110 protein-coding genes, 5 tRNA genes, 1 rRNA gene and 7 pseudogenes (2 of these 123 running past the window's edge) are annotated in these 115,343 nt (G+C 35.0%); 65 read left to right on the top strand and 58 right to left on the bottom strand.

What is annotated here, in order from left to right; translation table 11 throughout:
- Positions 1 to 208, bottom strand: the 5' portion of a protein-coding gene (locus tag OOK90_RS05840; protein WP_223823154.1) for a hypothetical protein. 149 nt of this gene lie to the left of the window's left edge; the window shows 208 of its 357 coding nt (coding positions 1-208); the start codon lies at positions 206 to 208; its stop codon lies off the left edge, out of view.
- Between the two features lie 321 nt (positions 209 to 529).
- On the opposite strand from OOK90_RS05840, the pseudogene OOK90_RS05835 reads away from it, so the two are divergent.
- Together OOK90_RS05835 and OOK90_RS05830 are read left to right on the top strand one after the other, a co-directional pair.
- A pseudogene (locus tag OOK90_RS05835) lies at positions 530 to 1,488 on the top strand (transposase); the annotation flags it as partial.
- A 137-nt stretch (positions 1,489 to 1,625) separates the two neighbouring features.
- Positions 1,626 to 1,810, top strand: a pseudogene (locus tag OOK90_RS05830) (IS4-like element ISWosp8 family transposase); the annotation flags it as partial.
- A 189-nt stretch (positions 1,811 to 1,999) separates the two neighbouring features.
- Here the strand turns inward: OOK90_RS05830 and OOK90_RS05825 are convergent.
- The 6 genes from OOK90_RS05825 to OOK90_RS05800 all read right to left on the bottom strand — a co-directional run bounded on the left by OOK90_RS05825 (position 2,000) and on the right by OOK90_RS05800 (position 7,614).
- Positions 2,000 to 3,250, bottom strand: a complete 1,251-nt coding sequence (locus OOK90_RS05825) for a citrate synthase (protein WP_264706185.1) — start codon at positions 3,248 to 3,250, stop codon at positions 2,000 to 2,002.
- A gap of 80 nt (positions 3,251 to 3,330) precedes the next feature.
- Positions 3,331 to 3,600 (bottom strand): 30S ribosomal protein S20, encoded by a 270-nt coding sequence (gene rpsT, locus OOK90_RS05820; RefSeq protein ID WP_012673338.1) that lies wholly within the window; start codon positions 3,598 to 3,600, stop codon positions 3,331 to 3,333.
- A 51-nt stretch (positions 3,601 to 3,651) separates the two neighbouring features.
- The gene (locus OOK90_RS05815; RefSeq protein WP_010081980.1) at positions 3,652 to 4,239 is read right to left on the bottom strand and encodes a lysophospholipid acyltransferase family protein; all 588 of its coding nucleotides are present in this window, start codon (positions 4,237 to 4,239) and stop codon (positions 3,652 to 3,654) included.
- Between the two features lie 193 nt (positions 4,240 to 4,432).
- Positions 4,433 to 5,419: a tyrosine recombinase gene (locus OOK90_RS05810; RefSeq protein ID WP_151808093.1), complete on the bottom strand. Its 987-nt coding sequence runs from the start codon at positions 5,417 to 5,419 to the stop codon at positions 4,433 to 4,435.
- Positions 5,420 to 5,784: 365 nt separating this feature from the next.
- Positions 5,785 to 6,420 carry a DnaA ATPase domain-containing protein gene (locus OOK90_RS05805; RefSeq protein WP_006280257.1) on the bottom strand — a complete coding sequence of 212 codons (636 nt, stop codon included), beginning with the start codon at positions 6,418 to 6,420 and terminating at the stop codon, positions 5,785 to 5,787.
- 129 nt (positions 6,421 to 6,549) lie between these two features.
- On the bottom strand, positions 6,550 to 7,614 hold the full coding sequence (locus tag OOK90_RS05800; RefSeq protein ID WP_010963061.1) for an AI-2E family transporter: 1,065 nt from the start codon (positions 7,612 to 7,614) through the stop codon (positions 6,550 to 6,552).
- A 263-nt stretch (positions 7,615 to 7,877) separates the two neighbouring features.
- On the opposite strand from OOK90_RS05800, the gene OOK90_RS05795 reads away from it, so the two are divergent.
- Positions 7,878 to 9,071 (top strand): bifunctional 2-C-methyl-D-erythritol 4-phosphate cytidylyltransferase/2-C-methyl-D-erythritol 2,4-cyclodiphosphate synthase, encoded by a 1,194-nt coding sequence (locus OOK90_RS05795; RefSeq protein ID WP_209472538.1) that lies wholly within the window; start codon positions 7,878 to 7,880, stop codon positions 9,069 to 9,071.
- A gap of 966 nt (positions 9,072 to 10,037) precedes the next feature.
- Here OOK90_RS05795 and OOK90_RS05790 read toward each other — a convergent pair.
- Positions 10,038 to 11,102, bottom strand: coding sequence for a 5-(carboxyamino)imidazole ribonucleotide synthase (locus tag OOK90_RS05790; RefSeq protein ID WP_010082017.1), 1,065 nt, complete (start codon positions 11,100 to 11,102; stop codon positions 10,038 to 10,040).
- 96 nt (positions 11,103 to 11,198) lie between these two features.
- Between OOK90_RS05790 and apaG the strand changes: the two genes are divergently transcribed.
- Positions 11,199 to 11,600 (top strand): Co2+/Mg2+ efflux protein ApaG, encoded by a 402-nt coding sequence (gene apaG / locus OOK90_RS05785; protein ID WP_264705864.1) that lies wholly within the window; start codon positions 11,199 to 11,201, stop codon positions 11,598 to 11,600.
- A 177-nt stretch (positions 11,601 to 11,777) separates the two neighbouring features.
- A complete protein-coding gene (locus OOK90_RS05780; protein ID WP_264705863.1) occupies positions 11,778 to 12,671 on the top strand; it encodes an Rpn family recombination-promoting nuclease/putative transposase in 894 nt (297 codons plus the stop codon).
- A gap of 10 nt (positions 12,672 to 12,681) precedes the next feature.
- On the opposite strand, the gene OOK90_RS05775 is transcribed toward OOK90_RS05780, so the two are convergent.
- Positions 12,682 to 14,280 carry an ABC transporter permease gene (locus tag OOK90_RS05775; protein WP_264705862.1) on the bottom strand — a complete coding sequence of 533 codons (1,599 nt, stop codon included), beginning with the start codon at positions 14,278 to 14,280 and terminating at the stop codon, positions 12,682 to 12,684.
- Positions 14,281 to 14,409: 129 nt separating this feature from the next.
- Between OOK90_RS05775 and trhO the strand changes: the two genes are divergently transcribed.
- Entirely contained in the window at positions 14,410 to 15,237 is an 828-nt protein-coding gene (gene trhO, locus OOK90_RS05770; protein WP_264705861.1) for an oxygen-dependent tRNA uridine(34) hydroxylase TrhO, read from the top strand.
- Positions 15,238 to 15,415: 178 nt separating this feature from the next.
- Here trhO and topA read toward each other — a convergent pair whose 3' ends face one another.
- Entirely contained in the window at positions 15,416 to 17,866 is a 2,451-nt protein-coding gene (gene topA / locus OOK90_RS05765; protein ID WP_209472532.1) for a type I DNA topoisomerase, read from the bottom strand.
- 423 nt (positions 17,867 to 18,289) lie between these two features.
- Positions 18,290 to 19,741 (bottom strand): phage terminase large subunit, encoded by a 1,452-nt coding sequence (gene terL, locus OOK90_RS05760; RefSeq protein WP_264705860.1) that lies wholly within the window; start codon positions 19,739 to 19,741, stop codon positions 18,290 to 18,292.
- Positions 19,742 to 20,698: 957 nt separating this feature from the next.
- Here terL and OOK90_RS05755 point away from each other — a divergent pair.
- Positions 20,699 to 20,772: transfer RNA gene (locus OOK90_RS05755), tRNA-Arg, on the top strand.
- A gap of 8 nt (positions 20,773 to 20,780) precedes the next feature.
- Here the strand turns inward: OOK90_RS05755 and OOK90_RS05750 are convergent.
- Both OOK90_RS05750 and OOK90_RS05745 read right to left on the bottom strand, forming a co-directional pair.
- Complete coding sequence (locus OOK90_RS05750) at positions 20,781 to 21,731, bottom strand: complex I NDUFA9 subunit family protein (RefSeq protein ID WP_264705859.1); 951 nt, start codon at positions 21,729 to 21,731, stop codon at positions 20,781 to 20,783.
- A gap of 50 nt (positions 21,732 to 21,781) precedes the next feature.
- Positions 21,782 to 23,311, bottom strand: a complete 1,530-nt coding sequence (locus OOK90_RS05745; protein ID WP_264329492.1) for a UDP-N-acetylmuramoyl-tripeptide--D-alanyl-D-alanine ligase — start codon at positions 23,309 to 23,311, stop codon at positions 21,782 to 21,784.
- A 183-nt stretch (positions 23,312 to 23,494) separates the two neighbouring features.
- Between OOK90_RS05745 and OOK90_RS05740 the strand changes: the two genes are divergently transcribed.
- From OOK90_RS05740 to mdh, 7 genes are read left to right on the top strand one after another with little or no spacing between them, the layout of a single operon-like run.
- Complete coding sequence (locus OOK90_RS05740) at positions 23,495 to 24,262, top strand: hypothetical protein (protein ID WP_264705858.1); 768 nt, start codon at positions 23,495 to 23,497, stop codon at positions 24,260 to 24,262.
- A gap of 16 nt (positions 24,263 to 24,278) precedes the next feature.
- A complete protein-coding gene (locus tag OOK90_RS05735; protein WP_006279579.1) occupies positions 24,279 to 24,536 on the top strand; it encodes a hypothetical protein in 258 nt (85 codons plus the stop codon).
- A 3-nt stretch (positions 24,537 to 24,539) separates the two neighbouring features.
- Complete coding sequence (locus tag OOK90_RS05730; RefSeq protein ID WP_010082356.1) at positions 24,540 to 24,908, top strand: HIT domain-containing protein; 369 nt, start codon at positions 24,540 to 24,542, stop codon at positions 24,906 to 24,908.
- An 18-nt stretch (positions 24,909 to 24,926) separates the two neighbouring features.
- On the top strand, positions 24,927 to 25,280 hold the full coding sequence (locus OOK90_RS05725) for an NADH-quinone oxidoreductase subunit A (protein WP_006279576.1): 354 nt from the start codon (positions 24,927 to 24,929) through the stop codon (positions 25,278 to 25,280).
- A 3-nt stretch (positions 25,281 to 25,283) separates the two neighbouring features.
- Positions 25,284 to 25,790: a NuoB/complex I 20 kDa subunit family protein gene (locus OOK90_RS05720; protein ID WP_006279574.1), complete on the top strand. Its 507-nt coding sequence runs from the start codon at positions 25,284 to 25,286 to the stop codon at positions 25,788 to 25,790.
- On the top strand, positions 25,783 to 26,355 hold the full coding sequence (locus OOK90_RS05715) for an NADH-quinone oxidoreductase subunit C (protein ID WP_006279573.1): 573 nt from the start codon (positions 25,783 to 25,785) through the stop codon (positions 26,353 to 26,355). The genes OOK90_RS05720 and OOK90_RS05715 overlap by 8 nt, the downstream gene beginning before the upstream one ends.
- Before the next feature lie 3 nt (positions 26,356 to 26,358).
- Positions 26,359 to 27,309, top strand: a complete 951-nt coding sequence (gene mdh, locus OOK90_RS05710) for a malate dehydrogenase (protein WP_209472522.1) — start codon at positions 26,359 to 26,361, stop codon at positions 27,307 to 27,309.
- 27 nt (positions 27,310 to 27,336) lie between these two features.
- On the opposite strand, the gene OOK90_RS05705 is transcribed toward mdh, so the two are convergent.
- From OOK90_RS05705 to OOK90_RS05695, 3 genes are read right to left on the bottom strand one after another with little or no spacing between them, the layout of a single operon-like run.
- Positions 27,337 to 28,104: a TatD family hydrolase gene (locus OOK90_RS05705; protein WP_010082353.1), complete on the bottom strand. Its 768-nt coding sequence runs from the start codon at positions 28,102 to 28,104 to the stop codon at positions 27,337 to 27,339.
- Positions 28,101 to 28,547 (bottom strand): RNA pyrophosphohydrolase, encoded by a 447-nt coding sequence (locus OOK90_RS05700; protein WP_007548581.1) that lies wholly within the window; start codon positions 28,545 to 28,547, stop codon positions 28,101 to 28,103. The genes OOK90_RS05705 and OOK90_RS05700 overlap by 4 nt, the downstream gene beginning before the upstream one ends.
- 34 nt (positions 28,548 to 28,581) lie before the next feature.
- Positions 28,582 to 29,199 carry an AAA family ATPase gene (locus OOK90_RS05695; RefSeq protein WP_022626414.1) on the bottom strand — a complete coding sequence of 206 codons (618 nt, stop codon included), beginning with the start codon at positions 29,197 to 29,199 and terminating at the stop codon, positions 28,582 to 28,584.
- Between the two features lie 179 nt (positions 29,200 to 29,378).
- Between OOK90_RS05695 and rsfS the strand changes: the two genes are divergently transcribed.
- Genes rsfS through tyrS form a run of 3 tightly spaced genes read left to right on the top strand, consistent with a single transcriptional unit; the run spans position 29,379 to position 31,178 of the window.
- A complete protein-coding gene (gene rsfS / locus OOK90_RS05690) occupies positions 29,379 to 29,696 on the top strand; it encodes a ribosome silencing factor (RefSeq protein WP_264705857.1) in 318 nt (105 codons plus the stop codon).
- Positions 29,687 to 29,926 carry a hypothetical protein gene (locus OOK90_RS05685; RefSeq protein WP_010963049.1) on the top strand — a complete coding sequence of 80 codons (240 nt, stop codon included), beginning with the start codon at positions 29,687 to 29,689 and terminating at the stop codon, positions 29,924 to 29,926. Before rsfS ends, OOK90_RS05685 begins: the two co-directional genes overlap by 10 nt.
- 1 nt (position 29,927) lies before the next feature.
- Positions 29,928 to 31,178, top strand: a complete 1,251-nt coding sequence (tyrS, locus tag OOK90_RS05680) for a tyrosine--tRNA ligase (RefSeq protein WP_007548582.1) — start codon at positions 29,928 to 29,930, stop codon at positions 31,176 to 31,178.
- Between the two features lie 180 nt (positions 31,179 to 31,358).
- Here the strand turns inward: tyrS and OOK90_RS05675 are convergent, their stop codons facing one another.
- Entirely contained in the window at positions 31,359 to 31,535 is a 177-nt protein-coding gene (locus OOK90_RS05675; RefSeq protein ID WP_264705856.1) for a hypothetical protein, read from the bottom strand.
- Between the two features lie 41 nt (positions 31,536 to 31,576).
- On the opposite strand from OOK90_RS05675, the gene OOK90_RS05670 reads away from it, so the two are divergent.
- Together OOK90_RS05670 and OOK90_RS05665 are read left to right on the top strand one after the other, a co-directional pair.
- Positions 31,577 to 32,533: an IS5 family transposase gene (locus tag OOK90_RS05670; protein WP_209472359.1), complete on the top strand. Its 957-nt coding sequence runs from the start codon at positions 31,577 to 31,579 to the stop codon at positions 32,531 to 32,533.
- A 7-nt stretch (positions 32,534 to 32,540) separates the two neighbouring features.
- A complete protein-coding gene (locus OOK90_RS05665) occupies positions 32,541 to 32,675 on the top strand; it encodes a hypothetical protein (RefSeq protein ID WP_256437791.1) in 135 nt (44 codons plus the stop codon).
- Between the two features lie 36 nt (positions 32,676 to 32,711).
- Here the strand turns inward: OOK90_RS05665 and OOK90_RS05660 are convergent.
- Together OOK90_RS05660 and OOK90_RS05655 are read right to left on the bottom strand one after the other, a co-directional pair.
- Positions 32,712 to 33,185, bottom strand: a pseudogene (locus OOK90_RS05660) (ComF family protein); the annotation flags it as partial.
- 23 nt (positions 33,186 to 33,208) lie between these two features.
- Positions 33,209 to 34,041, bottom strand: a pseudogene (locus OOK90_RS05655) (IS5 family transposase).
- A gap of 58 nt (positions 34,042 to 34,099) precedes the next feature.
- Between OOK90_RS05655 and OOK90_RS05650 the strand changes: the two are divergent.
- The 3 genes and pseudogenes from OOK90_RS05650 to OOK90_RS05640 all read left to right on the top strand — a co-directional run.
- Positions 34,100 to 35,041: pseudogene (locus tag OOK90_RS05650) on the top strand (transposase); the annotation flags it as partial.
- Complete coding sequence (locus OOK90_RS05645) at positions 35,025 to 35,903, top strand: hypothetical protein (protein ID WP_264705854.1); 879 nt, start codon at positions 35,025 to 35,027, stop codon at positions 35,901 to 35,903. The pseudogene OOK90_RS05650 and the gene OOK90_RS05645, both read left to right, overlap by 17 nt.
- 120 nt (positions 35,904 to 36,023) lie before the next feature.
- Positions 36,024 to 36,509, top strand: coding sequence for a WBM0748 family T4SS-associated protein (locus tag OOK90_RS05640; RefSeq protein ID WP_264705853.1), 486 nt, complete (start codon positions 36,024 to 36,026; stop codon positions 36,507 to 36,509).
- Here OOK90_RS05640 and OOK90_RS05635 read toward each other — a convergent pair.
- Positions 36,506 to 36,997 carry an SH3 domain-containing protein gene (locus OOK90_RS05635; protein ID WP_007551030.1) on the bottom strand — a complete coding sequence of 164 codons (492 nt, stop codon included), beginning with the start codon at positions 36,995 to 36,997 and terminating at the stop codon, positions 36,506 to 36,508. The two genes, OOK90_RS05640 and OOK90_RS05635, sit on opposite strands and share 4 nt — an antisense overlap.
- Positions 36,998 to 37,067: 70 nt before the next feature.
- Between OOK90_RS05635 and OOK90_RS05630 the strand changes: the two genes are divergently transcribed.
- Positions 37,068 to 38,432, top strand: coding sequence for a pyruvate dehydrogenase complex dihydrolipoamide acetyltransferase (locus OOK90_RS05630; protein WP_264706184.1), 1,365 nt, complete (start codon positions 37,068 to 37,070; stop codon positions 38,430 to 38,432).
- Positions 38,433 to 38,501: 69 nt separating this feature from the next.
- Positions 38,502 to 39,326, top strand: coding sequence for a hypothetical protein (locus OOK90_RS05625; RefSeq protein ID WP_209472386.1), 825 nt, complete (start codon positions 38,502 to 38,504; stop codon positions 39,324 to 39,326).
- Positions 39,327 to 39,371: 45 nt separating this feature from the next.
- Here the strand turns inward: OOK90_RS05625 and OOK90_RS05620 are convergent, their stop codons facing one another.
- From OOK90_RS05620 to ndk, 5 genes and pseudogenes are all read right to left on the bottom strand, one after another.
- A complete protein-coding gene (locus tag OOK90_RS05620) occupies positions 39,372 to 39,602 on the bottom strand; it encodes a hypothetical protein (RefSeq protein WP_264705852.1) in 231 nt (76 codons plus the stop codon).
- A pseudogene (locus tag OOK90_RS05615) lies at positions 39,599 to 40,431 on the bottom strand (IS5 family transposase). Before OOK90_RS05615 ends, OOK90_RS05620 begins: the two are co-directional and overlap by 4 nt.
- A 27-nt stretch (positions 40,432 to 40,458) precedes the next feature.
- Entirely contained in the window at positions 40,459 to 41,511 is a 1,053-nt protein-coding gene (locus OOK90_RS05610) for a KAP family P-loop NTPase fold protein (RefSeq protein WP_264705851.1), read from the bottom strand.
- Between the two features lie 3 nt (positions 41,512 to 41,514).
- Complete coding sequence (gene recR, locus OOK90_RS05605) at positions 41,515 to 42,120, bottom strand: recombination mediator RecR (RefSeq protein WP_264705850.1); 606 nt, start codon at positions 42,118 to 42,120, stop codon at positions 41,515 to 41,517.
- 1,106 nt (positions 42,121 to 43,226) lie between these two features.
- On the bottom strand, positions 43,227 to 43,646 hold the full coding sequence (gene ndk, locus OOK90_RS05600; RefSeq protein ID WP_209472382.1) for a nucleoside-diphosphate kinase: 420 nt from the start codon (positions 43,644 to 43,646) through the stop codon (positions 43,227 to 43,229).
- Positions 43,647 to 43,759: 113 nt separating this feature from the next.
- Between ndk and OOK90_RS05595 the strand changes: the two genes are divergently transcribed.
- From OOK90_RS05595 to OOK90_RS05585, 3 genes are all read left to right on the top strand, one after another.
- The gene (locus tag OOK90_RS05595) at positions 43,760 to 44,581 is read left to right on the top strand and encodes a hypothetical protein (protein WP_209472381.1); all 822 of its coding nucleotides are present in this window, start codon (positions 43,760 to 43,762) and stop codon (positions 44,579 to 44,581) included.
- Positions 44,582 to 45,529, top strand: coding sequence for a ferrochelatase (hemH, locus tag OOK90_RS05590; RefSeq protein ID WP_264705849.1), 948 nt, complete (start codon positions 44,582 to 44,584; stop codon positions 45,527 to 45,529).
- Positions 45,530 to 45,607: 78 nt separating this feature from the next.
- Positions 45,608 to 46,405, top strand: a complete 798-nt coding sequence (locus tag OOK90_RS05585; protein ID WP_209472377.1) for a hypothetical protein — start codon at positions 45,608 to 45,610, stop codon at positions 46,403 to 46,405.
- 3 nt (positions 46,406 to 46,408) lie between these two features.
- Here OOK90_RS05585 and gshA read toward each other — a convergent pair whose 3' ends face one another.
- The gene (gshA, locus tag OOK90_RS05580; protein WP_010963085.1) at positions 46,409 to 47,569 is read right to left on the bottom strand and encodes a glutamate--cysteine ligase; all 1,161 of its coding nucleotides are present in this window, start codon (positions 47,567 to 47,569) and stop codon (positions 46,409 to 46,411) included.
- A gap of 115 nt (positions 47,570 to 47,684) precedes the next feature.
- Here gshA and hslV point away from each other — a divergent pair, with 115 nt between their 5' ends.
- Positions 47,685 to 48,239: an ATP-dependent protease subunit HslV gene (hslV, locus tag OOK90_RS05575; RefSeq protein WP_006280198.1), complete on the top strand. Its 555-nt coding sequence runs from the start codon at positions 47,685 to 47,687 to the stop codon at positions 48,237 to 48,239.
- A 1-nt stretch (position 48,240) separates the two neighbouring features.
- Complete coding sequence (gene hslU, locus OOK90_RS05570; RefSeq protein ID WP_264705848.1) at positions 48,241 to 49,731, top strand: ATP-dependent protease ATPase subunit HslU; 1,491 nt, start codon at positions 48,241 to 48,243, stop codon at positions 49,729 to 49,731.
- Positions 49,732 to 49,799: 68 nt separating this feature from the next.
- On the opposite strand, the gene OOK90_RS05565 is transcribed toward hslU, so the two are convergent.
- Together OOK90_RS05565 and OOK90_RS06645 are read right to left on the bottom strand one after the other, a co-directional pair.
- Complete coding sequence (locus tag OOK90_RS05565) at positions 49,800 to 50,741, bottom strand: FKBP-type peptidyl-prolyl cis-trans isomerase (protein ID WP_010963087.1); 942 nt, start codon at positions 50,739 to 50,741, stop codon at positions 49,800 to 49,802.
- Positions 50,734 to 51,741, bottom strand: a complete 1,008-nt coding sequence (locus OOK90_RS06645) for a polyprenyl synthetase family protein (protein ID WP_010082029.1) — start codon at positions 51,739 to 51,741, stop codon at positions 50,734 to 50,736. The genes OOK90_RS05565 and OOK90_RS06645 overlap by 8 nt, the downstream gene beginning before the upstream one ends.
- Positions 51,742 to 51,886: 145 nt before the next feature.
- Here OOK90_RS06645 and acpP point away from each other — a divergent pair, with 145 nt between their 5' ends.
- Genes acpP through OOK90_RS05545 form a run of 3 tightly spaced genes read left to right on the top strand, consistent with a single transcriptional unit; the run spans position 51,887 to position 53,561 of the window.
- Positions 51,887 to 52,147 (top strand): acyl carrier protein, encoded by a 261-nt coding sequence (gene acpP / locus OOK90_RS05555; RefSeq protein ID WP_006279836.1) that lies wholly within the window; start codon positions 51,887 to 51,889, stop codon positions 52,145 to 52,147.
- 13 nt (positions 52,148 to 52,160) lie between these two features.
- The gene (fabF, locus tag OOK90_RS05550) at positions 52,161 to 53,432 is read left to right on the top strand and encodes a beta-ketoacyl-ACP synthase II (protein WP_010082030.1); all 1,272 of its coding nucleotides are present in this window, start codon (positions 52,161 to 52,163) and stop codon (positions 53,430 to 53,432) included.
- 3 nt (positions 53,433 to 53,435) lie between these two features.
- Positions 53,436 to 53,561: a hypothetical protein gene (locus tag OOK90_RS05545; RefSeq protein WP_255322260.1), complete on the top strand. Its 126-nt coding sequence runs from the start codon at positions 53,436 to 53,438 to the stop codon at positions 53,559 to 53,561.
- Positions 53,562 to 53,601: 40 nt separating this feature from the next.
- Here OOK90_RS05545 and OOK90_RS05540 read toward each other — a convergent pair whose 3' ends face one another.
- A complete protein-coding gene (locus OOK90_RS05540; RefSeq protein ID WP_010082031.1) occupies positions 53,602 to 53,826 on the bottom strand; it encodes a hypothetical protein in 225 nt (74 codons plus the stop codon).
- On the opposite strand from OOK90_RS05540, the pseudogene OOK90_RS06775 reads away from it, so the two are divergent.
- The 3 genes and pseudogenes from OOK90_RS06775 to thyX all read left to right on the top strand — a co-directional run bounded on the left by OOK90_RS06775 (position 53,735) and on the right by thyX (position 56,804).
- A pseudogene (locus tag OOK90_RS06775) lies at positions 53,735 to 54,507 on the top strand (lysostaphin resistance A-like protein). The gene OOK90_RS05540 and the pseudogene OOK90_RS06775 overlap by 92 nt on opposite strands.
- Before the next feature lie 155 nt (positions 54,508 to 54,662).
- Complete coding sequence (gene murA, locus OOK90_RS05525; RefSeq protein WP_006279833.1) at positions 54,663 to 55,940, top strand: UDP-N-acetylglucosamine 1-carboxyvinyltransferase; 1,278 nt, start codon at positions 54,663 to 54,665, stop codon at positions 55,938 to 55,940.
- A 9-nt stretch (positions 55,941 to 55,949) separates the two neighbouring features.
- Complete coding sequence (gene thyX / locus OOK90_RS05520) at positions 55,950 to 56,804, top strand: FAD-dependent thymidylate synthase (protein WP_010082033.1); 855 nt, start codon at positions 55,950 to 55,952, stop codon at positions 56,802 to 56,804.
- Positions 56,805 to 56,876: 72 nt separating this feature from the next.
- Here thyX and OOK90_RS05515 read toward each other — a convergent pair whose 3' ends face one another.
- Positions 56,877 to 58,661: a hypothetical protein gene (locus OOK90_RS05515; protein WP_264705846.1), complete on the bottom strand. Its 1,785-nt coding sequence runs from the start codon at positions 58,659 to 58,661 to the stop codon at positions 56,877 to 56,879.
- A gap of 144 nt (positions 58,662 to 58,805) precedes the next feature.
- Between OOK90_RS05515 and priA the strand changes: the two genes are divergently transcribed.
- The gene (gene priA / locus OOK90_RS05510; RefSeq protein WP_209472365.1) at positions 58,806 to 61,148 is read left to right on the top strand and encodes a replication restart helicase PriA; all 2,343 of its coding nucleotides are present in this window, start codon (positions 58,806 to 58,808) and stop codon (positions 61,146 to 61,148) included.
- Positions 61,149 to 61,166: 18 nt separating this feature from the next.
- Here the strand turns inward: priA and petA are convergent, their stop codons facing one another.
- From petA to OOK90_RS05470, 8 genes are all read right to left on the bottom strand, one after another.
- Positions 61,167 to 61,766, bottom strand: coding sequence for a ubiquinol-cytochrome c reductase iron-sulfur subunit (gene petA / locus OOK90_RS05505; protein WP_264705845.1), 600 nt, complete (start codon positions 61,764 to 61,766; stop codon positions 61,167 to 61,169).
- 92 nt (positions 61,767 to 61,858) lie between these two features.
- Positions 61,859 to 64,561 (bottom strand): DNA topoisomerase (ATP-hydrolyzing) subunit A, encoded by a 2,703-nt coding sequence (gene gyrA, locus OOK90_RS05500; protein ID WP_070356997.1) that lies wholly within the window; start codon positions 64,559 to 64,561, stop codon positions 61,859 to 61,861.
- A 52-nt stretch (positions 64,562 to 64,613) separates the two neighbouring features.
- Positions 64,614 to 64,686: transfer RNA gene (locus OOK90_RS05495), tRNA-Val, on the bottom strand.
- A 505-nt stretch (positions 64,687 to 65,191) separates the two neighbouring features.
- Positions 65,192 to 66,067: a tetratricopeptide repeat protein gene (locus OOK90_RS05490; RefSeq protein WP_010082043.1), complete on the bottom strand. Its 876-nt coding sequence runs from the start codon at positions 66,065 to 66,067 to the stop codon at positions 65,192 to 65,194.
- A gap of 266 nt (positions 66,068 to 66,333) precedes the next feature.
- Positions 66,334 to 67,647 carry a group II intron reverse transcriptase/maturase gene (gene ltrA, locus OOK90_RS05485; RefSeq protein WP_264705844.1) on the bottom strand — a complete coding sequence of 438 codons (1,314 nt, stop codon included), beginning with the start codon at positions 67,645 to 67,647 and terminating at the stop codon, positions 66,334 to 66,336.
- Positions 67,610 to 67,738: a hypothetical protein gene (locus OOK90_RS05480; protein ID WP_255324786.1), complete on the bottom strand. Its 129-nt coding sequence runs from the start codon at positions 67,736 to 67,738 to the stop codon at positions 67,610 to 67,612. The genes ltrA and OOK90_RS05480 overlap by 38 nt, the downstream gene beginning before the upstream one ends.
- Positions 67,739 to 68,152: 414 nt before the next feature.
- Positions 68,153 to 68,542 (bottom strand): DUF1284 domain-containing protein, encoded by a 390-nt coding sequence (locus OOK90_RS05475; protein WP_319803538.1) that lies wholly within the window; start codon positions 68,540 to 68,542, stop codon positions 68,153 to 68,155.
- A complete protein-coding gene (locus tag OOK90_RS05470) occupies positions 68,539 to 69,066 on the bottom strand; it encodes a biotin transporter BioY (RefSeq protein WP_264705842.1) in 528 nt (175 codons plus the stop codon). The genes OOK90_RS05475 and OOK90_RS05470 overlap by 4 nt, the downstream gene beginning before the upstream one ends.
- Positions 69,067 to 69,151: 85 nt before the next feature.
- On the opposite strand from OOK90_RS05470, the gene OOK90_RS05465 reads away from it, so the two are divergent.
- Both OOK90_RS05465 and dapF read left to right on the top strand, forming a co-directional pair.
- Positions 69,152 to 69,739, top strand: coding sequence for a nitroreductase family protein (locus OOK90_RS05465; protein WP_095742826.1), 588 nt, complete (start codon positions 69,152 to 69,154; stop codon positions 69,737 to 69,739).
- Positions 69,720 to 70,508 (top strand): diaminopimelate epimerase, encoded by a 789-nt coding sequence (gene dapF / locus OOK90_RS05460; RefSeq protein ID WP_006279822.1) that lies wholly within the window; start codon positions 69,720 to 69,722, stop codon positions 70,506 to 70,508. The genes OOK90_RS05465 and dapF overlap by 20 nt, the downstream gene beginning before the upstream one ends.
- Before the next feature lie 8 nt (positions 70,509 to 70,516).
- Here dapF and sucD read toward each other — a convergent pair whose 3' ends face one another.
- From sucD to hemF, 8 genes are all read right to left on the bottom strand, one after another.
- Entirely contained in the window at positions 70,517 to 71,392 is an 876-nt protein-coding gene (gene sucD, locus OOK90_RS05455; RefSeq protein ID WP_010963102.1) for a succinate--CoA ligase subunit alpha, read from the bottom strand.
- A 3-nt stretch (positions 71,393 to 71,395) separates the two neighbouring features.
- A complete protein-coding gene (gene sucC, locus OOK90_RS05450; protein ID WP_006279820.1) occupies positions 71,396 to 72,547 on the bottom strand; it encodes an ADP-forming succinate--CoA ligase subunit beta in 1,152 nt (383 codons plus the stop codon).
- Between the two features lie 37 nt (positions 72,548 to 72,584).
- Entirely contained in the window at positions 72,585 to 72,785 is a 201-nt protein-coding gene (gene rpsU, locus OOK90_RS05445; RefSeq protein ID WP_006279819.1) for a 30S ribosomal protein S21, read from the bottom strand.
- A gap of 199 nt (positions 72,786 to 72,984) precedes the next feature.
- Positions 72,985 to 73,058: transfer RNA gene (locus OOK90_RS05440), tRNA-Pro, on the bottom strand.
- A gap of 218 nt (positions 73,059 to 73,276) precedes the next feature.
- Positions 73,277 to 73,963, bottom strand: a complete 687-nt coding sequence (locus OOK90_RS05435) for a 16S rRNA (uracil(1498)-N(3))-methyltransferase (RefSeq protein ID WP_006279818.1) — start codon at positions 73,961 to 73,963, stop codon at positions 73,277 to 73,279.
- A gap of 28 nt (positions 73,964 to 73,991) precedes the next feature.
- Positions 73,992 to 74,063: transfer RNA gene (locus OOK90_RS05430), tRNA-Glu, on the bottom strand.
- A gap of 68 nt (positions 74,064 to 74,131) precedes the next feature.
- A complete protein-coding gene (locus tag OOK90_RS05425) occupies positions 74,132 to 75,340 on the bottom strand; it encodes an ankyrin repeat domain-containing protein (protein WP_264705841.1) in 1,209 nt (402 codons plus the stop codon).
- Between the two features lie 81 nt (positions 75,341 to 75,421).
- A complete protein-coding gene (gene hemF, locus OOK90_RS05420) occupies positions 75,422 to 76,246 on the bottom strand; it encodes an oxygen-dependent coproporphyrinogen oxidase (RefSeq protein ID WP_064124995.1) in 825 nt (274 codons plus the stop codon).
- Between the two features lie 160 nt (positions 76,247 to 76,406).
- On the opposite strand from hemF, the gene OOK90_RS05415 reads away from it, so the two are divergent.
- The 3 genes from OOK90_RS05415 (at position 76,407) to OOK90_RS05405 (ending at position 80,668) form a co-directional block, all read left to right on the top strand.
- Positions 76,407 to 78,887, top strand: coding sequence for an ATP-binding protein (locus OOK90_RS05415; protein WP_264705840.1), 2,481 nt, complete (start codon positions 76,407 to 76,409; stop codon positions 78,885 to 78,887).
- Between the two features lie 90 nt (positions 78,888 to 78,977).
- A complete protein-coding gene (locus OOK90_RS05410; protein WP_006280226.1) occupies positions 78,978 to 79,820 on the top strand; it encodes a ParA family protein in 843 nt (280 codons plus the stop codon).
- On the top strand, positions 79,817 to 80,668 hold the full coding sequence (locus OOK90_RS05405) for a ParB/RepB/Spo0J family partition protein (RefSeq protein ID WP_006279814.1): 852 nt from the start codon (positions 79,817 to 79,819) through the stop codon (positions 80,666 to 80,668). Before OOK90_RS05410 ends, OOK90_RS05405 begins: the two co-directional genes overlap by 4 nt.
- Before the next feature lie 112 nt (positions 80,669 to 80,780).
- On the opposite strand, the gene OOK90_RS05400 is transcribed toward OOK90_RS05405, so the two are convergent.
- Together OOK90_RS05400 and OOK90_RS05395 are read right to left on the bottom strand one after the other, a co-directional pair.
- Positions 80,781 to 80,957 carry a hypothetical protein gene (locus tag OOK90_RS05400; protein WP_179943664.1) on the bottom strand — a complete coding sequence of 59 codons (177 nt, stop codon included), beginning with the start codon at positions 80,955 to 80,957 and terminating at the stop codon, positions 80,781 to 80,783.
- A gap of 509 nt (positions 80,958 to 81,466) precedes the next feature.
- Complete coding sequence (locus tag OOK90_RS05395; RefSeq protein WP_264705839.1) at positions 81,467 to 82,081, bottom strand: hypothetical protein; 615 nt, start codon at positions 82,079 to 82,081, stop codon at positions 81,467 to 81,469.
- Positions 82,082 to 82,234: 153 nt separating this feature from the next.
- Between OOK90_RS05395 and OOK90_RS05390 the strand changes: the two genes are divergently transcribed.
- The 18 genes from OOK90_RS05390 (at position 82,235) to rnc (ending at position 101,724) form a co-directional block, all read left to right on the top strand.
- A 16S ribosomal RNA gene (locus OOK90_RS05390) occupies positions 82,235 to 83,739 on the top strand.
- Between the two features lie 100 nt (positions 83,740 to 83,839).
- Positions 83,840 to 84,217, top strand: a complete 378-nt coding sequence (gene sdhC, locus OOK90_RS05385) for a succinate dehydrogenase, cytochrome b556 subunit (RefSeq protein WP_010963112.1) — start codon at positions 83,840 to 83,842, stop codon at positions 84,215 to 84,217.
- Positions 84,214 to 84,570, top strand: a complete 357-nt coding sequence (sdhD, locus tag OOK90_RS05380; protein ID WP_010963113.1) for a succinate dehydrogenase, hydrophobic membrane anchor protein — start codon at positions 84,214 to 84,216, stop codon at positions 84,568 to 84,570. The genes sdhC and sdhD overlap by 4 nt, the downstream gene beginning before the upstream one ends.
- 84 nt (positions 84,571 to 84,654) lie before the next feature.
- Positions 84,655 to 85,893: a hypothetical protein gene (locus OOK90_RS05375; RefSeq protein WP_149168777.1), complete on the top strand. Its 1,239-nt coding sequence runs from the start codon at positions 84,655 to 84,657 to the stop codon at positions 85,891 to 85,893.
- Between the two features lie 112 nt (positions 85,894 to 86,005).
- Positions 86,006 to 87,298: a sugar phosphate nucleotidyltransferase gene (locus tag OOK90_RS05370; protein WP_264705838.1), complete on the top strand. Its 1,293-nt coding sequence runs from the start codon at positions 86,006 to 86,008 to the stop codon at positions 87,296 to 87,298.
- 128 nt (positions 87,299 to 87,426) lie between these two features.
- The gene (locus OOK90_RS05365; RefSeq protein WP_264705837.1) at positions 87,427 to 88,632 is read left to right on the top strand and encodes a hypothetical protein; all 1,206 of its coding nucleotides are present in this window, start codon (positions 87,427 to 87,429) and stop codon (positions 88,630 to 88,632) included.
- 283 nt (positions 88,633 to 88,915) lie between these two features.
- Positions 88,916 to 90,145: a lipoprotein-releasing ABC transporter permease subunit gene (locus OOK90_RS05360; protein WP_070357005.1), complete on the top strand. Its 1,230-nt coding sequence runs from the start codon at positions 88,916 to 88,918 to the stop codon at positions 90,143 to 90,145.
- Positions 90,138 to 90,869, top strand: coding sequence for a hypothetical protein (locus tag OOK90_RS05355; protein WP_038250643.1), 732 nt, complete (start codon positions 90,138 to 90,140; stop codon positions 90,867 to 90,869). Before OOK90_RS05360 ends, OOK90_RS05355 begins: the two co-directional genes overlap by 8 nt.
- Positions 90,866 to 92,086 carry a hypothetical protein gene (locus OOK90_RS05350; protein WP_007548692.1) on the top strand — a complete coding sequence of 407 codons (1,221 nt, stop codon included), beginning with the start codon at positions 90,866 to 90,868 and terminating at the stop codon, positions 92,084 to 92,086. The genes OOK90_RS05355 and OOK90_RS05350 overlap by 4 nt, the downstream gene beginning before the upstream one ends.
- A gap of 198 nt (positions 92,087 to 92,284) precedes the next feature.
- Positions 92,285 to 93,157, top strand: coding sequence for an ATP synthase F1 subunit gamma (gene atpG / locus OOK90_RS05345; protein WP_010081973.1), 873 nt, complete (start codon positions 92,285 to 92,287; stop codon positions 93,155 to 93,157).
- A gap of 18 nt (positions 93,158 to 93,175) precedes the next feature.
- A complete protein-coding gene (locus OOK90_RS05340; protein WP_264705836.1) occupies positions 93,176 to 94,510 on the top strand; it encodes a TldD/PmbA family protein in 1,335 nt (444 codons plus the stop codon).
- A 174-nt stretch (positions 94,511 to 94,684) separates the two neighbouring features.
- Positions 94,685 to 94,936, top strand: coding sequence for a cold-shock protein (locus OOK90_RS05335; RefSeq protein ID WP_006279919.1), 252 nt, complete (start codon positions 94,685 to 94,687; stop codon positions 94,934 to 94,936).
- A gap of 35 nt (positions 94,937 to 94,971) precedes the next feature.
- Entirely contained in the window at positions 94,972 to 96,198 is a 1,227-nt protein-coding gene (locus tag OOK90_RS05330) for a DEAD/DEAH box helicase (protein WP_264705835.1), read from the top strand.
- Positions 96,199 to 96,401: 203 nt separating this feature from the next.
- The gene (locus OOK90_RS05325; RefSeq protein WP_070357007.1) at positions 96,402 to 98,708 is read left to right on the top strand and encodes an AAA family ATPase; all 2,307 of its coding nucleotides are present in this window, start codon (positions 96,402 to 96,404) and stop codon (positions 98,706 to 98,708) included.
- 64 nt (positions 98,709 to 98,772) lie between these two features.
- Positions 98,773 to 99,669 carry a class I fructose-bisphosphate aldolase gene (locus tag OOK90_RS05320; RefSeq protein WP_209473361.1) on the top strand — a complete coding sequence of 299 codons (897 nt, stop codon included), beginning with the start codon at positions 98,773 to 98,775 and terminating at the stop codon, positions 99,667 to 99,669.
- Positions 99,670 to 99,674: 5 nt separating this feature from the next.
- Positions 99,675 to 99,746: transfer RNA gene (locus OOK90_RS05315), tRNA-Cys, on the top strand.
- 121 nt (positions 99,747 to 99,867) lie between these two features.
- Complete coding sequence (locus tag OOK90_RS05310; protein WP_264705834.1) at positions 99,868 to 100,935, top strand: quinone-dependent dihydroorotate dehydrogenase; 1,068 nt, start codon at positions 99,868 to 99,870, stop codon at positions 100,933 to 100,935.
- A 90-nt stretch (positions 100,936 to 101,025) separates the two neighbouring features.
- A complete protein-coding gene (rnc, locus tag OOK90_RS05305; RefSeq protein ID WP_006279914.1) occupies positions 101,026 to 101,724 on the top strand; it encodes a ribonuclease III in 699 nt (232 codons plus the stop codon).
- Between the two features lie 338 nt (positions 101,725 to 102,062).
- Here the strand turns inward: rnc and OOK90_RS05295 are convergent, their stop codons facing one another.
- From OOK90_RS05295 to OOK90_RS05285, 3 genes are all read right to left on the bottom strand, one after another.
- A complete protein-coding gene (locus tag OOK90_RS05295) occupies positions 102,063 to 102,605 on the bottom strand; it encodes a hypothetical protein (protein ID WP_209473313.1) in 543 nt (180 codons plus the stop codon).
- A 109-nt stretch (positions 102,606 to 102,714) separates the two neighbouring features.
- Positions 102,715 to 103,245 (bottom strand): phospholipase D family nuclease, encoded by a 531-nt coding sequence (locus tag OOK90_RS05290; RefSeq protein ID WP_010963125.1) that lies wholly within the window; start codon positions 103,243 to 103,245, stop codon positions 102,715 to 102,717.
- Between the two features lie 856 nt (positions 103,246 to 104,101).
- Positions 104,102 to 104,926: a hypothetical protein gene (locus OOK90_RS05285; RefSeq protein WP_022626161.1), complete on the bottom strand. Its 825-nt coding sequence runs from the start codon at positions 104,924 to 104,926 to the stop codon at positions 104,102 to 104,104.
- A 167-nt stretch (positions 104,927 to 105,093) separates the two neighbouring features.
- Between OOK90_RS05285 and OOK90_RS05280 the strand changes: the two genes are divergently transcribed.
- From OOK90_RS05280 to OOK90_RS05265, 4 genes are read left to right on the top strand one after another with little or no spacing between them, the layout of a single operon-like run.
- Positions 105,094 to 105,732, top strand: a complete 639-nt coding sequence (locus OOK90_RS05280; RefSeq protein ID WP_010081930.1) for an HAD family hydrolase — start codon at positions 105,094 to 105,096, stop codon at positions 105,730 to 105,732.
- Positions 105,732 to 106,229: an RDD family protein gene (locus OOK90_RS05275; RefSeq protein WP_010081931.1), complete on the top strand. Its 498-nt coding sequence runs from the start codon at positions 105,732 to 105,734 to the stop codon at positions 106,227 to 106,229. The genes OOK90_RS05280 and OOK90_RS05275 overlap by 1 nt, the downstream gene beginning before the upstream one ends.
- A 59-nt stretch (positions 106,230 to 106,288) precedes the next feature.
- Complete coding sequence (gene bfr / locus OOK90_RS05270; RefSeq protein WP_010081932.1) at positions 106,289 to 106,765, top strand: bacterioferritin; 477 nt, start codon at positions 106,289 to 106,291, stop codon at positions 106,763 to 106,765.
- Position 106,766: 1 nt separating this feature from the next.
- Positions 106,767 to 107,384, top strand: coding sequence for an SURF1 family protein (locus OOK90_RS05265; protein WP_070357010.1), 618 nt, complete (start codon positions 106,767 to 106,769; stop codon positions 107,382 to 107,384).
- Positions 107,385 to 107,414: 30 nt separating this feature from the next.
- Here OOK90_RS05265 and OOK90_RS05260 read toward each other — a convergent pair whose 3' ends face one another.
- Together OOK90_RS05260 and OOK90_RS05255 are read right to left on the bottom strand one after the other, a co-directional pair.
- A complete protein-coding gene (locus tag OOK90_RS05260) occupies positions 107,415 to 109,133 on the bottom strand; it encodes a monovalent cation:proton antiporter-2 (CPA2) family protein (RefSeq protein WP_010963130.1) in 1,719 nt (572 codons plus the stop codon).
- A 5-nt stretch (positions 109,134 to 109,138) separates the two neighbouring features.
- A complete protein-coding gene (locus tag OOK90_RS05255; RefSeq protein WP_010081997.1) occupies positions 109,139 to 109,711 on the bottom strand; it encodes a thioredoxin family protein in 573 nt (190 codons plus the stop codon).
- Between the two features lie 108 nt (positions 109,712 to 109,819).
- On the opposite strand from OOK90_RS05255, the gene tmk reads away from it, so the two are divergent.
- Complete coding sequence (gene tmk, locus OOK90_RS05250) at positions 109,820 to 110,410, top strand: dTMP kinase (protein WP_010081998.1); 591 nt, start codon at positions 109,820 to 109,822, stop codon at positions 110,408 to 110,410.
- On the opposite strand, the gene OOK90_RS05245 is transcribed toward tmk, so the two are convergent.
- From OOK90_RS05245 to OOK90_RS05225, 5 genes are all read right to left on the bottom strand, one after another.
- Positions 110,403 to 110,867 (bottom strand): hypothetical protein, encoded by a 465-nt coding sequence (locus OOK90_RS05245; protein ID WP_264705833.1) that lies wholly within the window; start codon positions 110,865 to 110,867, stop codon positions 110,403 to 110,405. The genes tmk and OOK90_RS05245 overlap by 8 nt on opposite strands.
- Positions 110,868 to 111,071: a hypothetical protein gene (locus OOK90_RS05240; RefSeq protein ID WP_264705832.1), complete on the bottom strand. Its 204-nt coding sequence runs from the start codon at positions 111,069 to 111,071 to the stop codon at positions 110,868 to 110,870.
- A gap of 154 nt (positions 111,072 to 111,225) precedes the next feature.
- Positions 111,226 to 113,067, bottom strand: coding sequence for an ATP-dependent zinc metalloprotease FtsH (gene ftsH / locus OOK90_RS05235; protein ID WP_264705831.1), 1,842 nt, complete (start codon positions 113,065 to 113,067; stop codon positions 111,226 to 111,228).
- A 12-nt stretch (positions 113,068 to 113,079) separates the two neighbouring features.
- On the bottom strand, positions 113,080 to 114,375 hold the full coding sequence (tilS, locus tag OOK90_RS05230) for a tRNA lysidine(34) synthetase TilS (protein ID WP_208571594.1): 1,296 nt from the start codon (positions 114,373 to 114,375) through the stop codon (positions 113,080 to 113,082).
- A gap of 184 nt (positions 114,376 to 114,559) precedes the next feature.
- Complete coding sequence (locus OOK90_RS05225; RefSeq protein WP_264705830.1) at positions 114,560 to 115,039, bottom strand: OmpA family protein; 480 nt, start codon at positions 115,037 to 115,039, stop codon at positions 114,560 to 114,562.
- 275 nt (positions 115,040 to 115,314) lie between these two features.
- Between OOK90_RS05225 and OOK90_RS05220 the strand changes: the two genes are divergently transcribed.
- Positions 115,315 to 115,343: the start of a gluzincin family metallopeptidase gene (locus tag OOK90_RS05220; protein ID WP_264705829.1), read on the top strand. It continues 1,399 nt past the right edge of the window; 29 of the gene's 1,428 nt are visible here — the first part of the coding sequence; the start codon lies at positions 115,315 to 115,317; its stop codon lies off the right edge, out of view.

Genomic DNA, 115,343 nt, shown 5'->3' with positions numbered 1-115,343 from the left:
CTTTTTTTTTGTCATTTTCAATACTATCACTTACAATTTGTTTTAGACGTGACAAATATTCGCCGCGTTCTTTCAGTATATCTTCTGGCAATAATCTCCGAACTTCTTGGCTCACATCAGTGCCTGTTGAAACTAGATTAAACATTTCTAACATAAGAGGCCGTAGTTTTTCTTTTCCAGTCTCAGTAACATTTTTATCTTGCTCCATGAGGTGGTATAAGATCAGTATCGAATAATCTATTATTGATGACTTTTTTCTCCTTGGAATACATCAACACTAAACATGACCTTGTGCTTTTTTGCATCGTCTATAGATTTTTGAAGTCTCTTTGCTATGTTTTCGATAGCTTCATCATTAGGTAAGTGTTCAGGCAATGGCGTCAACTTAAGGAAAAATATCAGCGATAGTGTATAAAATTTCTCTCTAAATTTTTTATCATTAAATTATCCAAAGAGTGCAAGGGACAGCACTTTTGTTTCTATTTTATTGCAACAAAAAAGTTTAAAATGTGTCTTTTTTAGGTGAGGCATGCAAAAAGGAAAAGATCTTATCTTACAAATTAAAAATGCAATATACTCGAAAACTTTTCAGAAAATCCATTGTGTTGAGTTTTACACGAACAAGAAAACTTCCTTTTTCGACAGTATTTTCTATGATTTTAAAGTTAGTTAAAAAAAGTTTGGGAATAGAATGTGAACTTATGGAGCCATTGACATGTACCCTCAAAGCAAGCTTTTTCTAAAGCAAGATATAAGATTTGCCATACAGGCTTTCAAGAATTTAAGCATCCAAACAGCCTATCAGGATGAACCTGAGTTGGAGAGGCTATAGACTTATTGCAGCAGATGGTTCTGGTATGAGATTACCCAGCTCTGGGGAAATTGTATCCGAGTTTGAACCAAATGGAACAACAGGCACCATTGGCAATTTGTTTGTTGATTTGTGTACTTCATTGATTTGCAGTGCTCGTCTTGCAGCTTGGAATATAGGTGAACAAACGTTGGCGGCAGAGCAATTACCCGAAGTTATCACTCAAATGCGTTTATTAAATCAAGAGAAATTATTATTTATCTATGATCGTCTTCAGTAAAATTCATTCAGCAGCATTATAATTTGGAAGTAGATTTTATTTTTCGCTTGCAAAAAAGAAATTATAGTAAGCTATGGGAACGCTGGCGAATTAGATTTTGATTTTATATTAGAAAATGAAAAGCTAAAAAATAAAATGAAAGGACAGAAAGTAAGAGTTATAGTGCTGACATTAGCCAACTGAGAAACAGAGTTTTTGACCGAGACTTTGGAGCAAAGCTTATGTGTTAAGGTGGCACATAGAGGAGTGCTATAAACGACTCAAAGTAGGAGCAGAGTTAGAGAATTTTTCTGGAGAGGCTGTATTACAAGAATTTTGGGCAAACTTGGTCATGTGCAATATATTATCGCTTCATATATGTGATGCACAAGGGCCTTGGAACCCAGATCAAATTACTGATACCAATTCCCACTGCACAATAAACGGATAGATAACAATGGAAAAAAAGCCATACTATTGCCTTTCTTTCTCACTCCACAATTAAATAACTCTACAATATCGCTTATTTGATTCACTAATAATGAGAATTGGTATGAGTATCGTTTAAATTTTTCAGTTTTATTTGGTGTAATGAGGCAGAAACTCTATCAGGTACTTATTGCGCCAAAAAACTTTCAAGCCCTTTTTAAGTATACGCGCTAAAGTTAAAATCCGACCGGGACAGCCGCAATAAAGTAGATAAGCCTAAACGCCATCATGTCTTTAGGAGAGTTTGCTAATGAAAGTTCTTAAGTTGACGCCATTGGCTGAACGGATACGGAATGACACCATCCTTTTTTCTGGATTCCAGACTGGAATGACACCTCTGGACACTTCCGTCGTAAAGGAACCAGTGTCAGCTACTCGGATGACACCTTTTTTCTACTTAGTTTGGGTTATGCAAGAAGTCTAATGAAGTGAAAATAAATTTATTTACCAAAATAGAGTTGCCTTGGTCTACAGATCTTAGTTTCTTTATCATTTATCATTTCATACCACTGAGTAACCCAACCAGTGGTTCTTGCAAGTGCAAAAATAGGCGTGAACATATTTGAGGGGATATCAATAGCATTCATTATTATACCTGAGTAAAAATCAACATTTGGATATAACTTACGCACGATAAAATATTCATCCTTTAAAGCTATTTCTTCAAGTTTTTTTGCAATTTTAAGCAGTTCATTATTTTGTTCTAATTTACTTAGAACCTCATGGCAAGCGCCTTCCAATATACGCGCGCGCGGATCATAATTTTTATAAACACGATGTCCAAATCCCATCAATTTAAATGGATCTTTATCATCTTTAGCTTTTTCGATGAATTTATCTATATCTCCACTTTGCTCTATCTCTTTTAGCATATTTATAACTGCCTCATTAGCTCCACCATGTGCTGGTCCCCAAAGTGTAGCAACTCCTGCAGAGAGGCTTGCAAACAGATTAGAACCAGCCGATCCCACCAATCTGACAGCCGCCGTAGAAGCATTCTGTTCATGATCAGCATGGAGAGTAAATATTTTATCCAGAGCTTTTGCAAAAAGGGCGCTTTTATCATTATCAACAGCATCGCCAAATATCATCTTTAAGAAATTTTCACTGTAACTTAATTCATTGTTAGCATTTATGAATTCCTGATTGTTGATATGCCTATAAATCATTGCAATAATTGTGGAAACTTGCGCTATTGCAGAAATTCCAAAATCTAGGTCTTCACCATTGACATTGTTGCCATGCTTTTCATGATAAGATGCTGACAAACTTGCAAAACATGCAACTAAGATTGACATAGGGTAAGCAGTTTTTGGAAATGCTTTAATTACATTTGTAACTTGCTCTGATACTTTGGATGATTCTTGTATTTTGAGAAGAAATTTTTTGTGTTGCTCTGAACTGGGTAATTCACCATAGAGCAATAAATAAATCACAGCAGTAAAATTATTATTCTCTGCCAAATCAGCTATATTATGTCCCCTATATTTAAGAACTCCTTCATCTCCATCAATGAATGTAATTGTAGAAGAGCATGAAGCTGTAGAAACAAACCCTGGATCGTAAGTGAATAATCCTGTCATCTTATATAAATCCTTGATATTTAACACATCAGGACCTGTTGTTCCGCTTAATACAGGTAGCTCGATTTTTAATCCATTACTTAGTTCTAATAGCACTTTTTTATCCATCACTTAAGCTACTTAAATTTTATACAGAATATACAAACTGAGGAGTATATATTAATACAGTTAACTTTACATTAACCGTATTAAGCGGTCATCAATGCTTTTACTTTTGCATTTAAGCGACTTATTTTACGCGCAGCAGTATTCCTATGAATAACACCTTTATTCACACACTTGTGTAAATTAGATTCAGCATTCCGAAATGCCAGAACAACATTTTCTTTGTCGCCAGACTTGATTATATCAACCAATTTTCTAATAGAGGTGCGAGTTTTACTTTTCCGCATCTTATTTATTAAAGTGCGCTTTGCTATTACCTTTATCATTTTTTTAGCACTCTTATGATTTGCCATATATTAATACCTAAAATACTGTACTTTTCTTTTAATTATAAAGTTTTTTTGTTAATTTGCAATATCAGTTTTTCCTATGGTTAATCTACTGCTTCTCTCTTCAATAATTTTTTCTAAACTTTGCAAGAATTCATTTTTGTTTAACCCAGGATATATTGGGGGCAATATTTCTATTACTGCCTTTCCGGGATTCTTTCTCAGAGAAAGTATGCTTTTTGGCCAAAACAAACCAGTGTTTAAAGCAACCGGTAACACAGGAACAGATAATACGCTATATAAAGCAGCAATACCTGGTTGATATTTTATATTTTGGTTTATAGTTGTTCTTGTACCTTCAGGAAATATTATTATGCTTCTATTTTCTTTTATACGCATTTTTGCTAGTTTGATTATATGGCGTATAGAACTGATACCATCTGAACGGTTAATAAAAATCATTTTCAGCGCTATAAGATGCAAACCAATGAATGGAATCCATTTCAATTCACGTTTTAAAATAAAAACCGCTTTTCTAAATAGTAGTATAAAAATAAATGTTTCAAATGGAGATTGGTGTTTAGATGCAATGATAAAAGGTTGCTTAGGGATGTTTTCCATTCCCCTCACTTCATATTTAATGCCACATAATAAACGCAGCATGAATAATACAACTCTCACCGAACAGACGAGGAAAATGGTTATTACACACTCAGAAAAGAAAATTACAGGGAGAGTAATGAAAGTATAGAATACCTCCCATAATATAAGAAAGAAATTAAACAATAAACTTGAAATCACAAACTCACATAAATTTATTTAAATTTAACTTTATTACAAATTAAAAACAATAAATTTAATTATTGATCATCTGAGTAATAGGATGCGAATCAGCTAATTTGTCCTTTAACTTTTCGTTAGCAATATGAGTATATATTTGTGTTGTAGAAAGGTTAGTATGGCCAAGAACTTTCTGTATCAACACAATATTTGCTCCGCTATTTAGTAGATGGGTAGCAAAAGAATGCCTAATCACGTGTGGAGAGATCTTATTTTCATCAATATTGCATTTTCTTGCCAACTCCTTCATTAATTGACCGACCCTCTGCCTTGTAATTGGTTTATTAGGTTTATCACCTGGGAATAGCCAATCGGATTCCTTTTCTTTAGAGATCAGATTATCACGAACTGATAAATAATTTCTAAGGCTCTGCAATGCTTGTTCATTAAAAAGAATTTGCCTCTCTCTACCACTTTTTCCTTTTATTATTATATAGCATTCTTTGTTATTACTGTTTATTAAATGTGACACTTCACATAATTTCATACTAATTAGTTCAGAAACACGCATTCCAGAAGAGTAAAGGATATCTAAAATCGCACATAGCCTTTTACTGCTTATCTCTTTATTCGATTCGCTTGCTGATTTTCTCACTGTGTCCATTAGCAAAAATATTTCTTCGACACTTAAATACTTAGGCAAAGGACGAGAAACTTTTGGATTCTTTAATTCAGCATCATTAGCCGGCGCTGGATTAAAATCTATTATTCCGTCATTAAATAGACACTTGTAAAAATTTTTCATAGCGGATATTTTTCTTGATATAGAGCTACTTTTATATTTTTTTTGTGTACATAAAGATTTCACATAATCTTTAATATTGGTTTTGTTTACACCAACCAAGGTAGTGCCGCTTTCCAATAAAAATTCTTCAAACTGGTGTAAATCCGAACGATAACTTTCCAGAGTATTTTGTGCAGCGGACCTCTCTGAAGCTAAAGCATCTATGTAATATGTTATGTAAAGATTTTCTTTTTTATTTTGCGACTGTTTATTTTTCATTATCAGTTCCTATATTTATTTCTTTGGCTATAATTTGATTAGAAGTGTTCCCTGTGTTTCTTATGAGAAAATATGAGACAAATAAAGCATTTATCAATAGAGTGAACATCACAAACTTTTGCTTTAACCTTTTTCTTAAATTTAATCTTACTCTTATCATAGTTAAATTATAACGTTAAATCTATAAAAAACACCTTATAAAGTGAGCTCTACTATAAATATAGAATACTTCTTAGCTGTATCTATCTATATTTATTATAACATAACATTGATTATAATTCTAACATGGACAGATAGAGATTCCAATTACGTTAGTGTTATGGGTGTTAATAAATTTTTAATATACACCTTTACAAAAGAAGAAATCAAATGGCATCTTTTTTTAATAAAGTGCTAATAAAAGGAACGGTCACATTTGACCCTATAGATTCATTATCTATCTTTTCTATAATTTTATCAATGCTATAGAAAGAACGTTCTATTCTTGCTAAAATATAATTAATCACTTTTAAATCAATTTTTAACTGTTTATCTGAAAATCGTTTTATTAGCATAATTCTTAATAATTCCTCGCTTGCAGGCAAAATTTTTACGCTGATAGTTGATAATATTCGAGAACTTAAATCTCTTAGTTTGAAGTTAAGCTTTTTTGGTGAAATTGAAGAAGTGATTAGCAGCCTCTTGTCGTTTTCTTTCATGTAATTGTAACAATGTAATAACATTGCTTCATCTTTAATGTTTTGTACGTCTTCTAAAATAAAAGCATCGCTATACCTAATCTCGCTTACGAAGTTATTCACATTGATAAAGATTGCATCGTTTATTGATTGCCAAATATGAGCAAGATGAGTTTTACCGGAGCTTTTAGGTCCAAAAAGAATCAGACATTTCCAAGATAAATCATTAACTACCGAATTATATACGTGCTTATTTTCATCTAAGATGATGTAATTTTGCCGGCTATAATCAGCTTGATTGTTGTTAAATAAATTTAATTGCACGTTGAACCTCTTACGTAACCTCTTTCTGGTAGTAATTTTTGCGCAGAAATTTACTTACGCTCCTCAAATGTGTCAGGTATTCTGGGCTCATTTCTCCTCTTACCATAAATTGATTATGCAAAAGGTCTGTTAGCCGTTTTTATAAAGCTCACTTTTAAAATATTTATTGATTGCATATTCTACTGATACATTGAACATTGCTATTATTGGAATAAAAAGTAATATACCTGTAAATCCAAAATATGAAGCGCATATAGTAATTCCCAGAATAATTACAGTTGGATGTATATGAACTTTTTTTCCTATTAATAAAGGAACTAATATGTTTGAATCTATTAATTGTCCAACACCAAATAATAGCAAAACAGCAGCACTTTCAAACCATCCACTAAATTGAGTGATAGCGCTCAAAAACCCAATAATGGTATATAATAATGGCCCTACGTAAGGTATGAACGTTAACATTCCTGATAAAATTCCAATAACAATAGAGTGTTCCAATCCAATTATGCTCAGACTCACAGAGTAAAAGACCATCATGACAATACATACATTTACCTGCCCCTTTAGATAATTAGATATAATGAAATCCACTTTGGAAAAATAATCTGCAATTTTTCCTCTGTAAGGAATAGGGATTAATTTACTAGCTTTTTCTATAATTAAAGGCCAATCACGTAATATATAGAAAAACACTACAGGAGTAATCACCATTAATGATACCGTGTTAAAGCTTGAACTTAACACTTGGATTATAAAGTTACTAGCAATATCAAGAGCATTCATGAAATAAGATACATAGTTGCTGTAATTTTCTGCTAGATTTTTAGATAAATGATCAAATAAGCTATCCTCGATTTTCATATTAAGAAATTCTAATACAGAGGGGATTACTTTAAACTTTAATGAAGGCACTTTACTCACTAAGAAATTTAATATTGAAGTAATTTGAACATATATAATAGGTAAAACAAATGTTATGACTAGTATAAAAGCTATTAATAAAATAAGTATTATAAAAATTACAGAACATGAACGTGGTATTCTATACTTTTCAAACTTGACTACTAGCGGATTAAACAAATATGCAATAATAATAGATATTAAACATGGAAAAATCATAGGACGCATCAGGAATAACATCCCTATTATAAAAAGCAGTATGAAACAAATAGTTATATGACGTTTTTGCATGTGTTTAGCATAGCTAATTTACTGAAAAATATGCAATTTATTTTTCCTATGTTGAAAGTATTTTACGATTTGTAATACTATCATTTTTTACTAAAATTTAGTTGTTTAATCCGCAGGCAAAGATAGATTTTGAGCTCTCTAAATATCTCTTTTGCTATTATAATTATGCTAGTTAATAGGGGAAGTAACTTTTATATGATGTCAGAAATTTTATTTTTCGGAAAGAATCTTGGATAGAGAGGAAAGCTTCTACAAAAAGAAATATGTGCGCTAAGAAATACAAAATAGCAGCATTAATAGTTGCAGCGGGAGTAGGCAGTAGATGCAATTCTACGATTCCTAAGCAATATATAAAACTGGCAGGTAAATCTGTTTTATTTCATACAATTAAAAGATTTCTGGCTAACCAATATATAGATTACATAAGAATAGCAATTAATAGAGACCATGAAAGTTTCTATGAGAAAGCTATATCACTAATTACAGACACTAAATTACTAAGCCCTGTATACGGAGGAGAAAACAGGCAAAGTTCAGTTAAACTAGGGCTTGAAAGCTTACAAAAAATTAACCCAGATTTTGTAGTTATACACGATGCTTGTAGGCCTTTTGTGTCAGATGTTCTGATAGATAACTTGGTTGAATCTATGATTAATGATCAATATACAGGAGTAGTTCCAGCAATAGAAGTTGAAGACACTATGTCATTGGTGAGTAATAGTTTTATTGAATCTACGATTTCAAGAGGAAAGCTCAGAGCCATACAAACCCCTCAAATTTTTAATTTCAAAGAATTATTATCATGCCATCAATCAGTCAAAGAATTTACTGACGATTCATCACTAATGGTAGAGCACAAAAAACATGTTGCGATTATTAAAGGTGAGAAAAGCAATTTTAAGTTAACCACAAAAGAGGATATCAATATGGCAAAGCTTCTTTTTGAAGAGCCAAAATTTCGTGTCGGAGCCGGTTATGATATACATAAGTTCATTAAAGTTCAAAATGGTGCTGAAAGCTTTATAAAAATTTGCGGTGTGAAAATTGAACACAACATGGCAATAGAAGCGCACTCTGATGGTGATGTTGCAATACATGCAATCGTTGATGCAATACTCGGAGCACTGGGATGTGGCGACATAGGAGAGCACTTTCCTCCTAGTTCCTCTGAATGGAAAGATTGCAATTCATCTCACTTTCTTGACTTTGCTGCTAAAAAAGCAAAGGAAAAAGGGTACAGCGTGTCTAATTTAGATATTACTATAGTTTGTGAAGAGCCTAAAATATCGCCTTACAAAGTAGAAATGAAGAAATTCATATCAAAAGCATTAGAAATTGATGATGAATTTGTAAATATCAAAGCAACCACTGCAGAGAAATTAGGTTATATTGGAAGAAATGAAGGAATAGCAGTGCATGCTTCTGTGTTATTGCATACAAACTTTTATTGGGAATAGAAACGAAAAAACTTACTTGACACCCTTCGCCAGCCCCCTTATCATGAAACTGAAGCTATTTATTTATCTTCTCTGTACAGATTAAATGACAAAAAAACTCACGTATCTGGCGTCCCATGTTTAATTTTTTGCACTATGTGCACCTTATGTCTTTATAAAATTTCTAGGTTTTTACCTAATATAAGCTGAAATGCGCTTATAAAGCATTTAAAACATCAAAAAACGCCGATTTAAAAAATGGATAGTGAATAACTAGCTACCCTAGGGTTTCTTTTGCCTTTTTTTCTGTTTAGTAAATTTCTTAATGTTTATAATTTAGATTAGTTGCGGCTTAAAAGCAACTAAATCGCGGTTATTAAGCGTTTAGAATAAAAAAACGCCATACTTGAAAGTATAATGTAAGTAATTAGCCAACCACGGGGCTTCTTTTGCCTTTTTTTTTATTTGGTAAATTTCTTAATATTTATGGCTAAACGACAATCGTCATCCCGCTACTTGTTAGCGGGATCTAGAGATACCGCGGCGGCATGACGTAGGACTGCTGTCATTCAAGTAGCTGACGCTGGAACCCAGCCTTGCTGTAATCTCATCAAGAACGTTGTGTTTTAACATAAGATCAGCCACTTTTATGCTTACCAACTTAATAAAATTCCTGGATCCAAGTAGTCAGGCTACTCGAATGACACCTTCATAAAGTGAAATGAGATCCCGCTAACAAGCAGCGGGATGACGAGAAAGGGGCTACTCGGATGACACCCTCATAAAGTAAAATGAGATCCCGCTAACAAGCAGCGGAATGACGGGAAAAGAGGTGCTGGGATGACACCTTCACAAAGTGAAATGAGATCCCGCTAACAAGCAGCGGGATGACGGGAAAAGAGGTGCTAGAATGACACCGTTTACTATGTAACATCTCATCATATCACAATGTTCGTACAGTTGTGGCGGTATGACGTAGAAAAACTGTTAACTTAAATCTATATTGACATGTCCCATTTTACGCTTATCCCTAACCTCTTTTTTCCCATATATGGTTAAACTAGCTTTTTCGTTGCTCAAATACTTATGAGAATCATATATATCATTACCTATTATATTTTTCGTCATACAAGGAAAGCGTAATACTACTTCCTGCATAGGTAGCCCGCATATTATCCTAACTAGCTGTTCAAATTGACTAACGTTACATGCATCCAAGCTCCAGTGGCAAGAATTGTGAGGTCTGGGAGCTAGTTCATTAACTAACAATTCGTTATCCTTAGTAACAAAAAATTCAATAGCCAGAATTCCTATTACATCAAGCGCATTTGCTATTTTCTTTGCAGCTCGTTGTACCTCTTGAGTTAATTTACTATCTATTTTAGCTGGCACTGTTGAAGTATCAAGTATTCCATCAACGTGGTAATTTTCTGCTATAGGAAAAAAAGCTACTTTACCGTTTTTATCTCTTGCAACGACTATTGAAACCTCTTTCAGTAAATCAACACTTGCTTCAAGAATGTACTCTGTATTCCAATCAAAGGAAGCAAATTGCTTCACTTCAGAATCATTCTCAAGCACATATTGCCCTTTTCCATCATAACCCATTTCTGTTGTTTTCAGCCTTGTTGGATAGCCAAAAGCTCTACTGCTTTTCAGTAGCTCATTATAATTTTGTATACTTTTGTATTCAGCAGTTTTTATACTCAAGCTTCTAATGAAATCTTTCTCTCTAAGCCTATTTTGCGCAATGTGTAACGCTTTTTTACCCGGATAAAAATTTACATCGATATCAATTGCACTACATGGAATATTTTCAGACTCAATAGTGACCAAATCCACACTCTGTGCAAAAGATTCAAGCGCTTTCTTATCAGAGAAATCTGCTATTGTGAAATCATCAGCAATAGAACAAGCTGGATCGTCTTTAGCACTGGCAAAAACATGTATTTTTTGTCCAAGTTTTGTTGCAGCGATAGCAGTCATTTTACCTAATTGTCCACCACCTATTATTCCTATTACTTTTTTGCTCAGCGCATCTGGTTCATTCATACTATAAATTGATATTTCCTAATTAAAGTATACTTGAAAAATCTATGAAAAAAGTATATAATTAAAATACTATTTTCTTATCATGAATATTTTATAATGATAGAATACACACTAACTACCAACTTTGTTGAAGTTACAGTTTTACCAATTTATATTGAAGAGCAATCCATTCCTTATGAAAATTGCTATGTATGGATGTATAACGTTAAGATAAAAAACAAAAGCCAATCAACTATTCAATTGTTAAGTCGTCATTGGCAAATAATAGATTATAAGGGAAAAGTAAATGAAATTGCCGGAGTTGGTGTTATCGGAGAACAACCTGTGATAAAATCTGGAGAGGTATTTAAATACACAAGTGGAACATACTTAAATGTACCGTCAGGAATAATGCAGGGTAAGTATGAATTTCTGAATGAAGAAAGCATAAAAGTTTTTGAAGTTATGATGCCACCCTTTTCTTTGGATAGTCCATACATCAAAACTAGACCCCATTAACTGTCAAAATAGTTTATTTGTAACCAGACTGCATTCTGTGATTTTTAGCAAAGCACGATCTTTCATTTGAGCTTTCTTCAATTTAAAATAAATACAGAAACTAGCTATCTTCAAAAATATGGTTGAATAATTGTTAATAATAGTGTATAATTATTAATATTTTCAAGCATTTTTGCCATGGCTCTTTCAAAATTTCTCGATCCTCGCAATGATTTGTGTTTCAAAAAAATCTTTGGAACGGAAAAAAATAAGAATATCCTGATCCACTTTTTGAACGATATTTTAGGGTTTACTGAGATAAATGCAATACAAGAAGTTGAGTTTCTTAGCACTATTATGGATCCCGAAGTTGCCTCTGATAAACAAAGTATTGTTGATGTTCTCTGCAAGGATTCTCACGGAAATAGATATATAGCAGAAATGCAGCTCGCTAGAGACAAGGGCTTCGAAAAACGCGCTCAATTATATGCTGCTAAAGCCTACTCAAGACAATTAGATAAATCTGGCAACTACATTGATTTAAAGAAAGTCTTCTTTATTGCTATATCAAATTGTAACTTACTTCCTGAAGAAGTTGATTATATTTCTACTCACAATATACGTGATATAAAAACTAACGGCCATTACTTAAAAGATTTTCAATTTATCTTTATAGAATTGCCCAAATTTTCAAAAAGTAAAGCAGAGCAGCTAGAAAGTACAATAGAAAGGTGGTGTTTCTTTTTTAAATATGCAGAAGAAACAACAGAAGAGGACTTAAAAGAGATAGCAGAAAAAGCACCAATAATAAAGCTGGCGTATGATGAGTTAGACAAGTTTCGTTGGAACGAAAAAGATTTAGTAGCCTATGAAGAAAGGATAATGGATCTACGCAAAGAAGAAGCCATTCTTGAATACAGACTTGATCTTGCTACTGAAAAAGGCAAAAAAATTGGTAAAGAGGAAGGGAAAATTGAAGGGAAAATTGAAGTCGCAAAAGCAATGCTGGCTAATAATGTTGATGTCAACACTATTGTCAAGTTTACTGGCCTTTCTATTAGTGAGATTGAAGAATTAAGTGGAAATCTGTGAACGGTTACGTTTATTTTTTATCCTTATCATCAAGTGTAAATAAGGTTATTGTAGAGATTAAGCCTATTATAACTATTATTAACGAAAATGGGGCAGATTCTCTATAGCGCTCATCGCTTACAAGTTCATATATTCTAGTTGATATAGTTTCAAAATTAAATGGTCTTATAATAAGTGTTGCTGTGAGCTCTTTGATAGTATCCATAAATACGAGCAAAAATCCCGATAATATACTCTTCTTGATGAGAGGGATATGAACATTCAAACATGTGGAAATAGGTCCATGACCCATAGTATATGCAGTCCACTCAATTTCATTTGGTGTTTTTTTGAGCCCTAACTCTACCGCCTTGAAAGATATAGCAAAAAAACGAAATAAATATGAGTAAACTAATGCGCCAATAGTTCCTACCAAGCTAATTTCCACAATATATTGAGTAATGAAAGAGGATATTCTGCTTAAAAATATTATTATGCTAATTGCGATAATTGCATTTGGAATTGCGTAGCCTAAAGAAATGAGACGTGCTACATTATTGATTACCTTATTTTTACGCGCCGTATATCCAATAATTATTGCAATGCTAATTGAGATTAGTGCAGTGATGAATGATAAACTAACGCTATTTGCTATTATGTTATAGAATCTTGCTTCATATATGAAAAACCCCTTCTCTATGCTCCAATATATGAGCGGAATCATTGGCAAAATAAAACCTATTAATATCGGCAATACACACATAAGATAAGCAAAGATCAATGGTATAGTGCCACTTATACTCCGTTTGTTGTGATAATCTGAATTGGTATTGATTGAAGAGTAGGATATTCCTTTTTTTTGTAGTTTTTTTTCGATAGCTATTAGTGTTGCAACGAAAATCAACTCTGCAACTGCTAAAACAGTAGTTGAATATTTGTCATGCAGTAAAAACCAGGTGCGATATATTCCTGTTGTGAAAGTATCGATAGCAAGAAACTGTGGTGTGCCGAAATCTGTAATTACTTCCATTAGTACCAAAGACAACCCAGCTATAATTGATGGGCGTATGGAGGGTATGATGACAGAAAACAGGCTCTTCAATGAGGAGAACCCAAGTGTTGACGCAATAGTGACTGAGTTACTAACATTCTTTAGACTTGAGCGGACTAACATATAAACGTATGGATATAGGCTGAATCCCATTACTAATATTCCACCACCTAGGGATTTTATTTCAGGAAACCAATAGTCACCTTTGCTCCACTCTAAAATGTCTCTTAATGAGCTCTGCACCGGACCTGAAAACTCTAGTGTATTTACATAGACGAACGCTACTATATATCCAGGAATCGATATTGGAAAGAATAAAGCAATCTCAAAAATTTTACTTCCAGGAAATGAAAAAAATGTGGTGAGCCAAGCTGGAATTACTCCAAATATGAAAGATATTCCCCCTACTCCTACCATCAAAATTAACGTACTCAGTATATATTCAGGAAAAAGTGTACTGATTACCCATTCGGAATTCGCTGAATCTGTAAATAAGATTGATATTAACGATAGTATAGGACAGACGAATAATATACTTACTAAAAATAAGAATATATTTTTAAATACTCTTAAAAACATTAATTTGAATCTATATTTTATATTAAAATGTTATATGTAAAAACTGAAGATATCCAGTAATTAACAGCCGTACTATTGAATATCTTTATAATTTTGTATATCATGTTTTTAGTTGATAAGTGAATAATCATGAGCTTCGTCATTGCAACTTTCTATCACTTTGTAGAACTCTCTAATTATTATGACATGAAAGACGAAATAAAAGCTGCATGCAACAACGTTGAGTTAAAGGGCACTATACTCCTTGCAGAAGAGGGTGTTAATGCAACAATATCTGGTGAAAGAAACGCAATTGATAAAATATTCGATTTTCTACGTTCTGATTATAGGCTAAGGGACCTTACATGGAAAGAGAGTGCAGCAGAATATCAACCATTTAGCAAGATGAAGGTAAAATTAAAAAGAGAGATTGTGAATCTTGGTGTAAGCAATCTTGATATTTCCCTTAAGGGTAAATATGTTGATCCAGAGCATTGGGATGATTTTACTTCTCAACCTGACGTTTTAGTAATAGATACACGAAACGAGTATGAAGTGAAATTAGGCAAGTTTAAGGATGCAATTAATCCACACACACAATGTTTCCGTGAGTTTCCTCAGTGGACAGAGTCATTTTCTGAGAGTAAAGACCTGAAAGTGGCTATGTACTGCACTGGTGGGATTAGATGCGAAAAATCTACAGCATATATGAAAAGCCTTGGATTTAGTGATGTTTACCATCTTAAAGGCGGCATTCTTTCTTACCTTGAAAAAACTTATAATAAAAATGGTAATTGGAAAGGAGAATGTTTTGTTTTTGATGATAGAATTGCTGTTGATAACTCACTTACTCCAAGCAACACAATAAAATGCATATTCTGCTCAAATCAAGTTTCAACTGATAAACTGAAATCAGTTCCACGTGGCCAAGTGGTTTGTTCTGATTGTAAACTTCAGTGTTATAGCTATAATAAATAAAACATCATACTGCTGCAGTTGTATGCACGTTGTGATTTGAGAGCAACCTCTACCAGAAAGGGTGTCATGCCAGTGCCCAGACACTGGCATCCAGGTTCTTTTTTTCTAGATTCCAGCGTCACACGCTGGAATGACAAAAAAGCTGATTTTTAACGTAGATAATGGTTATGCAAGAAGTCTACTTCTTACCCTTAATCAACTCTAAAGCCTTCTCCAGATCTATACTCTCAATATCTGCACTCTTGCCCAAAGCAACGTTTGTTTTACCGCATTTTATATAGAATCCGTACCTACCGTTGCAGATAAAAACTTCTTTTCCCTTTTCATTAACCCCGAGAGATTTTAACTCTTTGCGTGGACTGTTTGCAATAATTTGTACAACTTCGCTCAATTCTGTATTCAGCACCTCTTTGGAGCTTTTCTTAAGAGAAAAGTATTTACCATCATAGAAAATATAGTACCCAAATCGTCCAAGGCCTATTTTTACTTCCTTTCCGGTTTCAGGGTGTTCTCCGATTACTTTTGGCAAGGAAAGTAACTGAGTAGCGGTGCTCAGATCAATCTCATTAACATTTATATCTTTTGGTATGGAAACCGTTTTTTTCTTTTTTAACTCGTTATTAAACTCCAGATAAAGTCCAAAAGGACCCTTTTTGATCATCACTTCTTGGTTTGTTATATCATCTATACCTAAACTTTTTGGATATTCTGAATTGTCGTTACTACCTGTAATTTCTTTTGTATGGTTGCATTCAGGATAGTTAGAACATCCAAGGAACACCCCGGCTTTTCCAAAGTTCAATTTCAATATGCCACCTAAGCAAGCAGGGCATTTCGTATTCACCTCTTTTCTTCCTTCTTCTGAACAAAACCAATCGATTACCAAATCGTGAATGCCGCTGAAAACTTCATCATGCGTCATTTGCTTGACAGAGTTTACATGACCAAAAAATGGCACCCAAAAGTGGCCTAATTCTTTTTTCCAATCTGCATGTCCATTTGAAATTAAATCAAGCTTCTCTTCCATTTGTGCTGTGAAATCATACTCTACACAACGCTGAAAAAAAGTTTCTAAAAATATAGTAACGATTTTACCGCGGCTGCTTGGAATAAACCTTTTGCTATCCAATGAAACGTACTCACGATCTTGTAATACCGAAATAATTGTTGCATAAGTTGATGGTCGACCTATACCGATTTCTTCCATTTTTTTTACGATACTTGCTTCACTATAACGAGGTGGCGGTTGAGTGAAATGTTGTTTTGGCTCAACTGAAATCAGCTTACACGCTTCCCCTTCCTTCATGGCAGGTAGCAGGCCTTCATTTTCGGCTTCTATGTTATCTTGGTAGACTCTATAAAAACCATCAAAGAATATACTTGATCCACTTGCTCGCAGAATTACTTTCTGGTCAGTAGAACTAATTTCGACTACCACTTGATCAAGAATCGCCGACTCCATTTGACTTGCAATGGTCCTTTTCCAGATTAAATCATACAATTTAAATTGCTCTGGCGTTAAGTAATCCTTAATACTACCCGGCGTTCTATTGATATCAGTTGGACGAATTGCTTCATGTGCTTCTTGAGCATTTTTGACCTTTTTTACATATTTACGAGGAGACTGCGGTAAATATTTATCACCATATAATGACTTAATTGACCCTCTAATTGAGTTTATAGCCTCATCTGCAATATGAAACCCATCTGTACGCATGTAAGTTATCAACCCTACAGTTTCACCACCAATATCGATACCTTCATATAAATTTTGCGCTATGCGCATAACACTTTTCACATTAAAATACAGTTTATTCACTGCATCTTGCTGAAGACTTGAAGTAATAAACGGAGGAAGCGGGTTTCTCTTAACTTGCTTGCGTTCTACTGTGCTTACAGCATATTGCCTTGATTCAATCTCCCTGACTAAGTTCTTTGCTTCTTCTTCATTCTTAATATCAAATTTTTCTAGCTTTTTATTGTCATAGTGGCTTAGCATAGCAAAAAAAGCCTCATCTTTGCTATTTTGCATTTCTGCTTTTATGCTCCAATACTCCTGTGTTATAAATTTACTAATTTCATCTTCTCGTTCGCATATAATCTTTAATGCAACAGACTGCACTCGCCCTGCAGACTTGCTTCCCGACAATTTTGTCCACAGCAGTGGTGACAAACTAAATCCAACTAGATAATCCAAAGCTCTACGTGCTTGTTGTGCACGCACTAAATCCATATTAATTTCACGTGGATTTTTTATTGCTTCTTGTACTGCTCTTTTTGTTATCTCATTAAAGACTACTCTATAAATGTTGTTTTCATTACTGATTGCTTTCTTTTCTTTTAATGTCTCTATCACATGCCAAGCCATTGCTTCCCCTTCTCTGTCTGGGTCTGTTGCAAGATATATATCTGATGTTTTGCTTGCGGCTTTTACTAGCTCTTTTATATACTTTTCTGCTTTTTCAATGGTTTCATACTTTATAGCAAAATCATTATCCGGATCGACAGAACCGTTTTTTGCTGGAAGATCCCTCACATGTCCAAAGGATGCAGCTACTTTGAACTCTTTACTCAAATATTTACCTATTGTCTTTGCTTTCGCAGGTGATTCAACTATTAATAATGCCATATTGTTAATTATTTTAGTACTTAAAGATAATATGTTGAGAAATATACAATGAAAAGTAAAAAAATATTTTAATGGTTCTTGTGAATTTTACAAAGTAGACGGTGTCATGAAAGTAGCTGACACTGGAATGACAGCAGTCCTACGTCATACCGCGATTCATTCGCGGTATCTCATCCGCTAACAAGAGATCCCGCTAACAAGTAGTGGGATGACGAGCTTACCGTCATGCTGCCGCGAACCGTCATACCGCGATTCATTCGCGGTATCTCATCAGCTAACAAGCAGCAGTTCTACGTCATACCGCCGTGGTATCTTTTAGCATAGATCCCGCTAACACGTAGCGGGATGACGGTTGTCAGGGTGTCATGAAAGTAGCTGACACTGGTCTCCATCCAAGAGGGTGTCATCCCTAGTGGATTCAAATCACAATGCTCGTATAGCTGCAACCCTGGAGGTACTGTTTCTCACCCACTGGAGATATTGCACGGTACTATCTACTTGATCATCGTGTCGAGTTTCAGGAAACATTAAAATTTCATACTCAAAATCATTTAGCCATACTGCTTGATGCGGCAAAATAATCCTGCCAGACTCTATCATCGGAGCAATCCGGTGGAATCGAGTGAGCTTACCATCATGTGGCACTATTTCGATAATGGGCAAATGACTGTTTGCCTTCAGCTCTTGTGCTAATTGCTGACCACTTGTTTTGGCTTCGATCAAAATCGCGTGTGGTGACCATCTTGCAGCTAGTGATAAAACTTGTTCTTTAAGCTTTGGATACTCAAGCTTTGCGCGATATACATCAAGTAAATAGAATTTATTATCTATTTTTGCCCAGGTGGTGCAGACACTAAAGTTGCTCATGTCGCTTGTTGAAACCGCAGTATCCCAACTTTGTGTTACATGCGAGAGATTATCAGGAACATTTTTATAGCGCTTTAGCCACTCTCGTTTGACTATACCACTTGAAAGCGGCAGAGGGTTTTGTTGATATTGCGCAGCAAAAGCGTAACTCCCAAGTTCAGCTTTTATTATCTCAACTTCTTCTTTTCCTCCATCGAGGGGATATAACAACTGACCTTCTTCTCTTGAATATAATATCCTTACAGGTGACGCTGGTTTATTATATAATCGCCTGGTCGCACAGTGCTGAGCTACTCGGATGATAGGAACGGGAGGTATTGGCTTTTTGATTGAATAAATAACCTGCTTATTTTCAGAAATCATTGGCAAACAAATATGATGCCATATGTTTTTTGGCTTGGAGAGAAGGTGTCCAGTTAAGTCCTCCTGGTGTAGCCTGTGCATTACAAGAACGATGACTCCTTTTTTTCTATCGTTCAGCCTGGTTACTAAAGTCTGATCAAACAAGTTTGTGGCACGCTTTCTAAGCGTTTCACTCAAAGCTTGAGCAGAACTGAGCGGATCGTCCACAATGATAAAATCACCACCTTCACCAGTTAGTGTTCCACCAACTGATGTTGCGATTCTGTATCCTCTCTGCACTGTTTGAAATTTATATTTGGTATTCTGGTCTTTGGATAGTTCTATCTCTGGAAATAGCGCTCTATACCAACTAGACTGCATCACGCACCTGGTGTCGAGCGAGTGCTTTTCGCTGAGCCGCTGAGAATAACTTGCAACTATTATTCTCGCAGTTGGTTGGTTTCCCAGTATCCATGCGGGCCACGCAACGCTTATGCACATGGACTTCATCGAGCGCGGAGGCATATTGAATATTATTCGTTTCACTTCACCAGCGCTCGCTGCTTCCAGCCTGTCTGCTATGACTTTTATATACTGATAATCGTTATACTCACACCCCGGCACTACCGTTTGAAAGCACAGTTCAATGAATTTTAGAAAGTTCATGATATAATGTTGAAACCAACGCGTGACGCTGGGATGACAAAAAAAGGAGCACTGGAATGACACCCTACTTAACCGTCATACCGCGATTCATTCGCGGTATCTCTTAACATAGATCCCGCTAACAAGCAGCGGGATGACGAATTACTTAACCATCATCTACACCGTCATACCGCGATTCATTCGCGGTATCTCTTAACATAGATCCCCCTACTATACCTTAACATAGATCCCGCTAACAAGCAGCGGGATGACGAATTACTTAACCATCATCTACACCGTCATACCGCCGCGGTATCTCTTAGCCGCTAACACGTAGCGGGATGACGGTTGTCGTTTAGCTACAAACGTTAAGAAATTTACCAAATGAAAAAAAAGGCAAAAGAAGCCCTGGGGTTATTATCCGCTTTAAAATATTGGCGTTTTTTATGTTTTAAACGCTTGACAAGCAAGATTAAGCTGCTTTTAATTGCAACTAACTTACGCTGCAAATGTTTAAGAAGTTTACTAAGCAGAAAAAAAGACAAAGAATCCCCGAGTTAGCTAGTCTTTTACTATCTCTGTCGAGTATTGGCATTTTTTGATGTCTTGTAACGCTTTATAAGCGCGTTCAGCTTATTTAGATAAAAATCTAGATGTAGATGAAGTTTTGTAAAGACATACAGTATCTATGTACTGCAAAAAATTAAACATAAGACGCCGATACATTAAGTAATCCTTACCTTTTAATCTGCAGATTGGCGAAAGCAAATACAATAGCTTCACTATCATGATAAGGGCGCTGGCGAAGGGTGTCAAGTAAGTTTCTATATAATATTTTCTAAAATAAATAGACTTCTCGCATCCAATTTTGGCAGCGCGCGACACACAACTGCAATGACAAGGTGTCGCAAGATAAACATCATATTCACACGAAGTACTTGACTTCACTTGTACTAAGAAGCATTTTATATATGTTGTGTGCCCGTAGCTCAGCTGGATAGAGCAACAGCCTTCTAAGCTGTGGGTCGTAGGTTCGAATCCCACCGGGCACACTCTTTTATCAATACTTTCTATAAATCTTCAAGTACTCTGGCACCACATTTTCAATTGCTAATGGTCGAACCTTCATTGTTTCAAGGTCAACTGACTTTTCGATTGAACTATTCATCATAACTTTCACCTGATCTTGAGTAAGCATAGGGTTCGTATCTCCGGTTATTGGTTTTAGCAGCATAGAAATAATTTTATTTTCTAAAAAGAAAGCTATTAACTTTGCCATTGGAAAAGATACATTGATCAACAAACACTTTCTGTTAGTAACATTCAGAATAAACTTCAATAAGCTTTTGAAAGAGTAAACCTTTGGTCCACCCATGTTATAAATTTTCTTGTCTTGCTTATTAAAACTGATAATACGATATACCACTTCAGCTAAGTCTGTTACACATATTGGCTGAAATTTAGTTGTTCCATTGCCAATTAGTGGTAAGAAAGGAAGAATAGTTGCTAATCTTGCAAATTTATTAAAGAAGTTGTCTTCTTTACCAAATACAAGGCTTGGCCTAATTATTATTGCTTTTTGAAATGCTGAAGTTACAGCTTTTTCACCTTCCAATTTACTTTTGGCATATTTTGACAACTTGCTATTTTCTATTCCCATAGCAGAAAAATGTATCATCATAGGTACATTTTTCATTTTTGCAGCTTTTGCTATCCTTTCAGCTATTTTAACGTGAACAGCGTAAAAATCGTGCTTTTTTGCTTCATATAATATTCCCACTAAGTTTATAGCTACATCAAATTCTTCCATACCATCCAGAACTGATTTTTCATCAAAAAAATCGCCTTTAAATATTGATATTTGTCCTAAATTGCCACACAATTTTAAACAAGCAGCTTTTTCCTGATTACGAGTGAATATCTTTATTAAATATCCTTCTGCTGCCAAGCGTCTTACGATGTGTTTCCCTATAAACCCCGTTCCACCAAAAATAATTACACGTTTTGTCACAATTAAAGTTCCTAATAATTTGTTACTGTAAATTAATACAATGATTTCGCTTAATATTTTATTACGAATTCCCGTACAATAAGATCCATTTTCATTCCTCGTGAGCCTTTAACTAGAATTGCGTCATTATTCTGAATAATGTTAGCTAAATCACTTTTCAATTGATTAGAATCATTAAAATGCGTGCCTCTTATATTATCTGGCAAAAGCTCATGCAATTCTAACATAAATTTACCAACTGTATAAACTTTATCTATATTATTTTCTGTGATAATCTTAACCAAATCTGTATGAAACTCTATGCTTTCATCACCAAGTTCCAACATATCACCAAGCAAAGCTACTTTTCTCTGATTAGAATATGTACTCAAAGTTTTTATTGCAGTTTTCATCGAAGCAGGGCTGGCGTTATAGGAGTCATCAATTAAATGTATATATTTTTTATTGCATTTGACCTTATGAATATTGCCTCTACCTTTCGCTACACTAAAATTCTTAAGTGCAAGTGGTAATTTTGATAAATCAAGTCCGAGGCTTTGCACAACTGCTGCAACAGCAAGTAGCGAATAAGCAAAATGCTCACCTTGTACACGTAAATTACAGTTTATAATTTGATTATCACTCAGCCTGATTTTTAAACTTAATCTATTAGCAACTCGGTTTGATGTCATTCCAGCGCGTGACGCTGGAATCCAGTCTTTATTATACAACCGTCTGATATGCTCATTTGCAATTGAACTTCCTGGATCCAAGTAGTCAAGCACTGGGATGACAGAAGATAGTGCTGAAATGACAGAAGATTCATCGTTTCTTATTAAGTTTAGTAAACAAACTTCAGCATTTTTATCTTTACCGAAGCTTATTACATTTCTATTGGCGTGTGATGAGAGATAATCATAATATTTATTATCTCTGCTTAAAACCAAAGTACCGTTATTTTTCATACCATACAGAATTTCTAACTTCGCTTGTGCAACGTCAAATAGTGATGAAAAATTTTCAGTATGTGCAGGTTCGATGTTGGTAATAACTGCAATATTCGGATTACTAATTTTTGATAATTCTTTTATTTCACCAGCTTTATTCATTCCCATTTCAAGAATTAAGTACTGGCAGTTTTTTGGAGCTTTCAGAATTGTCAAAGGCAATCCTATATTATTATTTAAGTTACCTTCGTTTGCATGGGACACTCCATATTGCGATAAAACAGTATGCAGCATATCCTTTGTAGTGGTTTTCCCGACACTGCCTGTAACTGCAATAACTTTAGCATCAATAAGAACATTTCTAATGTAGTATGATGCCATATCGTGCAAAGCTTTCAGGGTATCTTGTACAATCATGAGAGGGAAACTTTTATATTTACCCTCACTCACTATTGCAGCGACAGCCCCTTTTAAAAACGCTTCATGCAAAAAATTATGGCCATCAAAATTCTTTCCCTTGAGGGCAATAAATAAATCACCTTTTTTTATGCTTCTTGTGTCCGTTGAAATATTTGAGCTATGTATCCAATTACAACCATTTACGTCTCTTCCGCCAGTTGCATCAATGATATTATTTGTGTTCCATTTAAACATAATTTAGAGTATTCTTTATAATAAATTGAACAATAAAAGTAGCGAAAATACTACATGTTTTAGACAATGTGCAAATAATGGTTGCAATCCCTATAATTCTATCTTATAATGGATATAGAAGTTTAAATTTTTTCGTCTATAATTAAAATGTATTTAGTTATAGAAACTACCTTGGAGGTATGTATGGCAGAATCTATTTGGGCTAAGATAGGCGGAGCATTTAAAACAGGTGTAGAAGCTACAGGTCGGGTGTTTGCTCTTGTGCCTAAAGCACTTATTTACCCTATAAAGAAGCCGTTTGCTTCAACGGGTGAAATGAAACATGATGCTACAGTTTCGTTAAAGAAAGCTGTTGGTATAGATGTACCTGAAGAAGAAAGGGAATATGATCCACCTATAGAAACCACACAGGCTAGTAAGGATCTTGGTGTACAAATAACAGAGCAAAAGAAAGGGATAGGAAAGGTAAGTTTTTTAGTGTCAAGAACTCTGACGGGAGATATACCTTATTTGAATGATGAACAATTGAATAAAATAAAAGCACTAAAAAGTGAGTATTCAAACATCACTATACATAGAGAAGAAAATAAAATTGTAATTGAAGTTGATGTTAAAAAAATAATTGAAGACATTAAAACTGACTATAAAGGAAAGAGTCCAGAGGAGATAAAAAAGCTTGCTATTGAAGAAATTAAACAAAAAGTTGACGGTAACCTTAAAGATCTAGCAAAAATTACTGGTGGAGAATTTAAAGTTCACACAGACTTAAAATTGCTGTATGGTATTGCAGAAAAATTGTATAAGGAATATGATAATCAAAAGCAGTCATCAGAAAAAGTTGTGAAGTCTGATGTTGGTCAGCCTTCAGAAACTATAGCTTCAGGTGAGAAAAAATGGGCGCAAGAAGCTATAAAAGCAGGTAAGTCGCAAAGTTGTGGAATGCAAAAATAAGTTATAGGGGAGTATTATGAGTGAAGCTAAAAAAATAGAGGAAAGACATCATAGTCTAACTGTTCCTGGGGATATGTATCACTTACAACCAGGAGTTATTACTGGAAAAAGGGTAAGTGGAATAGAACCCTTTTTGAAAGAACAGCAGGACATGGTAAAAGTAAGGGAACTTGTAAGCTCTTTAAATCTTGAAGATGCTTCTGGTGAAGCGATAAAACCACTATCTACACCTAATGTAGAGAAAAACGAAGAAAGAGGGAAAGGTCGCTCTTAAAATATGAGCAATGAAGTTTATGATAGCGATAACATCTTTGCTCAAATATTAAGAGGTGAGTTACCTTGTGAGAAGGTACATGAAAATGAAAATGTACTAGCTTTTCATGATAAGTACCCTGACGCACCAGTTCATATTTTAGTTATATCAAAAAATCAATATATTTCATATGATGATTTCATTCTAAAAGCTCCTGAAGAGGAAATAGCGGATTTCTTCAAAACTGTAAGAGAGATAGCACACAAATATAATCTAGAAAAAACAGGATATAGATTAGTCACTAACTACGGTGAAAATGGAGAGCAGGTTGTACCACACTTTCACGTGCATATTTTAGGTGGTAAAAAGTTAGGAAAGCATGTAAACTCATAGTGTTATATGTTTTGTTAAATGAGCGAATATTTAACCATAGTAATCTTTATCTGCGTATCAATTGTAGTATCTTTTGCTTTAGGTATATTGCCTATGTTTCTTGCAGTGAGTAAGCCAGATGGTGAAAAGCTTTCCACATATGAGTGTGGCTTCAATCCACTATCCAGTGCAAGGAAAAATTTTGACATTAAATTTTACCTAGTTTCAATATTATTTATAATATTTGACTTAGAAATTGCTTTTCTTTTTCCTTGGGCTGTTTCTTTATCTAAGATAAGCTATGGTGGATTTTGGTCTATGATGGTATTTCTTGCAATACTCACTATAGGTTTTATCTATGAATGGTGTAAAGGTGCATTAGAGTGGGAGTAGTTTATGACAAATCAAATTCTATCTAATGATGACTGGGGTCGTTATAAAAAAGAAGGGTTTCTTGTCACTAAATTTGGTGATTTAACAGATTATGTAATGAATTGGGCAAGGTCTGGTTCATTGTGGCCAATGACATTTGGTCTTGCATGTTGCGCAGTTGAGATGATGCATACTGCATCCAGCCGTTATGATCTTGATAGATATGGTATAATGTTTCGTGCAAGCCCACGTCAATCAGATGTGATGATTGTTGCTGGCACACTAACTAATAAAATGGCAGCAGCATTGCGCAAGGTTTATGATCAAATGGCAGACCCGAAGTATGTTATTTCCATGGGAAGTTGTGCAAATGGTGGTGGTTATTACCATTACTCTTATTCAGTAGTCCGAGGCTGTGATAGAATTGTGCCAGTTGACGTGTATGTCCCTGGATGCCCACCAACCGCTGAGGCGTTGCTATATGGAATGCTATGCCTACAAAACAAAATAAAACGGACTCGGAATGGATAAAACTGCAAAGTATATACAAAAAAAGACCAAATGCGAGTGCATTCAAAAAGATGATGGCATTATTGTAATATATTCAACTTTAGATGAAATTGAAAAGTACCTATTCTTTCTACGTGATGATGAAAAGTGTAGGTTTGAACTATTAGTTGATATTTTTGGGGTTGACTATCCAAATAGAGAGAAGCGTTTCGAGCTAATATACAATCTGCTCAGCATTGTGCATAATATTAGAGTACACATAAAGCTTCAGTTATGTGAAAGCGACATGCCTCCAAGTGTAGCGAAGATATTTAGTACGGCTTTGTGGTTTGAGCGTGAAGTGTTTGATATGTATGGAATAGAGTTTTCTGATCACCCTGATTTGCGTAGGATTCTAACAGACTATGGATTCAAAGGTCATCCAATGTTAAAAGATTTCCCTCTCACTGGTTATGAGGAAGTAAGATATGATATAGAGACAAAAAAGGTTGTGTATAATCCTATAGATTTACCGCAAGATTTTCGTATGTTTGATAGCTTATCGCCTTGGGAAGGTAAAACCATAAAAGTAAATACAAAGGAGTAGAAAATGACAGTACAAAGAAAAAAAATATCTTTAATCGGTGCAGGAAATATCGGTGGAACTCTCACCCATATGATTGCACTAAGGGAACTCGGTGATGTTGTTTTACTTGATATTAGTGATGGAATACCACAAGGTAAAACACTCGACATAGCAGAATCATCCCCTATTGATGGATTTAATGTCAATATTACTGGCACAAATAGGTATGAAGATATAAAAAACTCCGATGCAATTATAATAACCGCTGGCATCGCTAGAAAACCTGGAATGAGCAGGGATGACCTCCTGCAAACCAATGCTAAAGTAATGAAGGAGGTTGGCGAAAATATTAAAAAATATTCTCCAAACGCGTTTGTAATAGTGGTTACCAACCCTTTGGATGCCATGGTTTCAGTGGTGCATAAATTTTCAAACCTTCCAACTAATATGATTGTTGGCATGGCAGGAGTGCTTGATTCTTCCCGTTTTCGTTACTTTCTTGCAAGTGAGTTAAATATCTCAGTTGAAGATATATCTGCTTTTGTGCTTGGAGGACATGGCGACACTATGGTACCACTAATCAATTGTGCTTCAGTTGCTGGAGTTCCACTTACTCAAATTATCGATATGGGTCTTATCACACAGAAAAAAGTCGATGAAATAGTTGAACGCACTCGCAATGGCGGTAAAGAAATAGTTGATCTGCTTAAGTCTGGATCTGCATACTACGCTCCTGCATCTTCAGCTATATGCATGTTAGAATCATATTTAAAAGATAAGAGGCGCATATTACCATGTGCTGCTTACCTTAATGGTGAATATGGTGTAGAAGAGTTGTTTATTGGTGTTCCTGTAATTATTGGAAAAAACGGAATTGAAAAGATCCTAGAAGTTAAAATGAATGATAGTGAACAAGAAATGTTTAATAAGTCTGTAAACTCGGTGAGAGAGCTGGTGAAATCTTTAGGTTCATAAGCAAATTAATGGTTTTATAGAGCTTCTTTATAGCTCAAACAGCCTAAAAAAGTTGCTTGTGGTTACCTTCGCTACTTGTTCTGGTGACTCATTCCACAACTCTGCCAAACAATCAACAACGTATTTCACCATTGCTGGTTCATTCTTTTTTCCCCTATAAGGCTCAGGTGATAGATATGGTGCATCAGTTTCGACTAAAACACGCTCGCGTGGTACATTTTGTGCAATTTCTCTGAGTAAGCTCGCATTTTTAAAAGTAATAATTCCAGAAAATGAAATATATAACCCCAAATCTATAGATTGATAAGCAAGTTCTTTAGAGGAAGCAAAGCAGTGCATTACTCCACTAAAAGCACCGGCTTTCATTTCTGACCTTAACATATCGATCATCTCATTATCAGCGCTTCTTGTGTGAATAACTAAAGGTAGTCCAGTTATTCTTGACGCTTCTATATGTAATGCAAAACTTTTTTTCTGATTGTCTTTGTTGTCAGATTTATAAAAATCTAACCCGGTTTCACCGATACTAATTACCTTTTGGTTCTTGGTAAATTCAACTAATTCATCAACATGTATACACTCACCGTTTTCTATAGCAGCATCAAGCGGATGTATACCAACAGAGGAGTAGACCTGATCATAGGATGAAGAAATTTTTAATAACTTAGGAACATCGTCAATGCTTACGCATATGTTATGCAAAACCTTTACACCATTTTGCTCTGCCCTTGAAATTACTTTTGGTATTTCATCGTCAGAAAAATAAATCAAGTGGCAATGAGAATCTACTATCATGAGCTTATTGTTGAGGCTTTTATTATAGAAGAAAACTCTTCTATCACTGTTTTATAAACTTCTTTTTTAAATGATATAGCACTGGCTACTAAACTATCTATACCTTGCCAACGCCACTCTTTGAACTCTGGATGACCAGTATAATTAATATCAATGTCCTCATCCTCTCCGCAAAACTTCATTAAGAACCACCTTTGCTTTTGACCAGAATATTTTCCATTCCAGCATATTGGTATAACTTCTTCAGGCAAGTTGTAGTATATCCAATCCTTGCTTTTAGTTATAACCTTTACTTTATTAGTACCAACCTCCTCTAGCAACTCACGTAACGCTGCTTGTTCCAGTTCCTCACCATCATCAACACCTCCTTGTGGCATCTGCCAGTAAGAATCGCTATCAAAGCGTTTTCCAATAAAGGCATGTCCTTGTCTGTTAAATAGCATTATGCCAACACAAGGACGGTACTTATCTTTCTGCTCAACCACGAGTACGCTCTGTTTTTAAATGATTTGTTACAGAAGTTTTAATTAATTTTCCATTTTTTTCTTTCTTCATCTCTTCAACAATTTTCTTTGCAACTTCCTTTGCACTCAAGTTCGAGTTATCAATTTCAAGCGAACCCTCAGGTATAAATAGCCTTTTCCCTTCAATTTTCTTTATAGCAAAATCCGGATCAGTAATTTTATTTTCCTGATATCTCTCTTCTGATTGGACACGTCTTACTAGTTTTTCATTATTACAATGTAATACTACAGAAAAAATTTCCATGTCCATTTTTTTACTTAAATTTACCACTGAGTTATATAATCTTTGGTCATAGGGATCACCCTCTATCAATTCATTTGTAAATATATAATGTTTTGATTTTACGTAGTGTTTTTCCAGTATTGCTAATACATTTTCCCTAACTGCAAAAATTTTTTCCCATAGGTCATCTGGAACTTCAGCGTTTTGTAATTTAACAATATCAAATATAATATTATTGAATAGATTATTGCTTACTATTACTGCACCAATGATTTTACACAGTTCCTTTGCAGTAGTAAACTTACCACTGCCTGGAAAGCCGATTAAGTAGATGAGAGTCTTGCCCATAATGAATACTAGTAAAAAGCTATTTTCAATTATATAAAAAGTATATACATTGTACATGCTAAAAACATGATGATAAAATAGATGCAGGTAATACCTTTAACAAGTAGTTGCGTTGAAAATAGTTCATATTTAGAAATTTTGAGTATATAATTATAAATGAATCATATAACCTGTAAACAATGCTTAGCGATATGGAATCGATAAGAAGTACAATTGAAGAGATAATAGATCAAAATAAAGGTCATGATATAGTAACTTTTGATGTGCAGAATAAAACCGTTATTGCAAAATATATGATTATTGCATCTGGTAATTCAAGCCGTCACGTTAAAGCTTTAGCTGAGCACGTAATAAAAAGCCTCAAGCCACATGATAAAATAGATGTAGAAGGTATGGATGAAGGCAATTGGGTAGTTTTGAATTTTCAAGGCATAATGGTTCACATATTCAGGCCGGAAGTAAGGGAGTATTATAAAATAGAAGAGTTATGGAACTGATTGCCTGGATAGCTGGTGCACAACTGCACAAACGTTGTAATTTTGAAGGCAACTCCTGCACAGGTAGTGGTGTCATGAAAGTAGCTGACACTGGAATCCAGTTTTTCATGCAATTTCATCGGAAACGTTGTATAGTGTGCTTGTTTATAATTAAGTTCCAGTGTCTGGGCACTGGCTTCTCTATTAGGGTTACCTTCGGCATTAATGATAGGATAGACTGGGGTTTATAAAATGAAACACGCATCTGAATTTTTAAATTTCATCCAAGAAAGAGGGTACCTATACCAATGCACAAACATTGAAGGACTAGATCAATTATTATTGCAGAGCAATTATATAGTTGCATACATTGGGTTTGATTGCACAGCACCAAGTCTTCATGCTGGTCACCTAATTCAGATTATGATGCTCTGTCACCTACAAAAATTTGGTTATAAGCCGATAGTCTTACTTGGAGGTGGCACAACAAAAATTGGTGACCCATCCTTCAAAGATAAAGCAAGAAGCATCTTGCCTGTAGAGAACATCAATCAAAATACATCCAGTATAAGGAGAATATTAGAGAAAATGGTGTCTTTTAATGACAGCAAGACTGGTGCAATGATAGTAAATAACGCAGATTGGTTGGATAACATAAAATACATAGATTTTTTGCGTGATATAGGAGCTTATTTTTCTGTAAATCGTATGCTAAGTTTTGATAGTGTGAAAACCAGGCTGGATAGAGAGCAAACCTTAAGCTTTCTAGAATTTAATTACATGCTATTGCAAGCTTACGACTTTATTGAATTAAACAAAAAATATGATTGTCGTCTGCAGATTGGAGGGTCAGACCAGTGGGGAAATATAGTAAACGGAATTGAACTTGGAAAAAAGTTGAATTTACCTGAGCTATTTGGCCTTACCATGCCTCTTTTATTAAATGCACAAGGAAAAAAAATGGGCAAAACTGAAAGTGGAGCAGTGTGGCTTGATGATAATATGCTAAAGCCTTACGACTACTGGCAATATTTTCGCAACGTTGATGATCAAGATGTTGGACGTTTTTTAAGATTGCTCACTGATGTGCCAATTGATGAGATTAGAAAATTAGAGTCTTTAAAGGATCAAGAAATAAATGAAGCAAAAAAGGTCTTGGCAACAGAAGTGACAAAAATATGTCATGGTGACAAAGAAGCGGAACTTGCACAATTTGCTGCAATTTCTGCTTTTGAGAATGAAGATAGCTCACTACTTCCTGATTACATCATAAAAAAAGAACAAGTTGCAAGCGGCATATCCTTAGTAGACCTACTACATGACACCGGTTTTGAACCTTCAAAAGGCGCTGCAAAGCGTTTAATACAGGGCAACGGATGCAAGATTAATGATAATGTTGTAAACAATATTGATCATGTAATAAATTTCGAAAGCTTTAAAGATCAGCCATTTATAAAATTATCTGCAGGAAAGAAACGCCATATAAAAGTTGTGGTAGATTAGGTCTCGAAGTAAGAAAACAAATTTTATACAAGTGAGAAATTAGATATGGAGCAAATTTTCAAAATTCGAGAATTATGTATAAAACAACTGGAAAGATAGTAGAAAGCGAAATTCTATTATATATAGCTAAAGTGGCTTAGGTTTACCTACAATTTGAAAAACAACAAATTCGTCATTCCGCTACTCATTAGCGGAATCTATACCGCGAATGAATCCATAACTGTACGGACATTGCAATTTGGGCCTACCAGGAGGGCAATGCCTCTTATCCAAGTACCCTCTTCTTGTCATCCCAGTGCTTGACACTGGGATGGCTTTGTTGCATAGCAACTGAAAAAATCTGGTGGCTACTGACAAAATTCATTATAAAATAGCCATTTAACCTTGAGAGAAAAAATATGCCACAAAAAATGAGGGTCAGTAACCATAGCGAATATAACAAATTTCTAGAAAAAAGAGGAAATATTTTTCATTATATCAACGAAGCCATAGAAAAGTGGTACGAGAATGGTCCAAAAATACCAGGTGGCAACAATATTTATAGCGATAAAGTTGTAATTTTGGTGCACATAATAACTTGTTTATTTAGAATAGGCCTGAGGCAAACAGTTGGGTTTATAGCAGGATACCTTGAGCAAATTGGGAAAAATTTGCAAGTTATCAGCTATTCACAATCATCAAGAAGGTTTAAGAAACTCAATATTAAGATCAATGATTGCAGAATTGATAAAAATAATATGGAAGATATCGAAATTGCTATAGACAGTACAGGAATTAGTATATACAACAACACTCCTGGTCATAGCAAAGAAAATAGCGAAGATAGAAAGTATCGCAGCTATGAACAGACAAGAAAATTGCATGTAATGTTGAATACAAACAGCAAAAAAGCCATAGCTGTAAAATACAGTAACGGTGTCTACTCTGATCACTATGGAGCTTGTGATTTGCTAAAAGAAGTCGATTTTCAGTATGTCATAAAAGTACTATATGCAGATAGGGCATATGACAGAGAAAAGCTCTATAAGCTGTGTAATCAATATGGTATAAAAACGAAAATTCCTCCGAAAAACAACGCAGCAGAGCATCCAAAGTTAGACTATATGGCTGAGAGAAATTCTGCAGTCAAGCTCATAAAGTCATATGATGAAGATAGTATAAAGAAGTGGAAAAAAGAGATGAGTTATGGAAAAAGATCTTATATAGAAAGTTTTTTCTCGCGACTGAAACAAACATTCGGGTTTAGTTTTAGGAATAAATCTGAGACAAATAGAGAGAAGGAACTACTTGTTAAATGCTATTTGCTCAATAAGTTCACTGATATTGGTATGGCTAAATTTGAGATAGCTTCATAAATTTATTGTGCGTTACCTACTATCCGAAGAGCGATGCAACAAAGCCATCCCAGTGTCAAGCACTGGGATGACACCCTCCTTGGCAAACAATGTTCGTACAGCTATGTGCGTGACGCTGGCGCTGGAATCTAGAAAAAAATAGATCCAAGTAGTCAAGCTACTTGGATGATACTGACTGCTAATTTTTTATGCAAGAGGTCCAATCATTCACCGTTCTTGCAAGTGATAGCACTCTCACTTCTTTTGCACCGGAGTTTAAAATTTCCTGAGAGCAAGATCTTACAGTTGCTCCGGTTGTTACCACATCATCAACTAATATCACGATTTTATTTTCGATAATTTTCTTGTTGCTTGTTTTAAAAGCCTTCTTTAAATTTTTTTCACGCTGTTTAAGTGAAAGACCAGCTTGAGGCGCAGTATGGCGAAGGCGTTTTATTGCAAATGGCGTATAGGATAAATTGGACAACTTACTCAATTCTTTTGCAAGCAGTGCTGCTTGATTATATTTACGTTTAAACAAGCGCATTTTATGTAACGGTATAGGGATTATGATCTCTGCGTTCTGAAATGTATCCTGATTAGCTTGGTGTATCCACTTTGCATAGATTTTTACGTAATTCAAATTATCAAAAAATTTGAAATTTATAATCAGAGGTTGTCCGGAAACTAGTAAATTCAAGCATATTCCCTCTTTAACATAACCCTACTCATAGCTAGGTATATGAAATTCTCAGTGGATGTTGTGAGTAAATCATACTCCTTCGATAGCCTTCTATTCCTATTAACCCAAGCAAAAGTCCTTTCTACAACCCATCTTCTTGGCTGTACTTTAAACCCTTGTTCTCTTGTTGGTAGTAGCTCAGGTGGCGTATCTTTGTGCACCCAAAATCTACATGGAGGCCTTTTAACAATTTCAATATCTATGTCATATTCTTCCTTTATGTGATTCTTTAAATTTCTTCCTTGGTATCCCATGTCAGCCCACATTTTTTTAACTTTAGTATATTTTGTTCTCATATTGTTTAATGCTATTTTAATACCATCTCTATCATTTTCGTTAGCAGCGCCTACGTAACAACCTAGTATAAAACCCTGAGTGTCTGTAATTATATGCCTTTTTCTACCCTTTACTTTTTTACTTCCATCATAGCCTTTGATCCCCCCTTTTCTGTAGTCTTTACAGATTGACTATCTACTATACAGGCACTCGGCTGCTCATTCCTTCCTATTTTTCTTCTACTATATTTTGTAATTTCATAATTCATTTTCTCAAAAATTCCCTGCTTCTTCCATTGCCTGAACTGCTCATACACAGTCTTCCATAGCGGAAAATCATTTGGTAAATACCGCCATTGACACCCTGTACGCAATACATAGAAAATTGCTTCTAATATTTCTCTTTTGCTATACTTTGGCGGCCTTCCTCCTTTCTTGTATGATACTCTGAAGTGTTTTTCTATTCTTGCCCATTCCCTTTCGCTTAGATCTGTTGGATACTTTTTTCTCATCTTTACCCCGTACTAAAATTTCAGATATTATAGCCTTTTACTTGTTTCCGGACAACCTCTTAGACAACGTGCTAATCTAATTGAAAATGCAGCTAAACATACTCAACGTATGCAAAAAGCGCTAATTCAAATGAATATTCAATTACACAAGGTTATTAGTCATATTACTGGGATAACTGGTATGAAAATCATTGAAGCTATAATTGAAGGCGAAAGAGATCCTGAGAAATTGGCTAAATTCAGGGATGCACGAATAAAAAATGATCAGTCTACTATAGCAAAAGCGTTAGCTGGTGATTATAGAGAGGAACACTTGTTTGTGCTAAAACAAGAATATGCAGCATATACTTTTTTTCAAGAGCAAATAACGGGATGTGATAAAAGTATAGAAAATTACTATAAAACATTTGAAACAAAGTCGAATGAGAACAGGGCATTGAATAAGACACGAAAGAGAAAACAGAAGAATAGTCCAGATTTTGCCGTAGATGAAGATTTATATCGAATAACGGGGATGGATTTTACTAGAGTTCCAGGACTTGATGTATTAAGTATACAGGCTATCATTTCAGAAACAGGTATAAATCACAATAAATGGAGGACAGAAAAGCATTTTTCTTCCTGACTCGGATTAAGTCCTGCTAATAAAATTACAGGAGGGAAAATTATTGGAACAAGAACTCGTAAAGTTGTTAATCGTGCTGCAACTGCCTTGCTACTTGCTGCTCATTGTGTATCAAGAAGCAACACTGCACTTGGTGCATACTGCAGGAGGTTAAAGAAGCGACTAGGGATACCAAAAGCGATCACTGCTACAGCAAGGAAATTAGCATGTATTTTTTATAATATGCTAAAATATGGACAAGAATATGTAGAAAAAGGAATGAACTATTATGAAACACTCTACAAAGAGAGAGTAGTCAAAAATTTGACTAAAAAAGCAAAGGAATTTGGTTATATACTAATGAAAGAGGAGCCGATAGATGAAGAAGGTTCTTAGGAGTTTCTTAGAAGAAAAATTAAAAGAGATAATCAAGGAACATCTGAAAAATAAGAAACCAGATCTTGAAAAAAATAATGAAAAATCCTATGATCATAAAAATAAAGATGTTTATACAGATGACTTATCAATAAAATTTGATCGTATTAAAATAGAAGCGTGGGGAAGTGGTGAAGCAGGTCATATACAAGGTAGTGGCTGTGACAATCAAAAATGCCATTCTACTGAAAGCGGAGTAGGGATGCCAGGAGATTATATTAAAGCTAAACTGAAAATCGATCCTAATTATCCTATAATTAAGGTGCAAGTCACAGAGGGAGGGGGTAACCAGGAAAGTAACTTCTCAGATAAGGACGGGGGACCTGTTTTCATAGAAATGTGCAATTCGCAGAAGCAACATTGCCAGCAACTGATTACTGTTGCAGGTGGAGGTGAGTATAGAACATACGGTGGTAAGGGTTATGAGGAAACAGTAATTCATAAGCAAGATTTAAAGCTAGAGGAGAAAATTGTAAAGGCAGATAAACTGAAGTCTACACAAGACAATCAAATAGCATATATAGAAAATGGTGAAATCAAGTATGAAACAGTAGAGTGTGGAAGTGGTTTGAGAAGCAGTAGATCTGGTGCAGGTGGCTGCATTAATAAAAGCAAAGGAATTTATGGTAAAGGCTCTCCAGGGTATGTGAAGATTAGACCTATTATAAAGGAATTTGACGAAGAAGAAATAAATGCTGCTATTAAAAAAGTAATAGAGGATCTATACGATCTTGAAACTATGACTGATTTTTGGGTAGGGGATCTTAACGTGAATATAAGTGGGATAATTAAAGAGGAAGTCAAAAAAGAATTATCAAGGTAAAAAGATATAGCTCTGGAAATGATGCTCTTGTTTTAATAATTAATTAAAGTAAAGCATGTAGTAAATGGTGTAATTGCTGTATCTTAACAAAAAGGTATAACGAATGTAGGAGGGTGCTTTATGTCTCTAAAGAATAAAATTTCTGAGTTAATAGAACAACAATTTAGCATTAAATACCATGACAATTATTTGGCTTACACTATACATAATTGGGCTGCAAGCGAAATATCTGATTCTATTACTTTTTGCATAATTGGTTGTGGAAATTGCAAGATTGGATATCAAGATGTTGCAAAGTCATTCAACATAACAAAAGACGAAATTGACCAAGGTAATATTGCAAGCATAGAAAGTAAAATAAAAAGTGAAGCTGAAAAATCAGGTAGCGAGTTTTCTGAGTTGATTTCTAGAGTGGATCAATCGCTAAAAGAGCAGAGTGAAAAGTCTATTGTACAAATTTTAGATTCATCCGCTGAGGAGATGTTAAGGAGTTTCTGTGATAGCCCTGTACAGTCTCCAGAGCCTCAAGAACCCTCTGCTTCATCTGAAGAGCATGCTACAGAAGGCCCAGAAACTAGTGTTAATTCAGATCTTTTGTCAACCTAATCAACCCCATATATATGTTTTTTTTGTACCCATGCTTTGCGTTTTGGGGTGGAAAGAAAGCACCATTCTTCGTTGCATTTTTCTATCTTCATCACAACAAACTTGTCTATTTTCATAGTAATCTTGCTGTCTACACTCTGTTTTTGATATCCATAAGTATCTTCTTTTACAATCGCGTAGCGCTTATCACTAAGAAGATTGCCTTTTATCCATCCGCAGTCTTCATCTATATCGCAGACCTTTTTCCAACTCTCAAACTCTTCTATCACTTTCAGGGGCAGATTTTTGCAAGTGTATATCCATTTTACAGGATAGTGAAACCCTGGCCCCGTTCTCATGTTGATCTTATTTGATTTGGTTGAAACAAAGTTGTTAGCAAACAAGCTATGGCTAAATAATAAAAACAATAGGATAATAGTACTGAACCAAGATCCCAGTGTCACGCACTGGGATAACGTGAGGGATAGTGTAACAGACTTATTCATCATAATTCACGATTAGGTTGACATAAGATAAAGAGTAAATTAAAAATTGAATAGATCTTTAAATGCAAAATCAATGCCTATAGAAATATTAATGCCTGCTCTTTCACCGACAATGAGCAAAACTGGAGGAAAAATTGTAAAGTGGCATAAAAAAGAACAAGACAAAGTTGAAGTAGGCGACGTAATTGCTGAGATAGAGACTGATAAAGCCATAATGGAGTTTGAATCTATAGATGAAGGAGTCATAGCAAAAATTTTAGTAACAGAAGGAACAAGTGGCGTGTCTGTAAATCAACCAATAGCTTTAATGCTGGAAGAAGGAGAAGATGAAAGTGCACTTAACAACTATACTTCAACTTCCATCAATAGTGCAGTTAAAAAGGAAGTGACAAAAAGTGCTGTTGATAATCAAAAATCAGAACACCAAGATTTAAACGGAAAGCCAATAAGTCATTCTTCGGTGTCATTCCAGCGCGTGACGCTGGAATCCAACCCCTCAATGTCATCCCAGTGCTTGACACTGGGATCTAGAAAAGAAGAATGGATCCCAGTGTCAGCTACTCAGATGACAGAGGGTTATGCAGAAGGTAGAACAAAAATAAGCCCATTAGCTAAGAAAATAGCTCAAAATGAAGGGGTTAATGTGCAGCAATTAAAAGGTACAGGACCATATGGTCGCATAATTAATGCTGATGTGTTGGAGTTTTTAGGCAGTGGTATACATACTGAAAGTCCTGAGAAAGATACCATAGTTGAAGTAAGCAACATGCGCCAAGTGATAGCACAGCGCCTGACTGAATCAAAACAGAATGTTCCACATTTTTATTTAACTGTAGATTGCCAGGTTGATAAGTTAATATCGTTAAAAAACGAGATTAATTCAGCAGATGAAAACAATAAAGTAACAATTAATGATCTAATCATAAAAGCTGCAGCTTTCAGCATGAAAAAATTTCCTGATATAAATTCTTCGTGGATAGATAATAAAATACTGAGATATTCAAATATAGATATTTCAATCGCTGTGGCACTTGAAGATGGGCTAATTACTCCTATAGTAAAAAATGCTGATAAAAAGGGTATTTTATCTATATCAAAAGAAGTGAAAGATTTAGTAAGCAGAGCAAGATCTGGAAAATTGAAACCTGAAGAGTTTCAAGGAGGAGGGTTTACTATCTCCAACTTAGGGATGTTTGGTATAAAAGCCTTCAGTGCTATAATCAATCCGCCGCAATCTTGCATTATGGCAGTTGGTGCATCTAAAAAACAACCAATTGTTATGAATGAGAAAATAGAAATAGCAGAAATAATGACAGTAACGCTCTCTGTTGACCATAGAGCAGTTGATGGGGCACTCGGAGCAAAGTTTTTAAATGCCTTTAAGCATTATATAGAGAATCCTCTGGTGATGCTTATTGAAACTGCGGTAATCTATTAGCATTGTTATTACAAAATTAATACCTCTAAGTTTATACTTTTATTAGTTAATAGGTTTAGAGGTAAAAAAATGAATACTACAGTAGAAAAAAATAATCCAAAAATTTTTCCTCAAAATGAAGGAAAGATTAACTCAAAAGGCATGGTTGCCCCACCTGTTCCTCCGAAATCTTCCCAAGCTAAATTTACTGGAATAAAAGCAATTTTTGAGCGAAATGTACCTCATTCTCAAGCAAATGATAGTAATAAAACAGTGAGTAGCAATCTTGGAAGAACATTTGGCCCAACAATGCAAAAACTCATGGAAGACAACATTCATAGCACTCCTAACAAACAACGCCGCAATTCAGGGGATAGTGGTATCAGTGATATTAGTAGCAGCACTTCTGATGATGAGGATAGAACAATAAAAGATAAAATGATGGAAAATGTTAAGCAGGATAACCATCAAAAAAGCTTTGATTTACATAAAGTACAAGCAACTGATGAATTAGAAACCGTAAAATTTCTCAAAACGCTAAGCAAGAAAGAAAGAGAAAAACTTGGTTTTTCTCCTAAACAGCAAAATAACCAAAAGGTTGAGACTAGCAAAAAAACTTATAATCCACTTGATTGGAATCCAATCTATCAAGGTAAAAAGCTCTTTAGCTTAGGCAATATGTCGAGTAATTCGTCTTCATGTAGTGAAAAAAGCAATATTTCAGATGTAAGCGATAAGTCTAATAATTCAAACATTGTTAGATGTAATATTACTAGGAGTAACAGTAAGGAAGACCTTCGTAAACCTGATGCTTCACATAATGACAAATCTGCAGGTAAAAAATTATCTAATGTCAATGTAAGCGAATTAATCAGAAAGTTTGAACAAGGTAATGACATAGTAAAAGGGCGTTAATCAAATGTTACCCTATCTTTGTATATGTAAAGGTAGGGTATCTTTTCAAAATAGTATATCCTTTATAGCTTTGTTAATTTTTGACTCCCTCTCTGCAAAAGCAGTTTCTAGAGAGGTTTTAAGTTTTTCCCATTCTTCTTGACCATTTAGAACTAAAGATTTATATTCATTTTCAATTTTTTCCAATGCTCTTTGATATGAAAAACCTAATTCCTCATATATATCAATATTTATCGATTGCAGTATTAGAGGTTGTCCGGAAACTAGTAAATTCAAGCATATTCCCTCTTTAACATAACCCTACTCATAGCTAGGTATATGAAATTCTCAGTGGATGTTGTGAGTAAATCATACTCCTTCGATAGCCTTCTATTCCTATTAACCCAAGCAAAAGTCCTTTCTACAACCCATCTTCTTGGCTGTACTTTAAACCCTTGTTCTCTTGTTGGTAGTAGCTCAGGTGGCGTATCTTTGTGCACCCAAAATCTACATGGAGGCCTTTTAACAATTTCAATATCTATGTCATATTCTTCCTTTATGTGATTCTTTAAATTTCTTCCTTGGTATCCCATGTCAGCCCACATTTTTTTAACTTTAGTATATTTTGTTCTCATATTGTTTAATGCTATTTTAATACCATCTCTATCATTTTCGTTAGCAGCGCCTACGTAACAACCTAGTATAAAACCCTGAGTGTCTGTAATTATATGCCTTTTTCTACCCTTTACTTTTTTACTTCCATCATAGCCTTTGATCCCCCCTTTTCTGTAGTCTTTACAGATTGACTATCTACTATACAGGCACTCGGCTGCTCATTCCTTCCTATTTTTCTTCTACTATATTTTGTAATTTCATAATTCATTTTCTCAAAAATTCCCTGCTTCTTCCATTGCCTGAACTGCTCATACACAGTCTTCCATAGCGGAAAATCATTTGGTAAATACCGCCATTGACACCCTGTACGCAATACATAGAAAATTGCTTCTAATATTTCTTTTTTGCTATACTTTGGCGGCCTTCCTCCTTTCTTGTATGATACTCTGAAGTGTTTTTCTATTCTTGCCCATTCCCTTTCGCTTAGATCTGTTGGATACTTTTTTCTCATCTTTACCCCGTACTAAAATTTCAGATATTATAGCCTTTTACTTGTTTCCGGACAACCTCTTACCAAAAATGAAAACAAATTCGGATCAGGTAATTCTTCTCTTGTGTGATTCAGAAGACACAGCTTTATTTTTTTTACGCAGTATTCTATTGTTTTTAACGATAGTGACAGGCTTTCTGCATAAAATATAAAACTATCTACAATCAAATTTTTTGACTTTTTCGGTAATTTAATATTTTCAAATAGTTCTTTTGTAAATTTTTCTATCGGTTGTTTTGGCAAATGTAAAGAGAGATCAGTAAAAGATTTTAGGTCAAAATTTGGTCCAAGTATTGTGCTGATTGCTCTTTGTACATTACTCTTATCTTTACTTACAGAAATAATGAAAACCAGCCCCTCCACATCAAGCATATACTTTATAGATTCCAAAAAATCGACAACGAATTTAGGACGGCACACATCAAGATTATCCACCATTATATAAATGTTTTTGTCTTTTCTGATTTTATGAACCACATCCGCTAACTGTGTTTTAAAATCTCTAGTACTCTCTTTTCTTCTTTGGAGAAGACTTAATTCACTCAAGACAAAACCTATGTCTTTTTTATCAGCCTCTTTTGCAGCATCAAGAAATACTGAAAGCATAGCAAGTGGAGATTTACTGATCAGCTTTCCTAGTGTGTTTAGAGAAAATAGCTCTTGGTTTATGTTCTTGAACTGTTGTATAACACTTCTTTTTACTTTATACGATACAAATAAATCTTCAAATAGGAAATTTAAAAAAGAAGGCAGTGGTTGGTCCAATGCATTGATATCCCATGCACTATAATAAGCTGCAATTTCATTTTGCTGTTTTAACTCTTTTACCCATTCTTTCAAAAAAAACGTCTTGCCCCATCCATCATATCCTTCCAAAGATATTATTGTAAAAGACTGATCAATTGTTTTAATTATATTGTTAAATTTACCTGAAAATTGCTTATAGTTTAGACGGTCATTTTCCCAAGCCACCACTTTAAGTGGTGGCGCTATTTCTTTCTTTTTGAATGTTATTAGCGATATAAGTTTTTTTAAGCACATGTCTTATTTTATATTTAACTCATATTCTTGTCTTGAAGTAAGTGCTATCCTCAGCGTTCCTTCATCAAGATAGTCAATTTCTCCGCCCATTGGTATGCCGCAAGCAAGACGTGATATTTTCACATCCAAATTTTTTAGCAATTCAATTATATATTGTGCAGTAACTTGACCCTCTAATGTCGGATTAATTGCGATAATTATCTCTTCAATTTTAGACTCTGTCACTCTTTTCAGAATAGTGTCAAGGTTGAGTTCTTTTGGACCTATGCCATTTATTGCAGACAATCTGCCACCCAAAACATGGTATAAACCTGAATATATATTTCCTTTTTCAAACGCCCATAGATCACCTAATTCTTCTACTACACACAGTAACTTAGTTTCACGTTTTGGGTTAGTACAAATAGAACAAGGTGACTTAGTATCTAGATTTCCGCAAACTTCACACTCTATTATAAGATCTGCTAGCTCTTTAATCAAAGATGCAAGTGGTAGCATAACTTTTTCTTTGTTTTGGAGTAAATGTATAACTAACCTGCGTGATGATGATGGCCCTAAACTTGGCAATTTAGAGAAAGCATGAACTAGATTTTTTATGTTAACGTTCATTCAATAAATTCAGAATAGGCAGTCAAATGGTAACATCAAACCCTTTGTAAAGAAAGTGGTAAGTTTCTCTTGATCCCACTTTGATCAGCTATAGAAAAAATTTTTTACTTTAACGAAAAAAATTACTTCCGCACACTTAAAGCCTGATTATAATAGACTTCTTGCATAACCCAAACTAAGTAGAAAAAAGGTATCATCCAAGTAGCTGACACTGGTTCCTTTATGACGGCAGTACCTTCTCCTGTCATCCGAGTAGCCGACTACTTGGATCCAGGAAATTTAACTCTACCAAGTAAATGTACAATAAGAACTAGATTCCAGACTGGAATGACAGCAGTCCTACGTCATACCGCGATTCATTCTCGGTATCTCTAGATCCCGCTAACAAGTAGCGGGATGACGGTTGTCAGGCTAGCTGTCATCCCAGTGCCCAGACACTGGGATCCAGAAATTTTAATTGTAAGTAAGCATACTGGGTTGATAAGTATAAAAGTAGCTAGAAAATAAACATTTTTGATGAGATTATATGGAAAACTGGATGCCAGTGTCAAGCACTGGCATGACACCCTTCACGGACTTTTAAATTACTTTAGCTATAAATATTAAGAAATTTACCAAATGAAAAAAAAGGCAAAAGAAGCCCTGGGGTTATTATCCGCTTTAAAATATTGGCGTTTTTTATGTTTTAAACGCTTGACAAGCGAGATTCAGCCGCTTTTAATTGCAACTAACTTACGCTGCAAATGTTTAAGAAATTTACTAAGCAGAAAAAAAGACAAAGAATCCCCGAGTTAGCTAGTCTTTTACTATCTCTGTCGAGTATTGGCATTTTTTGATGTCTTGTAACGCTTTATAAGCGCGTTCAGCTTATTTAGATAAAAACCTAGATGTAGATGAAGCTTTGTAAAGACATACAGTATCTATATACTGCAAAAAATTGAACATAAGACGCCGATACATTAAGTAATCCTTACCTTTTAATCTGCAGATTGGCGAAAGCAAATACAATAGCTTCATTTTCATGATAAGGGGGCTGGCGGAGGGTGTCAAGCAAGTTTTTTCGTTTCTATGTTGTCAGCTACTTGGATGACGCCAATCTGAGTTAACTACACCAACTCACATTCAGCAAAAAAGAAAGCTATCTCCTTACGAGCATTTTCTAGACTATCCGAGCCGTGGACTCTATTTTCACTAATATCATCAGCAAAATCACCCCTGATTGTGCCTTTATCTGCCTGCTTTGGATTGGTAGCTCCCATGATTTGTCTGTATTTACTTACTGCATTTTCACCAACTAAAACTTGAACTACCACAGAACCAGAGGTCATAAACTCTACTAATTCCCCAAAAAAAGGCCTATCTTTATGAATTTCATAAAACAGCTCTGCTTGTTTTTTTGTTAGTAACATCATTTTTTGTGCTGTGATTTTCAGCCCAGATTGTTCGATGTAGGAATTTATATTGCCTGTAATATTATTTTTTACTGCATCAGGTTTTAATATCGAAAGTGTTCTCTCAATTGCCATATTATTTCCTTATATAAAATAGTATATTTATAGATTTATTTTATTGTAAATTTTGATTTGATAAAAGCAGTTTTTTATTTATAGTTAAGAATAAACCATCAAGGAGGTATTGTATGGGTGAATGTTGTAAAAATAACACTACTAAACAAGCTGAGCCTACCACTAAAAAACAAGCTAAATCTACTACTAAAAAATTAGTAAGTAACTTTAAGTCATCACTTTTTTGTGGAACAAAAGGATTTTTAACTTTTAATTTGGCCTTTTTAAGCTTTTTGGAATATAGCTTACATCATAATACAGAATTAAAAAAAGGTGCTGCTTTTGCAATGAAAAGAAACACTATTCCATTTCTTGAAATGACAATCATAGCACCGCTTGTTTGTTTTGCACTGCCAGCTATGCTAGGCAGTATGAGCCTCATGCAATGCGCACTTTTATGTGCTTCCTTAATGATTGCCACATGTTTTATTGTCAGAACTTTTCATCTGCGTGAGAAGTTAATGGAAAAAATCACTAACCATAGTAGAAAAGAAATAGACGCGGAATTTAAGAAAGATACTATAAAATTTCCTATCTTTGATCAAAATAGAAAACACACCGAGTATAATTCGCCTAACTCAGGGCGACTACTGGATGAAACAAATAGCACCTCTCTTTTCGTTAAAGTTTTACTTTTTCCCCTCAAGGTTCTTCTGAATGTCCTGCAAAGTTGTATAATGCTATCTTTAGCTGCTGTTGAACTTCTTGAAACGGTACCAAGTCTTTTTGTCGATACATTTTTCGATTGGAGCTTCACATCTACCAAGAGTAACCTGCAGAGATCAGGTCATTTATTGTATGCAAGTGTAAGAAATTTAGTGCCCATAACTAAATTTGATGAGTGTGTAGCTAATTTTATAGGCACCCCAAAAGTAACTTGTTGTAGTAGTGCGTAGGTGAAAAAGGCAGTTATCCTATTTAACCTTGGCGGACCTAATTCATTGAATGCGGTTCTTCCTTTTTTATTCAACCTTTTTTATGACAGGAGAATAATCAATCTACCGAATCCCTTTCGGTTTCTTTTAGCAAAGTTTATATCTGCGAAACGAGAAAATACTGCACGAGAAATATATGAGCAAATCGGAGGCAAATCGCCGATTTTGGATAATACGAAAGCACAAGTTAATGCTTTAGAACTAAAATTAAATGAAGATAGAAACCATGTATACAAGGTATTCATCTGCATGCGCTACTGGCACCCTTTTGCCGACGAAGTTGTTAAAAGTGTAAAACAATTTGATCCTGACGAAGTAATTCTGTTGCCACTGTATCCACAATATTCAACTACCACAACTCTGTCATCCATCGAGAATTGGCAAAAAAATGCTAAACGGTATGGCCTAAAATGCAATACAAAAATGATTCACCGTTATTATGATAACCAAGATTTTATTGAAGCTCACGCTAATCTGATAGCTAAGTACTATAAATTGGCTAGCAAAATCGGTAAACCAAGAGTCCTATTTTCAGCCCATAGCTTACCTCTTAGTATCATTAAAAAGGGCGACCCTTACGCTTCACAGGTAGAAAGAAGCGTAGAGTTAATAGTAGAAAAGTTAGCTATCAATAACTTAGATTGGTCAATATGTTATCAGAGTAAGATTGGTCCTGTAAAATGGCTAGAGCCAAGCACTGAAAGTGAGCTATTACGCGCAAAAGCTGATGGTGTACCTGTAGTTCTATCACCTATATCTTTTGTTTCTGAGCATTCAGAAACTCTAGTTGAACTTGATATAGAATATAAAGCAATTATCAAGGATGGATATTACTTTCGTGTGCCAACTCTCAGTACCGATCCCTTGTTTATAAAATGCTTAGCCGATTTGTGCATAAATCTCCCTTAAAGTCCTGATTCATAGGGCTTTTCTTTTAGGATTTTATGTGATAGAATAACAGAAATTTATTATTTTATTAACTATTTTATGCTAAACAAGCTAAAAAAGAAATCTAACACGCCCGCACAAAAGGTACATGATGCTTATAATCATGATATCAGAAAGGTAATCTGCATCACAACAGGTTTAACAGCCCTATTGTGTAAGATTTCACTGCAATTTTGCTGCGAGTTCATTGACAATAATAGATCCAATATCTCCTTTATAAAGAATGTTGCCCGATGGGTGAAATTTCCGACATCTACCCTATACATTGCCCATTCTGCATTTATCTTACGGGATTTGGTAAAAGATTATAAAGACCCTAAGGGTAAAAAAGAATTAGCAAAAATTTTGGGTAAATCGGCTAACCTTGCAAGCAGCACCATAGAAGCATTGATGATGTTGAAAGTCATCCATTTTTTGGCTAGAGGTAATGCAGATGTAACAAGTTATATTAGTTCAACATCAACGATCCTATTTTTGTTCATTTCAGAACCTATAAGCTATTATTATACATGCAAGAAATATCTGGATAATAAGGATCCTGAAAAGTCTGCTAAGTGTAAGAAGGACCTTATTATCAGCACATTAACTTTGTCGTTAGGTTTATTAAACTTCATATTAAGAAGGATAGAAACTCCAACTATACCAATAAACTTGGGTAGTGGTATAATCTATAATTTCAACTTAAGCGTAACAGTCAGCATAATATATAGTGCAGTATTTCTTGCAGTTCAACTTGATAAGTTGTTTAATCAACCTGTCAATGATGATCCTTCCACTGAACTTGATGATGTTCATAATATAAACGGTCATTCTAATGACAGCACTGTAGAGGTATAAGAATTAGGGATGAAAAGATTTTATTTCTACTGCCAACGCTAGTACTGCTAATTTGCTAACAATACTCCAAAGTGATAGAATTTTACCTTCTACAACCTGGCTAACATCATGAAACTCACAGTCAGTGGCATTCAAGCTAGAATATACATCTTTTCTGCTATTACATCGGTATAAGTAACATGTTGAAGTATCTCCTATATAGTATATTAGCGGTTCTGCAGAACTGCTTTTAAACATGTCAATGGTTGGTACACCTTCTTGTATAATAACGCTATTGATTGCTATTCCTTCTTTTATCTTTTTCATTTTATGACGCTTTTTTTTATTGAGGTTTAATATTTCCTCTCCACTTGTTGCTGTTATAATGCCCATCCCATATGTGCCATTGCTTGCTTTGATAAAAACGTAAGGTTGTGTTTTTATTTTATATTCTTCGTATTTTTTTTGCACTAGAGATAATATTTGGTCAACTTTAGTTGCTACTGCTCCTAGTGACAAATCATCATCAAAATCAACTCCATCACAGCTCTCTGTAAGCACAGAAATTAGCCATGGGTCTATTTTAAATTTGCCACAAAACTCAGATGCTAATTCTTGATAGATTTCAAAATACTTAAATTTCTGCCTGCTATGCCAACCGTATAGTGGGCTTGGTACTATATCTTGCTTTACGTCTTTCAGCGTGTCTGGAATGTGGCTCGTCATATCACGGTTCAGTATAATAACATCAGGCACAAATCCTGAAGTTGTCTTTAGCAGAGAGTTTTCTTTCACAACAGTTTCATACTGTTCTATTAAATTGTATACTTCATTATATAAAAGGCCAATTCTAGTCTCAAAACCTGCGAGTTGTAGTATTTTCTCTATAACAAATACGTTTTCTATATACATTTTATTGCGTGTATAATTTTCCGGTATTATAAGAACCTTTTTGTATTGATGTCTTTTAAAATAGCTTTTTATCAATCTTGCTGCCATCGTTCTTGATTCTTCACTTAAGTTATTGAACCCCGCAGGAAATAAATTAGCGTCTACTGGAACGATTTTATAGCCAGAGTTTCTAAGATCTATAGAGCTATAAAATGGCGATGTAAGGCCATTAAATTTTGCTTCGAACCAATTATTTATACTTTTTTCCAAGTCTGGGTGAATTATGTTTTGCATCTGCACTTTAAATGTTATAAGGAAGGTATTATATTATAAGCTATAGTTGAACATATTTAGTAAATTTGACTAAAGATTAAAGTATAATGAGATTCTTATTTAAAGTGATAGAAAAATGATTCAACACGATAACAATAAAATGTATGGCACTACTATATTATCAATTAGAAAAGATAAAAGTGTAGTAGTAATAGGTGACGGACAAGTTTCACTGGGCCACACTGTTATAAAATCTGGAGCAAAAAAAGTTAGGCGTCTTTCTGGTGATTCCGTAATTGCTGGATTTGCCGGGGCAACAGCCGACGCATTTACTCTTTTTGAAAGATTAGAATCTAAACTTGACAAGCACCCAGGGCAATTAATGAGAGCATGTGTTGAACTTGCAAAAGACTGGAGAATGGATAAATATCTGAGGAAATTAGAAGCTATGATGATCGTTGCAGATAAATCTATTTCATTAGTAATTACGGGAACAGGTGATGTTCTTGAACCTGAAGATGGAGTCGCAGCTATTGGCTCTGGGGGAAATTTTGCTCTATCTGCAGCAAGAGCTTTAATTGACATTAAAGGAATATCAATAGAGGAAATTGCGAAAAAGGCTATGAAGATAGCTGGCGATATATGTGTTTATACAAATCATAATGTAGTTATTGAAAAGATAGAGGAGTGATATGTCTTCCAAGCAAAAAACTTTATGCACCAATTTTTCCAATCAGCCCATAACCCTTTCAGAAGGGCGGTCTTGTAGTAGTGACACCTACGATGAAAAAGATAACCTCTATAAAGATACTAAGAGTGGTTTTGATTCAAATGACAGCGATGTTCAAGTTAATGACAGCACTCAAGTTTTGTTAGATGACCTGCCACCACAGAAGATAGTTAAAGAATTGGACAGATTCATAATCGGACAGGATGATGCAAAGCGTGCTGTTGCTATTGCGCTCAGAAATCGTTGGCGTCGCAATCAGGTTCCATTTCCATTGCGTGATGAAATCATACCTAAGAATATATTGATGATCGGTCATACAGGGGTTGGTAAAACTGAAATAGCTCGTCGCTTAGCAAAACTTGCCGGTGCACCGTTCATAAAAATTGAGGCAACGAAGTTTACTGAAATAGGGTACGTTGGACGTGACGTTGATTCGATAATACGCGATTTAGTTGATGCAGCAATAGTTTTAGTTAAAGAGAAAGCCCGTAAAGCCTTAGCTAAAAAGGCTTTAATTTTAGCTGAGAAAACAATAGTAAACTCTATGGTAGGCGAAAATGCAACCGAAGAGAGTAAAAAAAATTTTAGAGAAAGGTTGAGGAATAAAGAGTTTGAGGACGGAGAAGTTTCTATTAACGTCAGAGAGAGCAAGAGTATGTTACCTACTTTCGATATACCAGGCATGCCAGGTGGGCAAGTTGGTGTGATGAATGTAACAGAAATAATGGGCAAGATGTTTAACGGGAGCAAAAAAACAAAAACTATTACGGTGAAGGTAAAAGAAGCGCGTGAAATATTAATTAATGAAGAAAGTGAAAGGCTAATGGATGAAGATAAGATAATCAAAGAAGCCATTGATCTTGTTAGTAATGACGGTATAGTATTTTTGGATGAAATAGACAAAATTGCAGCGCGTACAGAAGTAAAAGGTGAAGTAAACAGAGAAGGAGTGCAACGCGATCTGTTACCATTACTTGAAGGAACAACTGTTACAACTAAGTATGGCCATGTAAAAACAGACTATATATTATTTATTGCATCTGGTGCTTTTCATCAGTCTAAACCATCTGACCTCTTACCGGAATTGCAGGGCAGATTACCGATCAGGGTAGAACTTAAGGCACTTACTCAAGAGGATTTAATAAGAATATTAAAGGAACCAGAATCTAGTTTGTTAAAGCAGTACATAGCTTTAATGAAAACAGAAAATGTGACACTTGAGTTCACTGATGATGGTATAAAAACCATAGCTGAAATAGCGTTTACAGTTAATAGGCAAGTGGAAAATATAGGCGCAAGAAGGCTTCACACTGTCATGGAGAAGCTTTTAGATGAAATAAGTTTCATTGCTTCTGAGAAAAATAGCGAAAAATTCATTATAGACAGCAAGTATGTAAAAGATAAACTTGAGTCAATTTCGAAGCAGCTTGATTTATCTAAGTTTATACTTTAGGAAAAACGAAAAGCCTACTTTAAGTAGTATAGAGAGTGTTCAGAAGATTAGCCAGTAGACCTAAAATTTCAGCTATATTCTTTAGGCTGTTTTTCAACAGTAGAATGGTGTGCTGCGACCTCTTGCTTAACATCTAAGCTTAAGTCAATTATTGAGATATTTTCTTCATCATAATCTATGTCTTTTATTAACATATCGTCAGTAATAGTCAAAAGGTCAGGCGGAGAAAGAATAGTTCTTTTATTACCAGCTCTCATTCCCACAACTCCAAGCTCTATAGCAAGTGGTATTTTTTTATCGCCAACCCTAAATTGCACTGTTTGATCTTTGACTATATATTCCCCATTATGCTCCTTTACGCTATATTTAACCGATATCTCATCACCGCACCTTACTTGTTTTCCAGTCTTGTTAATTAAGTCATTAAAAACCATCAGATTATTTACTGAGTCGGGATATTTATCCTTTACTTCGATCAGTTTGACGTAATAAGAATTAAAATTCATTTTGTTCTCATTGGCAATAGTAACTACACGCTCTCCGCCTTCTTTCATACCTATTACCCCTAAACTCACTTCTTTTAGGTCATCTTGACCTATTTTCAAAGTAACATCAGAAACTTTGCTAGGGAGTGTTGCTGAGTTATTATTAGAAATTTTATATATTTGCAATAGGACTTCCAGGCCACAAAAAGCCTTGCTGCCACTGCCTTCAGTAATTTCATAAAAATTTATTGAATCTTCTTCCTTTTGCTGCGTTATTTCTTCTAAATATTCTGTCAGCCCATGCTTTTCAATATAGCGGTCAAGTGCTGATTCAAGTATTGGCTTCACTAGGTAATGTGCTATCGTCTGTATCAAACCACCATGCGTGGCATTTATCTCATAAAGCTTGTCCTTTTTTTCCGGTTTACCTTTGTTTATATAGACAATAGTAAACACAAAAGCAGAAGTTAAAGTGAGAATCATTACTACGGAAATAAGCATTTGTAATATAATTTTTCTAACCATCTTTCTTTACTTGATTCAATAAATCATATAAATAATTAGTATCCCCTGAAAGCGCACTCAAATTATCCAAGCCTTGTTTAAAGAGGCCGTCTATATAGTCCTCTACTTCACTTTTACCAAGCACAGACATAAGATTATTTGTTTTATCTTGTTCGTAGTCTTCAATATCATCCTTAGCTTGAAAGATAAGCCCTAGATTTATTCCATAGTTATATAACGCTTTACGTTGCTTGTCTGTAGCACCCCCTATTATAGCACCTATTTCACATGAAGCTGCAAATAGTTTTGCGGTTTTCATCAAATGAATTTCTTTTATTTTATCAGCTTGGCCCGACGTCATTCCAGCGTCATACATACAGCCGTACGAATGTTGTAGTTTTAAGGTAGAAAGGGTGTCATGCAAGTAGCTGACACTGGAATCCATTTCATGTTCAGCTCCACTATCGCATGGCTTTTTGCACGAAATGCTTGTAGGCAAAGCCTTCTGGATCCCAGTGTCCGCTACTTGAATGACAGAGGGTTGGGGGCTAAAATCTATATGCTCACTGTTAATATCTAAAGCCTGTCCTCCCACCATTCCCCTAATTCCTATTGCCTGAGAAAGAACTTTTATGATCTCACAGCGTTTCTCATTTAACGAAGATAATACCTCAAAAGCCAGAGTAAGTAGTGCATCTCCGGCAAGCACTGCTGTTGCTTCATCAAATTTTTTATGGCAGCTTAGCTGGCTTCTGCGAGTATCACTGTTGTCCATGCACGGTAAATCATCGTGAATTAGAGAGTAAGCATGAACAAATTCAATTGCTGCAGCAACTGATATTACTTTTTTAGCTTCCGCGTTAAACACTCGCGATGAAGCTACGACTAAAAAGGAGCGTATATGTTTTGCAGGAGCAAGGAGTATATAACGCATAGCTGATATAAGCTTATTCTCGCTATTTTCGGGTAAGAGTTTATTTACTTCTACAATAAGCAAATTTTTTGTTGTTTCGTCTAGCATTTTTGAATTGTTAATTGTTTAGCACGTAACGCTAGCCAGCTAGGGCAGTAGAAAACTTTACTGTAGTTTACCAGTTATAAAAGATATTGCAAACATAAAAATTTTTTATAACATCAAAGAATAGGTTATTTTTTTGGTAAGAAATGTGAATAGCGAACTAGCAAAGAGCACTAGAGAAGACATAGAAGAAAAAGTGAAAAAGATTATACTAGAGCATATTAGTAAGGATGTAGAGAAATTCAACAGCTCTTCAAAGCTTTCGGAGCATGGTACAGACAGCTTAGATGCAGTTGAAATCATCATGGCAGCAGAAGAAGAGTTTGGAATAGAAATTCCAGATGAAGACGCACAAAAAATGGAAACTATGGAGCAAATAGTTGAGTACATTAATAATAAAAAAGGCTAATAGTTAGTGTTAAATGAGCAGAAGAGTAGTAGTCACTGGTGTTGGTTTAATCACTCCACTAGCGGCAGATGTTGACAACACTTGGTCAAGGCTAATAAAAAGTGAGTCTGGCATAAAAGCAATCAATACGGATAGATTTGACTCTTCTGATCTTGCTTGCAAAATTGCAGGGCAGGTGCCGTTGCAATCAGACAACATTGAGCACCATTTCAATCCACTAGATTATATTTCTGAGAAAGACTCAAAAAGGACAGATCGTTTTATCCATTACGGTATTGCAGCAGCTATTCAGGCAGTAGATGATTCATTAATTTTGGAAAGCCAAAATATCAATCGGGAACGTGTTGGTGTGACTATTGGCTCTGGTATAGGTGGTCTTCCGTCAATTCAGGAAAATGTTATTACCATGCAGGAAAAAGGGCCCAGACGTGTCAGTCCATTTTTTGTCCCTGCAAGTCTAATAAATTTGATATCTGGCCATATTTCTATTAAATACGAATTTACAGGTCCAAACGATTCAGCAGTAACCGCATGTGCAACAGGTGCGCATGCAATCATAAACTCAGCAAGAACTATAAAACTTGGTGAAGCGGATGTTATGATTGCAGGTGGAGCAGAAAGTGCACTGTGTAGAGTTGGAATTGCAGGTTTTGCATCTATGAAGGCGTTATCAACTAAATTTAACGATAAACCGGAAGAAGCTTCAAGGCCATGGGATGAAGAACGCGATGGTTTTGTTATGGGTGAAGGAGCAGGTATATTGGTGCTGGAGGAATACGAACATGCGAAAAAAAGGGGGGCAAAAATACATGCTGAACTGGTTGGGTACGGACTCACAGGAGATGCGCACCACATTACAGCACCACATCCAGAAGGAAGAGGCGCATTTAAGGCAATGCAGCTTGCTTTAAAGAGCGCACAAATTAATCCCAATCAAGTAGGGTATATCAATGCACATGGAACTTCAACGCCACTTGGAGATAAAATTGAAGTAATAGCAATGAAACAGTTATTCGGTGACTACGTTTATAAAATACCTGTTTCTTCAACTAAATCTTCTATAGGACATTTACTTGGTGCTGCAGGGAGCGTTGAAGCAATATTCAGTATTCTTGCGTTAAATAATGGAATTATTCCGCCAACCTTAAATTTACACAAGCCTTCAGAAGGATGTGATTTAAATTTTGTACCGTTTAAAGCTCAGGAGCATAAAATTCAATATGCACTTTCTAATTCGTTTGGTTTTGGTGGCACTAATGCATCGCTCATATTTGGACAAGTTTAGTTGATGTCACCCCAGTGTCTTCCTCTTGTCATTCCAGTACCCTCCTCTTGTCATGCAAGCAGCTCTCCTACTGTCATCCCAGCACGTGACACTGGGATGACAAACGGTTGTGAAAGGGAATACATATAAAAATTAAACTATCAATAGCAATTCAAAAAGAAAAAATATTCTATTCATCCCTGAAGAAGTATTTTATTGACAATTTATGAATAAAGATCAATAATGCAGAAAAGGAATTGATGGGCGTATGCATGAATTTAACCACTATTAATTGTACATTATTTGTTGTAATTACATATTTTTTGACGTGCATTATAGCTTGGTGCTTACCTTTCAAAGACATAACATTATTAACAACATTTGTTCCGGCTTCAGTTGCAATTTTGCTAACCATTTATAATAAACAGAAGGTAAGGGATCTTTTTAAACTTAGTTCGCCAAAAAACTGTCTATTAGGGTTTATACTTATTCTGGTAAGTATGCTAATTTCCAATGGTCTTTTGTCAATTTATTGCGGTTTTTCATTTTTCCGAGAGTCTTTTACGTTAGACCGTGTAAAGGATTTGAGTGCAGTTTTGAGTCCATTAGTGATGTTATTTGTTTTATTATCAACCTTTGTGATGTGGATCATTATGTCTCTTGGTGAAGAGATCGGTTGGCGTGGCTATCTTTTGAAAAATCTTAAAAGCAAAATATCAAATTTTTATATCAGAGCAATTATTGTCGGTATTATTTGGTCAGTATGGCACATACCAACTTATGTGGTTGCTGGCTCAGCTTTGTGGAAGGATGGTTTACATTCCCGACTATTTGTGCTTATACCCTTTATATTTGTGCAATGTCTATAATGTTTACCTGGTTGTTTGAAAAAGACAACTCGATTTGGCCAGTAACTATTGCTCATGCAACAAATAATCTTGTGTATAGTGTTTTGAGCATTCTAATGCCGTCTCCTCCTCTGTCAACTTTCGATGCAGTAATTCGCCTTACATTAGGAGCAGCTGGTTATTTCATTGTTGCAATTGGTGTTATTTGGTTTGATAAAGCTCGAGAGCGTCATTTGAGTAATTCATAGTATAAAATTTCGGGGGCAATTCGCATCAGGTGTCATGCAGGTAGCATGACACTGGGATGATGAGGAAGAAAAAGCAAATTTTGCCTTTTACGGTCAATCTATTATACTTAGTAAGACTTCAATAAACTAATGAATTATACTTTATATCTAATTAAATGCACAAGATATTAATAAGAAATAACTACAAACCTTTGGTCGGAAAAATCAAGATTAATGGCTCAAAAAATGCTGTTTTACCAATAATGGCAGCAAGTCTATTAAGTAGCTCCCCGGTAATTTTGCATAATGTACCTGATTTAATTGATGTGCATCTAATGTCTAAGTTGCTTGAAAGTCTTGGAGCAGAAGTGAACTTTATGCACAATAAAAATTATAAAGCGAACCATACTTTGAAAATTGACTGCAGCAATATCAACAATCACGTGATGCCATATAAAACCGCAAGTAAGCTAAGAACTTCTTTTCTAATATTGGGTCCAATGCTTAGCAGATTTGGCAAAGCGAGAACAGCATTTCCTGGTGGATGCAACATTGGAAAGCGTCCCGTTGATATGCATATTAAAGCATTAGAAGAAATGGGAGCTAAAATTGAAATTGACGGCTATAATATAATTGCAACAGTGAAAGGAAAGCTACAAGGAAAAGAAATCACATTTGAGAAAATAAGTGTTGGCGCAACAGAAAATGTAATAATGGCAGCAACATTTGCAGAAGGAGTGACAACAATAAACAATGCTGCAACTGAGCCGGAAGTTCTTGATTTAATAGATTTTCTGAAGAAAATGGGTGCTGATATTGAAATTGATAATACAAAGGTCATAATAACAGGAGTTGAAGCACTAAATGGATGTGTTCATAAAATAATACCAGATCGCATAGAAGCAGGCACCTATGCACTAGCTGCTATAATAACCGGTGGTAAGTTGGAGTTGGAAGGAATAAATCTATCTGATATAAGGTGTATTACAAATGAGTTGGAGACTATAGGAGCTATGGTTGAACTGTATGATGGAGGCATTGTTATTTCCAGAAAAAATGGCTCTATTAAGTCTGCTAACGTTGCGACAGATCCATATCCCAATTTTCCCAGTGATATGCAACCACAACTGATGTCTGCAATGTGCATCGCTGATGGGATATCAGTAATTGAAGAGAACATTTTTGAAAACAGATTTACACATGCAGATGAATTGAGAAAGTTAGGTGCTAATATCAGCATCGAGAAAAGCAAAGCTACTATAAGTGGAATAAAAAGCTTATCTGGAGCTAATCTATATGCTACTGACTTAAGATCAACAGCAGCTTTGGTGCTTGCTTCTTTGGTAGCCGGTGGAGAAACTATAATAAACAATTCACATCATTTATGGAGAGGATATGAAGCAATGCATGAAAAACTCAATTCATGTGGAGCTGATATCTCCATTTCGTCTTGAGGATATTTTATGAATGAAGCAACCAAACGAACTATAGTAAAAGAAATAGATGCAATCTTATATGAAGAACATAAGGTATTAGACCATGGATTTATTCGAGTAGTGGATTATATGGGCTCTGATAGCGCTATAGTTCAAGCTGCTCGTGTTTCTTATGGCAAGGGAACAAAACAGATAAGTCAGGATGAAGCACTTATAAAGTATTTAATGAGACATCATCATACAACTCCATTTGAAATGTGTGAAATTAAGTTTCACGTGAAACTTCCAATTTTTGTTGCAAGGCAATGGATAAGGCATAGAACTGCAAATGTGAATGAATATTCAGCAAGGTATTCAATACTTGATAATGAATTTTATACACCTAAACCAGAACAAGTTGCAAAACAATCTGACAATAATAAACAAGGTAGCGGGGAAGCTTTTGATCCAGATACCTCAAAGGAAATAATAGATTCTCTAATAAATGACTCTAATTTAGTATATTCTCATTATGAAAAATTTATTGAGCAGGGGCTTGCAAGAGAAATTGCCAGAACTAACCTAATGCTTAATTACTACACGCAATTTTATTGGAAAATAGATCTGCATAATCTCCTTCATTTTTTGAAGCTTAGAGCTGATAAGCATGCCCAATATGAAATCAGAGTTTATGCAGAAGTTATGCTGGATATAATAAAAAAATGGGTTCCACTGGCCTACAATGCCTTTGTTGAATATTGCCTAGAATCAGCCTGTATTTCAAGAACTGGTCTAGAAATAATTCGCAAATTAATTAAAGGGGAAAACGTTACTAGAGAAGAAAGTAATATTGGTAAAAGAGAATGGGGCGAGCTGATGTCTATACTTGATAAACAATCTTAAAGATAAAGGCATACGTGTCAATCTCCTCTGTCAGTTAACTCTCGTTCACCAGATTGAATCTTGCTTTTTACATCACATTAACTCATCACTTTTATAGAACATCTCATTAAAATCATTTAGAGTTCCAAAATCCTGACCCTTGATAAACAGGTGATCATTAGCAACATGTGCTTCATCAAGAGTAAACAGCTCGTAATGATGATTGTGAGCGGGCCTAACAATTTCATTATATAAAACCATTACTTGTTCGTAGTTATATCCATCGCCAGCATGATATTTACCACGTACGGTATCATAAAAATTCTTTACATCATCATATGTCACTTGCAGCTCCACCTTATACTTTCCCACTTCAAGAGGACTTCCTGTCTTTATTTTTAAGGGATGTTGTGAATTTGCAACACTGTTAGAAGTTTCTGCTTCAATATCAGAATTTTTATCCATATTTTCTATCACACTTGCCATAACAGTTTCTTGTTCATCTTCTGTTGGTTTTGTTTGTTTTTCAGTCTTATTACTGCTACTGTCAGTTTCCACAGTTACTTTTTTTACTTCTATATCTTTTTGAGCTTTCTCATTACTTTGCTTGTGTATTTCATCTCCATGCAATTTTTCCTGCAGAGCTTTTTTCGTATCAGCATAATCATCACGATTGCTTTGCAAAGCTGGTTTATAACTGCTGCTATCATCCGCTTGCATTTGATCTATATAGTTAGATTCTTCTTCCTGTATAGTATTTTTTGCGTTATCCTCACCAACCGTTCCTTTCTCCCCAGACTTGGCTTCACTCTCTACCACAACTTCTTCGTCTACTTGCTCATCATCAATTGTAAATTCAGTACCTATCTGATTGCTATCTTCCTCCAATTCATTAGATAATTTTTCAGATAGCTGGTCACCACTCAAATATGGTTCCTTTGAATATTTAGCATAATTATGGGGATCGGTTCTGTTTTCTGAATAAAACCCACTTTCAAAGTCTGAGTAGGAGATTTGATTGAGCACAAAAAATAAGTTTTCATAATTAACCAGCATATCACTATCAGGGCTAACAAAATTTAAATATTCATCGCCTTCCCATTCTGGGTGGTGTCTATACTCTGCTATGTAGTATTTACTAGAGTCGAGAGGTATCTTGTCACCTTCTTCCCCATCAAGTTGTAAAACTACTGCTGAATGCCCATTACCTAAATCATTACCTTTTACCACTTTGAATATTTTAATCTCATCCTTTTCTACAAGTTCTTTTAACTCCTCGTTCTTTTCATTTAACTCTTCCTCCCTTTGTCTTTCTGCTTCTCTCTCTCTTGCCAATCTTTCTGCTTCTTCATCAGCTTTCTTCTGCAGTTGTGAGAATACATTTTGTAATATATCTTGTGTGGTTAAGCTATTTGTGTTGCTTAAAAAATTATCTAACACATTTGATGCAATTGGTGACAATTCACCGTGATCATCAAATACTTTTTCCTTTGCTTTATCATAGTGATTTGGGTTATAGATTGCATACAGAGGATAAAAACCATAATCTGCAATTGACGCTCCGTCAGGTGATAGTTCCATTGAGAATCCATAGTAATTAAGTGGAAGATTGGAGGTTAAATATTTACCGTTATCATCCCTAACGTGTAGCTCACTTCTACCATTGTGCTCACTATATTTGTTGTAGTAGATATAAAAATTCTCATGGTTAAGATTGAAGTGATCATCTAGATTATCGAATTGAATTGTACTGCCAAGCTTCTCGCGCAAAAGATTTTTGCTTTCATCTGTAAGCTTTATATGTGCAGAAAAGTAGTATCGATCTATAGGTTCGCCTTTTTCTATTTCAAAGTTCAAAGTAATCTTGTCGTTGACCATTGGTAGCCTCCACAAATTCTATAAATCATTTTATTTATCAATCATACGGTCTGTACTATGAAAAATGTGTTAAACGTTAAGATTTTCTCTGTACCGATTCATCTATATTGCCAAGCTTAATAAAGTTACAAGCTCTTTAAAACAATGTTAAACTCAATCACTATGGCAAAAACAGTTGACGTATTACTACCACTTCCAATTGATCAGTTATTTTCATATGCAATTGAGGAAAATACTGAGATTTTACTTGGAGATTACGTAGTGGTGCCATTTGGCAAAAAACGCTTAATCGGAATAGTTTGGAAATACAGTGATAAAAGTAACCGAGAATTAAAATTTATTGAGCAAAAAATCGATTTACCAAATATTAGACCAAAATTGATTGCATTTGCAGAGTGGGTTGCACAATACAATTTAATACCTATTGGTATGCTTGCCAAAGTGATAATGGGAGGAGTGTTAAAAGTAAATCACATAGATAAATTGGTTTGTGTTGAACAAAAGCAGGAAACAAGTGAAATAAGTTGCCAATTAAGCCCTGAACAGCAGATAGCTAGTGATAAAATAATCAGCAATTTGAACGAGTATTCAGTGACTTTGCTTGACGGTGAGACAGGATCTGGAAAAACGGAAGTTTATCTCTCTGTGATTGCACAATTGATTAAGAATTACACTGCCGTTCCAAATGCTGCTCAGACTTTACCATCCCAGTGCCCAGAGACACAACTGTACGAACATTGTGATTTGGGTCTACCAAGAGGGTGTCATCCGAGTAGCCTGACACTGGGATCCAGTTTTTCATATAACCTCATTACAAATGTTTATTTTAACTTAAAACCAATACCTAATTTACAATCAAAATTCCTGGATTCCAGTGTCAAGCACTGGAATGACACCTTTATACTCAAGGCAAAACCCACTGTAACATTTAGCATACCGTCTTTGCCACGTACTAGTATGACACCAGAATATGTTGAAATGACATCAGGAGAAGGTAATACACAAATTTTAATCCTCCTACCTGAAATTGTTTTAACTTCACAATTGGTAAATCGTGTTCGCGGTCAGATATCAAAAAACTTAGTTGAATGGCACTCAGGGCTCACTCCAAAAACTCGCCGGAATAATTGGCTCAATATAGCAAATGGAAATGCGCAGATAATTATTGGTGCACGGTCAGCGCTTTTTTTGCCTTATAAAAACCTAAAATTGATTATCGTTGATGAAGAGCACGACTCATCTTTTAAACAAGAACAGGGAATTATATATAATGCTCGAGATATGGCGATAATCTTAGCCAAATTTGAAAATATTCCGATTATTTTATCATCAGCTACTCCACTGCTTGAAACGATTCATCATGTTAAAAACGGGAATTACAATCATGTAAAGCTAACTAAACGATTTGGTGGTGCAGAATTGCCACTCATTAAAGTAGTAGATATGAGGAACAACAAGCAATGGATCTCCTCTGAGCTTTTTGAAAGCATCAAACAAACCATAGAGAAAAAACAGCAGGTTATGCTTTTTCTAAACCGCAGAGGGTATGCACAACTGGCAATTTGTAAAAAGTGTGGATATAAAATTTCCTGCTTAAATTGTGCTGTTTGGCTTACATATCACAAGAAAAAAAATGCTCTTTTGTGCCATCATTGCTCTTATCAATTAAAACTTCCAGAGAAATGCTCTAATTGCCAAAGTGAACAGCCATTGTCCCTCTACGGCATAGGAATTGAAAGGTTGCTTGAAGAAATGGTGAAATTAATACCAAACGCAAAAACTGCGATGATAAGCAGCGATCAGAAGTCGGTTAGTAACGTAATTGACTTGATATTGAAAGAAGAGGTGAACATTATAATCGGCACACAAATAATTGCTAAAGGGCACAATTTTCCCAAATTAACTTTGGTTGGAGTAATGAATGCAGATTTGAGTCTCGAAAATTCTGATTTGAGAGCAGCGGAAAAGACGTATCAATTATTGCACCAAGTTGCAGGCAGATCAGGAAGGTTTAATGAAAAAGGAATGGTAATAGTGCAAACCAATAATCCTGAAAGTTCAATAATAAAAGCATTGCTGCATCAAAAAAGAGACTCATTTTATGAAATCGAACTTAAGTCAAGACGCGAAGCCAAAATGCCACCATTTAGCAGATTAATAGCGCTTATAATCTGTGGTAAGAATCAGATTGCAACACAAAAAGCAGCGAATGAAATAGTAAAATCTCTTCTCTGTCATTCAAGTAGCTCAACTATTTGTATCCAGGAAAAAAATGTAGGTGTAGACAAAAAGGAATTTGAAATTCTTGGCCCATCACCAGCAGCGATAAATTTTTTAAATAATAAGTATCGGTATAGGGTATTATTAAAAATACACAATAAGCATAGTCTATCCATACAAAAAAAGCTGAAATATTGGATTAAAAATTGTAACTTGAATTCGAGTATTGCAGTGATAATAGATGTTGATCCTGTGAGTTTTTTTTAACGAGTTTATTTATATTCGTTAAGCCTTCTTGCCAATTACCACAACATTCTCACTGGGAAAAAAATAATCAGGTACAGCCATATTTTTCGGTGCAGGACCCCCAATTACTCGACCTGATATATCATAATATGAACCGTGGCAAGGACAGAACCAACCATTACCATCTCTTGTAGCGTGGTCAACCGGTACACACCCAAGATGTGTACATATTCCAAGCATAATTAACCATTCGTCTTTTCCTTCGTATACTCTCTGCTCATCTAATTGAGGATCCCTCAAGCTCTTCACATTCACAGCTCTTGCAGCCTCAATTTCTTGCTTTGTGCGTCTACGAATGAATACTGGTTTACCTTGCCACTTTACTTTTACTCCGTGTCCTTCCTGAATTCCAGACAAATTCACCTCCACTGTGGAAGTTGCTAGAACTTCAGCAGAAGGATTCATAGATTTAACCAGTGGCCAAAGTCCGCTTGCAGCTCCTATACCTGCCATAGCGCATGTAGTTAATGTTATAAAATCTCTCCTACTCTTATTTTTAGTAAGATCTTTAACAGGAGGTGTTTTTTTATCCTCTTTGTCTGCCAGTGGTTTTTTATTTTTAGTTAATTTTTTGTCCATTGATCTTTACTTAGCCATAAGTATATATTTTAATTTAAATACTGCGTATTAATCAACAAAAACTTGCGCTTTTTGTTTAACCTATACTACGGTTAAGAAGCGATAGAGTTTTCAACTTCAAAAATACTATCTTCAGTGGAATCAGGATCTTCAATTTTCGCTACTGACACCACTTTTTCTCTACTTTCTGTTTTAAACAGAGTGACTCCTTGAGTGCTGCGTCCTGCAATTCTAATCTCATTGACCGAAATGCGAATTAACTTTCCTTTATCTGTAATAAGCATTATATTATCACCCTGCTCAACTGGAAAACTAGCAACAACATTACCGTTTCTGCTAGTAGTAAGAATATTGGTGATACCAACACCACCCCTGTTAGTTACTCTATACTCATACGCAGAAGTTCTTTTACCAAAACCATTTTCAGTAATAGTTAATATAAACTCCTCATTCACTGCAAGTTTTAAGAATAATTCGTTATCTATTCCTAAATCATTCAAAGTCTTTTCCAATTTAGAATCAATGGAGTTATTAATTGCAGTCCCCAGTCTTTTTGCAAGTGGAACTTTTAAGTAAAGTTCTTTTGTTTCTGTTGCTACACCTATCCCATTTAATATGGTCATGGATATCACGCTGTCATTCTTTACAAGTTTGATACCTCTTACGCCATCTGAATTGCGACTCTTAAATTGACGCACATCACTTACAACAAATCTGATACTTTTTCCAAGCGTTGTTGAAAGTAAAACATGGTCAATTTCATTACATACCTTAACCGATACTAATTTGTCTCCTTCATCGAGCTTTATTGCTATTTTTCCATTGCTTGGAATATAGTGAAAGTCCGCTAAGGAGTTACGCCTTATGTTTCCATAGGCAGTAGCAAAAACTATGTTTTGATTTTCGTCATTTTCACTTGGCAATGGCATGATATTAGTTATAGTTTCACCATCGCTAAGCGGAAATATGTTAACAAGTGCTCTTCCACGTGCGGTTGGCTCTGCAAGAGGTAACTTATAAACTTTTAATCTATAAACTCGACCAATGTTAGAAAAGAATAAAAAGCTAGTATGGGTATTTCCAACAAATAATTCTGTGATTACATCCTCTTCTTTTAATCCCTGTCCTAGCTTTCCTTTTCCACCACGACGCTGAGTTCTGTAGTGAGAAAGTTTTACACGCTTGATATAACCATTCATAGTTACGGTTATCACCATATCCTCTTGTGGAATTAGATCTTCAGCTTCAATGTCCGCGTCTGACTCTTCTATTGAAGTTTTTCGCGGCACAGCAAATCTGTTCTTTATTTCTTGTAGATTGTTTTTTATTTCTTTCATCAACTTCTCTCCTGAGCCAAGAAAAGCGATATATTCTTTTATCAGGTTGATCATTGAACTTAGCTCAGCTTCTAATTTGTCTTTTTCAAGGCCTGTTAAACGCTGCAGTTTCATATCAAGGATAGCTTTAATTTGTAGTTCAGTTAATCTATACACTCCATCTTTCAAAAAGCTTGCGCTATCTGAAATCAACTCGATAATAGTATTGATTTCATTCGAAGTTTTCCATTCTTTATTTAAAAGTTCTCTACTTGCTTCCGCAGGATCTTTTGCACCGCGGATGATTTTTATCACTTCATCTATGCTGAGGACCGCAATGTAGAGCCCTATATATATATGAGCTTTTTCCCTCGTTTTTCTTAGACGAAATTCTGTTCTCCTGATTAATACTTCTTTTCTAAAATCAACAAAAGCAGTTATGATTTCTTTCAATGACATCAAAGCAGGCCTGTTGTTATTGAGCACTAAAGTGTTAACACTAAAACTACTTCTTAGTGGAGTTAGCCCCAATATTTGATTAAGTATAAAACTTGCTTCAGCATTTCTTTTGAGGTCAATTACTACTCTAATACCAGACTTATCGGACTCATCCCTAATTTCTGTTATACCATCAATTCTTTTTTCTTTTACAAGCTCACCTATCTTCTCAATTAATTTTACTTTATTTACCTGGTAAGGTATTTCATCAATCACTATTGCTTGCCTATCTTGTGGCAGATCTTCTATATGAGTCTTGCCTTGCACAACAATTGATCCACGACCAGTTGCAAATGCTGATCTTATTCCAGACCTTCCAAGAATTGTTCCCCCAGTTGGAAAATCCGGCCCTGGCATCACTTCAAGTAACTCATCCAAAGTAACTTCAGGATTATTTACATATAATATACAAGCATCTATTATTTCTCCAAGATTATGAGAAGGAATATTGGTTGCCATACCAACTGCAACACCACTTGCACCGTTTACCAATAGATTCGGAAACTCTGCAGGCAGCACAACTGGTTCTGTTTCATTTCCATCGTAGTTTGGCCTAAAATTAACTGTATCTTCATCAATATCATTCAGTAAAAAGTGCGACACTTTTTGAAGTCTTGCTTCTGTGTATCGCATTGAAGCTGGTGGATCTCCATCTATCGAACCAAAGTTACCTTGCCCATCAACAAGTGGTAAAAGAAGAGAGAAATCTTGGGCCATTCTAACCAAGGAATCGTAAATAGCTGCATCACCATGTGGGTGATATTTCCCCATTACATCCCCAACTATACGAGCTGCCTTTTTATATGGCTTACCGGCATCGAATCCAGCTCTTGACATTGCATATAATATGCGCCTGTGAACAGGTTTAAATCCATCCCGCACGTCAGGTATAGCCCGGCTTATGATAACGCTCATTGCGTAGGAAAGATAAGAATCTTCCAGCTCTTTTACTATTGAGATTGGTACTATATTATCCTGCATTTTCTATACTTTAATTGAAGTAATTAATAATACTAACATTCAGTTAAGCAAATGGGCAATGACAGACTTGAACTGCCGACCTCCTCGGTGTAAACGAGATGCTCTACCAGCTGAGCTAATTGCCCCTTTAGATCTAATTCTATAGCTCAATATTATTATTGTAAACAAAAATAGCAATAAATTGTATCCGTTCAGCAGAGTGGCAAAATAGGTAGACAAGGTGATCTAAAAAGATAATCATAGAGTAAATGTGAGGTAAGTCCTTACAATAAATGGTGTCATCCAAGTAGCAGACACTGGGATCCAGAAAAAAGAATGGTGTCATTCCAGTGCTTGACACTGGAATCCAGCTTTTTCATAATCATTAAAACGTTGTATTTTTACATAAAACAGCTATTTTTATGCTCGCCAACTTAATAAAATTCCTGGATCCCAGTGTCAAGCACTGGGATGACACCCTCCTGATGGGCCAAAATCACAATGTTCGTACAGTTATGCATTTGTTGTGTAAATTACCTTTGCAAACAAATGTTCGTACATCTGTGTTTCACACACTTTGCTTCAATATTTGCACATTAGCCACTCCCTTGAACAGATACGATAAATTAGATTTAGGTGAGCTATAAGCTTTTATGAAATCTTTGAGTGCGTGCTGTGAAGTTTTATAAATTTTAGTCTTGCTGTCACTTTGTATAAAGGTATTTTTTCACTCACATCTTTCGAAGTTGTAGCCATGTTCAACAATTTTAAGTAGAATATTGTAGCATTTTGAAAATCTGAAAGTTTATCTAGAATAACAGCTAAATTATAAGTATAAAAAATATTGTTTTCATCGAGGGAAATAGCAGTTATCATATACTCTTTACCTTTTACATAATCCTCCTTTTTCATATAGATCATACCTAAATTTGCTAATAAAGGAGCATAATTTTTATGTATATCATACAATTTTAACATTTCACTCAACGCCAGATCAGGATTATATTGTGAGATTATCGTCAGAAAATTTTTTAATATGTAAGGGTTACTAGGGTGTTCTTTTAACAGTCTTGTGTAAATCTCTACAGCTTTTTTGTATTCTTTATTAGCGTAATAAATATTTCCCAATCCAATTAAAGCATTTTTATGATAAGGAAACTTTGCAATGATCTGATTAAGGAGAGAAATAGCTGTTTCATTATCTCCTGATTCAAAGGAATCTTTTGCTTTTTTTAAAGTAGAGTATATGTCAAAACTCTTGCCAGAATTCTGCGCAATTTTGATGTTAAATTTATCACTTTTTCTCTCAATAACATCAAGATCTTTATATTTTTTATCAGCTTTTATATGCTTGACAACACTATCAAAGGCCTTCTGTATCTCCAAATTTTCACTAGCATAGGTAACAGAAGACCTCCATAAAATCACAACGCAAATTAACATGCAGATAAACATAGGTCCTAGTGTTGTGGCATTGGCTGCAGCGTGTAACCAGTAAACCTTATTTCTTTGAGCTATATGCAACACATTACAAATTCATAAATGCTAAATTACCTATCTCATACAATAATAAAGATATTATTAATTAGCGGGACGAACATGCTGTGTAGCCTTTCAGAATGCATTTATCTTTTGTCTTCCATATTTCGCTTTATTTCCACAAAAATGCTTCAATTTATCTTAGTCTGGTAGAGACTCATGACCTTGAAACCAGCGATTTGGTCTCATAACCATAGTCTCCCCAAAAGAACCGTGCTTGCGGATTTCCCGCACACGGCTCCACAATACAGCGTTCACACTAGTGCTCCTGTGTATAAAGAAACATATACCTTTGGTTTTGGTAATGGATTTACTTTTAAATAGTGTATAAATTGTTCCCAATCCATACTTTTCTTTTGACTACGTCGGTTTATCCACTTAAATGCTAACTTTGTTACCGGTCGATAGAATTGAATCAAACACCGATAATTTCCGCTAACTCCGAAGTAGCTATAGTGTCCTGTTAGTTTGGCTTTAAGTTTCTGCCACCAATCTTTGAGACAGATACGACTTCGTACCATCTTCAACCATTCTTTGATTTCTTTAATCTTTCTGGCTAGGCTTATTTTTGAAGTTTTCTGCTTCATCATAAGTTTACCATTACGACTTTTTCCACAATAATGTGTAAATCCTAGAAAGTTGAAGCTAGCCGTCCTACGTTTCTCTCTTTCTGCTTGATACCATTCTTTCTTACCAAACTTTACTATTTTTGTTTTATTTTCAGCTATTTCCAACCCAAATTTACTTAGTCTTTGTTTCAGTAATTCTAGAAATTCTTTTGCGTCTTCTTCCCTCTCGCAGCCAACTACAAAATCGTCGCAAAACCTTATTAGCTGTAAATATCCTCTGGCTTTTGGCTTAAATTTCTTTTCAAACCATAAGTCCAGCACATAGTGTAAGTATATATTAGCTAATACAGGGCTTACTATACCACCTTGTGGTGTGCCTTGATCGGTTGCTTTATAACATCCAACTTCGACTATTCCTGCCTTTAGAAATCGTTTTATTAACCACAATAAATTTGGGTCAGCTATTCGTTCCCTTAGACAATTCATTAGCCATTTATGTTGAACATTATCAAAGAACTTCTTGATATCCACTTCTACAATATAGTTAATTGGTTTGTGCATAACTGCTTTATCTAGAGCGTTTATCGCCTGATGACAATTTCTTCCTGGTCGAAATCCATACGAGCTGTCCATAAAGTTTGCTTCATAAATATTTTCTAATATCTTCTTTAGCATTACCTGTACCAACTTATCTTCCGTTGATGGTATTCCGAGACCGCGCTTCTCTTTGCTCCCGGCTTTGGGTATGTATACCCTTTTCACTGGTAGCGGTTGATATTGTTTTCTCTTCATACTATCCACTAGTGTTTTAAGTTTCTCTTCTAGATTTTCTCCATAAGCTTCCACTTTCAAACGATCTATACCACAAGCCTTGTTGCGTTTTAGTTCCTTATAACACTCTGCAAGATTCTCTTCATTAATCAAATGAACTAATGATGTAAATTTTACTCGCTTATCTTGCTTAGCCCTTACTGCTATCTGGTTTAGTTTTCCTTGCATACTCCTCCAATCTCTGTTGTATTGGTATAGCAATCCCTATACCAGTCACTATATTGCTAACCGCTTCCCCTTGTATGTGGCTTTCCCACACTCCGAGTACTATCAGTTAGTCCGACTTCCTTTGCATCTTCCTCCAGTCCTCGCCTTTATTGACTTGTTCCAGAGTACCCTTACAGGAATACAAAGGATCTCCCAAGTTCACGTAAGGTCCATCTCAACACATGACGCGGCCTTCGATCCCGATGAGGTGAGTAATATCTTGCCTTAGCGTTATTACCCATGTTGCCTTCCACCAAATGTAAAGTGTCAGCCCCCATGACGCGTGAATTACGGGACTCAATACCTTCACTTTCGTTGCACCCTATGTTGTCCATTCCATTAGCTTTACTACGCTCGTTACCTTACGCAGCATAATGGTTTGTTCCAGGTTGCCGGCTAAGCTTTACCCGTGTTGGATTTTCACCAACTGTTCCTTACGCACTTCTTGGCGCACACATTTTGTCAACTACCTTTGTAGATTTAAAAGGGCATTTTTACATATTCCATATGGCTGCCATTTGCACCCCTCACATGCGTACTCGAATTTCTCTAAAGACATTTTCTCCCTAATCTTTTCTACCGCTTCACTCCAGGTCAAAGTCTCGCCAATTTTAATTCCTAAAATTTCCATATGCCTTCTATCTAGCTCTAAAACTTTAGCTTGTGTGGTGCATTTACCTTGTTTAGTCTGATTTGGACAAGCACTACAGATATTATCAAGGTTACCAACTACTTCGATTTGAGTACTAATTACTTTGCTTGCTATCCTTTTATAATTTTCTACAAAACCCTGAGAATACCCATATCCCCGAAACGCGAGGGTGCACATAAAATGATGAGGGCGAAATTTTATCATTTTTTCAAATATTGCAAAGCTGCTACAAGTAGAAAAATTTTTATCAAACCAGGAAGGATAAATGGTAAAACACCCACCATTATTGCTTGTTCCAGACCCAAGTAAACAGCAAGCCAACTAACACCACAAATAAAGATTACAACTGTACCAGCCAGACAACTTAAAGAATTACATACAAATGATTTATACTTAGAGTTCAGTAATTCATTTACTTTGCTCATTACCATAACAGCAGCTAAAAAGCCAATTAAATATCCACCTGTTGGTCCAAGGAGAGCGTGATAACCACCAGAAAAATTTGCAAGAACAGGCAATCCTGCTGCACCAAGTGATAGATATGTAAGCACAGAATAGAATGCTGTTCTGCGGTTAAATTTAAGCCCAATAAGCATTACTCCTAAAGTTTGCAATGTGATAGGCACAGGCTGCAATGGTATACTTATTTGAGCCATCAAGAATAAAAGTAAAACGCAAGACAATATTTCAGCCAGTGTTGATCTGCTGCTAGATTGTGTTATAAACATACCTTCCCAATAAAAATAACTTATTAAATGTAATATATGTGTATGAGAGGTTTTGCAATTTAAATTTTGCTTATATTGTGCTACAATGAATTATTTATGCACTATTAAATTAAAAATGATGAGTAAACAAGATCTATTATCGTTGATGAAAGCAAGACACAGCGGACGTTCATACGATCCTACAAGAGCAATATCTCAGGAAGACATGGATATTTTAATGGAAGCTGTAAGGCTGACTCCCTCATGTTTTGGTGATGAACCCTGGAGATACGTAATATGCAACAAACAGAACAATCAAAGCGCATGGGAAAAGCTGCTAAATTGCCTTGATGAATCTAATCAAAAATGGGCAAAAGATGCACAAGTGTTAATCATATCTTTAAGCGCTAAGAATTTCCGCAAATCTGATAAAGGTGAAAATTTTTGGGCTAATCACGATACTGGTGCAGCGAATTATGGACTTATGTTACAAGCTGCAGTTATGAACTTAATGGCCCATCAAATGGGTGGATTTGATAGAGATAAAATAGTGAAAGAGTTCAATATACCCAATGACTTTAACGTAATGTCAGTGATAGCGGTTGGTTACGAAGAAGAGGGTGCTGAAACAAGTAAGAAGAAAAGAAGACCAATAGAAGAAATATTTTTTTATGATGAGTGGCCAAAATTCTGAAAATTTTATCAAAATGCACGGCACTGGTAACAATTTCGTTATCATAGACTCACGTTCAACAAACAATTTAGACTGGAACCATAGACAAATTGCTGATCAAAGCAGTTGTGATCAAGTGATAATTATAACAATGTCTAATGCTGCAGACTGTTTTATGCATATCTATAATGCTGATGGCAGTCGAGCTGAAATGTGCGGAAACGCAGCACGCTGTGTTGGATATTTGATAATGTCAGAAAAAGGTGCTGAATACTCCATTATTGAGCTAACAAGCAAACGCATTTTAGAGTGTTTTAAAGTGGGTGATAAATCCATAAAGGTTAACATGGGTAAACCTTTGCTAAAATGGCATGAAATTCCCTTATCTACTGAGTGTGACACTCTTCACTTACCTATAGAGCTTGAAATGCTAAAAGATCCTGTTGCAGTAAATATTGGCAATCCTCACATAGTTTTTTTTGTTGATAACATAAGTGAAATACCATTGCGAAATTTAGGACCAAAGCTAGAAAATCACGCATTATTTCCTCGGAAAATTAATGTTAGTATTGCACAAGTTGAAAAGTCTGGAGAAATAGCTTTAAGAGTTTGGGAAAGAGGTACAGGCATTACTGCATCATGCGGTAGTGCAGCCTGTGCAGCACTTGTTGCATCCACACTACGTGGATATCTGGTTGCCCAACAGACTTCAGTAAATTTACCAGGAGGCAAGTTATTAATCGAATGGGCAAATAACGTATTCATGACCGGTGATATAGGGTTTTTGTGACCCTAATTCTAGTGATGCATTACTTCCAATACCTTCTTACCAATTACTGCAGGGGTTTCAGCAATTGCAATTCCAGCGCTCCGCATAACTTCTAGTTTTGCACCAGCACTTCCACCGCTGGAAGAGATGATTGCTCCAGCGTGTCCCATACGTCTTCCTGGAGGTGCCGTTTGGCCTGCTACAAAACCAACGATTGGCTTTTTAGTTTTTTCTGTTTTCACAAAATGTGATACATCTTCTTCTTCGTTTCCACCTATTTCACCAATAACTACAATACCATGAGTATCGTTATCTTTTAAAAAGAGCTCCATACAGTCGACAAATGTTATACCATGAACTGGATCCCCCCCAATTCCGATACACGTGGATTGACCAAGACCAACAGCGGTTGTTTGTGCTACTGCCTCGTAAGTTAAAGTTCCGGAGCGAGACATAATTCCTATGTGTCCACGCTTATGGATATGGCCAGGCATAATTCCTATTTTGCATTCTTCAGGGGTAATAATTCCCGGGCAGTTGGGACCAATCAATCGACTTTTTGAGCCGATAAGCGCACGCTTAACTTTCACCATATCAAGTATAGGAATGCCCTCTGTAATACAAATTATCAATTCTATTTTTGCATCTATTGCTTCAAGTATTGCAGCAGCAGCAAATTTAGCAGGTACATATATAACTGTAGCATTTGCACCGGTTTTTTCTTTGGCTTCTGCTACAGTATTAAAAACCGGTAAATTAAGGTGAGTGCTCCCACCCTTTCCAGGAGTTACACCTCCCACCATTTTCGTTCCGTAATCAATTGCTTGCTCTGAATGAAATGTGCCTTGTGCACCAGTAAAACCCTGGCATATTAATCTTGTATCTTTGTTTACTAAAACGGACATGCTTTATTTTACCTCTTTTACTATCTTTTGCGCAGCTTCATCTAGCTCATCTGCAGCAATAATATTTAATCCTGACTCTTCTAAAATTTTTTTTCCTTCTTCAAAATTAGTACCTGATAATCTAACCACTAGAGGAACTTTAATGCTCATTTCTTTTGCAGCCGCAACAATTCCACTTGCGATAATATCGCAACGCATTATACCACCAAATATGTTAACCAGAATTCCTTTTACGTTGCTATCAGACAATATGATTTTAAATGCTTCAGTTACAGTTTCTTTACTCGCTCCACCACCAACATCCAAAAAGTTAGCAGGCTCTGCTCCGTAGTATTTTATTATATCCATTGTTGCCATAGCAAGACCTGCACCATTTACCATGCAACCAATACTGCCATCCATTTTGATGTAACTGAGCCCATACTTTGAAGCCTCTATCTCTTCTTTCACTTCCTCATCATAATCACGAAGTTCCATAATTTCTGGGTGACGATATAAAGCATTATCATCGAAATTAATTTTTGCATCGAGCGCAATAAAATCTCCAGAATTTGTTTCAACCAGTGGATTAATTTCAATTTGGCTCGCATCAGTTGCAATAAACGCATCATATATTTTTTTTGCAATGTTCGATATCTTTTCTATTTGTTCTGGACTCAAATGAAAACTGCTGCTTAACTTGCTGCTATCAAAACTTGTAGCAGGATCAATATCAAATTTCACAATTTTTGCAGGAGAATTTTTTGCCACTTCTTCGATGTCCATTCCACCTTCTGAGGAAAATATGAATATTGGCCTACTGAGCTTCGGGTCGATTACCAGGCTTAAATAATACTCTTTCTTAATGCTTGAGCCTTCTTCAACGTACACTTTTCTTACTTGCTGCCCGCTTGGCCCTGTTTGATGAGTAACTAAAGTCATACCAATCATGTCCTTTACAAACTGTTGAGCTTCTTCAACTGACTTTGCTAGCTTTACGCCACCGGCTTTACCCCTACCACCTGCATGAATTTGAGCTTTAACTACAAACACGTCAGATTTTAATTGACTTACTTGAGTCTTTACTTCTTCTGCAGATGTAGCAACAAAACCTTTTGGCACTGGGACATTAAATTTATGCAAAACTTCTTTCGCTTGATATTCGTGAATATTCATAAAATAACCAATGATAAACTATTAACTTGAGTACAAACTACCAACCATAACGTTGCCTTCTGCACTCTTGTTGGTACCTCTTTTTTTTAGCTTCAGCTTTCTTTTTAGCTCTTTTTTCTGATTTTTTTTCATGATATTGTTTTTTCATTTTCAACCCTCTTCCTTCCTTTTGAATTGTTTTTTTCAATACTGGAAGAGCTCTGTCTACATCACCATAATGGACTGATACTTCTATCAAACTCTATACCTCCTTCGGTAATCATTTCAAAATCTATTTATAAATTAGAAAATTAACATTGTCAATTATTTTATAAACTTGAGCGTTAAAATGTAATATGCCATAATTTACATGGTAAATAATGTCATTCCAGTGTCAGCTACTTGCTTACTGATGGAGATTGCTCTTATGTTACAGCGTTCTTACAATTATACTAACATCGGGGCGGAGAGATTTGAACTCCCGACCCTTTGGTCCCAAACCAAATGCGCTACCAGGCTGCGCTACGCCCCGACTTCTTTACTCAGAGTATCAATAACTCAGGCAAAATGCAAGATTCATTTGTTTACTTTAGAAAAAATATAATATGAGATTTAATATTATCTTAGAATATGTTTTTTATTAGCTCCTCTTTAACAACAGACTGCTTCGTAGAAAGTCTACAGGGTTTTTGTGCGCGCAACACTGAACCAGATTTCTTTATGACCCAAACCTTAGTCATATTTAAAAATCTAGCTACACCAATTGGTGAAAGTGAGTGCAGCAACTACAGCAGTATCGACCCTTAAAATTCTTTTTCCTAGACTCAATTTTTGACAAAACTTATCGGCAAGATCAAGTTCATAAGATGAAAAACCACCTTCAGGGCCAACAATAATAGCAACATTTTTTTTGCCTTTCAGCACTTTGTCAGCTTTACCTGTTTCATCACACAAAACAAAATTTTTACTCTGGGAATCAGGTAACTCACAAAAGTTAATAGGAGGCAAAATCTCTGGTATACTTATCCTACCTGATTGTTCCGCTGCTTCGATTGCTTGTAATTTTGCTCTACTTAGGTTAATATTTTTTACCACTGTACGTTCCGTTGAAATAAATTGAATGCAGATTACTCCCATTTCAGTTGCCTGTCTTACTATGTTGTTCAAAGCAGCACTTTTTACCATGGCACAATACAGGTATAAATTTTCCTCATATTGCTGTTGTTTAGTGCATTCTTTGGGTGTAACTTCTGTCAATTTACGCGATATATTAACTACTTCTCCTAACCATTCTCCATCTTTTCCATTAAAAAGAGAGAGATTATCATACTTCTTAAGCCGCATTACATTGCAAATATAGTGACTTTGTTGTGGATTAAGTGCTAAACTCACGCCTTGTGATAAAGCTTCTTCAACATAGAGCCTAATTTTTCCCATTCAAAACTTTAATTATATTCTACTTGAGTGACTCTTACGGGATTTGAACCCGTGTTACCACCGTGAAAGGGTGGTGTCCTAACCACTAGACGAAAGAGTCAACTTGAATCTAACTAGGTTATATCGATTACATATATAAAGTCAATTCAATTATTTTGAATCACATAGTTAGAGGGATATATCAGTAATCTTATATCGACAGCCTCCTATTACTCCATGCTCAATACTCACTGAACCTATCTCAGATTTAGGAGCTAATTCTAATTGTTGTTCAACTTTTGTATCGGAATCATAGCCAGAATCGTAGCCAGAATCTCTACTCTCATATTTCTGCCTTATTTCTTCTACACTAAAGCCAGCCTTGGTCTTAATTTTTTGATCATTAGTCTGTTGCTGACTTATCGACTTATTAGCACTTAGCTCATTTAGCTTCACTTGCCAATCATTCACTTTATCTTGCACTAACCCATGGCAAGTTCCAGAATTAGCTTTTATGTCTTTTGCTTTTCTTTCTGCTCTTTTCTTGGACAAATCTACCCTAGCATAAATAGGTTCTGACGACTGTTCTGGCTCTTTCTGTTTTAGGCTAGTAGGCTTTTGTTCTGAAAGATCATCTATAGTGCAATAAATAGGTTCTTCTGATATACTCAAATAACCACTATCTTCCAATGATAAATTTTCAGTGGATTTTTTATGTGAATCATATATTTCAGCATAAATAGATTCTTCTGATACACTCAAATAACCATTCTCCCCTAATGAGTTACTAACCTTAGCATCATACACCTCAGCGTAAATTGGCTCTTTTGAAGGCAAAGCATCATAATTAGTGCTCTTTGGCTTATACTCAAAAGTTCTAGAAGGTTTTTGAGGTGGTATTACATTGTTGTTCACCTCAGCGTACATAGTTATTGGCTCATATTCAGAGGTTCTAGGAGGTTTTTGTTGTATAGCTTCAACATTCAAATCATCTGTAGAATAATACTCTGCGCCTTTTCCTAGTAAAAAGGAAACTGTGGGGTGAAGAATTATCTCTGCTGGTAAGTTTTTCTCACTATCCAATTTTAGATTTTTTGATTCTGCTAAACTCTCAATAACACGAATTATAACATTCTTTCCATTCTCATCTATTGAGTGGATATCAGCTCCACGATTAATCAGCAATTCCATTATTTTGTGATCTGTAGCATGTCCTAAAGCCTGATTTAAAGCTTGATTATTATTTATATCAAATGATCCTGTATTCTTGAGAGACATAGTCTTTGAAAAGAATTTTCTAAAACTATTTAATGCATCATAGAGAATTAGAGTCAGTTTAACACCTTTTATGTCATTGTTTTTGACAGATTTAATTAAAAAATTATCTATTATGCCCATGATTATACCCCCTATATAAAAGCTCACTACCATGGTACAATTTTAAACTATGATGATTTATTTTCTACTAATAGCAGCTCTCTATAACCACTTAACAAGTGGTGGCATTGACATCATAATTGCATCTGGATTGCCGTCAGTCATTAAACCAAACCTTGTGCCACGATCGTATAACAGATTGAATTCTACATATCTGCCACGTTTTATTAATTGATTTTCTCGTTGTTCTTTTGTCCAAGATTTTTGTATATGTTTACGTATGATGTGCAAATAAATTTCCAAAAAGGCTTCACCTACTGCTTTTGTGAACTCAAAATCGTTTTCCCAGTTGCCAGAACTCAGATTATCATAGAAAATGCCACCAATACCACGTGGCTCTTTTCTGTGTTGTAAGAAAAAATAATTGTCACATTGCTCTTTAAATTTTGGATAATATCCGGTGTCAAATCTATCACATGTCATTTTGATTGATTCATGGATATACTTGCAATCTTCTTCATTTTTATATATTGGCGTAAAATCCATTCCTCCACCAAACCATTGTTTTGAAGTATATATCAGCCTTGTGTTCATATGTGCTGCAGGGATAAGGGGCGATTGCATATGAGACACTAAAGATATACCGCTTGCCCAGAACTCTCCGTTACTTTCACTTGCACCAGGAATTTCATTAATGGCTGAATCTGCAAATTTTCCGTGTACTTTTGAAACGTTTACTCCAACTTTTTCAAAAACATTACCAAAAATAATTGTAGATTCACCACCTCCACCACCTGGGCGATCCCACTTTCTCTTTTCGATTTTTGGCTCTGCGGATGATTGTTTTTCAATTAATAAGAAAGATTCTATAATCTTATCTCTTAGTGCACAGAACCATTTAAATGCTTGTGTTTTTTGTTTTTCCATAATATCCTCTTGCTAGCTTATTAACATTGTTATATCTGATATTTAAGGAACTTAATTAGATTTGGATGATAATTATCTATCAAAGACGTTAATAAATCTATAATAATTAAATCAATATAATAGAACATTTTCGTATGTACAACAATGCCAAGTAACAATAATGAATAAAAGATACATAGATAACAAAAAAGAGAACAGGGTTGACTTCATACTAAGAAATTATGGAATGTCAATTGTTGTGATGGCAGTTATTATGCTCTTACCTCCAGTAGCAATATCGATACTCTACTTTTTTGATATATATAGTCAGCATATTAATATAGAGATTAATTTATTAGTTAGCATTCTAACAACTCTCTTTATGATGTATAATGTAAAACGCTACAGATACCTACTTAATACTATAGAATTTCAAAATGCAATATTTGCAAATGCACTAAATCATAATACAGAATTTTGCCTTATTTTACATAAAGATGAAGGTATTATTTATGCTGATGCAAGGTTCTACGAAAGGTTTAAAGATCATATAGATGATGACATTACGTTAGACAAGATTCTTGAAATAGGAGATGTTTCAGAAGCAGACAAAAAAGTACTCTATCATGCACTAAAAAATAACTCTTCTGTACAGGTATGCATTTCCTTAAACAAGAAGAATAGAGTATCTAACTTTCTTTTGCTCTTTGAGCCGATACCAGATAATCCCCAAATTGCTATAAATAGTAATAAGATTTTAAATTTATCATTAGTGCCAATAGCAAGGCCAGATGGGTATTTTGTATTAAAAGCAACACAGATAAACAAGGAGCAGATATATGAAGAGTTAATAGAAAAACACAGCATAGGAACTTACATTGCAAATGCCAAAGGGGTGATTTTATCTGTAAATAAAAGATTTTTAGACATATTTGAACTAAAAAAACTGGAAAAAGGTAGCTCAATCAGTGATTTTATATCTCAATCTAAATATAACAATACAACAACCGATAATGAAATTTTGTTTTTTACTATAAGTGGTATTCCATTCAAGGCTTATATGAGCACTGCTATATTTTGTGATAAATACAACCATAGCTATATATATGGCTTTATAACACCAACCGAATCAAATATTGTTGATTATCAATTACACCCTTGTTTTGCAAATTCATCAATTGCTATTGCACAATGTGACATAAACGGCAACTTTGTAAAGAAAAATACGGCACTAATAAAGCTTGCAGGGTCAGATAATAATTCAATCTTTACGTTGATATTGGATAGTTATCATGTGAAAATACGTGAATATTTTTCGAGTAATAGAATAAATAATGCGTCTTTTGATGTACAGCTCAACGGCGGTAATAACATAAAAATATATTTCAATAAGTTTCTTCATAATAAAATGATCTTCATACTTTGTTATTTTATTGACAATACTGAACACAAAAACCTAGAGATAAAGCTTGAGCATTATCAAAAGATGCAAGCTATAGGGCAGTTAGCAGGTGGTATTGCGCATGATTTCAACAATATATTGACTGGGATAATAGGATTTTGCGATTTGCTTTTACTCCAACACTCAGCTGGTGACCCATCTTTTGGAGATATAATACAGATACAGCAAAATGCAAAGCGTGGATCAAATTTAGTAAGACAATTGCTTGCTTTCTCAAGAAGACAGACCTTGCAGCCAAAAATTATTGATGTAAATAATACTATAGCTAATCTTTATGAAATGATAAAAAGATTAATAGGTGAAAATATAAAATTTAATATTTATTATGGTAGAGACTTGGGTGCTGTTAGGGCTGATCAAGGGCAATTAGAGCAAGTTATACTTAACTTAGCAGTCAATGCTAGTGCTGCTATGGAAAAGGGCGGAGAATTAACTATACGAACCTTTAATCAAAAGATTGACTCATTAAATTCTACACCTCAGGATATGTTTTCTCCAGACAAGGAAGCGATTGAACATGGAAATTATGTTGTGATTGAAGTAATTGATACTGGATGTGGAATGACGAGTGATACAACTGAAAAGATCTTTGATCCATTTTTTTCTACCAAAGATATTACCTCTGGTACAGGTCTTGGCCTCTCTACTGTATATGGCATTATTAAACAAACTGAAGGATACATCTATGTTGCTAGCAAAGTAAATCATGGAACTAAATTTAGCATATTTTTGCCCATGGTTTACATATCAGATGAAAATGATAGAGAGGAAGATAGTGAAGAAACAGAAAAACCGGTAGTAAGTGAAATTAAAGGTAATGGTATAATTTTATTAATCGAAGATGAAGATTCAGTAAGGGAATTCATCTCTAAAGCACTCAAAAGAAAAGGATTTGATGTAATAGAAGCAAGCATAGGCAGCGAGGTGCTAGAAATAATCAGTAAAAAAAGTCAACATATAGATCTTATAATCACTGATGTAATCATGCCAGAGGTGAGCGGCCCAGAAATAGTTAAAGAAGCATTGATCCATAGGCCAAATATCAACGTTATTTTTATTTCTGGGTATGCAGAAGATGCTTTTTTAAAGAGTGATGACATCAATATAGAAGATTTTCACTTTTTGCCAAAACCATTCACTCTGAATGAATTAGGAAACAAGGTTCAAAGTGTGTTACACAAAGCAAAAAAGACAGTCTAATTTTAGTGTGGTTAGCAACAAAAAAATTTTCTAATGCAAAAGTTTCTTGCATATATACAATAGAATTATTTTATACATAAGATAAAAGGCGTGAGCAAGATTATTGCAATAGTAAATCAAAAGGGTGGAGTTGGCAAAACCACAACTAGTATAAATTTGTCGACAGCCTTTGCTGCTGTGGGAAAAAGCACTTTATTGGTAGATCTTGATCCTCAAGGAAATGCTAGCACCGGACTCGGGATTTCTTATCGTAGTAGGGAAGAAAAAAACATATACAAAATACTACTAAGCAGCGAAAATAAATTGATAGAATCGGCAATTTTCAATATAAAGGAAATTCCGAATTTATCGCTAATTTCGTCAGTAGTTGATTTGTCAGCTGCAGAAATTGAATTATCGCAACTTGAGCGAGGAAAATTCGTACTAAAAAGCGCATTGGAGAAGATACGCGATAATTATGAGTATATAATCATCGATTGCCCTCCATCACTTGGGCTTCTGACCATAAATGCTTTGACTGCTGCTAATTCTATTATTGTTCCTCTTCAGTGTGAATTTTTTGCTCTGGAAGGATTAAGCCATTTAGTTAAAACTGTGGAGCTAATAAAAAGGAATAACCTAAACCCTTTTTTGGCAATAGAAGGGATAGTGTTAACAATGTATGACAGGCGCAACAAACTCAGTGAACAGATTAAAAACGATATTTGCCAGTATTTAAATGATAAAGTATACAAAACTATCATCCCATTGTATGAGACTGTTATTCCACGTAACGTACGGTTATCAGAAGCGCCTTCTCATGGAAAACCCGCTATTGTGTATGATCTTAAGTGTCCTGGTGCACAAGCATATATAAGTTTGGCAAGGGAAATTTTAAAAAAGCACGCGAGCAGTTGTAAGGAGAAGAAACTAGTAAGCGAGGGCGTAGTATGAAGGATGATAGACGCCTCGGCAGAGGTCTTGCCGGCCTCATAGGCGATAATTATGATAATAAAGAAGATCGACAAGAGCATTTGCCTATTTCATTACTGCACCCAAGCAAATTTCAACCGAGGAAACATTTTGACGAGGAGTCATTAAGAGAACTTGCAAATTCGATAAAGAAAAGTGGCATTATACAGCCTATCGTGGTACGCAAAGATTCAAATGATGATGGTTATGAAATAATAGCTGGAGAACGTCGTTGGCGAGCAAGCAAGATTGCAAATCTTGATAGTGCACCGGTTATCATAAAAGATCTGAGCGACAAGGAATGCTTGGAAGTATCCATTATTGAAAACATACAAAGGCAAGATATTAATCCAATAGAGGAAGGTGAAGCTTACAGAAAACTGATAGATGAGTTTTTCTATACACATGAGGAATTAGCTTCAGCTATAGGCAAAAGCCGCAGCCACATAACCAATATGATTCGGATGTTGTTGCTCCCTGATAGGGTGAAAACAATGATCAATGAGAAAAAATTGTCTATGGGTCATGCAAGAGCGTTGATTAATGTTGAAAATGCGGAAAGTATTGCAGAAAAAATAGTTTCTCAGGGCTTAAGCGTTAGACAAACTGAAAAACTGATAAAGGACCTACATCAAAACAACAATCAAAAAGAGCAGAGATATACTAGAAATCAAGATATGACAGTAATAGAAGGCGCTATATCTTCTCAACTTGGTTTAAAGATCAAAATTAATGACAACAATTCTAAGGGTAAAGTTATGATACGGTATGATAATCCAAATGAATTGGATTTGATATTGAAAATTTTGAATAGGAAACTTGAGGCATAGCTAGTAGTTGGCTAGCAAAGCAACAAACCAATATCAACTGTTGGTGTCATGAAAGTAGCTGACACTGGAATCCAGGAATTTTATTAAGTTGGTAAGCATAAAAGTATAACTTCTACGTCATACCGCCGCGGTATCCGCTAACAAGCAGCGGGGTGACGATTGTCAGGGTAGCTGTCATCCCAGTGCCCTGACTACTTGGATCCAGGAAAAAGAATGGTGTCATCCCAGTGCGTGATACCCTAGTAGAAATCGTTTTTGTAATTGCAACATTCGTGCAATCTTTAGCCATAAATATTTAAAAAATTTACCAAATGAAAAAAAAGGCAAAAGAAACCCCGTGGTGGTTGGCTATTTACCATGTACTAAAATATCGGCGTTTTTTTTATTCTAAAACGCTTGATTAAGAGCGATTTAGCTGCTTTTAACTTGCAACTAACCTACACCGCAAGTGTTTAAGAAATTTACTAAGCAGGAAAAAAGGCAAAGAAACCCCGTAGTAGCTAGCATTCAAATTCTCCCTTGTCAATTTGACGTTTTTTGCTGTCTTAAACGCTTTGTAAGCGCGTTTCGGCTTATATAGGTAAAAACCCAGAAATTTTTAAAGACATGCGATGCACGTAGTGCGAAAAATTAAACATGAGACGCCAAATACCCTAAGTTTTTTGTCATTAACCTGCACAGATTGCGAAGATAAATAAATAGCTTCAGTTTTATGATAAGGGAGCTGGCGAGGCTTGTCAAGGAAGTTTTTCGTTTCATCCAATGCGCTGCCAAAAGCTATGCAAAAAGTCCAATGAGTTAACTCCCATATATCCGGAGTAGTTCTTGTGCATTAGCCTTTATTAGAGTAGGGCATTTTCTGTCATTTAATAGGGAACGCAATACTTCAGTTGCACCTTTAATGTCGTTATTGTGTATCTTTACTACAGCGATAGCTTCTTGGCTTGAATAAGGATACACTGCACTTGATTCTAAATTATCAATTTTATCTTTATTTATTTTTTCACCGTTGGAGTGAAGTAAGCTCATTACTTCTAAATATTGTGCTAACTCACGCAAAACATTAGGAGCATCTTTATCATCTGCCAAATCATTATAAATAGATGCTGTGTCTGTTGGCATTGAATCTGAGATATGATTGAATGCGCGTTCAAAATTTGCTAAATACTCCCAATTTGAATCTATTTCTTCTAGCAGCGGCTTATTATCTTTTTTTAAGAATAATACTTCGTAAAACTTGTCACCTGCAGTTATAGATTGTTTTGTGTTATCAATGTTGCGCAATAAGTATAATGTGATGCCAACTAACATTGGCGCGAGTGCAAGCAGAAAGATGTATTTTTTCATGGTAATATTCCAAATAGTTATATATTTATACATTAATGCTTTTGATTTGCAAAAACATATTGACATAGTGATTATATCACATAATAATATTCTTAAAGTTGTTTGAATAGTTGGAGATTAAAATATTTCTAAAGTAGAAATAAAGACAGCAGTATTAAGCTAAATTATTTTTTGTCGGATTTATCCGATGTACCCTCAACCTTTTATAGGTTGAAGTCTAAATTTGAGAGTTTGATCCTGGCTCAGAATGAACGCTGGCGGCAGGCCTAACACATGCAAGTCGAACGGAGTTATATTGTAGCTTGCTATGGTATAACTTAGTGGCAGACGGGTGAGTAATGTATAGGAATCTACCTAGTAGTACGGAATAATTGTTGGAAACGGCAACTAATACCGTATACGCCCTACGGGGGAAAATTTTATTGCTATTAGATGAGCCTATATTAGATTAGCTAGTTGGTGGAGTAATAGCCTACCAAGGCAATGATCTATAGCTGATCTGAGAGGATGATCAGCCACACTGGAACTGAGATACGGTCCAGACTCCTACGGGAGGCAGCAGTGGGGAATATTGGACAATGGGCGAAAGCCTGATCCAGCCATGCCGCATGAGTGAAGAAGGCCTTTGGGTTGTAAAGCTCTTTTAGTGAGGAAGATAATGACGGTACTCACAGAAGAAGTCCTGGCTAACTCCGTGCCAGCAGCCGCGGTAATACGGAGAGGGCTAGCGTTATTCGGAATTATTGGGCGTAAAGGGCGCGTAGGCGGATTAGTAAGTTAAAAGTGAAATCCCAAGGCTCAACCTTGGAATTGCTTTTAAAACTGCTAATCTAGAGATTGAAAGAGGATAGAGGAATTCCTAGTGTAGAGGTGAAATTCGTAAATATTAGGAGGAACACCAGTGGCGAAGGCGTCTATCTGGTTCAAATCTGACGCTGAGGCGCGAAGGCGTGGGGAGCAAACAGGATTAGATACCCTGGTAGTCCACGCTGTAAACGATGAATGTTAAATATGGGAAGTTTTACTTTCTGTATTACAGCTAACGCGTTAAACATTCCGCCTGGGGACTACGGTCGCAAGATTAAAACTCAAAGGAATTGACGGGGACCCGCACAAGCGGTGGAGCATGTGGTTTAATTCGATGCAACGCGAAAAACCTTACCACTCCTTGACATGGAAATTATACCTATTCGAAGGGATAGGGTCGGTTCGGCCGGGTTTCACACAGGTGTTGCATGGCTGTCGTCAGCTCGTGTCGTGAGATGTTGGGTTAAGTCCCGCAACGAGCGCAACCCTCATCCTTAGTTACCATCAGGTAATGCTGGGGACTTTAAGGAAACTGCCAGTGATAAACTGGAGGAAGGTGGGGATGATGTCAAGTCATCATGGCCCTTATGGAGTGGGCTACACACGTGCTACAATGGTGGCTACAATGGGCTGCAAAGTCGCGAGGCTAAGCTAATCCCTTAAAAGCCATCTCAGTTCGGATTGTACTCTGCAACTCGAGTGCATGAAGTTGGAATCGCTAGTAATCGTGGATCAGCACGCCACGGTGAATACGTTCTCGGGTCTTGTACACACTGCCCGTCACGCCATGGGAATTGGTTTCACTCGAAGCTAACGACCTAACCGCAAGGAGGGAGTTATTTAAAGTGGGATCGGTGACTGGGGTGAAGTCGTAACAAGGTAGCAGTAGGGGAATCTGCAGCTGGATTACCTCCTTAGGCTTTGCACATAATTTACCATTTTTAATGATGGTGTTGTTATGTGCTATACTGCTGTCTTTACTTCTACTTTATTTTAATTTCCCGATAACGGAATTTTATGAGTGATAGACCTCTTTCTCCACATTTACAAATATATAAAGTACAAGTTACTAGTTTTTTCTCTATTATGCATAGATTGACTGGTATCTTGCTATTCCTTTTATTAATGATACTTTCTTGGTATTTCATATTACATGTTTACTTTCCTGAGTTACTTATAGTAAGGTACTTAAATGCATTATTATTCACTCCTGTTGCTAAATTAGCTTATGTCTTATGTTTTATAAGTTTTGTATATCATTTTCTTAATGGTATTCGTCATTTATTGTGGGATGTTGGGCTTAATTTAGAAATTACTGGCGTTTCAAGGAGTGCTATACTGCTGACAGTAACGCTACTTCTTTCTACTATGGCTTTTTTATTTATGTTTATATGAGTCAGTCTGGAAATTCAGTACATCATTGGTGGGTTCAGCGTGTTTCTGCGGTAATTTTACTGTTCCTGTTTCCTTGGTTTATCTATTCATTTTCTTGCACATTTTATACTGATAGCTCTTTGTCTTTTAGTGAAAAATTTATTAATCACCCTCTAGAGCTTTTATTTTTTGTTGTATTGTTGTTTTGCATTTTTTGGCACGCAGTTCTTGGAATGCAGGTAGTATGCGAAGATTATATACACAGCGTACCTTTGAGGATTTTTACAATTACATGCATAAAGTACTTATCAAGCATTACTTACATAACCCTCGCTTTTACAATCTTTATCTTCTACAGGCATATTTTCTTGTAAAATCACCGGTGCTGTGTTAATATATTATTAGTGTACTAGTTTTATTATTGAACTATAGCATTATAGCGATTTTGGTTTGACAATATGTTTGAAGCATTAAAAAAGGGAGCAATAGATCTTACACTTAAAGCAAAAGGTCTGCTTACTTCACCTGAATCTCAAGTTTACGTCGAAGACCTTAGAAAGGTAATGATGTATGATGGAAGGAAATGCCAGTATCCAAAAAATTATGATCAAATTGTACAGTCTGCTAAAATCATAGAAAACAGGGATATGCATGGAAATGCTATACTAGATAAAGATAAAAATCCAACCTATAAACTTTTGTATGGTCAAAAAGATGAGAATGGAGAACAACCAAGTTTCAGATTATCTTTAGTTACCAAAGATAAAGATAATGATAGATCTTATTTTACTATCAATTATATAGACAATCAGGGTAAGCAAATTCCGATAAATGAGTTGCATAAGTCATATTTTGAGCCATTAGGCTTTTCGAGAATAGATTTGAAAAAACACGTGCCAATTTTTGAAGCTGAAAAAACTAAGGATCCTCAATATCCATTTGAATTAACTAATTCTTCTGTGCTAACTAAAGAGGTAAAAAATAAAGAAGGTAAAGTTCAGGAAGTTGTTGATGAAAAAGGAAGAAATGGAGAATTATTATACACTAGTGATTACAAGAAGCTAAGCACCCATTTTTCAGAAATTAGAGATCAGAATGGTAATCTAGAGCTAGATAAAAGTCTTATATCTGTTCCTATCGTTTTTGCTACAAGTTTAGCTAAAGTTTGTACTAAATTGTTGACTTCTCTTCCTATAAAGTTAGGGGAGCATTTAATAAGCGAACAAAACCCAATTGCAAAGTCTTTTGGTTATCTTTTATTTACTCCTGCAATGGCAGTAAAAAATTTAGTGGATATGGGAGCTACCATACTTAAGGCTCCAATTTTATTGTTTGTAGCAAATGAGAAAAAATATGGTGATGCTTACTACACCATGTGGAAACACCAACTGAAAGGATGTTTGGAAGAAGCAAAAAGTGACTTTAATGTTATTAAAGGTGAAGAAAGGCTAAAGCCGGATCATGGGAATCGTGATTCACTAGTGGGCACATGGGATGAGCTTAACGCTAGAAGGCCAAAGAAACAAGGGGATGATAAAGAAGTTAGCAAGAGTAATGAAATACTAAAGAGTCCTGAGGAAGAACAAAATAAGGGTAATGAAATATTAAGTGATAAAAGAAAAGGTCATGTTGAGGAATTACAAAATAGAAGAAATTCACAGCAAGGGCAAGGCGCTACACATGATCACTCTCATTAGCAATTACTTTAAATCAACATTTACTTTCTTTATTAACTATTCCACAACAAAAACTTGCATGTATTTTGCCCTCAGTATAAGATATTAATTATTTAATTAATATCTTAACTAAATGCGCCCTGTAGTATTGTGTGGTGGTAGTGGTAGCAGACTTTGGCCTTTATCTAAGCCAAAGCAATTTCAGAAAATATTTAGTCAGAACACTATGTTTCACAACACTTTGTTGAGGCTAAAAAGCGATTATATGCCGCCCATAATTGCTACAAATATACAGTACGAGTCATTAGTGATGGAGGAATTGCATGCACTGCAAGAATATAAAGTGATTTTCGAACCAGTGAAAATTGGAACAGCAGCGGCAATATTAATTGCTGCACTTCTCTGCAATGAAAACGAGACAATGTTAATTCTGCCTTCAGACCATTTTATAGGTGATTTGAATAGTTTTTATGCTTCTACTCAAAAAGCGTCTAAGTTAGCCTCTGAAACTAACTCTATAGTCACTTTTGGGGTTAAGCCTCATGAATTCAATTCTGAATACGGCTATATAAATGCAGTATATGATCAGAAAGAAAAATGTCATATAGTGAAAGATTTTACAGAAAAGCCCGAGCGTAAGTTAAGTAACGATCATTATTGGAACTCTGGAATATTTGTGTTTAAAGCAAAACGCTACATAGATGAGATTAAAAAATCTGCCCCGAATCTTTACAATTTATGTTTTAAATATTTCACACCGCAAGAGAGATTTCTGTATTTAAAACAACGAGATTTTGCAGGAATTGAAGGCATATCCATTGATTACTTGGTGATGGAGAAAGCAAAAAACGTTGCAATGATAGAAGCTAATTTCGATTGGTTGGATGTTGGAACTTGGAATTCAGTTTTAGAATTGAGTGAGAAGTTTAGTAAAGAACCGGCATCATTTCAGCATGTGATTAGAGAAAAAGAACCAGTTTCAACGACAGAAAGTAATAAAAATTTATTGAGTGGAGCTTGTAAGCAACCAAACAAAAGTCTAATTTCATTTATTCATAAAGTTAAGAAAGTAAAGGTGATAAGGAAAGAAGTTAAACCATGGGGATTTTGTAGTATAATTTTAATGAGCGAAAATTTTCTTATAAAATATCTTTTTATCAATCCATTAAGCTGCACTTCTAAGCAATTCCATCACTATAGAGATGAATACCATATAGTGCTATCAGGAGTTGGATATGTTAGTTTAGAAGACAAAGAATATGCTATAGCAAAGGACCATATGATAGAAATCCCAAGGGAAGTTTCCCATAGGATTGAAAATAGAAGCACAAGCTTTCCACTTGAAATAGTTGAATTTCAGATAGGAGAGCATTTATCTGATAATGATATAGTGAGATTGGATGATGTATATGGAAGAATATGGTAACGCCATAAATGCATTTGTTGGCAATTTATAATATGGGTATAGCTGATTTATGTAAAAAATAATATTTACTAAATCTTAATATTTTAAACCTATACCCATATTTTAATAAATAATGAGTTGTAATTAATATGAAGGATCCATTTAAAAGTGACAATTATAGAGAAAATCTCGGTTTCCTTAAAGAAGCTATAAAAGCAAGAGATGAGTTAGTAACTATTAGACATTATAATAAAACGGTAAGGGATTTATCTCAGGCATTAAAGCGTTTTACAGATAAGGCAGAAGATGTAGCTAAGTTTGTTATACGTAGTGACTCAATTGATTATGTAAAATTGATGAATGGAAAGCCATCAGGTCTTAAGATATTAAAGGAAATATTGAATAGAATCTCGGGAAGAAATGTTCCAGTTAAGAATATAAGTAGTTTTATTGATAAATTACCTCCTCCTACTTCAATGACAATCTTTGAATATCTAGAGGCTTATCGTAAAATTTCAGGTTTGGAGCAAGTTGAAAGAGGAAATATTGCAATAGCTCCAGAAAAGCCAGAACGCAGTTTTCTAAAAGAAGATAGACAAGTAGAAGTTAATTATAATGATTCAGGCCATGGAAATTCATTAGATGAAAAGCCTGGATACAAAGAGATATCAAATTATCAAGAGAAGAAGAGTAAAATTTTAACAGAAAATTCACAAAGTTCAAAATCGCCTAGAGAAGAGCTAATTTATGTAACAGTTCCTAAAGAACATATGGAAGCAAAAAGAGAACTTAAACAAAAACAACAATCTAAACCTCCAATATTGCCAAAACCATCAATAGCACCCCCATTGCCAAAAAAAATGTTTACTGCTGGTCAAGAAGTTAGACAAAAACCAAAAGTAGTAGGAACTGTTCCTAAATCAACTAAAGATAAACCTGAATTACCACTAAAACTTAAAAAGTTAGGTCATACTGATCAAAAATCAAGCACAAAGCTAGAAATGGTAGTATCTTCTATGGAAAAAGAAATTAATTATAATATCGATATTAAAGTACAAGAGATAAGAAAAAAATTCAAACAAAATCAAGCAAAAGAAAGTCCTAATGCGCAAACTATTGAAAGCAGGACCCCTCCTGTTGCACAAGTGAATATAGATGTGGAGAAAAAAACTAGGCCATCACCAAAAGTTGCTTCCCAATCTCGCTTATTTCCAATGAGGGATGAAATATCTCAGATGAATCCCTTATCAGCAAAATCTGATCCGAGACCTCATGTTAGCAAAAATGCTCTTCTCACAGATGTAAATGTAAAGCAACTAGTTGTACAATTTGAAAATTATGGAAGGAAAGAATGATAACTTATTGAATAAACCCAATAATATTCTTGATTTTTTCTATGTTATAAAAGCACAAGCTCTCCACTTGAAATAGTTGAATTTCAGATAGGAGAGCATTTATCTGATAATGATATAGTGAGGTTGGATGATGTATATGGAAGATTTTGAAATTCTAATGTTAAAGATACTCTATAAGTCTGCTAAATTTAAGGAAGCAAAAATCTCTAGTTTTTAAATAAAGAAAAGTCTACAATTATACGAAGTTTCAAAAATATAATGTCTAACCTCAAAATATTTTGTAATGTCCATTGCCTTTGAAATTACTATGGCTGCTTGCTATTTGCGAGCAAGAAATGCCAGATTTTGCTCTATAATGACTTTATTCTCTATTATCGGCATTGCCCTTGGAGTTGCAACACTAATAGTGGTGATGTCTGTGATGAACGGATTCAGAGCAAAGTTGCTTGACTCAATACTTGGCATTGATGGCCATATTAACGTTTATTTTGATAGGAACATAAATTCAGATTACTACGCAGTTTCAAAATCTATTGAGAGAATTCCTGGTATATTAAAAGCTACTCCTATGACCAATGATCAAGTTATTATTGTAGCAAATGGTAAAATTGCAGGTAGCGTAGTGCGAGGTGTGTCAACTAAAGATTTGCTTGATAGTACTGCCGTTACAAATAATGTAATTATAGGTGATGTAAAAAAATTTGATGAAGGGATAATAATAGGAGCACGCTTAGCAGAAGTTTTGAACATTGACTATGGCGACGAAATTACGTTTATATCATCTGAAGAATTTGATGCATTACTTGGTGAAATGCCGCGAATGAAAAAATATAAAGTTATAGCAATATTTGATATGGGTATGTTTGAGTATGATAATACCTTGATATATATGCCTCTAAAATCAGCACAAGCCTTTTTTAATTATAAAAATAGCATAAAAAATATAGAAGTACTTGTAGACGACGTTACTAGAGCTGATAAGCTGGCAGATGCTATAGAAAAAGAAATAGGAATGGAAGCTGAAAGTTGGCAATCACAGCAAAGCCATTATTTTAGTGCTTTAAAAACTGAAAGAAATGTGATGTTTTTAATTCTCACTTTGATTATAGTTGTAGCAGCGTTTAATATTATCTCAAATTTAATGATGATAGTGCAAGAAAAGAAATCCGCGATTGCAATTATGCGTACATTTGGTGCAACAAGTGGAAGCATTATGCGTATATTTTGCGCTTGTGGTCTATTAATCGGTTTTACGGGAACTTGTCTTGGCTGTATTATAGGTGTCGTTTTTTCTCTCAATATCGAAAGCATTAGAGTGTTTTTAGAAAACATTACTAACGTCAAGCTGTTTGATCCTATGATATACTTTTTTTCAAGTTTGCCAGTGATATTAGTACCCCAAGACGTAGTAAATATTTCTGCACTTGCGTTACTCTTATCATTTTTAGCGACAATTGCTCCTGCGTTGCAGGCAGCTGCACAAGATCCTGCGGAGATACTACGTTATGAATGATACTCAGCAAAAGTACATAGGTTGGTTCTTAATTGTATTGTTATTTACCGGTTACATCACAATAAATAACATAATCTTTTTAAAAATAAATCAGCAAGAGAGTGAAAACAATGTGAAAGCTTTAACGGAAAACATGGATGAATTTAGAATGTTGCTTGAAGTTAATCAATCTAGAATAGAAAAAAAGATATTTGACCTCAAGAGAAGTCAGCATACTCAATGTGAGCAAGGTGATAATAACTCAAGATGTAAGAACCTTGCAAAATTGCTATTACTTGTGGTTAAAATGAAGAATTCGTTATTGCGAGAAGCAAAATTTGATAACCATATAAATTCAATAAAGCCTTTGATATCAGAGCTTGACGATCCAGAGATAGAAAATGCAGTAGATGAATTAGAAAATTTGAAAGAGATAAATACCTTACACGAATTGAAGTTATCTTTTGAAAAAACTATTGATACTATCGATTACAACAAAAGTACATTGTCTAAAAAAATCATTTCAAACTGGATAAAGGTAGACGACCGAAATGATCCATTAAGAGTAAAATTCGCAGAAATTGAGGAGTCAATAAATGATAATGATTGGCAAAATATAACTGTTACAGTAAGCAATTTAACGCATTCAGAATTCAAGCCATGGCTGAATAAATTGAATGGTTTTATTGTAGCTTCTAAGAATATTTCAACAATATATCATCACTTATTACAATATATCTCATGATTTATTTTATAATTTTCGCTTTTTCGTTTTTATTTGGTATATGGGTCAAGGTAAGTGGTGAAGTAATAAAATTGGAATTAGGCAATTACACTATAAGTATTGATCTATATTTCATTATTTTTACTTGTGTAGTTTTATTATTTTTATTAATTACACTTGTACGCTTTTTTTCCTCCATTTCATCAACATTTGCCAACATAAGAAATAGAAGAAGGGATAGGGAAGAATTGCTTCTCTTTGAAGCTTTCTTTAGCATAGACTTAGACAATATAGAGAATGCCCAAAAGCTAGTTAAAAGTCTGAGTGAGGAGAGCGATAGGTTGTCTTTAATAAAGCTCTTTAACTCAGGTAAGACGGGAAATTACAGCTTTTTCAGTAACGGTTTAACAAATATTGCAAATAAAAATCGTAACTTAGCTCTACTTCTAGCCAATAAGCTGATTGTCCACCTCAAACAAGAAAAAGTAGTCTTTCAAAAATTTATAGAATATTGCTCTAGTTCAATTAACGATAAAATGCTATCTATTCCCTTTCAAATAGAGCATTGCATATTGAAAGAAGATTGGATTAATGCAATTTTGAGGTTGAAGGAAGCAGTTAAGTCCAATATTTTTCTCCCCTTTGATCATAAAGAAATGTTTGCAGTGTTTTATTGCGCTTTAGCAAAGCAATATGAAAGTAAAGGAAATTTTAAGGAGGCTATAAAGTCTTTATTTAGAGCACAACGTTATAGTGCAATTTTTCAGCCCATCAATTATTTAAAGGCAGAATTATATATTAAACTTGGAAAAATCAGAAAAGCTTCTGCAGTGCTAGAGGCAGAGTATACAGTAAATCCTACTCCTCAGTCAGCTAAAATGTACATCAATTTAAATAGTAAAGGTGCTGAAAGACTATACAACTTACGCCCTGATTATTATTTTAGTTACTGTTTACTTGCTTTGTCCTCAATGAGTTCAGGTAAATATGATCTTGCAAGTCAATATTTAGACACTGCTATGAAAAAAGCTAATTACATGTCAATCTACTTTATTGTAATACAACTCAAGGTTACATTGCAAGAACACGACAAGGTAATTTATTGGCTAAACAAGATGGGCTCAGAAGCTTTGCCTGATCCAGGCTGGAAATGTAAAAATTGTAACAGGGAACTAGAACAATGGGATCATAAGTGTTCAAGTTGTAATAGTTTTAATTGTGTTTATTATATATTATAAAATTCCACAAAGTGTAGAAATTACCATTAGGCTACTTTCACATTGATATTGCTGAAGTTAGAGCACTTTCTTAATATAATCCTTATCTCCAAACAATAAACCTGCAAGTTTCTTAGCTAGACTTGGTTTTAATGTCAAAAAAACTTGCTTTTAGACACTAACAGTTATATATTTTAATAAATCAGGGTTGTATACAAAATGAAGAGCTTAAAGGAATTATCCTTAAGAATTAAGAATATTAGGTCTGTACAGAAAACCACGAAAATAATGCAAATGGTTTCTGCAGCAAAGTTGTTACAAAGCCAAAAGAAGTTATTAAATTCAAAATTATATGTATCTAAGCTGCATAACATTATTTTTTCATTAATGCTATCAGTTGATCAAGAATTACTGGCAAAAATTCTAAATGTCAGTAACGACGGTTCTTACCTAGTATTCATTATTGCGTCTGATCGTGGCTTGTGCGGCAACTTTAACTCTTCTATTGTCAAATTTAGTCAAGAGCGTGTAAATAAGTCAATCGCAAATGGCAAAAAAGTAGATATTGTATTTCTTGGTAAAAAAGCTTTTGATGTAGGTAAAAATAGATTTGACTCTAAAAGTATCTTAAAAATTGAAAATAGTAAGGGAATCACGTTAAAGCACGTAGAAGCTTTGGTTGATGGTATAGATTTAAGTAAATACGATAAAGTTAAAGTTTTTTATAGTAAATTCTATAATACCTTCACGCAAAAACCAATGTTGGAAACAATAAAACCATGGAGTAAAGACTCATCCTTGATTGATAGCTCTCTGGCTGGTCCAACAACAGATTACGGCTATGAGTATGAACCACAAAATATTGAATTTATTTTAAAATCTTTGGTTCAAGATTACGTTGTAATTGCTCTTTACTCTGCTTTACTTGAAAGTGCAACGAGTGAGAATAGTGCTAGAATGGTTGCTATGGAATCAGCAAACAGAAACACTAAAGAGATACTGAACAAATTAGCATTGCTTTATAATCGTTCTCGTCAAGCAGCGATTACGACTGATTTAATTGAAGTTATAGGTGGTGCAGAATCTTTATAGAAATCTAAGGAATAGAAAATGAATATATTAAATATTGCAGCAGATATTACTAAACTAATAAAAAAGCAAAATCAAGATGCGGAAGTTACAATATATGAAACTAATAAGACTTCAGTTTCTCAGCGTCTATCAAAAATTGAGCAAATATCACAATCTAAAAATTGCACTGTAGGAATCAGAGCTATAGCAGGTAAAAACAAAGCTGCGTATATTTCTACAAACGATTTGAATAATCTGAGTGATACAGTAAGCCAAGTGGTAGAAATGGCAAAGAATGCGCCAGAAGATCCTTGCATTAATTTTGCTGTAAATGGTAGTAATTATATCTCTTCTGCAGATTTAAGTATCTCAGATAATAATGTTGTAACCGTTGATAACCTAAAAGAAATTGCTGAAGCTGCAGAAAATTCAGCCCTTGCACATAAGAGTATCACTAATTCTGAAGGAGCCTCTTCTTCATACGCTTTAGTGAATACAGTATTATCGACTGTTTCTGGTTTTATTGGCTCGTTTAGTAAATCAACCTTTGCTAATCAGGTCTCTGTTGTTGCTGGAAGAGAAAGTGAAATGAAGGTTGGTTACGATTATGATATAGCATGTAATTTTAGTGATTTAAAGTTGCCAGAGTTAATGGGAAAAGAAGCAGCAAAAAGAGCAGTTGATCAATTGAATTCACGTACAATGAAAACTGGTAAATTTCCAGTTATTTTTGAAAAAAGAGCAGCAAAAGGGCTAGTAAAAAGTTTTGCTTCTGCTATAAATGGGAGCAGTATTATAAGCAACAGTTCTTTCTTGAGGGGTAGTTTAAACGCTCAGATTTTCAACGATAGAATTAATATTATCGATGATCCATTGTTGCCAAGAGGCATAGCATCGAGACCATTTGATGGAGAAGGGATAACTAGCAAGAAAAATATATTTGTAAAAAACGGAATATTACAAAATTGGATTTTAGACTTATACTCGGCTAGAAAATTAGACTCAGAAACAACCGGAAGTGCAACTCGTGCAAGTAATGCTGCAGTTATTCCTGCAGCTAGTAACCTCTACATTGAGAATGGTGATGTATCGTTTGAAGAATTAATTCAGGAAGTGAAAGAGGGAATATATGTAACTGATTTATTTGGTTTTGTTGTCAATTTAATCAATGGCGATTACAGCCAAGGCGCTTCCGGATTTTTTATAGAAAATGGAAAAATAACGTATCCAATACATGAGATTACCATTGCTAGCAATTTGAAGGATATGTTTAGCAATTTAGTCGTTGCAGATGATCTAACTTTTTGTGGGCAATTTAATTCACCAACGATTAAAGTTAGCGAAATGACGGTTGCAGGTTCGCTTAACGATTAAAAAATTTATTTGCATCAAGTACAACAATTGTGTATTATTGTCATGTAATGTTAAGAATAGACTATGGAGTATAAAGGTTTAGTTTCAATAGCTAAGCTTAAAGCATTCTCAATCGTAATTTCAAAGTTTTTCATCACATTAGTAATGTTAGTTAATAATTTAGGAGTTGTTTAAATGGAATTTGGTAATGTAAAATGGTTTAATGCCGAAAAAGGCTATGGTTTCATCAAGCCAGAAGGTAAAGGGGGTGACGTTTTTGTACATATTAGCACATTGGAACGTTCGGGAATAAGACCTGAGGCACTTAAAGGAGAGAATAAAGAGAAGGGAATAAAAGGAGAAAGGGTGAGTTATGAGGTTAAAGAGGAGCGCGGTAGAAACGGAGAAGATAAAAAATCTGCAATAAATTTAAGATTGGAAGATTAATCTATTATGAAGTCTTTTAACAGGATTAACGTATTGTGAATAATTTTCATGAGATGGGTCTCCCAGCTTCGCTTAGACAAGCTCTAGATAAAAATAATCTTTTCGTCCCAACTCCGATTCAAATACAAGCGATTCCCTTAGCGCTACAAGGTAAAGATATTCTCGGGTCTGCTCAAACGGGGACTGGAAAAACTTTAGCATTTGCTATTCCGTTGGTTGCTAAGTTGCTGAATGAGCCTAACACTGGTTCAGCTTTAGTCATCGTGCCAACCAGAGAGCTTGCGCATCAGGTAACAAATGAGATAAGAAAACTCTTATCTCAAAATTCTGCACTAAGGGTCGCTTTGTTGATTGGTGGTGAGCCTATTTTTAGGCAGCTAAATCAGCTTCAGAAAAAAACACAAATTGTAATAGGTACTCCTGGTCGTATTATAGACCATATTGAGCGTAAAACTTTGATTACTCGCAATGTTAGCGTTCTTGTGCTTGATGAAACGGATCGTATGTTTGATATGGGCTTTGGAGTTCAGATTGAAGAAATTATGAAGCATTTGCCTAAAATAAGGCAAACTCTTATGTTTTCTGCAACTCTTCCTGGAGATATAGTAAAACTTGCTGAGAAGTACCTTAATCGACCAGAACGTATTTCTGTTGATTGTGAGGTTACAACTTCTGTAAAAATTAAGCAAGAAATTGTTTATGCATCAGAATCAGAAAAATATGAAAAGCTTGTTACACAACTATGTCAGCGCGAAGGATCAATCATTATCTTTGTCAAAACAAAGCGAGGAGCGGATCAGCTAGCTAACAGATTGCACAAAGATGACTATAGCGCTTTAGCAATTCATGGTGATTTAAGGCAGCACAAGCGCGAAAGGGTCATTAATTCTTTTCGTCGTGGCCGTAATCAAATCATGGTTGCAACAGATGTTGCTTCTCGCGGCCTTGATATTCCCCACATTCAACATGTTATCAATTATGATGCACCACAATCGCAAGCTGACTATATTCATCGTATAGGTAGAACTGCACGCGCTGGAGCTGAAGGGTATGCGCTATCTTTTGTTACACCTCAAGATAAGAGAAGACTGCCTGCACTGGCAGACAAAGAAGGAGAGCTAAATTTTGATTGTAGTGTGCAATTTAAAAAACGTAACAGCAAAAAGGTCTTTAAAAGGCCAAGTACGTTAAAGACTAAATACGGTAGAAAAAAGATCAATGCATTTAAGAAGAAAAGCAGAGTACTAGAAAAAGCGTATTAAATAGGATTTACCTACAATTTGATAAGCGTAAAACTCGTCATTCCGCTACTCATTAGCGGAATCTATGCTGAGATATTGCGGTGCTATGACGTAGATCCAGAGTGGGATTCAAATTGGCTACAGCGAACTGCTGGATTTCAATTTTTTTAATAATTGTGTGCTATTCATTATATATGAGTTCCCACTTTTAAAGAGAATAGGAGATGATTTCCAAAAACTTAGAGGCAAGTTTGAATAGAGCACTATTCATTGCTTCTAATTTTAATCTTAAATATGCGAAAGTAGAACATTTATTGCTGGCGTTAACTAAAGACGTGGATGTAAATTACGTTTTATCAAGATGTAATATCAGAGCCGATGAAATCATCAGTATGGATAACATTCTATCAAGATGCAATATTAAGGCTAATGATTATAATAATAATATAAAAGGGTTTTTACAAAGCAGTTCTGAATTGATTATCAGTGGAGTTAAACCTAGCTCAATGTTTCAATGCATAATACACAGAGCAATAATACGGGCTCATAGCTTGGGGAAAAAAGAAATAAATGGAGCAAGTGTTCTAGTAGAAATTTTGTCTGGGCAAGATTTATACGTTGAAGATCTATTGCAGAAACAAAGTGCGAAAGATTCCAATTTGATTTACCACATATCTAACATGAAATACTCTAACGATATAGATGAATACACCACTAATCATAAAGTAAAACTTGATAAAAATAATGATGCTCCTACTACAGTAAATAAAGGTGAGCTACTAAAAGATGAGGAAATTCTACAAAGTTATTGTAAAAATTTAAATGACTATGCAAGAAGCAAAAAAATAGATTATGTTATTGGTCGTGATTATGAATTAAATCGCACTATAGAAATATTATTGAGGCGTAGAAAAAACAACCCTTTATATGTTGGAGATCCAGGTGTTGGCAAAACCACAATAGTTGAGGGTTTGGTACTCAAAATCATTGAAAACAGTGTTCCAAGTGCGCTCAGGTCCAGTATAATTTATGCTTTGGATTTAGGGTCACTCCTTGCAGGGACACGCTATAGAGGTGATTTTGAAGAGAGAATAAAATCTATAATAAAAGCGATTGAGGCAAAACCAGGTGCTATCCTTTTTATTGACGAAATACACACTATCATTGGAGCAGGTTCTACAAGTGGTAGCTTTCTTGATGCAGGTAACCTACTCAAACCTGCGCTTGCAAGAGGTACACTGCGTTGTATAGGTGCAACTACATATAGAGAATACAGCAATAGTTTTGAAAAAGATAAAGCATTAGCGAGGAGGTTTCAAAAAATTAATGTTAAGGAATCTTCTGTTAACGAAACGATAAAGATACTAGATGGTATAAAGCACTACTATGAAGGGTATCATGGAGTATATTATACAAAGAATGCCATTAGGTCTGCGGCTGAACTTTCGCATAAGTATATTACTGGGCGAATATTACCTGATAAAGCGGTTGATGTTATTGATGAGGCAGGGGCATATTGTAAATTGCTAAGAAACAGGGGTAAAATTGTAAATAGTAGAGATATTAAGAATACCATTACTAGAATTACAAATGTGCCTTGCGGATCTGAATCTGATGATTTGCAGAAAGTAAAGTCTTTAAAAGCTAATCTAGAGAAGGTGATTTTTGGCCAAGAGCAGGCAATAGAATCTCTTGTTAATTCTATTAAAATTGCTAAATCTGGGTTGAGAAATTACAATAAGCCTTTAGCAAATTATCTTTTTGCAGGGCCAACCGGTGTTGGTAAAACCGAGCTAGCAAAACAATTAGCAGAAAGCATGGGCATGAATCTTATACGCTTTGATATGTCCGAATATATTGAGTCTCATACGATATCAAGGATGATTGGTTCTCCTCCTGGATATGTAGGTTATGATCAGGGTGGATTACTCACAGAGTCTGTATCTAATAATCAATATAGTGTTGTGCTGCTTGATGAAATTGAAAAGGCTCATAGCGATATCTATAATATATTGCTACAAATTATGGATTATGGTTGCGTTACAGACACTTACGGACGTAAAGTTAACTTTTCCAATATAATCTTAATTATGACAACTAATGCAGGAGCAGCTGAACGCAGCAAAAGTTTTGTTGGCTTTGGGCATAAAAAATTTAACACTGGTGATAGTGAAAAAGCGATAGAACAGGTTTTTAGCCCTGAATTTCGTAATCGTCTTGATGCGATTATTTCTTTTTCTGACTTAAATGCGGATATAATTCTGCATATTGTAGATAAATTTATTCAGGAACTGAAAAAGCAGCTGACGCAAAAAGGCATAAACTGCTTGGTAGAAGATGAAGTGAAATCTTATCTTGCACAAACAGGTTATAGTAAGGAAATGGGAGCACGTCCGATAGAGAGACTTATTGAAAAAGAGATAAAAAGTTACTTAGCGGAAGAAATACTGAATCGTAAATTAATAAAAGGAAAGAAATTAAGAATCTATATGAATAAAGTAGAAAATAAAATTGCTTTTGATATAGTTTAAAATCCTTGTATTGAACTTCATCTTTGTTACAATCTATAACTTAAATTCAATTTGAATTATAGTGATAAGTGATAAAGTAAAACAAGTCCTAAGCTACTACGAAAGTGAAAACCCTGGGGTAAAAGCAAATCTTACTCGTATTCTCATGCATGGAAAGCTTGGCGGCACTGGCAAGTTAGTGATTCTGCCAGTAGATCAAGGATTTGAGCATGGTCCAATTAAAAGTTTTGAAGTTAACCCTGATGCTTATGACCCACATTATCATTTTCAGCTTGCGGTTGATTCGGGAGTAAGTGCATATGCTGCTCCACTTGGTATGATTGAAGCTGGTGCTGCAACTTATGCTGGAATGCTCCCACTTATTTTGAAACTTAATAGTTCCAACTCTTTACATTCAAAGGATCTAACCTCTGATCAGGCAATAACCTCTTCTGTGAAAGATGCGCTGCGTTTGGGCTGCTTAGCTGTCGGATTTACTATATATCCTGGTTCTGCTAAGTGTTTCGATATGATGGAGGAAGCCCGTGGAATCATAGCTGAAGCCAAATCTTACGGGCTTGCAGTAGTGCTATGGTCTTATCCACGCGGTGAAGGGATTTCCAAAGAAGGTGAAACAGCAGTTGATGTTATTGCCTATGCTGCACACATAGCAGCTTTGCTTGGCGCTAATATAATAAAAGTAAAACTTCCAACTAAATATTTGGAAAGGGAGAAAATAGAAACAGAAAATATTGAATCATTATCTAAAAGAATTGAATATGTTAAAAGGTCTTGTTTTGCAGGGAAAAGAATAGTAGTTTTTTCTGGTGGTGAATCGAAGGAAGTAGATAACATATACAATGAAGCGAAAGAAATTAAGCAGGGTGGCGGTAATGGTTCAATCATTGGACGTAACACTTTTCAACGCAAAAGGGAGGAGGCTTTATCTATGCTAAAAGATATAATGGATATCTACACATAAAAAACGGCTGGGTGGCAGAATGGCTTATGCGGAGGACTGCAAATCCTTTTATACCGGTTCAATTCCGGTCCCGGCCTCTTTCATTCTCTATATCTTGTAAAAGTTAACAGTAGCTTTAAGTGTGTAACCTATAGAGAAAGCTTGTCCATAGTAAAATCAATTTCTTTTCAAGTTATGGTTATACTCTTATAGCGTTTCATGGTAAAAAATAAACTAAAAATAAGCAAAGTGTTTTACAAACGTAATTTACTATTTTTACTACCGCCCGAATTTGCTCACTCTTTGGCAATTATGGCATTAAAGAAAATGCCTTATAAGAATCCTATAGAGCTACCAGAATCTTTGAGTGTGAATTTTTTTGGTAATAAGCTCAGAAGCCCCATAGGTCTGGCTGCAGGTTTTGACAAGAATGCAGAAGTTATAAGGCCTATGCTCTCATTTGGTTTTGGGTTTATTGAAACTGGTACTGTAACTCGTAATCCACAATATGGAAACAAAAAGCCAAGAATTTTTCGGTTAATTAAAGATCAAGGGGTAATTAACAGATTGGGATTTAACAATAAAGGAATAGACTATTTTCTTAAACAAATAGGTGAAACCAAGCTTGATGACTGCATTTTTGGCATCAACATAGGAAAAAACAGTACATCAAAGGACCAAATCAGCGATTATGTTGACTTAATAAAGATAGTATATGGAAAGAGCAATTATATAGTGCTGAACATCTCATCCCCAAACACGCCTAATTTACGCAATCTGCACAATAAGCAAGAATTATCGGAATTGTTGAAATCCGTAACTCTAACCCGAAAATCAATTGATAATTCTAAATCCATACCAATAATATTAAAAATCTCACCAGATGTAGATCAGCAAACGAAAGAAAATATCGCTGAGCTTGCGTTGGAATATAAGATTGACGGATTAACAGTAAGCAACACTACGGTAAGTAGAGATAATCTGCATTCTCACCATAATGAGAGTGGTGGGTTGAGTGGCAAACCGCTGTTTAAACTTTCAACCGAGTTATTGGGCGATATGTACAAATTTACTAAGGGCAAAATATTATTGATAGGGTGCGGAGGAATCTCAAGTGGTGCTGATGCATATAAAAAAATAAAGGCAGGAGCTTCTTTGGTGCAGTTGTACACTGCTCTCATATACCACGGACCTCAAGTTGTAAACAAAATTAATCTAGAACTTGCAGAACTAATAAGGAGAGATGGATTTAGTAACATTAGTGAGGTGGTGGGTTGTATACATTAATTTTGGAAGTTGGTGGTATTATTTTAATAAAATAAAACTAATTCTCTGGTATAAAGGTGGTAGAAAGTGCTTTTCTTTTAAATAATTGGTATGAAGAGTTTGAATGATGCAATATCTAAGATCATTGATTATAAATTTACAAATTATGCAATATTAGAAGAGGCACTAACTCACCCAAGCGTAAATAAAAGGAATAGCAAAAACCAGATTGTAAGCTACGAAAGACTAGAGTTTTTGGGCGATAGTGTTTTGAATATGGTTGTATCTGCCACACTGTTTAAACTATTTCCTGAAGAAAAAGAAGGAGCATTGGCAAAAAGAAAGACGGATTTAGTTTGTGGCAACACCATTGCTAATGTTGCTAAAGAAATAAAATTAGGCAGCTTTATCATCATGAATAATAGTGAACGCTGCAATGGAGGGAGATGTAACTTAAAAAATTTAGAAAACTCGCTTGAAGCACTAATAGGTGCAATTTATATTGATGGCGGGCTTGAAAATGTTGAAAAATTTATTATCCAATATTGGGAAAAGCTAGCTAAAGGCATGCTTGACCCCCCTCAAGATCCTAAAACCTCACTGCAAGAGTGGACTCAGAAAAACAAATTGCCTTTACCAGAGTATGAGCTTGTAAAACAAACTGGACCAGCGCACAATCCTGAATTTACTATATCAGTTTGCATAGAAGATTATGGTAAAGTTTCTGCATGCGCTTCTAGTAAAAAGATTGCTGAACAAAAAGCTGCTGAGTTGATGCTAGAAAAAATTGGAAAAGACGCTTCAGTTTAGGCAAAATAGGCATTAATGTAAATTTTAAGGAAGCTAATAGCGTTTAGGGTAAATGGTCAATTTAAGGAGAAGCATAGTATTATTCATAAAAAAGTTGATTTACCAAAAATCAAGCCTTATGTAGTGGAATATCAATGGCTGTTGTCGGAGATGCGGAAAAAAAGAAGTAGCAAGTTACCAAAAGGTGTTATGCCAGATACATTTGGTCCAAGAGTTGTTTTGTGAAGTTGACAGAGTCAAGGAGAATGAAAGTTTTAAAAAATAGCATATTTTTTAATTATAAAAATTTGATATTAACTGTTGTTGGTTGATTGAGTAAAAACCAGTGAATGGTCACGTTAAAACATATTTTTAAATTTCTGCCAAAATCCTGGTTTATTATCATTAACCTTTGTAAATGTTATATTTAAACTGTATTTCGGATCATTTGGCACGTCGTATTTTATGCTAAATGTTGAAACTTTATCGTTATTGTAAATATGTACATCATCATATGATAGCTTTGTTGTGTAACACTTTACATACTTTTGCTTATCATGCACTAAATCACCTGACTCCCTTTCTAGTTCCACAAATTTCGTTTTTTTCTGACATTCCTTCATTTTTATTAAATCCTTATCTAGTGATATTGAAACTGGCAACGTATTTCCAGCATATTCTTTAGCTAAAAGTTCACTTTGAGGATACATTTTTATTTCCCTGCCAAAATGTGAGTCTATGAAATTATTACTCCAAAATTTATCGCCAGAATGCACGTACTCATCAGTAGCATACGGCACCCCACCATAATTGCATTGAACTTTGTAATCTCCAACACTGTTGTTTTGAAAAAAATCATGAATAGCAGTGTAGCTACCGGCAGCATCATTTATATAATCCATTACTTTATTCCTTAAATTTTTAGTTCATTATATCATAATCATTATGCCAATCAATCAAAAAAGCTCTCCCTTGCTGTTTTTAAAACTGATTTTGAGCAAGCGCTCTCGATTAGTTGGGAGCGTATTTGTAAGATTGTGACATTCGTGCCTCCCAGTTTTTCACATACTGCTGAATCAATTCAGGATAATCTGTAATAATTAATAAATTTTCAGCATTTCCTTTTTTAGCTGTCTTACTAAGGTTAAATGACCCTGTGATGACTTTTTGATTGTCAGCAATCATTATCTTATTATGAGCAATCTTTGGCTTATCATCGATCCAAATTGGTACTCCACCTGAAAATAATTCATTTATAACACTATATTTTGAGTAGAGTTGCGATTTATCTAAGATGACTTTAACATCAACACCGCGTTCTTTAGCATTAATCAAAGATTTTGCAACTGTTCCAAGAGTAAATGTATATTCTTGAACTAAGATAGATTTTTTAGACTGATCTATTACGTTGATTATCGGTACAGCACAATCTTCTCCAGGTGAAAAGCAAACCGTAGCTTTTGGGCAGGGCGAAAATATAAAACCCGCATAGTAATACAGAGAAAAACACATTAACAAGAATAAAAAGTGAAAAAGCCTCACAACAACCCACCCCCGGATATACGGCGATAGGCTACATTATAATTTAATCACCTGTCAATAGACTTCTTGCATAGTTTTTGGCAACAACCGTTAGAAACGAAAAAACTTCCTTGACAAACTCCGCCAGCCCCCTTATCATGAAACTGAAGGTATTCAGTTATCTTCATCTGTGCAGATTAAACAGCAAGAAAACAACGTAGTTGGCGTCTTATTTTTAATTTTTTGCACTATGTGTACCTTATGTCTTCACAATATTTCTAGGTTTTTACCTACACAAGCTGAAACGCGCTTATAAGTCGTTTAAGACAGTATAGTACGCCAATTTGCAGGATTAGGGAGTGACAACTAGCTAACACGGGGTTTCTTTTGCCTTTTTTTCTGCTTAGTAAATTTCTTAAACATTTAAACTAAGGTGAGTTGCATTTAAAAGCAGCTAAATTGCAGTGTTTAAGACTTAAAAAACGCCAATGTTCTAAAATAGATATTAGCTGGGGCTTCTTTTGCCTTTTTTTCGTTTGGTAAATTTCTTAATGTTTATAGCTAACATGAAGCTAAGTACGAACTTTGTTAAATACAACAAATGGTGTCATCCCAGTGCTCCTTTTTTTGTCATCCGAGTAGCTGACACTGGGATCTATTTTGCATGTAACTCCAATTGTGTTTTGGCATAAAACGCGACGCGTATTAGACTTATTTGCAAGCAAAGCTTGCTAGATCCAAGTAGTCAGGGCACTGGGATAACATCATAGGGACACTGGGATGACACCCTGACAATCGTCATCCCGCTACTTGTTAGCGGATGAGATACCGCGGCGGTATGACGGTTCGTGGCGGTATAATGAAGCTTGAAAGCGGATCACCTTTCACGACCCGTGTTTACTTCATTCACTTTAGGAGTATTAACAGGCGTTATTGCCGGGTTTTCAAGCTTTGTTGCCTGCTTCAAACCCTCGCTTACACTTTTGTCCTTTAAAATTTCATCAAGCTGCTTACTCTTTTGTTGCTCTTCGTTATTTGACGTATCTCTTTGAGCATCTTCTTTCATGCCACGAGCATTCTCTACATCCTTTTCACCTTCACCTAAAAATTTTTCTAATATTTTCTTAACAAAGCGCTTCAGAAGACTCAAAAACCCTTCTTCTTTTTGATTTTCTTGTGGTTGAGGCGTGTTATCTTTTTTGTCCGGCTCAGTGTTGAGCTTCTCTTTTACAGAACTCTTGCTTACTGAGGGATTAACGGTTTGTGAATCGTGCTCTGATGCTGTTTGCACAGAAGCTTCAGTAGTCTTTTTTTGTGTATTATGTTCAAGGTCTTTAACTGCTGTTGTAGTTTTTCTCGGAGTGTCTTGGAGTTTTTTGTCACTTTTTGGCTCTGCAACTTTTTCACTTGTGAAGATGCCCTTCCCTTTATATTGTTGGTCAAGCTCAGCAATTCTTTCAAAATCTTGACGTACTTTTTCATCTGCACGTCCTTTTTGACTTTCAAATTTCTGACTCAATTCTGCAACGTTTTTCATTTTGTTCTCAAGCTCCTTACTTTTCACAGCTTTTAGAGCCTCTGTTCCTTTTGCGATATAATTAACCTTCTTTTCTAATGAGGTACCTTCTGGAAAAGCACCTGGAGAACGTTCAAAAACATCTTTAAACTTTTTTTCAACACTTTCTTTAGATGTCTGGGCCATACCTGTTACCTATTAAAACATATCATATAATCAGTATATTAGCTAATTATATAAAAAACAGTTAACATAACTTGTGGTAAAAAGTGTTTATCAAGGGCGTCCTATTTATATCTTTTTCATTAAAATGCTATTTACTTATTAAGTTAAAATGTATAATTATATAAGAGATGAAAGATAGCTCATTAGCAGTAGTATTCGATTGGGATAATACCTTAGTTGACACTCAAGATAATATTTTTAATGCTATTAAGCATACCATAAACTCAATGGGGTATAGTAATAAAGCTGCTGATAGAAATTCCCATGAGTCGAGAAAGAGCTATATGGTCAATTTATTTGGCGATCAGTGGAAAAAAGCGAATCAGATATATCAACAATATTTAGATGATGCACTATTGCAAAACATTGCTTTGAATCAAGGAGTAGAGAAAATGTTGCAGACACTGAAAAGCCACAATATTTATCTAGCAATAGTAAGTAATAAGAAAAATACTAATTTACGTAAAGAAGTTGCCTATTTTAAACTAGATTCCTACTTTGAAAGAGTGGTTGGGTCATGCGATACTGCAGAAGATAAACCATCTGCAACCCCACTGCTATTTGCACTAGAAGAGAGTACGTTGCCTATAAATAGAGAAAATGTGTTTTTCGTTGGTGATAGCATCACAGATGTTCTGTGTGCACAAAATGCCAATTGTTTACCTATTATATACGGTCAATCAATAAGCGGTTATGAAGATTTGTTATGTTTTCAACATTTTGATAAACTTACAGATTTTATAATAAAGTATTTAGAAGATAGGTAATGACCACTGTTACAGAGATTGCCAGTATAATAAGACGCTTTTGCGCATATTTGATAGATAGAGCAATTTTATTAATTCCAAACTTATTAATCAGACTATTGTTAAAGAATTTTCCGTTAATTTCATCTATGTGTATAGATTGCAGTTACTTCACATATTTTATATCTTCAAAAGCCCAAGCAACTCCTGGTCAGCAATTAATGAACATACATACCATAAGCTTGGACGGTTCTAAAATAGATTTGAGTTTAGCATTTGATAGAAGCATTTCTCAGTTTTTTCTTTCTCTATTATATAACATAATAGTTATCCTCATCGAGCTTTTCCAAGAACAGGACGTGTTAATAAACGCTTTCGATATATTAATAGTGCTACTCACTATATTAACGGTGCTGCTCACTCTTTGCTGGTATCTAGTTGCTTGCTTCTCTAAGAAAAAACAGACATACCACGACATGCTATTTAATACGGTTGTTATCAAAGGAAATATTAAATGAGTTGCTATAACTATCGTTATCATATAAATTATGCTGATGAATTGAACTAAGGGAAGATTATGAATGAAGAGATAGTAAAACATTTGAACAAATTATTGACCAATGAGCTAACTTCTGTACGCCAGTATCTTTTGCATTTTGCGATTCTCAAAAACAATGGAATTAATAGATTTGCAGAAAAGGTAAAAAATGAGCTTAACGAAGAACTTGAACATGCAAACAAGTTGGCAGAAAGAATTTTGTTATTCAAAGGAGTTCCAAATTTTCAGGATACAAACGAAATATCAAAGCATGATGGAAAGTTTACAAAAGACACAATACGGAAAATCTTAGAAGCTAATTTGAAATTAGAGGGAAAAGGTATTAAGGATATCAAAGAAACGATTTCTATCGCTGAGAAAGAAAAAGATTTTGTTAGTGTAATGTTATTAGAAGAGATGTTAAAAAATGAAGAAGAGCACTTCCATTGGATTGAAAAACAGATTGACCTTATTGAACTAATGGGTGTTGAAAACTATTTAAGAACACAAATATAGAGTGTTAAAAAAAATAGTATTTATTTTAATTGTACCTTGCTTGCTCCTTTTTTTATTAGGATTATGGCAAGTATTCAGATTGAACTGGAAGAATAATATTATCAAAAATATGAGTCTTCCTGTTGTTCATCTGTTGCCCAATAACGACCTTGAAAAATTTAACTATAGGCATGTCAAGATTGATGGGATTCTAAGTGACATAGAACTATATGTTTTTGCAGGGCAACACGGCTATCACGTGCTGTCTCCTATGTTGCTCACCACTGGACGTTACATGTTGGTGAATAAAGGAATAGTCGGAGAAAAAAAGGAGAAAAAAGTAAAAATTGAAAAAGTAGTTGCAGATGGAATTTTATATTGCGATAGCAATAAAAGTAAAAATTGGTTTATCAAGAACGATACTGCTTCGAATACATGGTTTACCCTGAGTACAGAAGAAATTTCCAATGAGTTAGGTATTAAGCTAGAGAAGTGTGTATTGTGGCCGAACAATTTTGGCAGCAAAGTAGCTATACAGCCAATGAAGCATTTGGAATATGCAATCACTTGGTTTGCACTTTCCTTAATTTGGTTGATTATGTGCGTAATTTACTATAGGCAAAACCTCAATAAAGCTTGAAGCTTTCTGTACATAAAATTAGAGAAGTAGTTATTCATCTTTATCACTACCAAGGTCTTTTAACATACTGTAATTGCCTTTTCTGAATCTACTTTTTAAAGACGTAACTCCACTTTCGCTAATACCACTAAGGCTCAGTGCAGCTCCACCTAGCTGCAATCCTATCTCAGATGTTTCAGGAATAATTTTACTAGCTCCTAGATCTCTATAAACCTCCACATTACTCAGATCTGGTAAGCGTATTACAATATTTACATGCGGAAAATTTGCTGCAACTAAAGAAACAACTTTTTTTATAGTAACTTCATTCTTTATTGAAATAACGAGAGCTTGAGCTCTTTCTATTCCTACCGATTTTAAAATTTCACATCTTGTAACATCTCCAAGATATATAGGAAAACTATCACTTTTTCCTTCTTTGACTATTTTCGATTGAATATCTACAACAACGTAACTTAAATGCTCTGCCGTAAGCATTTTTGTTACCATATATCCCACTCTACCAAATCCAGCAACTATCACATGGTTATAAAGATCTTGTGTATCTGTTTCAACAGCTTCATCATCTAATATTGTTTTCTCAGTGCTAAATGAGTTTGCTATCCAATCTCCAAGCCCCGATAAAAGAGGAGTGAAAGCCATGGTTACTGTAGTTACCATCATAAGTACTTGAGCGATTTCACTTGGTAGCACATTTAGCTCATCTGCTAAGCGAAACAAAATAAACGCAAATTCACCGCCTTGTGAAAGCAGTAACCCAGCTTGTATAGCAGGTGCACTCTTAAACCCAAAAAATCTACACAATATATATATAATAGATGTTTTTAAAACGATAAGGATAATCGATAATAAAGTAATTAGTGGTAACTTATTGAGTAAAAGTTCGGTATTGATGGACATACCAACAGTCATGAAAAATAAGCCAAGAAACAAATCTTTAAATGGCAATACTGCGTGTTCTACTGAGTGTCTATATTCTGTTTCTGCAACTAACAATCCAGCAACAAATGCACCTAATGCTAACGATAAATGGAATTGCTCAGTAATAAATGCTGCTCCTAATACTATTAAAAGCGTTGTTGATATAAAGATCTCATTACTTTCCATTTTAGCAATAACCGAAAATAAAGGTCTAAGCAATAATCTACCAGTTATAAATATCAGCACTAATGCAATAGCTGCTTGCACCAATGAACCTGCCAATGAGCTTATCAGGCTGTGCTCAGAATTGCCAGTAAGTAAAGGTACCAATACTATTAATGGTACCACTGCAAAATCTTGCATTAATAGCACTGCTATCGACAACCTACCAACCTGACTTGCTTGAGAACCTTTTTCTTGCAGAACCTGCAACACTATTGCTGTTGAGGATAGCGCAAGCCCACCACCAATAACTGTTGCTATATTCGTATTCACTCCGAAAGCAAGAGCGATGCACCATATTGCTACCATGGTAACTATAACTTGAAGAGAACCGAACCCAAATACATGAATACGCATAGCGATCAGGCGTTCAAATGTCAATTCAAGGCCTATAATGAATAATAGAAAAACTACACCAAATTCTGCAAGATTATCCATTGCTTCAGCTGAGTGTATCAGATTAAATCCGTGAGAACCAATAACTGCACCTGCAACGAAGTAACCAAGCACTGGACTAATATTCATTTTCCAAAATGCTATGACTATAAACACAGCAGCAGAAAGCAAAATTATAATATCAAACAAATGCTGAGAGCCACTGTGCATGATATTTAACCTGTAGAATTAGACCATTTAATTGAGCAGCCAATACTTGATTTTTGGTCAATTGGAGAATTACCAGTTTCTGCAATAAATTTCATAGCTTGAAATAAGTCACTACTTCCTACTTCATAGCTTTGAACCTTTTCTTTTTTTGTGTCGTTAAAACGTCCACGATAGCAAAGGTTTAAATTGGAATTAAAGCCGAAAAAGTCAGGAGTGCAAACAGCCCCGTATTCTTTAGCTATTTTCTGTGTACTATCAATTAAATATGGAAATATAAACTTATTTTCCTTGGCAAAATTAATCATATTTTCAAAGGAATCTTCTGGATATTCATTTACATCATTTGGCATTATTGCAATGGTGTTTACCTGATAATCTTTTTTCAATTGATCAACATCGCTTACCAGATTGCTAATAATTGACTGAACGTAAGGACAGTGATTGCATATAAACATTATAATAAGACCATTTTTTCCACAACAGTCACTTAATGCATAATATTTATTGTCTACTCCCAAAAGATTAAAATCTTTTGCAGTAAAACTAAAATCGACTTTAGGAGTATTCAGAGCAACCATAGACTATTATTATACCACATGTAATTTACGGTCTTATTATTTAAATGTCAAACGGTTTCTATGTATACTGTTTGCATATTCTTTTTTAGTATTATAATTATAAAACTTATGTTCATAACTTTCGAAGGAATAGACGGCTCTGGTAAAACAACACAATCTAAGCTACTTGCAAATCATTTTAAGCAAATTCGCGGCGAAAATAATGTGGTATTGACTCGAGAACCAGGTGGCACTAACTTTGCAGAGAAGGTAAGAGGAGTATTGTTAACGAATAATATTGATTCTATTTCTGAACTCTTGCTACTTATCTCGATGAGGCGCGAACATATGAAAAAATTAATATTACCAGCTCTTGCAGAAGGAAAAATAGTGATTTGTGATCGGTTTATTGATTCAACTATTGCATATCAAGGATATGGGTTTGGAGTTGACTTAGGGCTAATAAGGGACTTACATAAGCTAGTGGAAATTAAATATCCAGATATTACATTCATTCTAGATATTGATGTTAAAGTTGGGTTAAATAGAGCAAAAGACAAGAATAAATATGAAGAAATGGATGTTAATTTTTACAATAAGGTCAGAAAAGGATTTCAGGAAATAGCCATAAAAGAGCCCGTTAGGTGCAGTGTTATCACTGGAATTGAAACAAAAAATGATAATCACGTACACAATGAAATTATTGATAAAATCACCTAGCTTGTGATAGAAAATTATCAATTTCAGGTAACATTATTTCATATGAATAACTTTTTGTTTGAGTAGCTAAAAAATCCTGTATTTTGTCTGGATCTTCTTCACTTATCATCTTATATGCCCTTGCGAGGTTCATTAATTCACTTCTATTTTTTTTATTGCTTACTTCAGTAATAGTAAAAAATTGATCAAAATGGTCTAAGAGGTCTTTATTTTTTATTGAAGACACAATATCGTCAATTTCTTTCACATATAATGCAAGTTTGTGTGCTTTACTACGATCTTCAAAACAAAGATTAACAAGCACGTTACGAAACCTATCTTTCGTAGTACTTCTCACTTCTGCTAATAAGGACTTAATATTTTCTTGGCAATGCACTCTCTTTACCGATTCAGCCGGTTCAACCATACCAAGAACATTCTTTACCAAAGATTTTTCTTCACAACTAAATATGAACATCTAATAACCCATCGATAAAGTGAAGAGCAAGAACATAGCCGGAAGTAAAAACGGAGCTAATACATTTTGTGACGCAGGGAAAATAAACCAGGTAACAGTTGCTATTGACACAGTTACAAATAATCCTGATAAACATAATTGTGCTTTTCTTCTATAATTCTGATCAATAACTGTACTTACACCAATAGAAGCTATATCAATCATTACTCACACCTCATTAAACATTAATACTAACTGAATGATAGCATTATTGTGATGAAAATGCAATATTATGAATATTTTAATACAATTTATATTGACAGTTACAATTCTGAATGTTTTATTGCAGCGTTAGCTGATTAGCATTTTTAAGATGAGGTCAACTCTCATAGAGAGAGGATTTTTTTACTTTCTCATTCTTCTCATTTTCTTCTCTAACAATTTTTTTTCCGTTTAGTATATCCTTTATTTCATCTCCTGTTAAAGTTTCAAACTCCAGTAGATTTTCAGCAATAAGCTCTAAGCCTTTCTTATGCTTGGTCAAAATGTCTTTTGCTTTTTCATAGCAAGAAGATATGATTTTTTTCACTTCTTCATCTATGAGCTTTAGCGTATCTTCAGATGTCATATGAGGATGTTGTGGATCTTGCTGCTCACGATTGTGATACACTAGCCCTATCTCATCATTCATTCCACATTTTTTTACCATAGCACGTGCTATGTTAGATGCTTGTCGTATATCAGAAGACGCGCCACTTGTAACTTTATCGTAGCCAAAAATTAACTCTTCTGCTGCCCTGCCACCCATGGCAACAGTTATATCTGCTATCAGCTTTTCTCTTGTGTGGGACACTCTATCTGTTTCCGGTAGTCTCATAACTAAACCTAAGGCCATACCTCTTGGAATGATTGTTGCCTTGTGTATAGGATCAGAAGCAGGCATATTAACCGCAATTATCGCATGACCAGCTTCATGGTATGCAGTCAGTCTCTTTTCCTCTTCTGTCATAATTAGGGATCGTCTTTCTACGCCCATCATTACTTTATCACGTGCATATTCAAAATCATCCATGGTAACAATTTTCTTGTTTCTTCTTGCAGCGATAAGTGCAGATTCATTCACCAAATTTGCTAGATCAGCCCCTGAAAAACCTGGTGTTCCTCTTGCAACTGTTTTCACGTTTACATCTGGTGCTATTGATATTTTCTTTATATGAGTATTTAATATCTTTTCACGCCCATTTATATCGGGTAAAGAAATAGTAATCTGTCGGTCAAAACGACCAGGTCTAAGCAGTGCTGGATCTAAGACATCCGGACGGTTAGTCGCAGCAATTATTATTACACCTTCATTAGACTCAAAGCCATCCATCTCAACTAATAACTGATTTAATGTTTGTTCTCTTTCATCATTGCTGCCACCAAGACCAATGCCACGATGTCTACCCACCGCATCTATCTCATCTATAAAAATTATACAAGGAGCATTTTTCTTGCCTTGATCAAACATATCACGAACACGGCTCGCACCAACACCAACAAACATTTCAACAAAATCAGATCCAGAAATGCTAAAGAATGGCACATTAGCTTCTCCTGCAATTGCACGAGCAAGTAAAGTTTTACCAGTTCCAGGAGAGCCAATTAAAAGGCACCCTTTTGGTATTTTTCCACCTAATATTTGAAATTTTTGCCTTTGTTTAAGGAAATCAACGATCTCTACTAGCTCTTCTTTTGCTTCATCAATTCCAGCAACATCATCAAATGTTACTTTTTTTCCACTAGTCATGAGTCTAGCCCTTGACTTGCCAAAGCTTATAGTTCTGTTGCCTCCCGCTTGTGTTTGTTTAAGAAAGAATAGCAAAAAGCCAATAAAGATAAATGTTGGGACCCATGAGATAAGTAATCCACCAATTACGTTCATGGCAGAATCTCCAGTTGAAAAGGAGAATCTCACTTTTCTATCATGTAAATTTTTTATTAGGTCGCTATATATGACACCGCTTGAATTGAAACTTGAACCGTCCCTGAACTTGCCTTCAATGCTCTGGTTTTTTATGACAATATTTTCTACATCATTGTCTTCTAGTCTAGTTAAAAATTCCGAAAAAGGTATAATTGTTTTACTTTTACCTACATTTCCGCTGAATTGAATATAAGCAACTGAAATAAGAACAATAATTACTAACCAGATCAATAAGCCTTCTAAAAATTTTTTCATTTCTATTTCTAACTAAATACTAATCAAGCTTACCAAATTTTGTTTTATCGTGCTATTAATAATGCATTGAACCTTATCGTCATTGGTATTTTTTCCGTTATAATTTACATCAGGATAAGCAAGCACCTTGCTATCTTTTTGTACTGTAGGCAAAGAGTAGAAAACTTCAGGGCAGCAGTTGTAATCCTTCAGAAATTCAGGAACTTTTTGTGTTTTTTTTAATGGAGCGATGATAACTGAACACCCTTGATTTCCGAGTATTGTGCAGCTAAATCTGTTATCCCATTGGGTAGGTTCATTTAAAGGTAGGTTTACGGTAATTTCTTGTATCCTTGACGATTCTCTAATTATTAAGATATTTTCTCCATACTTTCTTATTTTACACCCAGAAAGTGTACAGTTAACATTACTATCCTTTTGCAATATTCTATTAAATATTGCAATGAGGCTGCTGTACCTTGGTTTATAATGTTTACTGGCAATTGCCATTATAGAGTAAAGAAGAAGCCTCAAGGCTATTTCCTCTGGCAATTGATAAAATTCACTTAGTTTAATTTCAATATAACCAAGATCATGCACATTAACGCAGTCATTAAACGCAAGGCGTGTGTAGTGCATCAACGCTTTTGCAGCTCTTTTCATATGAAGGGCTGTGAGGCATATTCGCTCTGTTAAAATCTCTTGATTATCACTTGCTTTAAGTAAGTTACGGTATAAAGTTCGTCTGTATTTTAAGTCATGATTGCTTCTATCTTCGATCCATTTTAACCGATGAAGCTTAGCGTACTTTTCTATTTCACTACGACTAAAATTTAACAATGGCCTAAATATATAAATACCATTTAGGAAAGACTTGTAGTCCATTGATGATAATCCATCTACGCCACTACCTCGCTCTAATCTTAACAAGAACGTTTCTGCTTGATCATCTTTGTGATGAGCAACAAGTAAATATTTAACATTATTATTTTTACACCACTCTGCTAGTAACTTATACCGTGCTTTTCGTGCCTGTAACTGAATATTGCCTTTAATATTTTGCTTCTCCCAATTTAATATGAACGATTCCTTTGCTCCAAGTTCCTTTGCATAACTTACAACAAAATCAGCTTCTTTTTGAGACTCTGGACGTAATCCATGATTTACTGTTAATGCTATAGGAAGTGAAAGCTTGTTTTTTTTTGCCCAGTTAGTCATTAAGTGCAGTAAGACTATACTATCTACACCACCTGATACTGCAACTGCAACTTGATTGTTATAGAAAGCAAAACTATTAACCACATTTTGAAATAATAACTCTAATTCCATTATGTCTCTTGATGGCCAGACAGGTCAGATCTCTTACGTCATAACGCGACTTATTTGTGGTATATATAGATCCCGCTAACAAGCAACGAAATATGACAAGTTTGTCCTTTTTTGTCTACCCCAGTGCCCTTTCTTTATGTCATCCCAGTGTTTGACACTGGGATCCAGGTTTTAATGCAAGAAACTATTTCTTTATTCCAGAAAATGAAAATTCCACTCTACGATTTTTAGCATGCTCTTTTTCATATTTAGAATTTCTAGAATTATCTTTTACATTAACCAAAGGCTCAGTTTCACCTTTAGAAGCAGTTTTTATTCTGTTTTCTATGTAGGGTGTACAACTAACCATAAATTTTTTAGCTGCATCAGCCCTTCTAGCGCCTAGTGCAAGATTATATTCATGAGAACCACGGTTGTCAGTGTGACCAGTTAAAGTAACCTTCGCGTCAGGGTTATCTTGTAACACCTCCATTACGTCAAGTAATGCATCTGCACTTACTTCAGCAATACTAGATTCATCATAACCAAAGAAAACTCTTTTATCACCTATCTGCTTAACAACAGAATTTATTTTATTTGTTGTATTTGCTCCTTTTTTTGGGCAAGAACTTACACCAGTAAGTAATAAACAAAAACAGCACATTATAACCAGTCTACTCCACATTACTAAACCTCCATAAATTTTAAATAGTGCGTAACTTTAATTTCAGTAGCTAATATCTCTCCATATTGTAATATAGTCAAGAGAAATAAAATACTAAATACTTTTTCTACAACCTTACAATTAATTTTCCTATAATATGCTGGACTCTGAATAGAAAAATCCAATAAAAGAATAAAAAGTACAATTTTTTATTGTACTTTAAGCAAATATACTTTTAACTTTATTATTAATCTATTACGGTATTAAACAGATGTTTTCTAAAATAATGAACAAATATGCAATCTTATAAGTTTTTAGAGGAAGT

It is taken from the genome of Wolbachia endosymbiont (group A) of Ancistrocerus nigricornis, assembly GCF_947250785.1.
Lineage (GTDB): Bacteria > Pseudomonadota > Alphaproteobacteria > Rickettsiales > Anaplasmataceae > Wolbachia > Wolbachia pipientis.
The sequence above is the reverse complement of the archived record's forward strand: the minus strand, read 5'-3'. Positions and strand labels throughout refer to the sequence as shown.

Coding starts and splice junctions, on each gene's coding strand:
- OOK90_RS05825 (WP_264706185.1), bottom strand. CDS start 3,250: ATGGATAAAAAAGTGCTATTAGAACTAAGTAATGGATTAAAAATCGAG.
- rpsT (WP_012673338.1), bottom strand. CDS start 3,600: ATGGCAAATCATAAGAGTGCTAAAAAAATGATAAAGGTAATAGCAAAG.
- OOK90_RS05815 (WP_010081980.1), bottom strand. CDS start 4,239: ATGCTGCGTTTATTATGTGGCATTAAATATGAAGTGAGGGGAATGGAA.
- OOK90_RS05810 (WP_151808093.1), bottom strand. CDS start 5,419: ATGAAAAATAAACAGTCGCAAAATAAAAAAGAAAATCTTTACATAACA.
- OOK90_RS05800 (WP_010963061.1), bottom strand. CDS start 7,614: ATGCAAAAACGTCATATAACTATTTGTTTCATACTGCTTTTTATAATA.
- OOK90_RS05795 (WP_209472538.1), top strand. CDS start 7,878: ATGTGCGCTAAGAAATACAAAATAGCAGCATTAATAGTTGCAGCGGGA.
- OOK90_RS05790 (WP_010082017.1), bottom strand. CDS start 11,102: ATGAATGAACCAGATGCGCTGAGCAAAAAAGTAATAGGAATAATAGGT.
- apaG (WP_264705864.1), top strand. CDS start 11,199: ATGATAGAATACACACTAACTACCAACTTTGTTGAAGTTACAGTTTTA.
- OOK90_RS05780 (WP_264705863.1), top strand. CDS start 11,778: ATGGCTCTTTCAAAATTTCTCGATCCTCGCAATGATTTGTGTTTCAAA.
- OOK90_RS05775 (WP_264705862.1), bottom strand. CDS start 14,280: ATGTTTTTAAGAGTATTTAAAAATATATTCTTATTTTTAGTAAGTATA.
- trhO (WP_264705861.1), top strand. CDS start 14,410: ATGAGCTTCGTCATTGCAACTTTCTATCACTTTGTAGAACTCTCTAAT.
- topA (WP_209472532.1), bottom strand. CDS start 17,866: ATGGCATTATTAATAGTTGAATCACCTGCGAAAGCAAAGACAATAGGT.
- terL (WP_264705860.1), bottom strand. CDS start 19,741: ATGAACTTTCTAAAATTCATTGAACTGTGCTTTCAAACGGTAGTGCCG.
- OOK90_RS05745 (WP_264329492.1), bottom strand. CDS start 23,311: ATGTTTAAATGGAACACAAATAATATCATTGATGCAACTGGCGGAAGA.
- OOK90_RS05740 (WP_264705858.1), top strand. CDS start 23,495: ATGGCAGAATCTATTTGGGCTAAGATAGGCGGAGCATTTAAAACAGGT.
- OOK90_RS05735 (WP_006279579.1), top strand. CDS start 24,279: ATGAGTGAAGCTAAAAAAATAGAGGAAAGACATCATAGTCTAACTGTT.
- OOK90_RS05730 (WP_010082356.1), top strand. CDS start 24,540: ATGAGCAATGAAGTTTATGATAGCGATAACATCTTTGCTCAAATATTA.
- OOK90_RS05725 (WP_006279576.1), top strand. CDS start 24,927: ATGAGCGAATATTTAACCATAGTAATCTTTATCTGCGTATCAATTGTA.
- OOK90_RS05720 (WP_006279574.1), top strand. CDS start 25,284: ATGACAAATCAAATTCTATCTAATGATGACTGGGGTCGTTATAAAAAA.
- OOK90_RS05715 (WP_006279573.1), top strand. CDS start 25,783: ATGGATAAAACTGCAAAGTATATACAAAAAAAGACCAAATGCGAGTGC.
- mdh (WP_209472522.1), top strand. CDS start 26,359: ATGACAGTACAAAGAAAAAAAATATCTTTAATCGGTGCAGGAAATATC.
- OOK90_RS05705 (WP_010082353.1), bottom strand. CDS start 28,104: ATGATAGTAGATTCTCATTGCCACTTGATTTATTTTTCTGACGATGAA.
- OOK90_RS05700 (WP_007548581.1), bottom strand. CDS start 28,547: ATGCTATTTAACAGACAAGGACATGCCTTTATTGGAAAACGCTTTGAT.
- OOK90_RS05695 (WP_022626414.1), bottom strand. CDS start 29,199: ATGGGCAAGACTCTCATCTACTTAATCGGCTTTCCAGGCAGTGGTAAG.
- rsfS (WP_264705857.1), top strand. CDS start 29,379: ATGCTTAGCGATATGGAATCGATAAGAAGTACAATTGAAGAGATAATA.
- OOK90_RS05685 (WP_010963049.1), top strand. CDS start 29,687: ATGGAACTGATTGCCTGGATAGCTGGTGCACAACTGCACAAACGTTGT.
- tyrS (WP_007548582.1), top strand. CDS start 29,928: ATGAAACACGCATCTGAATTTTTAAATTTCATCCAAGAAAGAGGGTAC.
- OOK90_RS05670 (WP_209472359.1), top strand. CDS start 31,577: ATGCCACAAAAAATGAGGGTCAGTAACCATAGCGAATATAACAAATTT.
- OOK90_RS05645 (WP_264705854.1), top strand. CDS start 35,025: ATGAAGAAGGTTCTTAGGAGTTTCTTAGAAGAAAAATTAAAAGAGATA.
- OOK90_RS05640 (WP_264705853.1), top strand. CDS start 36,024: ATGTCTCTAAAGAATAAAATTTCTGAGTTAATAGAACAACAATTTAGC.
- OOK90_RS05635 (WP_007551030.1), bottom strand. CDS start 36,997: ATGATGAATAAGTCTGTTACACTATCCCTCACGTTATCCCAGTGCGTG.
- OOK90_RS05630 (WP_264706184.1), top strand. CDS start 37,068: ATGCCTATAGAAATATTAATGCCTGCTCTTTCACCGACAATGAGCAAA.
- OOK90_RS05625 (WP_209472386.1), top strand. CDS start 38,502: ATGAATACTACAGTAGAAAAAAATAATCCAAAAATTTTTCCTCAAAAT.
- OOK90_RS05610 (WP_264705851.1), bottom strand. CDS start 41,511: ATGTGCTTAAAAAAACTTATATCGCTAATAACATTCAAAAAGAAAGAA.
- recR (WP_264705850.1), bottom strand. CDS start 42,120: ATGAACGTTAACATAAAAAATCTAGTTCATGCTTTCTCTAAATTGCCA.
- ndk (WP_209472382.1), bottom strand. CDS start 43,646: ATGGCAATTGAGAGAACACTTTCGATATTAAAACCTGATGCAGTAAAA.
- OOK90_RS05595 (WP_209472381.1), top strand. CDS start 43,760: ATGGGTGAATGTTGTAAAAATAACACTACTAAACAAGCTGAGCCTACC.
- OOK90_RS05585 (WP_209472377.1), top strand. CDS start 45,608: ATGCTAAACAAGCTAAAAAAGAAATCTAACACGCCCGCACAAAAGGTA.
- gshA (WP_010963085.1), bottom strand. CDS start 47,569: ATGCAAAACATAATTCACCCAGACTTGGAAAAAAGTATAAATAATTGG.
- hslV (WP_006280198.1), top strand. CDS start 47,685: ATGATTCAACACGATAACAATAAAATGTATGGCACTACTATATTATCA.
- hslU (WP_264705848.1), top strand. CDS start 48,241: ATGTCTTCCAAGCAAAAAACTTTATGCACCAATTTTTCCAATCAGCCC.
- OOK90_RS05565 (WP_010963087.1), bottom strand. CDS start 50,741: ATGGTTAGAAAAATTATATTACAAATGCTTATTTCCGTAGTAATGATT.
- OOK90_RS06645 (WP_010082029.1), bottom strand. CDS start 51,741: ATGCTAGACGAAACAACAAAAAATTTGCTTATTGTAGAAGTAAATAAA.
- fabF (WP_010082030.1), top strand. CDS start 52,161: ATGAGCAGAAGAGTAGTAGTCACTGGTGTTGGTTTAATCACTCCACTA.
- OOK90_RS05545 (WP_255322260.1), top strand. CDS start 53,436: ATGTCACCCCAGTGTCTTCCTCTTGTCATTCCAGTACCCTCCTCTTGT.
- OOK90_RS05540 (WP_010082031.1), bottom strand. CDS start 53,826: ATGGTTAGCAAAATTGCAACTGAAGCCGGAACAAATGTTGTTAATAAT.
- murA (WP_006279833.1), top strand. CDS start 54,663: ATGCACAAGATATTAATAAGAAATAACTACAAACCTTTGGTCGGAAAA.
- thyX (WP_010082033.1), top strand. CDS start 55,950: ATGAATGAAGCAACCAAACGAACTATAGTAAAAGAAATAGATGCAATC.
- OOK90_RS05515 (WP_264705846.1), bottom strand. CDS start 58,661: ATGGTCAACGACAAGATTACTTTGAACTTTGAAATAGAAAAAGGCGAA.
- priA (WP_209472365.1), top strand. CDS start 58,806: ATGTTAAACTCAATCACTATGGCAAAAACAGTTGACGTATTACTACCA.
- petA (WP_264705845.1), bottom strand. CDS start 61,766: ATGGACAAAAAATTAACTAAAAATAAAAAACCACTGGCAGACAAAGAG.
- gyrA (WP_070356997.1), bottom strand. CDS start 64,561: ATGCAGGATAATATAGTACCAATCTCAATAGTAAAAGAGCTGGAAGAT.
- ltrA (WP_264705844.1), bottom strand. CDS start 67,647: ATGCAAGGAAAACTAAACCAGATAGCAGTAAGGGCTAAGCAAGATAAG.
- OOK90_RS05475 (WP_319803538.1), bottom strand. CDS start 68,542: ATGATAAAATTTCGCCCTCATCATTTTATGTGCACCCTCGCGTTTCGG.
- OOK90_RS05470 (WP_264705842.1), bottom strand. CDS start 69,066: ATGTTTATAACACAATCTAGCAGCAGATCAACACTGGCTGAAATATTG.
- OOK90_RS05465 (WP_095742826.1), top strand. CDS start 69,152: ATGAATTATTTATGCACTATTAAATTAAAAATGATGAGTAAACAAGAT.
- dapF (WP_006279822.1), top strand. CDS start 69,720: ATGAGTGGCCAAAATTCTGAAAATTTTATCAAAATGCACGGCACTGGT.
- sucD (WP_010963102.1), bottom strand. CDS start 71,392: ATGTCCGTTTTAGTAAACAAAGATACAAGATTAATATGCCAGGGTTTT.
- sucC (WP_006279820.1), bottom strand. CDS start 72,547: ATGAATATTCACGAATATCAAGCGAAAGAAGTTTTGCATAAATTTAAT.
- OOK90_RS05435 (WP_006279818.1), bottom strand. CDS start 73,963: ATGGGAAAAATTAGGCTCTATGTTGAAGAAGCTTTATCACAAGGCGTG.
- OOK90_RS05425 (WP_264705841.1), bottom strand. CDS start 75,340: ATGGGCATAATAGATAATTTTTTAATTAAATCTGTCAAAAACAATGAC.
- hemF (WP_064124995.1), bottom strand. CDS start 76,246: ATGGAAAAACAAAAAACACAAGCATTTAAATGGTTCTGTGCACTAAGA.
- OOK90_RS05415 (WP_264705840.1), top strand. CDS start 76,407: ATGAATAAAAGATACATAGATAACAAAAAAGAGAACAGGGTTGACTTC.
- OOK90_RS05405 (WP_006279814.1), top strand. CDS start 79,817: ATGAAGGATGATAGACGCCTCGGCAGAGGTCTTGCCGGCCTCATAGGC.
- OOK90_RS05400 (WP_179943664.1), bottom strand. CDS start 80,957: ATGGCTAAAGATTGCACGAATGTTGCAATTACAAAAACGATTTCTACT.
- OOK90_RS05395 (WP_264705839.1), bottom strand. CDS start 82,081: ATGTCAATATGTTTTTGCAAATCAAAAGCATTAATGTATAAATATATA.
- sdhC (WP_010963112.1), top strand. CDS start 83,840: ATGAGTGATAGACCTCTTTCTCCACATTTACAAATATATAAAGTACAA.
- sdhD (WP_010963113.1), top strand. CDS start 84,214: ATGAGTCAGTCTGGAAATTCAGTACATCATTGGTGGGTTCAGCGTGTT.
- OOK90_RS05375 (WP_149168777.1), top strand. CDS start 84,655: ATGTTTGAAGCATTAAAAAAGGGAGCAATAGATCTTACACTTAAAGCA.
- OOK90_RS05370 (WP_264705838.1), top strand. CDS start 86,006: ATGCGCCCTGTAGTATTGTGTGGTGGTAGTGGTAGCAGACTTTGGCCT.
- OOK90_RS05365 (WP_264705837.1), top strand. CDS start 87,427: ATGAAGGATCCATTTAAAAGTGACAATTATAGAGAAAATCTCGGTTTC.
- OOK90_RS05360 (WP_070357005.1), top strand. CDS start 88,916: ATGTCCATTGCCTTTGAAATTACTATGGCTGCTTGCTATTTGCGAGCA.
- OOK90_RS05355 (WP_038250643.1), top strand. CDS start 90,138: ATGAATGATACTCAGCAAAAGTACATAGGTTGGTTCTTAATTGTATTG.
- OOK90_RS05350 (WP_007548692.1), top strand. CDS start 90,866: ATGATTTATTTTATAATTTTCGCTTTTTCGTTTTTATTTGGTATATGG.
- atpG (WP_010081973.1), top strand. CDS start 92,285: ATGAAGAGCTTAAAGGAATTATCCTTAAGAATTAAGAATATTAGGTCT.
- OOK90_RS05340 (WP_264705836.1), top strand. CDS start 93,176: ATGAATATATTAAATATTGCAGCAGATATTACTAAACTAATAAAAAAG.
- OOK90_RS05335 (WP_006279919.1), top strand. CDS start 94,685: ATGGAATTTGGTAATGTAAAATGGTTTAATGCCGAAAAAGGCTATGGT.
- OOK90_RS05325 (WP_070357007.1), top strand. CDS start 96,402: ATGATTTCCAAAAACTTAGAGGCAAGTTTGAATAGAGCACTATTCATT.
- OOK90_RS05310 (WP_264705834.1), top strand. CDS start 99,868: ATGGTAAAAAATAAACTAAAAATAAGCAAAGTGTTTTACAAACGTAAT.
- rnc (WP_006279914.1), top strand. CDS start 101,026: ATGAAGAGTTTGAATGATGCAATATCTAAGATCATTGATTATAAATTT.
- OOK90_RS05295 (WP_209473313.1), bottom strand. CDS start 102,605: ATGGATTATATAAATGATGCTGCCGGTAGCTACACTGCTATTCATGAT.
- OOK90_RS05285 (WP_022626161.1), bottom strand. CDS start 104,926: ATGGCCCAGACATCTAAAGAAAGTGTTGAAAAAAAGTTTAAAGATGTT.
- OOK90_RS05280 (WP_010081930.1), top strand. CDS start 105,094: ATGAAAGATAGCTCATTAGCAGTAGTATTCGATTGGGATAATACCTTA.
- OOK90_RS05275 (WP_010081931.1), top strand. CDS start 105,732: ATGACCACTGTTACAGAGATTGCCAGTATAATAAGACGCTTTTGCGCA.
- bfr (WP_010081932.1), top strand. CDS start 106,289: ATGAATGAAGAGATAGTAAAACATTTGAACAAATTATTGACCAATGAG.
- OOK90_RS05260 (WP_010963130.1), bottom strand. CDS start 109,133: ATGCACAGTGGCTCTCAGCATTTGTTTGATATTATAATTTTGCTTTCT.
- OOK90_RS05255 (WP_010081997.1), bottom strand. CDS start 109,711: ATGGTTGCTCTGAATACTCCTAAAGTCGATTTTAGTTTTACTGCAAAA.
- tmk (WP_010081998.1), top strand. CDS start 109,820: ATGTTCATAACTTTCGAAGGAATAGACGGCTCTGGTAAAACAACACAA.
- OOK90_RS05245 (WP_264705833.1), bottom strand. CDS start 110,867: ATGTTCATATTTAGTTGTGAAGAAAAATCTTTGGTAAAGAATGTTCTT.
- OOK90_RS05240 (WP_264705832.1), bottom strand. CDS start 111,071: ATGATTGATATAGCTTCTATTGGTGTAAGTACAGTTATTGATCAGAAT.
- ftsH (WP_264705831.1), bottom strand. CDS start 113,067: ATGAAAAAATTTTTAGAAGGCTTATTGATCTGGTTAGTAATTATTGTT.
- tilS (WP_208571594.1), bottom strand. CDS start 114,375: ATGGAATTAGAGTTATTATTTCAAAATGTGGTTAATAGTTTTGCTTTC.
- OOK90_RS05225 (WP_264705830.1), bottom strand. CDS start 115,039: ATGTGGAGTAGACTGGTTATAATGTGCTGTTTTTGTTTATTACTTACT.